The organism is Bradyrhizobium sp. STM 3562 (assembly GCF_045571435.1).
Lineage (GTDB): Bacteria > Pseudomonadota > Alphaproteobacteria > Rhizobiales > Xanthobacteraceae > Bradyrhizobium.
Window position 1 is genome coordinate 6,111,249 of sequence record NZ_CP120694.1, and the last position, 115,343, is coordinate 6,226,591.

Here is a 115,343-nt window from a genome sequence, read left to right on the forward strand (position 1 = left end):
GTGTATAGACTTTAGTGACCGAAAGTCGAACCTTTAAGGAAGGCTGGCTTGTATCTGAGGCGTTGAGAGCTCCCAAAGAACCAACTCAGTACGTAACGTACAGAACGCGCCACCAATTTCATGACTGTAGCCATAGCGCCTCACTTGCGTCCGAGGCGTACGAACCAATTCAACTGTTTCATCCTGGCGGCGCTTGCCCCCATTTTGGGCTTCCGCTAAGGACACGAACGATGGCCTCGAGACATACGTAGAGTTGATGGCAATCAAAAGGACAATTGGTCCTCTTCTTGATGCTTTTCGCCTTGGGAAGCGTATTGTGCACACAGCGAGAGTCCTGCGCCACGTCGGCTCTGTATGGTTAGCCGCGAGCGAACGGCCGGTCGCATGTGGGAGCCCCGCGCTGCAATCCAATTTTAGAAGGACCCCTCGTCCTCCTAGCGCGCAATGAGGCGGGCAATCGAATGGCTCGTTTCTACTTCAATCTTCAAGGAACCGTGAATGTCGATGACCCCATCGGGTTGTCGTTCGAAAACGAACTGCAAGCCTTCCGTGCGGCACAAACTCTAGCGAAGGATCTAGCGATTAGCCGACCTGCGCTGCGGGGCACCACCTGCGTAGTCGTTACCCGCACCGATCGGGGCGAGGCCTACTACATTAGCGTGTGATCAGCTTTCGAATTTAAGCGGACTCGGGACTGTGGTCGCAATAAGACCGCCAGTGTTCACGAGGCGCGTGCGAGGCCGACGGCCTCCGGCGTCCTCGTCTGGACGAGCTTTCCAAGGCAGTCTAGCGTCTCCGCATAGACCGGTGCATTAATCACGTGCGAGCCCTCCGCCCCACGGGAGCCGCTCCGGCACGAGCTTGCATGAAGCCAGACGATACGACGCAAAGCAAGAGCAGTTCTAGAAACGCGGCACGTTCGCCTCCTCCTCATAGCTAGAAGTGAAAACCTGGATGAAGGGCAGCGTCTAGTGCCCTGACCAGCGGGTCAGGACCATAGACTAATGCGCGTCGACGCTCTCAAGGCATGCATGGACATCAGCCCAGAGCATTCGGATGCGCCAGTCGCAGCCGAAGCTGCATGTAACGCGATGCTTTGCAAGCCAATGATTGATTGGCTACACAGCAGTTTACCGCCATCCTGATCTTCTTTAAAGCAAAGGACGGCGCATTCACGCGGCAATCCAGCTTGTCCGCGCGTTTCTGCATGGGTTTTCGCCGAGCCGGCATCGAGTCCAGCCGCGTGAGCATCCGGCCACATGGAGTACCGACCGAGAGGAGCACTCGGTATGCGCTTCTTAAGCCTGCTCCTACCTGTGAATACGCCATCTCGAAATCGACATCGGCACGCTCAAGCCAGATCGCCCCGGAAACACGCCACGGTCACTCTGAGCGGAGTGAGACAGGTCCAGCCCCCGCATCTACTTGCAGCAGGTGGGGCAGTGCTACGTTCACGAACGATTTGATGTCCGTGTCGGTCTAACTATAGGGCTAGTCGTCGTTTGGGAGTAACGAAATCTCGACAACTCGCCAATCCCTCTCGCGGCCGGACTCCGCGACATCCGCGCGCAACCGGTTGCTCGCCCCCCAAGTCGCCGATGCAAGGGGGGCGACCTTTTGAAGGTGACATGCTCTGTCAAGCGCAGGGCGCGCTTTGGACGGCCAGAGGCGCGTGATCTGGCCCCATCGGCCGCCGACGGACGTTGATAGTAGCTCCTTTCGCCAGGCAGCGAGGAGAGCGAAAATTCAGATCGGAAATCGAAATACCGAAGACGGTTGATCCGCGACTGGTGTTCGTGCCGCAAATAAAAGCTCGCGGGGGACCGCAGCTCGTTTGCATCTCGAAATCGAGATCCAAGAGTTAAAAACAAAAAACTCCTTCTGGTGAAGAGACTCATCAAATCCACTTTCGGGACCCGGTTGTTAGATGACTATCAAATCCGTCGCGAAAAGCGCCATGGCGTCCCAAGAAGCGATCTGTTTCGAACCAGAGGGGCCTCTGCCGATGTCAGACGTTCGATACCAGTCCCGTACCCCGTGCCGCGAAAAGTATGGCTTTTTGGCTTGTGACCCGCGAGACGGAAGTTGCTAATCACTCTTCTCCAAGGCAGAATTAGAAGGCTGCGACGATGTTGATCGAAGCCGAGACAGTCTTGATCATGACGTGCGACGCGAGTTCGCGCTCGAGACTGTAATGTCCCGTCTATTTTATTAAAGGTTTTTCCGGGTGCTTAAATCATCTGATTTTTTCTCCGGCCATATTCCAGATTTTATGAGTAGCTGGTCAATTCATTTTCAAGGGGAGCAGATTCATTGGCTGCTCGTTTACGAAAAGGGACGGCAACCCTGGGCCAGACTGGCGCTGGGAATCGACTTCTGGCGGCATTGCCGCCGGCCGATTTCGGCTTGCTCGCCGCACACTTTCAGAAGATCTCTTTCGAGCCCGAAGCCGTTTTGGTGCGCTCGGATGATGAACTCGACCAGGTTTATTTTCCCCACAGCGGCGCCATCGCCTTCATGCTCGATATGCCAGACGGGCAAACGGTCGCAACCACGCTGGTCGGGCGGGAAGGCGCTTTGGCCTCGCTATCCGTACTCGGGCCTTCACTTTCGTCCGTTACCGCGGTTGCTCGCATGGCCGGCACGGCATCGCTAATTTCCGCCGCGAAATTCCGGGTTGCCTATGCGCGAAGTGCAGCCATCAGGAACATCGTGCAGGTCCACACCCGCTCGCTTTTGTTACAGCTCCAGCACGTAGCCGCCTGCAACGCGCTCCATACGGTGGATGCCCGCATGGCGCGGTGGCTACTGCAGCTGCACGACCGTGTTTCGGAGGACCTCCTTCCGGTCACGCAAGAGGCGCTATCCCAATTGCTCGGAGTGCGGCGAACAACAGTGACGTTGACGATGAGCAAGCTTCGCGCAGCGGGCGCCATCCGCTCCGATCGGCGCGGCTTCATCGAAATCGACCGGGCGGGCCTCGAGAGCATCACATGCGATTGCTATACGCTAATGCAGCGCAGGATCGATCGCATGTACGATCAGGAATTGTCGGCTCCGCAACCTGCGCTTGCGCCATAGCCGGGAGATGCTCCGTAGCGGCGGCCGAGCAAGAATGCAGGCGTATTCGGATCGCCTATCAAGATTCGCAAATGCGCGGCAGCTTCATCTGACGCACCGTGCGGCTGGTACGCGTATCTTTTGGCTATGGCCATCACGGACCACGGCACGCCCGCATCGGCGATGCTCACATACAACAGGACTACAAGTGCAAAGCCGCTGACAACCATTGCCGGTTTGATGATGCCGAAATGCGAGCCCATCGGTGAGGGAAAGAGCAATCGGATAGGCTCCCTCTGAGGAAAGGAGCTCGCGTTCGATTGCTTAAACCGGCGCCTGACCGGCCGGGCCGTGCCAGGAACTGCCACGACGCTGGCCAATTTAGTATGCTTCAAGAAGTCCGCAACTTCTGAAATCCGCCTGGTCGGCGACAAGGCTCTCGCGGCGTTCAATGGCCCAATAATTGACGTGATCGCGCCAACGAAGACTTGCTGACCCCCAATGGGAAGCGACCGCGAATGTCGATATCGAGCCGTTCGGAGAGCAGGACCGCCGAGAAGGAGCCGCGCGTCTTAATTGTCTCGACATCTCTGTCTTTCCGCGACATGGCAAAGCTTTACCCGCCCGCCGATTCTAGCGTACCAAAAACACTGGCCTCGCACGCACGCAATCTCGCATAGAGCGTACGCGACCTGTCGACGTCCAGTAAGTTGCGTAGTTGCGTGGGCCCCCTTCTCCGGCTGATATCCCTGAAATGCCGTCCAACAACCACGCTGGAGTTGTGGGATCACAAGGCCCGGAGCGCCTAAGCCTCGCCATCCAGCCAGCCGATCTTGCTCTTGAGGAACCGAAAGCCCAGCACCTCCAAGCCGGCGTGCTCTCTGTTATCCCGGCCGTATCCATGGCCGCCCGCCGCCTGCTCGTAGAAATAGGCCTCGTAACCCATCGCCTGGAGCTTTGCGGCCATCTTGCGCGCGTGTCCAGGATGAACACGATCGTCCCGCCGGGTCGTGGCGATCAGGATCGGCGGGTAATTTTGGCCCAGCTTGGCGGCGTGATAGGCCGAATAGGTCTTGAGCCACTCCCAGTCGCTAGGCTTATCAGGGTCCCCAAATTCTGCAATCCAGCTTGCTCCTGCCAGAAGCTTGCTGTACCGGCGCATGTCGATCAGCGGGACCGTGCAGAAGAGCGCGCCAAAGTGATCCGGATAGCGCGTCAGCATATTGGTGATGAGGATGCCGCCATTGGATCCGCCCTCGGCCGCGATCCGCTTCGGCTTCGTTACTCCGCGACGCACGAGATCGGCGGCAACGGCCGCGAAGTCGTCGTGCGACAGTTTCTTACCGGCGAGCCGGCCGGCGTCGTGCCAGCGCGTGCCGAACTCGCCACCGCCCCGTAAATTCGCCTGCACTGCGGTCCCGCCACGCTCCAGCCAGAGCTTGCCAAGCGCTGAATCGTAGTACGGCCTTAGCGAAATCCCAAAGCCGCCGTAGCCGCTCATATAGACGGGCGCATCGCCTGTTACGCGGGCCGGACCGGTCTGCACATAGGGAATGCGCTCGCCATCAATCGAAATGGCCTCGTGTTGGGTGACCACGAGCCCATCCGCGGTAAACATCTTCGGCGCCTGCTTGAGCACAGTCGGACTGGCGACGTTATTCTCGATCAGCATAAGCGAGGCTGGCGTGAGCGGATCCTGGCTACTGACGAGCAGGTCGCCATTTCCTTCGGATGGATCGCGATCAAGGGGCCAGACGTTGATCACGCCGATCGCGGGGAGCCCGCGCAGTTGCTCGCGGGTCCACCCTTGATCTGATGGCGTACAGATCTCGAAGAACGGCCGCAGCTCGTTGAGAATGGAAAGCACAAGCTTGCCTGCACTCCAAAAGAATCCCTGCAACGCACGGCGCGGGCCTGGTTCGAAGAGAACCTCGAACTGACGGTTGCCTCCAAGGAAAGCCGCGAGCGAGATGACGAGCAGCGTATCCGCGGCGTAGGTCCGCCCCGCCACAGACCAGGATTCGCGCGGCTTGATGGCAAGCCAGTCGCGATAGAGGAGCATCCAGATATTGCTTGGCAGACCGATCTTAGTCGTGGCACCGGATTCATCGCCAAGCCAACTGTTAAAGTTGAAAAAGTCCACTTCATCCACAAACCACATCCGCGGCGGCGTGACAGTGTGGTCGACATAGCACTGGACTCCCATATGGTCGGCTTCAGCCTCAAAGATCACCGGCGCCTGATCCGCCGGTGTTCCGCGCCGCCACAGCCTCACCGTGCGCGCATAGCCGGAGGTCGTGGCCATGCCCTCCCCGTGAGAGCTCGATAGCACCAGTGTATCGGGATCGAGCCATTCAACGCGGCTTTTAGCTTCCGGCAAGAGGAAGCCATCACGGACAAACGTCTTCGCGTCAGTATCGAACTCGCGCAACGTGACGGCGTCGCTGCCGCCGCGCGATAGGCTCAAAATCGTCCGCCCGTAATTGCCGGCCAGTGGGGCAGTTGCGTTCAGAAGCCAATCTTCGCCTTCGCTGACGGCGAGCTGATCGATATCGAGCAGAACTTCCCATGATGGCTTCGGCCTGCGAAATTCTTCCAGAGTGGTTCGTCGCCAGAGGCCGCGTGGATTGCTCGCGTCCTTCCAGAGATTGTAGAGGTAGCCGCCGCTCCGGCTGACATGGGGGATATTATCCGGTCGATCGTAAATCGAGGTCAGCGCGTTGCGATCTCGCTCGAATGCCGCGCCGCCAAACGCCTGCAGCGTCGTGCGATTTTGCCCCTCGACAAATTCCAAAGCCCGCGCGCCTTCGATCTCTTCCAACCACAGGTAAGGATCGTCGTCCGGAGCGGAAAGCGTGGGCTTTTCGGCCCGCGACTTTGACGCCTCGCTTGCTTTGACCATGCTTCATTCCACTCCTGGCATTGACGCGCACGCCCGACATGGCATCCGATCGAAGCCCTTCATTTGTAAGTTGTTCATAATGAGGCGGTGAGCTTGGAGCCCTGCGCAGCATGAGATTCACGCTAAGGAAGTCAATGTTGTGCCGCAGCTACCACATTTGGTGTTGATGGGGCGCGCGCAGCCAGAGGCCACCCCTTGCAGCGAGGAAATCAGAAGCCGAAGCAAATTCAGGTCGAGGCCCCGCTACCAGGCGCGGTCACGCTCGCCCGCTCTGCCTGGCATGTCGATATCGGAGCGCTGCGACCGGCCGAACGCAATCTCGGCAGCCCCGACGAACGAAATCGACCACTGACGGTTACTGATCCCGTCTAGCTCGCACCGCAAGCGTCTCCTTTGGCGTCGGCCCTCAGCAGATGACGGCAGTTCTAAATCCTACTGTGATCCGGAGCTACGGGAGATTGCCAGCGCGAATCCCTTGGGGCCGGGGCGGTCTCGCACAGCTCGCTCGGTAGATCGTCCCACTCGGCACGACAAGCCGAGCCCGCGTCGAACATGAAATTGCCACCAGCGCCTTCGCCTCGATGGCGAGGATGTGCGTCGTCAGCGGATGCGTCAGAGCGCCCGCAAGTCAACTACCAACTTCGGCATTTGATGGAGCTGAGACAGACATGGCACTCAGTGTCAATGAACCGCGCGCGACGGCCACATCAAGGAAATATAAATGAAAGAAAGATCGAGCTAGCCCAACGGCCCTGACGAATGTGTCGCCCCCTCGCCTGCCGCTATCAAGTCTTCTCCACCCGGTATCTTCTCTTTTTTCCCGAACTCCATGATCGACTTTATGGCGCGATCCCCGAGCGCGCATGTTTCAACCGCCTCTTGGCTTCTAGCGGGTCAATCGCCTCGTCTCTCAGCCAGCGCGTGTGAACCAAGCGCCGGCCAACTGGCTGGCAAACGAAACCTTCCGTTCCAGCGACTGCCATCTTGTCGAAGACACGTCTTCTTCGACCAGGATCTTCGGCATCAGAAACTCCTCTCACCGTTACGGTCGAAAGAGACGGCTCGTTTGGAGCCAATGGCGAAAACATTACTGTGCGTCGATCGATTGCGACTATCTGGCCCGGCACCGAATACTAGTGCCCGCTCTCGCCGCCGAGACGGCGATGCTAAACCGCGTTGCAGTTGTCGATCTCGAGTCTCGGCACTACGTCGCGCTCGCCACATGCGATCCCGACCATTCCATGGCCTGCGGTACTCCCGCCAGCAACCAGCCTCGGGACGGCTAAGCCGGTCTCGTCGAGATAGCTGGTAACGCCAAGCACCACCGCGGCCTAGCTCAAACGCCCAATGCTGGTCAGCTCCGGGCCAATCGGCTCGGAGCGCAATCCATCAAACCCAACAATACAGAAGCGGAGCTCACTATGTGTGGTCGTGTTAGCTTGGTGATGTCGAACGAGATCTACTCGGGCGCGGCACCGGTTTTCGGGTTTCGACAACATACCAGCCAAAGAGGGCCTGCTATCGCACTCTCGCTGGCAGCGGCTCTCACCGGCAGCTCGGCATTCGCACAAGCAGCCAACGACCACTCGCTCAAGAGCGACACTTCGGATGCGGCTGCCAGGAGAACACTAGCAAAAGAGACGGATCCTGGCAGGACCGTGCGGCCCCGCCGGCTCAAAGCAGCAGCGCGTGACATCGGCAGCTCGGCACAAGCGCTACCTGCGATGCAGCCTAAGGTGAAGGGCCACCATTTGGATGAAGTTGCGAAAAGAACTCAAAAGAGGATCGACTCATTCGCAACATTTGAAAATCTCCGCGAAAAGGGCATGTGGCTCATCATACCCGGACCTGCCGACACTGTAGATCAGGATAAAGGAGGGATTAGATCCGCGCTGGCAGACGTCGGCATCGGTTATGTCGGCGGGACAGTGAACACCTTTATAGACAATCGACTGCCAAATGCAGCCAGAAGCACGATGCCAAATCAGTCATTCATGGGTCAGAATCCGACATTTGGTACCGTGAATTTCTTCATCGTGACCTACGATCTCAGCCGCTTTGGAATACCCGATGGTCAGATCACCGCAGGCGCCGAGCAACAATACTGGACGTGGAAACCAGGGGGGCCAGATAGAGTTGGCCTCAACACATTGGCCTACTACCAGACATTTTTCGACGGGAAAGTCGAACTCAAAACCGGTTATCTCAGAAATGTAAATGAGTTCGCTGGCACATTGGTCGGAGGGAATGCAGGAGCAAGCGTTTTAGCTCCCTCGTCGAATATCCTGTATCAAGCAGGGATGAGCAACAATGCCGCGCCTACGCCAGCTCTCAACCTGAAGTACAATTTTGATGATCACCTATATAACAAGTTCTCACTCCAGCGCTCAATCAGTCCCGACGGTCAGTATGCGCAACTAACCGAAAATCCCACCGGCTTGAACTGGAGCACGGGTCACACAGGCATTCTGTTCCTTGATGAAGCTGGGTATAAGAACAAAGCTGCTCCGGGCTTACCCGAGACCTGGTTGCGGGTCGGCGCCGGCTTCAACAACAGCAGCTACAAGAACTTGCAGGATCCGGCGCAACCGAGATCCGACGCAAACAGCATCTACTACGTGGCCGCGGACAGGCAGCTCTGGCAGTCTGATGCGGAGGTCTCGGCATATCGCGGCATCTATGGTGGGTTCTCCGTAATGTACGCTCCACCTGACGCGAATAGAGTTAGTCAATATTACGAGCTTCGCCTTTATGCGAAGGGACTGTTTGACAGCCGCCCCACCGATCAGATTGCGCTTGTGGCCACCGACGCCGTCTGGAGCAAGTTTGCAGTGGATGCAGCCTCGGCCAAAGGTGATCTCGTGCATCGGGAAAGTACCGCGATCTCGGGCACCTATACCGCGCATCTTGCACCCGGGATCTACGCGAGCGTAGGACTGACATACATCAACAAGCCGACGAGCGTTACACACACACGTGAAACCGGGCATGCTTTGAACTTTCTAGTATCTACGTCGGTGTTTTTCTAAGCGCTCAAGTCGCCTCGTGTGTTTGCAGACAGGATTCCAGAATCAGACAATTGATTTAAGGCTCGAGAATTCGAGATCAGCCCTTGAGTCGATCAGTGTTGAGCGACGCGCAAGTAGGAACGTGAGCGTCATGGGAGGATCGCCGTGTCCGGCCTTGACTAGCGCGGAATGCTCTGGATAGCGCAGTCAGGGTGATTGACGCTACCGTTGCGCGGTGATGGGGTGATCCCGGGTTGGAGCGGGCAACGGGGCATCAGAATGACCAGCGATTCTCAGCTGCGCGAGAAGCTTCGGAAGATCGAGGCGTTGTTCGTGGGTGCTGGAACTGCTGGTGAGCGCCTTGCGGCGGAAGCTGCGCTGCAGCGGGTGCGCGCCCGGGTCGAGGAGCTGGCGCGTCACGATCCGCCGATCGAGCAGCAATTCTCACTTCCTGACCAATGGTCGCGGCATCTGTTTCTGGCGCTTTGCCGCCGGTACGGGCTACGGCCGTTTCGTTACCACCGCCAGCGACGCAACACGGTGATGGTCCGCGCGTCGCGGGGCTTCGTCGACAAGATTCTGTTGCCGGAGTTCACCGAGCTGGAGAGGGCGCTGCAAGTCTATCTACACGAGGTGACGCTGCGCGTGATCCGCGAGGAAATCTATGACGACACCAGCGACGCGCAGGAAGTTCCAGATGCTCTGCCGTCGAACTGATCAGGCGGCGAGCTTTGTCTCCGAACCATCGCGCTCGGCCTTCCAATTCCACGGCAGCAGCGTGTGCAGCTGATTGATCTTTGTGCGTCCAGAGACGATGCGCTCAAGAACGTCGGTCAGATAGTGCCGTGGGTCGATATCTTGCAGCTTTGCCGAGTTGATGAGCGACGCGAGAATGGCCCATGTCTCGGCGCCGCCTTCGCTGCCCGCGAACAAATAGTTCTTCTTTCCAAGCCCTATCGGCTTGATGCTGCGCTCGACCGTATTGTTGTCTATTTCAATGCGTCCGTCATCGATGAAGCGCGTCAGGCCGTCCCAGTGGTTGAGGGTGTAGCGGATGGCTTTGCCCAGACCGGATTTCTTCGAGACTTCCAGCAGCCGCGCCTCGAGCCAGGGTTTGAAGTCCTCGATCAACGGCCTGGTATCGCTTTGCCGCACTGCAGCCCGATGCGCCGCCGGCAGACCGCGGATGCGATCCTCGATAGCGTAGAACATCGCGATCCGTTGCAGCGCTTCCGCGGCAATCGGCGACTTGGTCGCGACGTGAACGTCCCAGAACTTCCGCCGCGCATGCGCGAAGCAGAACGCCAGCTGCATCAGACGGCCGCCGCTCTTGATCAGGCCCTTGTAGGCGGCATAGCCATCGACCTGCAGGATGCCGTGGTAGTCCCCGAACAGCTGCTTGGCGCGGATCGCCTTGCGATCCTCGGCAAACACGTAGACCACCGCCGGCGGTGCCGGGCCGCCCCACGACCGGTCATCGATGGCGATTGCCCAGAACTGGCAGACTTTGGTCCTGCCACGGCCGGGATCGAGAACCGGCAGCGGCGTCTCATCGGCAAACAGCCGTGGATAGGACATCATCGTGTCGCGCAACAGCGCGTGAAGCGGCTTCAGCCACCAGGCAACGCGGCCCATCCACGAGGCCAGCGTCTGCCGGTCGAGCGTGATGCCTTGCGCGGCGAACATCTGTTCCTGCCGATACAGCGGCAGCTGGTAGCCGTATTTCATCACCGCGATGTGGGCCAGCAAGGCTTCCGTCACCATCCCGCCATCGATCGCCTGGGCCGGCGCGGGTGCCTGCAGCACACCCTGGCGGCATCCCCGGCAGCCGTACCGCGGACGCACAATGCGCTTGACCCGGTACTGCATCGGAATGACGTCGAAGGCTTCCTTGACGGTCTCCGCGATCTTGTGCAGCCGCTCGCCGCAGCAGGGGCAGATGTGGCTCTCGATATCGATCACGACATCGATGCGCGGCAAATGCTCCGGGAGCGTCCCCCGGTTGCGTCGCGCCGGTCGCTTTCCACGGCCCTCCGCTCCGGCAGGCAGCCTGCCTCCGGTCACGTCGTCGTTGGCGGCACGAGCCACCTGTGCCGTGATGGTGAAGAGAGACAGTTGTCCGGGATCCAGTGTCTCGGAGCGGGGACCGAAGATCGTGCGCTGGTACTGGGACAGGATCATCAGAAGCTTGTCGTTCTCCTGGACTGCAGCGTCGCGTTGGGCGATCGCCGCATCACGCTCGGCCGAAAGCGTGCTGCATTCCGCCGACAACGCCGCAAGCCGTGACGACAGCGTCGTCACGGTTTGTCGAAGCAATGCTGGATCGGAAGGCAAATCACTCATGCAGAGTGGTTCTACAACAGCTCCGCATGAGTGACGAACTACTTTGATACGGATCAACCAGCTCGTGCTGGCTGATCCACAACCCGCATCGGCACACGCTTCCAGTCTGAGCCATCGAGCAGCACCGAGAGCTGAGCATGAGATAGCGGCATGACGCCTTGCTTGATCGGCGGCCAGGTGAACTGCCCCTCGATTCTCTTGTAGTAAAGGACAAGGCCGCTTCCGTCCCAGGTCAGGATCTTCACGCGATCTCGGCGCTTGGAGCGGAAGATGTAAAGTCCGCCGTCGAACGGATCGGCTCCAAACGCCTCGCTCACCAGCATCGCAAGCGAGTCCATGCCGCGACGGAAATCGACCGGCTGTGTCGCGATCCAGATCGACAACCCGGGTCGCAGCCCGATCATCGGCCAACCGTCCCGACTGCCGCCAGCACCTCGCACAGCGCCCGCCGGTCGACCCTCCCCCTGACGCGGATGCGAACCGCGCCGACCTCGATCTCGATCGCCGCCTGCTCCTCGCACGACGGCAATTTGCCTCCGCAGCCGGTGATCGCGACCGGCACAAAGCCAGGTGGCACGGCTCCGTCCCCGCACGCCGCGACCTTCGCCCGCGTTGTCTGACGACGCCACAGAAACAACAGGCTTGGGCTGATGTCGTGTCGTCGTGCCACCGCGGACACGCTTGCACCCGGCGCAAAACTCTCCGCGACAATCGCCGCCTTCGCATCGGTCGACCAGCGCCGCGCCGGCCGGTCCCGGTGATGATCTCGACACGCTGCAGTGTGTCGGAGCCGTCCTCGAGGATAGGCGTATGCCTATCCTTATCGCCATCCTTACGACTATCCTTTGACATGGTGACCTCGTGACAAATCATTCCACGAGATCTTCCTAGCCGACCAGATCAGCCCTCAGCCCGTGGTCCCTGGATGACGCTCACGTAGGAACGGATTGCGCGGGGGTATCCGGCAAAGTCGGTGACCTCGGCAGCAGTGGGCGTGACAACCGGCTGGTTATCGAAATCCCTTCTTTGGATTGCCCGCGCGCTTCTGGTGCTGGCGTAGAAAGGCGTCAGGGACCGCGTCTTCAAGGCTTTTGCGACGACCCATTTCGAGTATGTCCTCCTCGACAGCACACTCGTCCGAAAGGGGGAACTCAAAAACAGACTATGGGCCACTGGCGCCGCGGCTTAAGGGCGAAAATCATGACCGCCGATCGACGCCCTCGGCAATCTCCTTCGCTCCGTCCTTTGGCCGACTCATCACGAGCGCATCGACGTCGAACCGCTGATCACGGATCCCAATTTTGCGCCGCTGATCGATGACAAGACCTTCGACAGCAACTAGCTCGCGCCTACCTCAACGAACGTGGTGCCGCCTTGGTCACCCGATTTGACCCCATGTCGCATAAGCGACCACTCGCCAAGCAACGTGGACCGAACGTCGAACTTGTCGAACCGCGCCCTGTTGCGGGCGGTCGTTAATGGGGGTACGCGCCAGCTTCAGGAGAGGTCCAAGATGCTGCCGTTGCTCAAGCAAAGCTCTCGCAGCGAGCTCAGCATCTCGCGCGCAACGAAATTGGCGGCCCTCGAGACTGTCAAACATGCGTTCCGCGGAAAAGAAACGGAAGCCCTGTTCGCTGCGGGTGACGATGCCAGCAGCCCGGTCACAGACTTCAATGATATAGGCATTGGGCATGATTGCTCGCTCACCGGCAAACCGGCGTTCCTGTCTGCTTTGCGATGTCCGGTCTTCCAACGAGAGGAATATCAGGATTAGGTGCGCGTGACTGCAGCGGCGCAGCGAGAACACATGCGGCTGCGCATGTTTCCCAAGTCGGTTGGCCTCTCGATCTCATCGATTAAGCCTCAGAGCAATGTTCGTTGTCCACTATCTGGATTGATAGCATTTTCAATGAAATGCTGTCCAAATTCTGGGCGATAGCGATGATAAAGTCAAAATGAGTGTGACTGCGCGTGCGAATCAACACAAGGCTACACGCAATCCGGCGCGTGGAATACCCTACTCTCGTTGATCCAAACAGCAGCTGAAACAAGCACCAAAGCCATAAACCTTGCCGTGTTTGGTCCAATAGAGCTCGCCCTGGTCCGGCAGGAGAGCGCCAAGACCGCCGCCACATACTCCATAGTCGACCTCGCGGCCGTCTCTTTTAAAGCATTGGCAGATGAAAGCAGGGCTTTGCGTCAGCTTCATCAATTAACCCCCTCGTGTTTGGAGCCTCCTGCAACAGATTGGTGCTTAAAGCAGCGCCTCCTGTGCACACCTCACCTGGTGAACTCGCCTTCCAACGTTGGCTTGCCTGAGCGTCTCGCGGTCTGCTGTATAGTCGGTTCGAAGATTGCCCGTGTGCAGCGCTTCCCGAAAGGCGGATCCACTCTTTCATGGTCTGGCCAAAATGGCCGCTACCTCATGAAGCACTTAATAGCCTCGCAAGCTCACAGGGATGTTTTTCGGCCCGACTTTGGCGCGGCGCGTTCGTTCTGTGGGGGCTTCAAACGTCAGGATCCCTTCGGGTTCACCTCGGCGTAGCCACCCTTGTCGTCCCACTTGTAGACGACATAGTCGAGCTGCTTGATGTCGCCCTTGGAGTCATATTCCAGTTTGCCGATCACCGTGTCCCAGGAGCCGGCTTTGATGGTGTCCATCACCTTCTTTGGATCGGAGGTACCGGCCTTCGCCACGGCCTGCGTCCACACCTGGATGGCAGCATAGGTGTAGAGTGTATAACCTTCGGGATCGATGTTCTTCGCCTTGAACTTTTCAACGATCGCGGCCGCGCTTGGCTTCTTGCGCGGATCGGGTCCGAACGTGAACAGCGTGCCTGCGCCACCGGCGCCGGTGATCGAGGCATATTCCTTATCGGCAAGCGCATCGCCGGCCATTAGGATCGTCTTCAGACCCTGGTCGCGCATTTGGCGCAGGATCAGGCCGGCCTCCTGGTGATAGCCACCGACATACACGAGATCGATGTTCTCGGCCTTTAGCCGCGAGACAATCGCGTTAAAGTCCTTGTCGCCTTTGGTGTAGGACTCATAGAGCCTTTCGGTAATGCCTGCCTTGTTGAGCGCCTTCTTGGTCTCATCCGCCAGACCCTTGCCATAGGTGGTCTTATCATTGAGGATCGCGATGTTCTTGCCGTTGAAATTCTTGGCGATGTAGTCGCCGGCAACCGCGCCCTGCTGGTCATCGCGACCGCAGACGCGAGCGACATTCCATAGGCCTCGCTCCGTGAAGGTCGGATTGGTGGAGGCCGGCGTGATCTCCAAGACGTTATTCTCGGCATAAGCCTCGGAGGCCGGGATCGAAGAAGACGAGCAATAGTGACCTGCCACAAATGGGATCCTCATGCCACCGATCTTCTCCGCGACCGAGCGCGCCTGCTTGGGATCGCAGGCATCGTCCTCGACGTCGAGCGCGAGCCTCCTTCCCAGTACGCCGCCGGCAGCATTGATTTGCTCAATGGCCATATCGGCCCCATTCTTCATCTGACGGCCGAAGGCGGATTCGGTGCCAGTCATCGGCCCGGCCACGGCGATGGTGATGTCTTCAGCGAATGCAGTGTTGGAGAGTGCAATTAACGTGCTAACGGCCAGGCCGATAAATCTCATTGAGCTCATGACGTCCTCCAGAGTAATTGTTTTCGGCTTGCCCTCGCCGCCTCAAGCCCAGGCATTTTGTTTCGATCGCGAATTCGAAGCGTTGATCAACAAGATGCGGGTTGTCGCTTTTGACCAGGATTCTGCCTGGGCTCTAGCCTCAGCCCTGATTGGTGTCAGGCCTTACAGATAGCGCGCATCGAAGAGCTCGGACCAAGCGACCGAGGCTTGCGATGTCTCCGTCTTACTTCGTAGAGCACTGTTAGATTCCATAGGGCTGCGCCGCCTCACGAGAGCGAGGCACAACTTGGCAGATCAAGATTAGCTCAATTAAGAAGGCATTAAAGGGATAGGTCTGTCCGTTTCGTACAAAATGGGCCGGCAAACCCCTCATCTGCATTGGAACATCTCGCTTTGGTCCGAAACGTACCAACCGTTCGGTCTACCAATTCGCAGCATTGTCCGGATTTTGGATTTGCGGTAAGGAGCAACGGTTTGAGTATTCAACCTGAAATATGATGCCGCTGGATTTGACTATTCCTAAAGCACCATTTGGCAGCAGCGCTCCTGCAAGCAATGATGACGCGGTCTGGCGCTTCATGTGGGAGATCAGATCCGTCAATCTGTTCCTGGAAGAACTCTGCCGATTACGGGCGGATGCATTGGGCATTACTGCACCACAGTGGATGATCTTGATCGCGCTGGCAGACTTGGACCGGGGGAGCGGGGTTCCGGTCAATGCCGTATCCAAGCTGATGAAGGTCGATTCCTCGTTCGTCACGACCCAATCAAAGCTGCTGGAGAAAAAGGGCTTGCTTCGGCGCAAGCCCTCTACGAGCGATGCCCGCATCGTGGAAATGTCTCTCACGGATAGAACCTACAAGCATCTGGCGGGCCTCTCATCACAACAGGAGGCAATCGACAAATTGGTCTTTGGTGAATTCGGCGTTCGCGGACTGAGTGAGTTCGCCAGCAAGTTGGCGGGCGTCCGACAGCGCCTCGAGAAAGCTCGTTTGAAGATCGCTCTGGATTTGTGAGCACCAAACGCACGATCGCCAGGAATGACCGAACTCCAGTTGGGCATTTCGATGGCGGGACTGCAGGCCGAAGCACACAGCACATTTAAGACATTTAAGCTATCGGGGAGACAGGGACTGATGCCATGTCTGATCGACTCCCATTTTTCGAGGTTTTCATAAAGCAGCGCCGGCGAAGGTGGTCGTGGTCGGTCTGCACGAAAGAAGGTACGTTGGTAATGACCGGCTCAAGAACTAGCCGGTCAGCGGCCAGCTATGATGCCAATAGAGCGCTGTTCCTCTTGTTGCTCAGTGCCCCATATCGTTCGCGACCGTCGCGTCGAGACGTCGATCAAGAGCCTCGGGCTCACCGGCCACTTCCGCCCAAGCTTTAGACCGCTGCTTAGGGAACGGTGCGCTCACCGGCGCGAAAAACCGCCTCGACGCAGGTGCAGCGGACTTTCGCGCCAGCTGGTTGCGACTGACAGGATCCGCCAACCACAGAAGCGCGCCTTTGTCCCCGCTCTCGAAGTACGCGTCGCTTCGATCCGCGTACGGCTCGCCGGCATAGTAATCAAGGAAAGCGCCGAAATGGTGCAAGTAGCGCTCCGGCTCGGGATATAACCACCTCAGCAGCGGACACATTGTAAAAGCGGTTGTCAGAATTAGCGATGACTCTCGACCGATCTTCAGGCGTGACAATCTTGATCGTTTCATTCTCTCTTGTTGCTGACGGCATAGTCACTCTTCTCTCGACGTTGTCCGATAGCTTCTATGGCGCGACAATCAGGATGAGACGAGATCTCACCTTGATCGCCGCGGCCCAGCTTCGGTCAGGATGCCGGCGAAGCCGCAGTGGAAACGCGTGGAAGCTTCGGACCAAGCGAATCTCCAAAGGCTTGCGATTCCACCAACCTGCAACTCTTGGCTCGACCTTACTGACACCTAGCGTGCAGGATTGGGGCACTCGGCGCAGCGGTCAACGCGTGCTTTCGGGAATGCCATGTCACGTTCGCAGCCGCCTTGGCGGACTGTAGGCATGGCCCCGTCCGCTTTCGGACCGAAGACGCCAGCAGGCGAACGGACCCGACCGTTGCCGCCGTCTAGCTGATGGTCACCAGCGTATCTGGAGGATCACGCATTCTTAGTCGATCGAAGCCTTCGAATCCGACAACAAGGACGTTGCCGTTCGCTACCTGTCGGGCAACACTGAGGCGCCAAAAAGAGCTTCAAGGGTTAGCCGAGTAGCCACCGTTATTGGCGATCAGGTCTTCGGCCAAGGAACACCGCCCTTTTGACTTGGAGCAGCACGAAGAAACGTTGCGCCGTCTGCTCCTCTCCCGTTTCGAAACCATTGTTGCTTCAGCCCATCCATCTGGAGGCCACGCCCTGCTCCACGTCATCGAGTGAAGCCGTCACCCCCAGCGCGCTCCGCCTGTCGAACTCAAGGGGCCCAGCTTTTCGACCGAGCAGCCGATCTCCGCACGCTGATCGATTGATTGATCTTCTTGCGGGAGCACTCCTGATCACATTCTCTTAAGGAGTTGGTCCCTCCGACACGCAGGTGCGGCTCGGCGTCCCGTAGGTTCGGATTCGGACGTCTGAGTGATGCTCTCACCACAGCGGCGCTCTGCCGCAAGACAACCAGCTAACTACATCCCGAGGCGAGAAAAGTGCATCGACGCGTGCTCCGCCTCGAGAAGAGGGTACCGCGCGTTGCCGCCAGCGGTGCTCAACAAGGATCTACAGAATGCTGGCGTGAGCTTGCCGCGGTGGATCACGACGTTTTCGTGGCCCGCCGCAGCTCGTGCGCTCTGCCAGTGCCGATTGTAGCCGCGCTGTTCATTGGACTTCACATGACAAGCGGCGAAATCGGCGTCACCCAGCATCGCCAACTGCCACGCATGTACCGGCCGCTTCGTGTGGATATGCACCCACATCGGATTCGGCGTCGCACCACTGCGCAGTGCCCTGGGCTGCAGCTTGATCTCGAACAGCGTTCCCGGATCGCTGCTCAACGCGCGCGGTGCATCTGGAACCTCCAACTCCCCGTCCGCCCGCAACTCTTCAAGGTACTTCTGCGAGGGAAAGCCGTAGGTCTTCATGCAATCGGCCAGCATCCCGGCTTTTCGCGCCTTCACTGCGTTTGCCTGTCCCTGCACTTCGGACAACATGGTCTCGAGCCGGACTATTTTGTCGTGCACTTCGGGCACTTGCGCAGCCGTGAGCAGGCCACCTCGACGAGGCTCCTCGAGCGCGGCGACACAGGCCTTAATCTCCGCGGCCTGCGTCTGCAGGCGCTCGACGACGATATTTAGGACGTGCTCGGCGTCCTCGGGTTTCATCTGGCGCGCTTGCGAGACGGCCCTTTGCTGAGCCGGCAGATCGAACTGCAGCAGCTTGTCCAATCGCTCGAGTGATCCCGCCAGTGCTCTCCTGGAGGACGGAGCCTGCCACATCTGGAGATGCTCGGTCGCAGAGGATGACGCCCTCGCGTGGGCCTCCTCCGCGGTGGCGAGTTTCTTCGTACCCAAATCCGAGAGTACGATGACCTTGGCTGGGCCCCTGCCAGCCTCAGCCCCGGCGAGCTGCGGCTCGGGTCTTCCAGCTGTCGAACTCCCCTCGCCTGCGGCCGCTGCGCGCCTACCTTTGCCCTTCCTGCGCGCTGCAGTGCCCTCGCCCACCGGGGCGGCATGCAGCGCAGCCCAAGCCGGCGGTTCAATCGTGGCTGCTATCTTTGGCTGCACTGCGAGCAGCCGCATGACGTCGTTCGCCGTAACCCACGCACCTTCAATGATCTGGTCCAGCAACTCCAAGGGAACGTCGGCTCCGGATCCCGCATCCCTCAGGCCGGCAACCATGCCGCTCACCCCTGATGCAAATTCCGAAAGCCGCTCCATGACTCCTTCCAGCACGGCGCGGTGCTCAGCATCGAGCGCCGCTCCTTTGCTCTTCAGAACGGCCTCGGACGTCGAGACGAATGCCGGGAAAATATCCTCGATGAAGGTCCCGAGCAGCCGCGCCCGCCCGTTCCCGTCCATAAGGGCGTCGCGCACGGCTGGTTCGAACGTGTCCGCTAGCGGCTCAATCAAAAGCTGCGCGTGAGCGACCTGCGATTGCAGATACATGCACTTCGTATAGAGCGCCCAACCGGTATGCAGTCGTAGTGTGGCCTCTTCGGCCTTCCGCATCTCGGGCTTGGTGCTTGGTAAGTTGGCGGTAGCCGCGCAGACGAACTGCGTCCGCTCCGAGCGCAATGCCTTCTTTCCCCACCACTCGGTGCAGGCCACATAGTGGTTCGCCACGCTTGCAACCACGCGGCGCAGCTGGTCAGGCGTAGCGGTGCCTCTGATCCTGCCGGGCAGAGCTGCTGCTTCTTTTCTCGTCTCCTCAAGGCCGTCGATAATCCGAAAGGCCACGACGTTACATTCCTCGGCCGCCTCCAGCGTCTCATCGCGGAGCCGGCGAGCCCGATCGTCGGGCAGAATGTGACGCGCCAATTCTGGGGGGCGATTCGCGTAGTACGCCAGAACTGCTGAGCCTGCCTTGACGACTTGATCGATCAGCTCTTGCGCTTCCGAAAAGTTCCGGGCGTGCGTGGCCGCGCTACGACAAGTATTAAGGTCCTCAAGCAGGCTGCGCAGTTTTCGCTTCGCAGCCTTGATCTCGTCTGGCGTTGGGGCTGCCACATCCGAACTTGGTGGCCGGCTCACGACCGGCGCCATTCCATCTTGAGACCCGGAGCGCATCCGCTCCACGAGGGAATCGAATGATTGCCTGGCTTCGCCGAGGACGGGGCTGGACTCCGGGCTCGAACCGCTCGATTCCCACGTGCTGTCGGGTCCTGCAGCCCCAACGTGCGATTTGCCATCTCGGCCAATGCCGGTCATATTCCATCTCCGAAAAGGTCGAGAATGCGCGGCCCGTCTGGATAGACCGATTGGCTGACGAGTAGCTGACGAAAGCGCCTTTTTCCCGGATGCGCCAGAACATCCAAATCACCTTGGGTTCCAATTTCTATGGAAGCTGCCGTGCTGCTGAAGACAGCAATGCGGTGATGACAGCGCCAGATGCGGGATAGTCAGCCTGCAGGGATGACGCCGGTCTGACGCTGCCTCGTCGTGACCGCGATGGATCTGGGCTGTGAGGCTGCGATAGTATCGAGGGCGACGGCGATCTTAAGATCCCGCCCCATGTCGGCTGCTTTGTTATTGGGACTTAGCAGGCCATCCCGAATAGCTGCCACCCACCTCGAGAATGCTCGCGTCCTGCAAAGATGCATCGTGGTGAGGCAAGGCCTTGCGGCGCATCTCGACTGTGAGGTCTTCAGCTGCCGCGCACGTCTTATTCTCTGGGGAGGAGCTGAGAGTCCGAAGAGTTTACGGATGCAGCGGTCATGCACTAATCCTGATCGGACGTGGGAATGTCCGAAGTCTGTGTAAGAGATTTCTGTAAAGGTAGATATTGGGTTTTGAGACATTGAAGCGTGGCATCGAGGGCATGTTCGACCGATGTGATCGCTTCCGGGAAGCCCTTTAGTCCCTCGACGGCGACAATCAGGATATCGTTGACGTCGCGCGCCCACAATAGGGAGAATAAAGTCGGCGACCAAACTGACGCGGCGAGAGCAAGAAGCCTTGCAAGGCAGATGATTCGGCCTCGTTTTATCAAGGCTGGCGGAGTGCCGGATCGTGCAGAACCAGTGCCCACCGTTGCTCCGCCCCTCAGCTTAGGTGACCGCTCGGCTCACCACAATCCGGCACCATCTTGAACGAAACAGTAAGATTCCTTCCTGGCCGTCAGCTTCTCGAAAGCTTCCTTAGCAAAATTGTAGACCAACAATCAGTACCCAAGTGGGAAGCAGCGAATGAATATCGATCCCCGCAATACCGCAGAAGCCACGATAGACTCTCGCGACCTCCCTGCGCAGCCGCACCCCGTCGGCGAGCAGCCGGACGAGCTGAGCGCACAGACCAGATCACTGGCACACCCGTCCGCGGAACAAGCACATTTTGAGCAGCAGCTCGATGCCTTACATCCAATCCACCGAACCTCGGATCCAGCTCCCGCGGCGGCAGATCGCGGAAGCGGCACATCTTCGGCTGCGCAGAACGGAAGCATACCGGAAAGCCAACGGTGCGCGGCCATATCGTTTGTGAGCGCGCGCGCCCAGCTTGCCGCAACGCTGACGGGTGCCACTCTTGAGGCGCTTAGAAACGAGATTGATCTGGCCGCGCAGCAATCAGCAAAGTGGTCACCCGCCACCGCGGTTGATCGGGATAGCATTTTCGATGCCGTGGCGGGGTCGTCATACGTCAAGCTGCATCGCTTTCAGAACCAGGACGCCGATTGCAAGCCGCGCGCCGAAAACAGCACCAGCGCAATATCGCATGTCCGTAGCACGGCACGTGATCACGCTGCCGTTGGAGATCCCCTGGAGCGATATCCCATGGACCGAGCGCGCCAGGCTGGGTGGCATATGCGCGGCAAGATAGACGCATCTCCTTTCGTGTCGCTGGTAGAAGACCCCTCAAAACTGGTCGTTTCGCGGGACCCCTGGGCAGGAGCGATCGCAAACAATGCGACCACGCTGCACACTTATATGATCCCGAAGTCCGCGGTCTGGACGCCCGACGACGTGTTGGGCAGTATTGGCCTGGGGATGAATGTCGAGGATCAGGACAACATCGATGCGGATGTGGATCTGATGTGCTCGCTGGGCAGAACGCCAACCCGAGAAACCGAGCGCTTGTTTCTGGGAGGCAATCTGAACGACTACCGGACGGCCAGCCAAGCGAATCCATACAAGCGTGAAGGTAATGAATAGATAGGCCGCCGCCGCACGCTGCGCCAAGTGCTTTCATGTTCAAGCACCAAGATACCTCCAATAACGAGGACGCTGGAGGATGCGCCATCGGCGCTCGGGGCACAAACAATGGCTCGATCAGCGGGTGAAACGCCGCATCAGCACAGGATCACACTTTCTCCGGACTTCTCAACACATTGAAGCGCTGGTCTGGCGGTGACCCGACCAGCGCCCCAAAATAACGCATACCGAAGGGACAAACCGTCAGGCAGTTGATCGAAGGAGACCCGCCCCGGCCGCGGCTGGAGAGCACCAGACCTCCGACGGACCATGCAGAGCGCAGTAGCCGACCCGCGCACCAGTGCATGATCAGCCGCTCTTCGGCTCCGTCTTCGCCAAAGCATCATTCATCGCCAGGTTCAACATTCTTCGATCGATCGAGCTGCTGCTGCCCATCGCTCGAAAGACATCTGCCCGTTCTGTCTCCTCTGGCCTAACCGCTTGCGATTCGCACGGTCTGCTATCTTTTGCGGTCACTGCTTTATGTCTGGCGCATCACGCTTGTCATTTTGCGACCCGCTCAGCCGCGGCTCGCCATGACCGGATATCGCCGCCTGATGCCTGCGGCACCGGCGCGATATCGGTCGTTTTGATGGTGCCACCAACAATGCGAGCTCCCAACACGTCCGATCGCATGAAGATCCTGCATTCTGCAGGGGACAATCCCGACAAGGCAGGCGGCTCCACGCAACTACCAAGCAGCGGAGCAAGAGCCGGGCCAATCGCCTGACGCTTCCGCACACGCGCAGCCAGTTGAACCGCACGCACGCGCAGCGGCCCTTCTGTGTCGAAGCAGGCGCCACCTGTTCGGCGCCCGCCAATGTTGTCGCAAACTCGCCATTGCACATGAGCAGAACGCGCGCCGGCGCCCGGCAACTGCCGCGGATTCTTTTGTTAATCTTTGCTGGCAACTACCGCGATCAGTTCAAGGCTTCAATGGGGCTGCAAGAGGCAGGCATTTTTATTGCACGCGTTGTCATGAGTTTCGTCGTGACATGCTTCAGTCCACATGTGGAACACTGGCGCGCGGGCCGGCCACATCAACATAGAAGGCGTGTTGGGCAAGTGGAATGCAGGGTGCGCGACCCGGCTGGTCGAAATATTCGGTCCAGGGATCGCGCTGCAGGCGGATCGAGGATGGCCAGGCAATTTACTCAGGAGAAGCTGGAGCCGGTTCTCGTCGCGGCAGACGAACGCTTGACCAGCCGCGCCGTATTGGGCGCAACGATCGGCAATATTCTCGAATTCTATGACTTCGGGACCTATAGCTTTTTCGCTATCCAGATCGGTCAGGCGTTTTTCCCGGCAGCCGACCCCTTCGCCAGCCTCATGCTGTCGCTCGCGACGTTTGGCGCGGGTTTTGTAACCAGACCGATCGGGGCCATCGTGCTCGGCTCGTACTCGGATTGGGTCGGGCGCCGGCCCGCGATGACCGCCAGCTTTGCGATGATGAGCGCAGCGATCCTTGTGTTGGCTATCACGCCTTCATACGAGACGATAGGAATAGCTGCTCCGTTACTGGCCATCTTCGCACGTTTGGTGCAGGGCTTCGCTCTCGGAGGTGAAGTCGGTCCGACTACGGCCTATTTGATGGAAGCGGCCCCGACCGAAGCCCGCGGCCTTGCTGTCTCGTTTCAGCCTGCCAGCCAACAGGTAGCTGCGACGGCCGGAGCGCTCGTTGGAGAAATACTCTCCCTCACCATGACAGGCGAAGCACTACATGCGTACGGATGGCGGATCGCTCTTTTGCTTGGTGCCGGTACGCTGCCGTTCGGACTTTGGTTGCGGAGCGCCCTGTCGGAAACGTTGCACCGCCCCGAAGGCGCGGCTCCCGTCGCCCAGCCTATGAGATCGCCTGCCGCTCGCCGCATCATGAGCTTGGGATTCGTTATTTTGGCCAGCTGCACCATTATCACCTATCTCACGGAATATATGACCACCTATGCGCTGAACACCCTGCAAGTTTCTGCGCCTCTCGCTTTTGCCGCCACGCTCATCAGCAATACGGTAGGAATTCCGGCCGCCCTGCTCGGCGGTTGGCTCGCGGATCTGGCCGGACGCCGGCACATCATGATATGGCCGCAGGTCACTGCGTTGCTGATGACCTATCCGGTGTTCTTGTGGATCGCAGAGAGCCGCAGTGCCCTCGCACTTCTTGCAGGCCTCGGCGCGCTCACTCTCATCGGAACGATTCCATATAGCGCCTTCTATGTGAGTATGGCCGAAGGTTTGCCCAAGAACATTCGCGGTGGCGCCTTCGCGACGATCTACGCCTTGGCGATAGCGATTTTCGGAGGCACAGCTCAACCTGTCGTCGCCTTGCTGACTCACGTTACAGGCAGCGCTCTGGCGCCCGCCTGGTACATGCTTGTCGCTAGTGCGGCCGGGCTCTGTGCTATGGTTATGATGCCCGAGACCGCACCCCCGACAATACAGAGCGCTGCGAAGGAGCGAAGGCCGTGACAGCGCTGGACAATGTGACCACAGGTCCCTTCCGGCTAATATCGCGCACCGCCTCACGTTGTCCGGGAAGAATGTAGATCGGCCTGACAGATAGGGGAACAGTTGTCTTGATGCGACATTCGATTTTGCAGGAAGGTCATATGTCCCATTTTCGGGCCCGGTCGAAATCCTTCCCATCATAGCCTTCCGACCTATTGTGGCGGGGTGGGATTTCGAGCACGGCGCCCAAGATGTCCGGTGATCCGATTTCTGCCGGCGTAGCGAGCGTCGGCAGCACGGATATGCCTCGGGCCGCTGAGCCTTTGGCCCCGAAAAGTTGCTGCGCGGGAGAGCTTCCTCAAGAGCTTGCATCGGCGCTTGTTCGAACGCGTCTGGCCTATGGCCGGCAATTCCGAACGACCGAGCGCAACCTCGGCGTCGCGCCTCATCTGATCGAGATTTCACCACATCTGGTGCTCGACGCCCAATATTGGGAGGACAACACCCATCCGGCGGACGAACTTGCCCTTCGCTTCCATCCGCTTGGTATCCGTGCTTTCGTCTCCAAACGGTAACGGTCGCTGGTCCGCGATTGGCCGCTGACGTGCTGGTCACGCAGTTCGGCGGGCGAACGCTTCACATGGGGCGGCGCCAAGTTGAAAGCGGCTGGTGACGCACGCGCGATGGATATCGCGGCGCTTCAGGCTGTCGACAACCATAAGCTCGGGCCACTCATCGCTTTCGCCCGTGTCATAAACTCAGTCAGATCTCTATTCTGGCAAAGCGTCGGCGAACTCACGCACCGAAGAGCTCACAGCCGAATTTCTGCCGGAACTGGCTTCTTCATTGACGAGCGGGGATAATGAACTCGTGGTGGACAACCGCTAAGCCCTGCTGCCCAAGGAGAAGTCGGCAATGCACGTTCGTGCAATCGACTCCTGGCGTTCCCGAGCTTATGCTCGGCGAAGCGGGCTCGCAAATGCTCAGCCCAGCACCGTCTGCCCATTCTTGGCCACGATAACTTGCCGCTCTCGAACATGAGCTTCGAACGAAATCGAATCGCCATCCTTCCAGAGATTGACTGTAACAATCTCACCTGGGAACACCGGGGCGGAAAAGCGGACGCGATGACGACGGAACGCAGAGGGATCATAGTCGGCATACGTCTGCAACACAGCTCTGCAGGTTAATCCATAAGTGCACATGCCATGGAGAATGGGCTTGGGAAAACCCGCCCGAATCGCGAATTCCGGATCGCTATGCAAGGGATTTCGATCCCCAGAGAGGCGATAGATGAGCGCTTGGTCTGGACGGATCGCAAAATCGACTGATCTATCCGGCGGCCGGCGGGGTACCTGATGCGGCTCAGGCATGCCCTCCGATGGTCCACCGAACCCGCCGTCGCCTCGCGCAAAGATCGAAGAAACTATGGTGACGATCTTGCCACCGTCGCCATCTCGGACGAACACTTCGTTCTGAATGACAGCGCCCTTCTCCCTGCCCTTGTCGTACACACCGAGCACGCGTGCATCTGCGGTCGCGCAGGCCGCGATAGGTATGGGCTTGTGGAACGTGATGTCACGTTCGCCATCAACGACCATCACGCGATTGAGGTCAATGACGCCCGGTCGCACTCCCCAGGCGCAGACCGAGGCAAAAGTCGGAACAACCTTCAGCGGCTTGGGGCTTGCAAATGCCTCATTCACAAACTGCAGCTCTTTTTCGTTGCGAGGATCAGATCCCATGCCGATGCCAAGCGCATAGAGCATCACCTCACGATCGCTCCACGAATAGGGAGTTGCTTCAGTCTTGAGATCAAGAACCGCGGGATAGTCGATTGGCATTTTCGGCGGCTTCCTTTGCTACGCATCCCGTTCGTGTCACGCCAGCATAGTCGCGCTGTATCTCACGCGTGATGGCGGAACGAACGAAGCGATGCTTGTTAGCATGATCATTGACGGCATAATGGCCCATGGCGCGCTCGTCCCGGATGGCGACGTCGCCCTCCTTAGGCATCGAAGCCGACTTCATTCTTCGGTCTCGGCTTCATGCCTGTGAGATGGCTTACCCAATGGTTCATAGGTAAGTCAGATGCGGCACCAGGTTCGGCTCCCGGCGCCAGCCCGCATCAGAACTTGTAGGTGACACCGGCGCCCACCAACCAGGGATCGATGTTGGCTCGTCCGGTGACCGGGATCGCGTTGTTTACGGTCGCCGAATAGTCTGCCCGCAGCCACAACTTCTTCACGTCTACGTTGAGGCCCCAGTGATGGTCGAACATGTAGTCGAAGCCGAATTGGGCGGCGGCGCCAACCTGATTGCCAATGTGCAAATCCGTCACCGTTAGGCCAGCGAAGGGCGTATTGGCTGCGGACTGGTTGAAGAATACAGTGTAGTTGATGCCAGCGCCGATATACGGTTTGAACGCACCGAAGTCTGTGAAGTGATATTGAAGGGTCAGCGTCGGCGGCAACAGCCCGGCCTTGCCGATCTCGAGCCCGCTGAGCGTCCCGCTGCCGCTGACATGATGGCTGGTCACGGCGAGAATGAGTTCGGCGGCGATGTTCCTGGTGAGGAAATAGGTGATGTCGAGCTCCGGTATCACTTGATTGCTGATCGAGAGCCCGGAATTCGGCGACGAGAGAAGCGGAACACCGGCGACATTGACTGTGCTGCCTCCAGCATCCGGCAATACGCCGAGTACACGCAGTCGGATCATCCAGGGATTGAAGGGCTCAACCGGCGGCGCCTTGGTGTAGACCGGCTCCGCAGCCTGTACCGACATGGCGGCCCCGCCGAACGCCGCCGCGAGCACGAGCAGGGATGACATCGCCAGAATTGTTCTTCTCATCAAATTCTCCATTTCCAAGGTCAGCATGGGATAACCGTCCAGGTGCGCCCGCAACGACAGGGCGCGATTAACGACCGGGATGCTGCGGGCCCGACCGGTGCCGTCCGCGCCGAGACGGGCACTCAAGCGGAGCGCTAGGCAACCTTCATGGTGGACTGCTTACGGTCTTCTGGCGTGTCACACTGCACTGGCCCTCGAGGCTGACGGGCGACCGTACGACGGATGCTCGAACGGGACCTGATCGACGGTGCGCGCTCCCAGGCCCGGACGTCGATCTCGAACATGCCGCAGGACGAGCGGTCGAACGACTCGAGGGCAGCGGCCTGCTCGGCCGAGAGTTTGAAACGCGGCTGGCCTTGGCGTCGCGCGGCAGTCGCTTGCAGCCGCCTCCAGTAGAGCGGTCGGTCATCACTGTAAGGCACGCTGGCTTTGAGCGGCGCGCGTTGCTGCGCGCGATCGACGGCAGTCCGCCATAGCTGCTGCTCACGTAGAAATGACTCCGTTTCACGATGTTCTTGCAGTTTGCATAAGCGATCGACCAGCGAGAGCCCGACTCTCTCGAAGCTAGCCCCCTCGATCATCTGACGGGCGAACGAATTCGGCTGCAGCACGGCAGGATTACTGTTGTCGGCCAAGGGCGAGCGATTTTCCTCGACCGATAAAGTGGCGGTCTGGTCTAGGCACGGCGCGGTGAGCAGGGCGGAGCCCGTGGGGTAAGTGGCAGGGCGCTCCGGACATCTCGTGTGCGCTGCAGGCGAGATCACCCTGCCCTGCGCTATCACGGATAAGGCAGCGCTCCGCACTCGCTCACAACTTTGTCGCGGGAGTGAATGCTTCATGGCGTTTAGAGTTCTGGTCCTGGGCAATGCGTATTCAGGCTCGAACGAATGGACTAAGAACGCTCCAGCAATCAGCGTGCCACTTGCGGCACTGACGCTTTGCTTCACGAAACAGACGCGCGCCTGCAAACGCGCCAGCGACTACAAAAGAATCACCATCCTCGGCACGCTGAATGAATGTCGTCTTGGTGTTCGAGCCTCGGCGCGACAAGCCATTTCATAATGATCGATCGGACACGCATCATCAGCAACTGCTGTCAGAGGTCGACGGTTTTGGAAGGGCTGTTTCCGTCGTCATCCCGGTAGTCGGCGCGCCACGCGCGGGCTCAATGCGTCCCTCCCTAACGAAAGAAACACAATTGCGGTCAAAGCAGCTATGGAAAGCTTGGCCTCCCTGTTGTCTTTTCGACATGATGGTCATCAATCGGACATCGATGGCCGGCCACACATGAAGGTAGATGAAGCCCGTCGCATCTCACGCCTAGCGCTTCGCTTATGAGTCTAGGATCTCGCCATCATCATGAGGAGCCAAGACGGTCCCCAATCTCTAAGCAATCCGACCAGGACAATAGACCGTCCGTGCAAATCGTCATGGAGGGAGCCACGATCGAAGCGCGCGAGGGCGATTGCGTCTCGGCGGCACTGCTTGCACGGGCTACGACGTGCCTCGTGCAACACCGGTGCGCTGCCCGCCACCCTCGCCTTAATGCACGATTAGAATGTGCTTCGATTGTCTCGTGACCATCGATGACGTTGGCGCTGGCCCATCGCTCTCGACTCTTGCGGCAGTCAAGGCGATGTAGTTCGCGGCCTCTCGGGCAACCTGATGAGTTTCGGGCTCCTCGGGGCTTGCATCATCGGTTCGGAAGGCGGGGCCAAGGGGCGCACTGCGCCACGAACCAAAATCCCCGTTGGCCAGAGCACAACGTGGAGTCGCCCTTCCGCGGCACTAGACTGAGCATGGCCATTGAGCATTGGATTGTTTGCGCCCAGCGCCCCGCGGCTCAACTTCACCTAACGAGATGGGTTTTGTCCCGACCGGGCAGATGATAAAGTAAGGCTTTAGCCTGCTGTAAGCCGGCATGGAGCCTACTTTCAGTTTCCTTTCAAGACGAACAGCGAAGCAACTCAGTTCAGACGAATATCTCTCCCCAGTCTTTGCTCGTGCAGGGACGGCACTTCAAGGCTTCCAATCGTTTTGCTTGGCGGAATTTCACAAAAGTAGTTGGTCAGCGACTTCAGCAGCTGCGACTGAATGTGCTCTTTCAGTTCGACCGGAATATTTTCCGGACCATCTAACGAATTCAGGGCTCGCCCCACCAACTCGATCGCGCGATCCACGTCGCCGCTCTCGTAATAGTACTGAGCGACGCTCGCATAGGAGAGGAACTTGGGGCCGTCTTCGCGCTGCGGAGGATCGAGTGCGAGGATGTGGTCGGACAATTCCTTACCGATGGCAAAGCGATCGGCAGCGGGAAACTGGGAATTGTCTTTGGCCGGATTAAAAAGCTGGCCCATGGCACTGGCCATCCATATCTCCGAGTTTCGCTCGAGAGCATCCCGAGCGAATCGACGCATCACCGGTACCCCTGCCTGGAACTCGCGTATTTTGTGAAGTAACAGATCTGCTTGAAACGCACGCAAATTCAGATCCTCGGGCGTCCGAGCGACCGCCTCTTCGACGACCGAAAGCACGGCGGTCAAATCTGCGCCCTCCAACGCCGGCGTCAGTTCGGCCAATATCAGTTCGTGCGTGGCGCGCTCGACCTCCGCCGGATCGCCTGCTTTCGGTTCATCCCTGGTGCGCCAGACGCCCAAAATTTCCGGCAGGACCTCATCGAGCGCCAACGGATGGCCGATGAAGGCGATGCGGCCCTCACCATCGACGACGAAGGAGGTAGGGATTCCCCGGGAAGAACTGGCGTCCATCCATAGCTTTTTCATTTCGCCCGTAGAGTCCAATGCGATCCGAAAATTGAGATTCGGGACATTCTTGGTAAGCCACGCATCGACCCGGTTGTGGACATCGCCCCCCGTCGCAGCTTCCTCAGCTAGGACACCTAAGAGCTCAAGTCCGAGTGCTCTATATTTTTCTTGTAGCTGGACGAGTTTGGGTAGCGCCCTAAGACATGAGACGCACCACGTTGCCCAGAATTCGACGACGTACGTTTTTCCGGCCTGAAAATTCGTGAGGGGCTGCCCACGGAGCCACTTCTCGACTTTGATCGGAGGTGCCGGCGACTTTATATCCAGCACCATATTGGCTTCCAAGCCCATTGCCAAACATTGGGGCATGAGAGCAATCAGGATTGCGACGAACACCACGATCCGGAGACTTCTGGACCAGATTCGAGTCCCCTGCGCGGACGTCGTCGTCGCAGATAGGGTCATGACTTCCTCCTCCTACTCGTGGACCTTAATACGGAGCCACCGCGCAGAATCGACCGGCATCGCGCGAGGGCCCAGCCGATCGTGCCGCCAACCGTCTCGACGATATCGGCCTCCTGTCGAGGATGTCGGAATGAGACAACTGGCAGCCTGATAGCTCTCCTCAAGCAAGGCGCGCGCCAGAGGCTTCGAGCGGCACGCAATGTGTGTTCTTGGTGAGATGAGCTGGTTTCACACTAGCTCGGGTACGACTTGCCTATCACCGTCCACGGCCCAAGCGAGGCTGATCGAATATGTGAGATGGTGGAGTGCCCACCGGAGTTACGGTTAGAGGCGGCTCTCCCCAACTCCGTGCAATGCCTAGCGCGGCAACGCGCCGACATCGCCGTGGCTGCGCATTCTGGCGCACGTCCTCGCGCCGGACGAGCTCTACGCATCTCTCAAATGCTCAGCTCGTACGGAACGATCTTGCGTCAGTATTGCGCCAATGGCGCATACAGGATCGTCAGCTCGTATCAACTGCCTGCCCTCATGCGCGAGTTTTGGCCTCAGGCCTGGGGTGTCTTTCAGGCGTCGTGGTGCGCATGACGATCATGCCACGCGAAAAGAAGAGTCGGAGGTGCAGCGGACTTTGGCGCTAGCCGATGCGCACCGGACAAGCGAAAGCGATGTTGACGATTTCGAGCGAGGAACGTAGGCCGCTCACGGTCATAACACCGTCGCGCTCGCTCCCTGCGGCGCTGACGCCGCGGGCCAAGATCGTGCTGGCCGGCGAACGTGAGCCGAGCAACGTCGTCGTTGCGACGCGGCCTGGTGTCGGCCCGATACGACGGAACAATGGCGCAATCGCTTCATCGCAAATCGGATCGAGGGCTCCAAGAAGAGGTGCGCATCTGCCTCGATCAGGATACCCGCAACCACGCAATATCTATGCTACGAACTTGCGGGAGAGAGGACTAGCACCACGTCGCATTGATGTGGGGAGCGGGTTGGCAAGCAAGGACGCGCCCGCTGCTCTGTCGGACCGTGCGGTGGCGATGATCACGCCGGCTCCTTCTCCGCCTCGATCGATGGGAGCGGCTCGTGATAGATGATCGCCTCGAAGCCGCGCAAACGCTTATAAATCGACATCAGATCAATAATTGTGGTCCAGGAGGTGATGAGATACTGGAACGCGCTCCACACTTCACAGAACGCGCTCGGATTTGGTTCATCGGGCCAAGCGTAATCTTGCCCGCAACGAGGGTGGGAATGAGTAGAACGTAGGAAAAGATGGCGTCGGCCTGCAGATAGACGATGCGGCCGATATTGAAATAGACGCAATTCAGGTAAAGCCGAAAATAATTCCGCCTAACATTGCTGAATAGAACGCGGAGCGTTGCCGGATCGGCGTGAACAGGATCGTCCTCGCCGAGCACGAGCTCCTTGCGATAGGCGGCCTCGACCCGTTGGTTAAAGAATTCGATCGCGGGCAGTCGAATCCCGATCAATGCGAGCGCGCCGGTGCCGAACAGTGACCAGATCACACCCAAACCAGCGGGTACGGGATCGCGCCGATCAGCGGCACCTCGGTGACGACGTCGGACAGCTTCATCAGGATCGGCAGGAAGGCGATCAGCGTCAGCACCGAGCGGATCAGACTGTCACCAAGGTTCTCCAGAGTCTTGGCGAATCGCATCGTGTCTTCCTGCACACGCTGCGAGGCGCCTTCGATGCTGCGGAGCTGCGGCCAGTTTCGGATATAGAAGTCGTTCATCGCGGTACGCCAGCGAAAGATATAATGACTGGTGAAGAAGCTTGTCAGCACGCTGACGATCACGGCCACGAACGCAATACCAGCAAAGATTGACAGCAGGGCGACGAACTCATCGACAGTGACCTGTCTCGACTTGGATACCGCAGCTTGGATGAGATCATAAAACGGACCGAACCAGGCGTTGACCGCGACGGTTACTTGGACCTGAAAATAGGAGGCGAACAGGATCAGCGCGGAGCCCAGAATGGACCAGCCCGCCCAGGGATGCGGAGCAAACAGCATCCAGGCGCCGGCGAAGATGGCGACGCAAAGCGCGAAGTACAGATCGAACCAGAGCCCGGAAGGCGACCAGAAGACCGAAATCCCGACCGGCTTGGGGCCATGGATGAGAGCGCTGGCGAAAGCGTATCAAATCGCCATGGCCAGGGCGGTCCAAAGCAGGGCCGTCAGAAGGAACAGTTTGGGGCGCGGGAAAAACGAAGCGAACATGTCAGGGCGCGCTCTGATAAGGCGATGGGAGCTTATCGAACGATTGCGCGAGGCAAATGGCACCGAGGCGGCACGGTCTCGAGCCGGAACGTAGAACATAAGCAGTGCGGGGGTGCCTTAGTGTAAACCGGCGTCGCCTCTACCGACATCGCGGCCCCGTCGCACGCCGCCTCGAGCACGAGCAGCGACGACGTGGTCAGAATTGTTCTTGTTCTCACCAAATTCTCCATTTCCCAGGTCAGCACCGGGATAACCGTCCAGGTGCGCCCGCAAACAAGGCGCGATCGTCGAGCGGGATGCTGAGGGCCTAGCCGATGCCGTCCGTGCCGAGACGGGCACTCAAGCGGAGCGCTAGGGGACTTTCATGTCGGACCGCTTGCGGTCTTCTGACGTGTCACACTGCATCGGCCGGCGACGCTGACGGGCACGTCGCCCGAGATGGTGGCGCGGCGAACGACGCGATGCAGCTCGCCGTAGTCATTGAGTGCATAATGTTGCGTGGCGCGGTTGTCCCAGATGGCGACGTCACCCGCGTTCCATTGCCAGCGCACGGTGTTTTCGGCCGAGGTAATATGGGACTGGAACAAATCAAAGAGCCTCTGGCCGTCATATTTGGGGATGTCAACAAAGCGCTGCACCAAACAGCCGAGCACTAGCGTGCGCTCGCCCGTCTGTGGGTGCACTCGCACAACCGGATGCTCGGTTTCAAAGATCGTTCGGGTGAAGACTTCGTCAAAATGCTTCTTATCGACCTCGCGAACATGGGCCATTCCGGCGTAATCGAAGGAGTTGCTATGAACAGCCCAGAGCTCGTCTGCAAGGCGTTGCAGCGGCGGCGCCAGGTCGAGATAAGCGGCCGCGGTGTTTGCCCAGACGGTATCGCCGCCAAAGGGCGGGATCACAACGCCTCGCAGGACAGCGATTTTCGGGTAGGCATTAAGGAACGTTCCGTCCGTATGCCACACATCCGCCCTCCCGCCGCCGCGGGCTGAATCAAGCTCGAGAATCGATGCCGTTCCCTTGGAAGCACCGAGCATCGGATGCGACTCCAGCTTCCCCAGACACGCAGCAAATCGCTCCTGCTCGGCGTCATCGAGATGACCCTGATCACGAAAAAAGATGACCTTGTGTTCGAGCAGAAGCCCTTCGATGGCGGCTATTGTCTGGTCTGGTAAATCGCCTGAGAGCTTGATATTCCTGATTTCCGCGCCGATGCGCGCCGCTCGTTTGACGACATCAAGATGCGGAATAACATCAACGGTCGAATCCGTTCCACTCATTACCAGTCTCTACTTTGCTGTTTGTTTGCCAGAGAAGCCATTCGGCCGCGCATATGGCGCATGCCTGATTGCGGCCGCCGAGTCTGAGTGATCAACAATCGGCACCGATCGGCCCGTATGGCGCAATCATCTCGGAAGAACGGGTGATGAAACCCAGGCAGCGGCAGAACAAAGACCAAACGTGTTTTGGCTCCTACCGCCGCTATGCATCTCCCTGGGGAGGGTCCTCACGATTGCGGCGCCGCTCTCGTTTCTTAGTCCCGGAGCGAAGCGCCGGTCCTCGACGAAATGATCAGTCACGTTACCTCTTCATGAGCAATCTCGCGTTACAGATCTTCCAGCAATGTGCGTGCCACTCGCGAAAACAGCTCTCAAGCCTTTCATCTGCGAAGGAAATAGCTCATCCGGACCAACGCCGCGGAGCTGCGCGCTCTAGAAGCGCCACGGTATTGTCGCGGATACAACAAGCGAGGGGTCGGTACCGACCATCACTATTCGCCGGCAACGCCCGCGATTTGCCAGTCAGCTCCCGACTGCAGCGAATCGGGGCCTGAGCATTGAGCGGCGCGTGGATCAGGCGTGCTCCTGATCATTCCGCAGAAGTGCGCGCCCTCGCGCCTCGCGAACTCGGCATCTTTCACAGCCAGGATCGAGCACAAGAAAATCCCTGAGCCGACTTCATGCTGCCAGCGCATTACCCAATCGTTGCTGGGCGTTACCCACCGCTGGTACAGTCGTTTGGCAGATGCTGCCGCGAGGTCACCGGCAGCTTCGCGCTGATTACAGCCGAGAGCAACATCAACACTTGGTAGTTGATCCGCTCGCCCAATTGGCGACCACATTGGTCCGCGAGGCCGACCGAATGCCGGCGGTCTTTCGCTCTTATGCGGCCTCTGCGCGATGAGACAACAATGCACGACGGAATGCCGACATCTCGGTACCTTGATCTATCCAAGCTCGCAATGTCGCGCACCGTCGAATTTATTCCGTCAGTGCACTTGACCTCCGGAAGCGCCAAAAAGGCCGTTCAAGCCATTCAACTGGTCCGGTCGGCCTTTCGTCAGAGGCTGAAGTGCATTGTGATTCCCGCTCCATCTGGCATTACCATCCAATGTCCAGAAGCATCCGTACCTGCTATCCTGAACGCGTCCGCCGCCGTCGAAGAAAAGCTCGATCGTCTTCAGCGGGAGCACCTCACCGCCAATATGGTTCAAGAGATACTTTCGATTACTGCAGCCGAACTTCGCCGTTGGTCAAAGGACGGGCGAATACCGACCTCGGGTCGAGCATTCTTTAGTCAGGGCCGAAAGCAGGTTGGTTTGTTTCTATACTCGTCTGAACCGATTTGCGCCTTAGCGGCCAGACCGGGACAGATCGCCGGTTGGCGTCGTTCCGACAACGAACGAAAGGTCCTCCACAAACAATCTTCATTGTTTCCGTTAGCTGGGCGTTGACGGCTAGCTTGTCACGCTTCAGCCGCCTCCCGCCGCGCACTAGCTGTCTTGTTAATAGCTCGGCTGTCAGGTTTGAGACCGCAAACAACAATTGACGCTGAACACAAAGTAGCAAGCGACTAGAGAGCCTCCAAATTTCAAAGCGGCACGCTGCTTGCTTCGTCGAGGCTCCAGCGGGCGCGGTACACGCGTGTCCGCTATCGAAAACCGAATGCAACTCTTTCCCTCGCTACCGCCGTCCTCGCAATACCCGCGATGGGCGCAGTCCAGGAAAACGACCATGAAAAACGCGATTCTCCTCGCCGCGTCGCTATCCATGACCTGTCTAATTTCCCCGGTAACGCCCAAGACGCTGCCGGCTGCGACAGAGGCCGCCGATCCTTACATTTGGCTCGAAGAGATCGAAGGGCCGCGCGCATTGGCTTGGGCGCGCGCGGAGAACGACAAGACGCTCGGTGTGCTCCAGTCGGATTCTCGCTATCAGCGCCTCAATGAGGAGGCGCTCAACATTCTCCAGGCCAAGGATCGGATCCCGTACGTTTCATTTGGACGGCGCGGTCTCGAGAATTTCTGGCAGGACGAGAAGCAGCTGCGCGGAGTCTGGCGGCGTACCACATTCGAAAGCTATCGGACCCAGAGTCCGCGATGGGACACCATCCTCGACTTGGACGCTTTGGCTGCCGTGGAAAATAAGAATTGGGTCTTTGAAGGAGGCGATTGCCTCCTACCCGAAGAACGCCTGTGTCTAGTCCGACTTTCCGACGGCGGCAAAGATGCCCATGTAGTGCGCGAGTTCGACTCGGACGCCAAAGCCTTCGTCACGACAGGTTTCGACTTGCCGGAGGGGAAGCAGAACGTCAGTTGGGTCGACCGCGACACGATTCTGATTTCACGGGATTGGGGCGAAGGGACCATGACGCAGGCTGGCTACCCTTTCGTCGTGAAGGAGCTCAAGCGCGCCCAGCCGCTCGTTGAGGCGCGCGAGGTGTTTCGCGGAGCACCGACCGATGTCCAGGTCTCGCCATTCGTGTTGAGCGACAATGAAGGCAAGGTCCATGCGACCGGCGCCGTGCGCGCAATCAGCACGTTCGAGCATGAGTATGTGCTCTTCGGGCCCAAGGAGCCGATCAAGCTCAACCTTCCAAAAAAGGCAAGCATCGTCGGTATCGCCAGTGGCCGCCTGCTCGTGACCCTGAACGAGCAGTGGACAGCACCGTCCGGCGGCATCTCGTTCGCAAGCGGCTCGATCATCTCGTATGACTTGGCTGAATGGAAGCAGGACCCGCTGGGCGCCAGAGCGTCGCTCGTCTTCAAGCCCGGATCTCGGCAAGCGGTCAGCGGGCTCGCCACTACCAGAAACCTGTTGTTTCTCACAATTCTCGACAATGTTCAGAGCAAGGGGTTCGTCTACAAATATGGTGAGGGCGCCTGGCAGGGCACGCCGGTGCCGCTTCCGGAGAATGCGAGGGTCGGTCTGTCTTCCGCATCAAAAAAAACGGACGAGGTGATGTTCACGGTTTCCAGCTTTCTCGACCCCCCCTCGCTCTGGTACTTCGACGCCGTAACCCAACGCCTCGCAAAAGTGAAGTCCTCACCGCCTAGGTTCAATGCGTCTAGGCATTTGGTGGAGCAATTCGAGGCAACTTCGCGCGATGGCACCCGAATTCCTTACTTTTTGGTGCGGCCCAGGACCGCGAGGTTTGACGGATCGATCCCAACACTTCTTTTTGGCTATGGAGGGTTTCAGGTTCCAGTGCTTCCGTCTTATGCGGGGCTCACGGGACGGCTCTGGCTCGAGCAGGGCAATGCATACGTCATCGCGAACCTGCGCGGCGGCGGAGAGTTCGGGCCGCGGTGGCACGAGGCTGCCCAGGGGGCAACGAAGCAGCGCACATGGGATGATTTTATCGCCGTTGCGGAGGATCTGATCCGGCGAAAGATCACCTCTCCTCGCCGGTTGGGCGTAATTGGCGGCAGCCAAGGAGGTCTGCTGGTGGGGACCGCCATTACTCAACGACCCGAGCTCTTCAATGCCGCCATCGCGCAGGTCCCGCTGTTCGACATGGTTCGGTTCACCAGACTGGCGGCCGGGGCCTCCTGGATCGGTGAGTATGGCGACCCCGCCATTCCCGAACAGCGCAAGTGGCTCGAGACCTACTCGCCCTATCACAAGCTGGTGTCGGGCAAGACCTACCCTGCTCCATTCATTCTCACCTCCACCAAGGACGACCGCGTACATCCCGCGCACGGCCGCAAGGCAGCCGCGAGGCTAGCTGAGCTTGGCCAGCCCTATTTCTACTATGAGAACATCGACGGGGGGCATAGCGCCGCTGCAAATCTCATCGAAGCTGCACGTCAGGTGGCCCTCGAATATGCCTATGCATTCCGGCGACTTGTCGATGACTGATGTCCAGGAGCCAACATCGCAATCCACATCATCAGCCTTTACTTCGGCACCATCGGCTCTGGATCAGCAAGCGCGTGCTTACAAGGATCTCCGACAATTACAGATTCTTTCGCACTTTCAGGATCGACGGCTTCTTTTAGGATGACGGAGCAAAGATGAACGATGGGAATGGCATGGGTCAGGTGATCAAGATTGATGAGGCCCCGATTCTGGATCCCCACGCGGTAAGGATCGGCGTGATTACCGCTTCAACTAGCCCGCACTCGTCAGGCTTCGTTCCACCTTCTGGTTTTCTGGCAGAAATCAACCGGACGTGTTCTCGTATCTTCCTCGATCAGGAAGAATGCTTGCTTCGAGCAGAGACATCGTCGTCCGTGAGATCTTTGGTCCAGACAGCGCGCCCGTGTCGCTTCCACGGCCGCACGGAATACCTTCCATCTTTAGCGCTCGTCCATATTCGGCACCGAAAAAAGGGCCACTCCCGAAGGAGTGGCCCGGCCAAGTCTGGGAGGAAACGCCCCACAACGGAGGCCTCTGGGATCAAGCCGCGGCCTGATCGATTGGCGAGTATGGCAGGCCGAGGCTCTCGGCCACCGCTCTGGAAGTGAGCCGGCCTCGATAGACATTGAGGCCTGCGCGCAGGTGTGGATTTTCGAGCACAGCTGCAAATCCCTTGTTGGCGAGAGCCAAGCCGAAGGGCAGCGTGGCGTTATTTAGCGCCTGGCTTGAGGTTACCGGGACGGCTCCGGGCATATTCGCCACGCAGTAATGTATGACGCCATCCACCTCGTAAGTTGGTTCAGCGTGCGTCGTCGGACGCGATGTCTCGAAGCATCCGCCCTGATCGATAGCCACATCGACGATCACAGAGCCTTTGCGCATCGAACTCAACATGCCGCGGCTGACAAGCTTCGGCGCGCTCGCTCCCGGAATCAGCACCGCGCCAATCACCACGTCGGCAGCAAATACCTCCTCCTCGATGGCCTCCAACGTGGAGTACCTGGTACGAACACGCCCCTCGAAGAGCTCGTCCAGCTCGCGCAGCCGCGGTATCGAACGGTCGAGGATTGAGACTTCGGCACCCAAACCGACCGCCATGCGCGCCGCATGCGTACCGACGACACCGCCTCCGATCACGACGATACGGGCCGGCTGGACACCTGGGACACCACCAATCAACAAGCCCCGCCCGCCCGCATACCGCTTCAGCGCGCTACCTGCCGCCTCGATCGCGAGCCTGCCTGCCACCTCGCTCATCGGCGCAAGCAGCGGAAGCCCTCCACTCGCGTCAGTCACCGTCTCGTAAGCAATCGCCGTGCATCCAGACTTCAGAAGGCCATCGGCCTGGGACCGGTCGGGGGCCAGATGCAAATAAGTGAAGAGGATCTGGTTTTCTCGGAGCTGTGCCCATTCGGATGGCTGGGGCTCCTTGACCTTGACGACCATGTCGCTCGATGCAAAAACTTCCCGAGCAGAGTTCAGGATTGTCGCACCGACCTTGCGATAATTGTCATCGGTTACGCCAATGCCGGCGCCCGTATTCGTCTCGACAACGACACTGTGACCGGCCGCGACATATTCGCGGATGGCTCCAGGCGTAAGGCCTACCCGGTACTCGTGTGTCTTGATTTCTCTGGGGACACCGATCTTCAATTGCAATCTCCTTTTTCGCGAGCTCTTCTAATCGCAACGTCGATTTGTTTTCCTGCAATGGGCACGAAGATCACGCATAGATTCAACGAATTTTCCGCCTTCAACGAAGGATTCCAAGCGGCGACCGAGAAAAAGAGATCACGTACTCACCGATATCCGCGCGCACGAGCAGGTGAAAATTGCAAAGCAACGCAGCTCACAGCACTTAAATTGCGCTAGCTGCGTGGATAGCACGACGGTGAAACGGCTTGCGTCACTGGACACACTGTTGTGGTCGCGATGGGCTGCTCTCAAACCAGAAAACCGGCTTCATCGCAATCGGCCGGCAGCTTCGAGACGCCGCGGGAGGTCGAAACTGTCATCACGGAGCATGCAGGAGAGGATTGGTGCTAGCCTTAGCAGCAAGCGCCTCCGAGAGCGTTATTACCTTGCCCGCATCGGCGTCCTTCCCTCACGACCGTCCGGCACAATAGCGTCCCAACTGCGCGAGCTCTTGTTCGCGGCGAAATCACCCAAGTAACGCGCAACGCTGCAAGGTATCGACGAGAACCTGCGCAATACCCTGCCAACAACCATGCCCCGTCGATCTGGACATCTGGCGACGTCATCATCGCGCCGCCGGGTTGTCGTCCTCATCAATAAGGCACCGATATTGTCACCTCATAAGCCGACGGAATTCATCCCGATCGTTCGTAGACCGATAGTTAGCAGGTAGGTCTTATTCAGCACGGCCGGCATCGAGCTCGCAGAGTAGCTATAGGAAGTTACATAGCTCGCTGCCAGCACGAAGCAATCGTCGACATAGCCGGCCCCGAGAACATACTGGTTGATCTTGTTGGCCTCAAGGTCCCAGCGCGCCGAACCGGTCACGACCAGGTTGGTGGAGACCTTCAGCGAACCGGAGGTCAGGATGCCCTCGCGGCGGGTCAGATAGCCGAGATCCGGCTGCGGCGCGTAATTGCCGTACGTCATGCTGACCGACCAGCGATTGAAATCAGCGCGGCCTTCCGCCTCGAAGCGCTGCACGTTCCAGGTCTGCTTGTCCACGCGGGAGCGAACGCTGAACGTATAGGTGCTGTTCGGCGAGTAGGCGACGCTCCCTACATAGTCGGAGCGGGGCTTGTCGAGACCGGAATTCAGGCCGGTATTGATGGAATCATGGACCCCATAGGAGTTCAGTCCGAACAGTTGGTAGGACTCTCCGAACAGCACCTTGGTGGAGCCGCCGCGGTCGAACTGGGTGGTGGCCTGTACGCCGACATTAGCTCGCCCCCCACCCTCGCGGCGGTCGTAGCCGGAGAACTTGTCGATACTGAACAGGTTGGAGGTATCGAAAACAAAACTCTGCGCGTCCTCGTTCGGCAGCTTGCCGGCATAAGTCTCGTTCGGACGGACAATGACCTGCGCGATCGGCTCGACTGTGGTGGTGCCCCACGGATGAACATTGATGAGCGGGTAGCGATATTCGAGGCCGATCGTCGGCATCAGAAGCAGCGCCTGCGTGTGGCCAACGGGCAGGAAGTTCGACACGCCGGGCTGGTTCGAGACCCGCGCGTCGATCGCGTCGGCGCGCAGGATGGCGAACGGCGTCCAGATCTGGCCGAGCGGATCAGTGAAGGATTTTCGCCATTGCGCCTCGGCCGTCAGGCGCGTGTAGGTGCCGGGGAAGCCGCGCAGCAGGCATTGCGAGGGCATCCGAGCCAGCGGATCGGCGGATGCCGTGGTGCAGAGGCCGGCTGTGTTGGCGAGCGTCGTGATCGGGTCGAACACGGCCTGATTGCGGGTCAGGCTAGTGAAGTTCACCTTGTAGCTGAACTCGCCGCCGAAGATCGGGCTGTTGATCACGTTGTTATAGTCGATCACCGGATGAATCGCCGGCACTTGGCCTTGATTGCCGGAGTAACTCAGGTAATGGATCATGCGCGCATCGAAAAAGCTGCGATTGCCGACGCCGGTCAAATAGAGCTGCGAGATCCCTTCGGTCGGCAGGCTCAAGAACGATGCGAACGGGTCCCGATACTGGCCGAGCCGATAATCCTGGAAGAAGTGGTAGTCGGAGAGGAGCACGCCGTCCCAGCCCCAAACCCACTTGTCGTTGATTGCAAACTGGCCGTGCGTCTCGATGCCGCCGCGGAACTGGCGGTTGCCCGGCTGGCCGGCGAAGGCGCCCGGATCGAGCTGGTTGATGCCGTAAGCGCGGATTGAGTAAGAGCCATCCAACAGGCGCTGGCGGAATTCACCCTGGACCAAGATGCCCTGTCGCGAGGTGAAGCGCGGGTAGAGCGTCAGGTCATAGTCTGGGGCGAGCGCGAAGTAATAGGGAATCTCGACGGCGTAACCATACGTCGACGCTTGACTGGGAGTTGGCATCAGAAAGCCGTTCTTGCGCTTCACCGTGGGGTCCGGGGTCGAGAAATACGGCAGATACGCCATTGGAACGCCCACAAATTCGAGCCGCGCGTTCTCGAAATAGAGCATCTTCTCGCTCTGGTTATGGATGATGCGCGCGCCCTTGACCTGCCACAGCGGTGGTTTCTTCGGGTCGTCCTTACAGGGTCCGCAAGCGGTATAGACGCCTTTCTCGAACACGGTGTAGTCGCCGGCCGAGCGGTCGGCGCGCGTCGCCGCCATGCGCGTCTGGTCCTCGGTATCGATGCGCAGCGAATCGACAAAACCATCCCGGTAGTCGTCGCTGAGATCCATGATGTTGGCGTAGGTGATCTTACCATCGCTGTCCGTGAGGCGGATGTTGCCTTCCGCGTGCAGGCGCTTGGTCCTCTGGTTGTAGATGACCTTATTGGCCTCGACGCTGGTGCCGTTGTAGAACATCTGCACGTTGCCGACCGCCGACACCCGCGAATTGCTGTAGTCGTACTCCACCTCGTTTGCCTGAACCAACATCTGGTTGTCGTTGGCAACGCGCGGCGGCACGGGCCGCGCCGGGCGCGGATTGTAGGTGAAGCTTTGCGCGGCGGCAGCGGTGGTGAGGCCGAGCCCGATCGCTCCGGTAAGAATGAACCCCAAGATCAGTCTGGCGAGGACGCTGCAGCGGGCCATGCGGATCTGTTGACGGAGCACGCGACTGCGTCGCCCGAGTGCAGGCGATCTCAACTGGCGGGCGGCGACAACGGCCACTAGCCGGTCGCCTCATACAGCAGGTCCAAAAGCCGGCAAGGCCACCCAACAACGCCGGCAGCAACATCGCAGCAGTGAGATCTAACGACGGCCGCGCACGACGTACGCGACAGCATCAGCATGAGACTGATTGGAGTTGATCGAGCAAGTTTCATCTGAACTCTTAGACGGGGCTGCGAGACCCGCCATCGACAAATGCCAGCATCTCAAGCAACCGACGTGCCAATGTTGTTTACCTGCTTTCCTTAAGGAACTTTGTGGCTCTCGCGCCGGAATGCAGCCGTCGCTGTCCGGTCTTGGACATTGACGTCTCAGACCGCACACCGCTCAACGCAACAACATGGATCGTCAGTGGCGACGATGGTCCACACAGCAACAGAGGAATCAGCGTTGCTGGCCCATATGCTCTCGTGCAGATGCCCGACCGCAACGCGATTGGCGTGGGGATTACAATCCTTAGAAGCGGTAGCCAACGCGGCCGCGACGACCATCTGCTGGCCAGGGGCTGGCAGATCGGTCTCCCGTCCTCATGCTCGTTCAGCACCGCGCCTGTCCGTCAGTGCACCTTGCGTTGGTGCATGCGCCTCGAGCGCACGTACAAGGAGCTCCCGTTGCCGATGATCTATATCAGCCATGTCATGGCTGATATCGAGGGGCAGCCACATACGCCAATGCAGCTGAGGTCTTCAGACATTGAAGCCTCTCCTTGCGATCATCAGCTTCAGAGCGATGGCCGCCTGTATGATCGAGACTGTACAACCTGACGCCACGTAGAGTTCAAGCCCCATGGCCGTCGCCTGGTTGGCTTTCAAAACAGAACCTGACGAAGCTGCGGAGTTTTAAGGAATCCGGCGCAATCCAGTGCGGCCGTTGCCATCGTGACGATCTTGATCGCGCTGGAATAAGGCCACAGATCGTCGCCGCTGCCAAATACATCTTTGGTAATGATGGGCGCCGGCGCCTCGCGCATTAACGGACAATTTCGGACTGAAAATACTCTCTTGTCGCGCCCGGAGCGAACCCTGCGCGCGATCGGAAATCCAATTCTTAGAGAAGTAGCAACAGATCAAAGCTTGGTAGAGTGGTGAACGGCTGATCGCGGAACGCCGCCATCCGCCCCTGCTGGCGCGAACCCTCCCGTTGCTACTTTCCGTCGCAGTCGTTCAACCGGTATTGGGCCTAGCCGAGATGCGAACTTCTTCGAATTGTACGTCGCGATACGCCTTCTGGACGTGGCTGGCCAAGATAGGCGGTGACCACGGCCGGATAACTTGCGATTGCGGCCGGAGCGCCGCTCGCAATCCGCGCACTGAAGTTCAGGACAGTGACTGCACTGCATAGCTCCATAATGAAGCGCATGTCGTGCTCAACCAGAATGACCGTCAGTCCTCCTGCCGAAAGATCTCTTATGAGTTGAGTGACCGCGGTCGTCTCAGAGGGATTCAGCCCCGACGCCACTTCGTAGAGAAGCAGCAGGCCCGGCTCGGTTGCCAATGCGCGGGCGATCTCGACAAGTCTCGCTTGCCATAGGACATCCGCGCCGGCGGCCCCAGGCAACAAGTCGATGGCCACCTGCAGCGCCGGCTCGGAAAGTCAGGCCAAGGGCATCGATGGCGACAAGGCCGTTCACGCTGATCATCTGCTGTCGGCACCCTCCGATAGTTCTCGATGTTGCTCAGACAATTGACAGCTTTACCCGCAGTTGTAGAAGTGCGGCGTGGACGCACCGGGGTCGGCGCGTTTACTGACTACCAAAGTGTTGAACGCCTAGACATTTGGACGTCTGATATGTCGGTTAGCCAAGCCCTTAGTGGCCTTCCCAACGTTCCCGTCTGGTATGAAGATGCTGAGCGTCGGAAGGCACTTGCCTCTGATATTGGCGCCGACGTCGCGATTATCGGAGCGGGTTATACAGGTCTGTGGACTGCATACTACCTGTTGAAGGCCGAGCCGACCCTCCGCGTGGTGGTCATCGAGCGCGAGCATGCTGGGTACGGCGCCTCGGGGCGGAACGGGGGTTGGGCGTCCGCAATCTTCCCGCTCTCGCTCCAGCACGTCGCCAAATCCTCATCGCACGCTGCCGCGCTTGCGCTTCAGGCGGCCATGAACGACACGGTCGACGAGATCGGACGCGTTCTTCGCGACGAGGGCATCGATGCCAACTATGCCAAGCAGGGCTTCCTGTCGTTAGCCAGGTCATCTGCCCAGCTTAGCCGCGCCCGCACTGCCGTACGGGCGTCCGAGACGTTCGGCCTGCCGCATCAGTGGCGACTTTTGGATGCCCAAGAGGCCTCAGCTATGGTAGCCGCCGAGGGGGGCGTCGGCGGGCTGTACACCGAGCACTGCGCAGTGATTCATCCCGGCCGCCTCGTTCGCGGTCTCGCCCGCACCATCGAGGCTCTCGGTGGTCGCATTTACGAGAAAACTTCGGTAACTGATTTTCGCAGAGGCAGCGTCATCACCTCCGGCGGCACGGTTCGTGCACGCGTCATCGTTCGTGCAACCGAGGGATTCACGACCCAATTCAGGAAGTATCGTCGCGCCCTTATCCCGCTCTACTCACTGGTGCTCGCCACTGAGCCTCTGCCGCGCCACCTGCGAATCAAGTTGAAGCTCGACCACCGCATCGCTTTCAATGATATGCGCCATCTGCGGACCTATGCCCAGGTGACGGCCGACGGCCGGCTGGTTTTCGGAGGCAGGGGCGCGCCTTATCACTTCGGCTCAAAGGTTTGCTCGGAGTACGACATTGGAGATGCCGTACACGAGAAGATTCGGGCTACGATGACAGAGTTCTTTCCCGCTCTGAACGGCGTCCGGGTCACTCATCGCTGGGGCGGTGCGCTGGGGGTTCCGCGAGACTGGCATCCATCGGTCGGACTGGACCGCGCCTCGGGCGTCGCGTGGGCAGGTCAGTATGTTGGAGACGGTGTCGCAACAAGCAATCTTGCGGGACGAATCCTCCGCAACCTCATCCTTGAGCGGGATGACGACATCAACCGCCTGCCAATCGTCAATCACTGGTCGCCACAGTGGGAGCCTGAGCCCTTCCGCTGGCTCGGCGTAAACCTCGGACTCTACGCGGCAGCGATCGGAGACGCCGAGGAGCGCCTCGCAAAGCGCCCCTCCCGAGTGGCCCACGTGCTGGAGTTACTGACCGGCGCACACTGACAACATTGATCACAGACCTTAAAGGGGATCCAAATGACCGCAATGACCGCTATCAACAGCACTGAGGTTATGTCGGGCCGTCTTCCGTCCGCCGGTCAAACGGCCCGGCGCGGACAAAGGCGACCCCCAGCTCGGCCTGTTGAAAATCGCTCCGAAAGCCGGCGGCAACGTAGGGATCTGGGAATGCCAGCCGGGAGGCTGGCCCGTGAACAATCGCCCCGATACCGAGGTGGCGTTCATCCTGTCTGGCAGCGCAACCATCGCCGACGCAACCACCGGCACGGCCCACATTGTCAACGCAGGTGACGTCGTCGTCCTGCCTCCTGGGTGGACCGGCCGCTGGGATGTGACCGAAACCGTCCGCAAGGTCTACGAGATCTACTGAGCGCTGCGCGGCGCCGCGCTCCATGAGCGGCCAACACGCGATCGCAGAACGACGGCCGCACGCGCTCGACTATGACGACGACGTGACCAAGATAGCTAGGGCACGGTCGGCTGCCAATAGCCGGTCATTTCAAGAGAGACGCTTCCGTCGGCCGGTGGGCTGTTGCCGAGGCGCACGCCCGCCACTCCCACGGCGGTTTGCCGCGTTGATGGTCAATGCCGTCCATGCGCGAACAAGGTCATACGGCTATCAAACCTCAGGGCGCAGGCGCGCCTCTCCCTCTCTGCCCGATGCCCCGCTGAACGGCCGCGACGAGTTCGTCGTCAAAGATGCGCGTCGAATTCAAGGCCCCGGGAGTATCGATGGACGAGCGGCGCGGCCAGGCTACCGTCAGCCGAACCCGCTTTTGGCCTCAGGACTTACCCGCAGCCTTCGCTACATCATGTACCTGCGGCCGAGAGGCGCAAGTATTTTTTGCTACGGTCTGTCACGCCTCCTTGCGACTATCAACGAAGGGCGACGCGCTAACTCGTCTCGGTTTGATGAGAGCTATGCGCGGTCATCGAGAATATCGTTTTCTTCCGTCATTCTGGGCTCAACATCTCAACTGTCTCGACCGTGACGTCTCGTGCGACGGAGTGATGGAGAAGACGAATGGCGGACGTCAAATTCCTTACCCGGAGGAAGTATCAGCACGATACCGTAATGAGGTCACTGTTGGTACGCTGCGGAATTGGCGCGCGATGAGGGCCTGCATATATCAAGATCGGGAAAGCCGTCTTATACCCGGTGAGCGAGCTTGACGCTTGGGATCGCAGAAATCTTGTGATTTGTAGTGCGTCGAAAGGATCGGACGTGGGCTAGCTTGGGAAAAACCCACAGGCGCGCAATGTGCGCCCGCATACTTGACGTCGCTACACTCGTCAACCGCGCTCAGTTTTTCACGCTCGGCGCGTGTACTCGTCAAACCAACGCTTACATCGAAAGTCAGCTCTCAACGCTGAGACCATTTTCCCGCCTCCAGCCATGAACGAATACTCAGCACTGAGAAGGCGGCGTCGAGCCAGCACTCCCCTCGACGTGAGTCACAGCATCTTAAGTCCATGCCTGCTTTGAGAGTGCGCAGAAAGTGGTGTAGACTCGTTCATGATCCAGCGTGCTCTAAGCAAACGGGCTATGCGCCGACTGTCGCGAGGGTGATGCTCACGTTGGATCATCGGGTGCCGATCCCAGTTTCATACCCAAATGGTCGTTCGCCTCGAAGAAAATGAACGGCATATCAAAGCGATACGCGCCGATGGAAGAGATTGGTTCACAACCATACAACGGGCCATAATGCCATTCATTGCGCTAACGGCCCAGTCGTCCGCGATCGATTGGTCGACGTTCACGCTAGGAAGTCCTCTGCCGGGATCCGCAGCCTCTTGAATGAAAGCGTCAGCTAATGAGTTCCGGAATGCGGAGATTGTCTCCGCGTCCGTCTGCGAAATCGCGCACACCATTCCTTGATTGTGTGCGTCCATATACACTCGAGGACCAAAGGCATTGCCGCTGGCATTTGGCGCCATGATTAGCGTGTATGTAATTGTCCTGCCCTTCGACGATGTAAAACTACGGAGCCCCACAGAAAGTGGTTTGGGGATCAGGACCGAGTTGACAAGCCCATCCATATGGAGCTCGGGACGACCCTGCCTGAAAGCTCCTACCTCAGTGAACGCGGCAACTTGATCTGCTCGGTTGTCTGTCCTCTTTCGCGACATGTGCTTAACCACACTTGGCTGCTCATCGCTGCTCCGCCCCGTTCGCCAGCGGAGAGGCGACAGAGCTGGAAAAGTCGCGGTGGCCAGATGAGGATTGGCCATTCCATCTGCACTGGCGCGATTGACACAGAACAACTCCACAAGCCGTGCGGTCGGCACAGGACCTCGTTGCGACTGTCCGACACTCAAAAAATATAGCGCACGGGAGTTCACTCGAAAATCATCGGCACGACTCTTAGGATGAGCAATTAAAACCTCGAAGTCATCAGCCCGACTATTCGAATCGCCTGCCGTCGCTCCAGGTATGCGGACCACCGATACAGACGCGGCCGCGAGCAACACGAATCCAACGAGGTACAAGTGCCGCAAACGTTCAGCTAACGGACTCGATCGACGTCTCACGATGGAAATGGCTCCACCACCAGATGGGGGAAAGGCGATCACCGATTAGCTGATCAGGCCTCTCGCCGATGACTCAGCTATCTATATCGGCAACAGTCATGCCAAAGGTCTCTTCTTGTGAGAGAAGCAAATGGCAACACTCACGTGCCCCCCAACATCACCGGCCTTGAACGCGTTCGGTGATGATGCCATGAACAAGCAAGCGCCGTGCCGCACAAAAAATGTAGGTTTGCAGGGCTTCGTGGTATGTGCGTGACATCAAGAGCTCGCGACTTGTGTCAAACCTGACAATTGACCCTATTCGAGCAATTCATTGCTAAATCCAATAATCGCCAGGGGTTGATCGACCTAGAGAGTTGGTTCACAGCACTGCAAGTGTCTGCAAGTCCGCATGTGGGGTGCGCAGCTTTAGTTTCAGTAGCGGGGTCCTTGCTTTGATCCGGTGATACTGCTGCGAGTGGAGCCTGTTCGACGGTTCAACTTCATGCGTCCTCCGTAAGCGGCACCGCGTGGCTCTGAGAGATGGCAAGGTCATATTTCAGAAGCGTCGCCCGGCCCAGCTTCGGCTGCGCAACATCTGCCGCCAGTACCGCTCCACGACGCGGTACGCCTTCATAAGACACCGAAGATTTCCCGCGACCCCGTAATAGGTATAGTGGCCGCGTAGGAAGGCATTGATTTCGCCGCCCCGCTCACCGACCGTGTGATATCATTGAACTCGGCGAGGCTGCTCCTTCCAACCCGCTTCGGTGAAGCGCTTGAAGTAAACTGCGCTGCGCCGGTCGTATTGGCTGTAGAACGGCACGAACCTGAGATCCGCGGGCCAGATGATGCCCTGCGCCCGGAAGCGAGGGCGATCCGAAACTATTGGCGCAAAAGCGCTCAGCACGTCCTCGCCGACTATGGCAGGTTCGATGCGGGTCCACTCAATTTCCGCGGGGCCGAGATCCGCGGCCATGACCAGAGGGCCGCACATGACGGCGACCGGATCCTGGAGCTGCGAGCTTGTAAGCTATGCCTGCAAAAACAAGAGCATGCCTCCGAAGTGTTTCAGCAGAGCCCCTATGGCCATACGCCCCTGCGGAAAATGCTCTGAACAAGACAAGCGGATCGCCACCGTAAACGGCTGACCTATACCAGGAACTGCAATATCTTCCTGCGCAGCAAGGATGGTTGAAAGACATCCCTTTGACTGGGACGGATCTGAGGGAATGGCGATCGGCCGGCACCTTCGAAACCGTCGTAGCACGATCGGCGCTAACTTCGGCTGCAAGGCCTGGCGGCTCTCTTAGCTTGGGACTGCATGGTCGACCACGATCCCTTCCGACAACATCGAACTCCAAAGCGTAGGTACCGTGACCCAACAAAGGCTTGCACCACCAAAGCGACCAGACCACCCGAAGCTGCGAACCCGCATTCGCAAGATCAATCGCTGGCCAAACTGCGCCGCTCCCGAAAGCAACGGAACGGGCTAGTCCGCGCCATTGGTTCAGCTACCAGCTCCGAAGAAGATTCCTCGCGAGATCGCCGACGAATAGAAAGGGGTGGCATCTTGACCGACGGGACCGGCGGATGCCGCGAGCGGAGCGAATCGTTGCCCTCATCCGCTCTCGCCGGCGACTCGGACAGCCGAGTCTCGGCCAAAGACACTTCGATCGTCTCCATCAGCCCAACCGGACATAAGCCCTTAGTCGGTCGCCCAGTGCCTGCCGATTGGCCACGACGCTATCGAGGTGCACCTGCTCTGGCTCCCCTCCCTGGGCCAAACGTCCAACCAGCTCGCGCGTGGCCTCCAGCAGAAACACGCCGCAATCATAGCCGTTCTGCTGCTGGGCCATGCGGGCTGTTCTCACGGGCGCGCCCAGCCTTGCTGCGAGCTCCTCTGCCACGGCCCGGTTGCCACGCCCGCCGGAGTCGTAGTGATAGGCGACCATGCTTTGCGGCACTCGGTGATCAAGGAGCAGCAGCGACCAGTGAATGCCTCCCCCATCAGCTCCGCCATCGTTCAGCGGCAAGAACAGGAAGTTGGCTGTACTATTACCATTCTGGTCATGGACGATCGCCTCGAAAGTTGCTCGTACTTCGTCCGGGTTCTCGGCCAAGCGCAGCAGTTGGGTTACCGCGGGCGGTACGAACCGGGTCTGTGCGGCCAGATCCGGATTCTCTATCTGCAATTCTTGCTCCAGGAGCGCATAATCCGCCGCGATATGCTCGTCGCCCAACCATTCCTCGGCGCCGAGCGCTAATCTGCTGCGGTCATGCAGCGAGGCTGTCGGATCCAAGGCGTCGGTGCGAGCACCCGACGTTTTGGGCGGAAGCACGCTTGACTGATGATCATCATCATGCAGCGCATGCGATGTGGACGGCAGATCAACCAGAGCCCCAAGGCTGCCGTGGATGTCCGACGATGGGGCCCTCGCAGATGATGAGCCGTCTGCCCGCATCTCCTCCATGAGCCCACTGGAAGCTGGCGCCTTCTCAGAGCTTGACGCAACAGCAAGCTCCTGAACCGAGCCGACCTGGCGAGCGGCTTGTCCTGCGCCGCCGGTGAGATAGGCGTGCAGGGCCGCCACGCATTCTTGGGCATTCTTGTTGTTATTCCTTTTGTGGGGCGGAACGACCGTAAGATTGGCTTGGCGATAATGTTGTGTGCGCTCCCGTACGAGTTCCTCGAAACGCTCCTTTTTCATGGCCGCCTGATCGGAGCTCTGCAATCCGCCGGTCTTCCCTGCCTCGTCGATCCGCAGCAACGGGCGACTGGTGTCATTTGCAAGGCGCTTCCAGATCTCGCCTCGATCAGTGTCGAGCCAGATCGAGACCGCATTGTCCAGGATGAGGCGACGGGTTTCTTCATTCTCGAACGCGCCGCCGCCAGTCGCGAGGACCACGTTGCCTTTTCCGACGTAGTCCGCGATCAAGCTCGCCTCCCGATCCCTGAACCACTGCTTGCCTTTGTCTTCGGCATCAAAAATTTCTGTGATTGACATGCCGGTCTCCCTTTGAATTTTTTTATCGGAGTCGACGAAGGCGAGCCCGAGACGCCGCGCGAGAGCCGGGCCGATGGTGGACTTGCCGGCGCCCGGGAGTCCGACAAGCACAATCGGCCTCGAGCCGAGCGACGAGACAACCTCTTTGATCATTGGTGATTTCTCGGCCAACCGTGGCCGCTCGGCAGCTCGCGGACCAAAGATCGCGCGAGCAGAACCTCGAGCATCGAGTTCGATGCCCCAATGGGGAAGTTCCCTGGCGCCTTCTGGTATCGCCACGTCCCTACAGACCTCTCGTGCACTCCGGGCAAGTTCTTGCGTGGCTTGGTCCAGAGCATCTCCGCTCAGTTCGAGCCGCTGCTTGTCTCGCTTCTTGTAGGTGTCGTGGTTGGTAAGCTTAGCCTGGTAGCTCTGCGGGGTGTGGAACTCTAGCGAAAAGCGATATCCCTCCGGCGTGGTGAGCACACTGGTGATGCCGATGAAGGTTGGATCTCGCATCCTGAACCAGTTGATCGTGCTGACCTCAGCGTAGCCCTGCTCGTCGAGCGCCAAAATGGCCTTTTTGAAACCACGTGCAAAATCCTTGTCAGGGATTTCGAAAAGATGCCGGACGGCGTTGTTGATCAGCTGCGTGTCGCCGTCCTTAGGGCTCGTTCCCGTCAACTGGTTTGCCATTGAGCGCGTCGATCTCAACGGTTTATCCGAACGAGGCATGCGCACGTCGATATCTGCTCGCCTTAGGATCTTGGCAACCTCAACCACTGCTGTGGTAATCGCCTGCTCTTCCGCTACGGCCCTAGCACGCTCAATTTCTGCGCGATCCGCGGCCTCTTTGGGATTCATCGCGATGACCGTATCCTCGGCCGTCAGCTGTCGACCAGAGGCTTCCGGCAGGATACGCTTGTCCGCCGCGAGCTTGATGGCGGCTTCCATGATTGAAGCCGTTAGCGTCGGATTATCCTTCAGATCCTTCAAGGAAGCATCGACATCGAACCTGCCGTGGTTGAGCGTGGCCGCTAGGGCTTTGACATAGGGCACGGATCTTAGGCCCGGCGTTTGTTGCAGTAGGCGCCGAAGCTGTTGGCTTTTTTTCAAGAAGAGTTGGGCACTTGTGTCGGATTTATAGGCGTCGGTGCCGACCTTATTGCCGAGGCTCAGAAGATTGCTTGCACTTTGTATGAGGTCGTCCGGCTCGTAGCCATCCGGTCGAGGATCGATGCGCGCAGGGTAATGGTCAAGTAAGGCCTGAACGCGGTCTCGCGGGTGAGCGGAGGCCTGATAGGCTTCGGCCAGGTCCGGTAGCAAATCCGAAACCGCCTGGCTCATGCCGTGCTCGGCGTGGGTGTCGCGTTCGACCATCGCGAGCGGGAGCTCGCCATTCGCTTCAGCAGCCCAAGCCTCCAGGTCGGCCGCGAGCAACTCGTTGACCTCTCGAGCGACCGGATGCTCTGCGAGCTCGATCTCGCGCATCACCCTCTCAAGCTGGGGCTGGATATCTTCGTCGCTCACCTCTTCCTGATTCAACAAGTCACGTATGGCGCTCCTGAGCTCGTGGTGAATGCCTTCGTAGGTACCAAAGATCGCCCGCTCGGCAAACCAGCGTCGGGCTCGATCGGATTGAGCCAGAAAATCTCGCTGCAAAGTGCTAAAGGTTTCCAAAGTGTCCTGCGTGGCAGCGAGGATTTGGCTGGCACGACTAAAATTGTACCTGCCGTCCTCGATGGCGGGAGTATGCGATTTTGGCGGCTTGAGTGACCGGACTCCGCGAGCTTGCTCCGCCTCATCGAACTGTCGAACATGCTCATAGAGCTCCGGCCGGTCACCGATAATGATGACCGTATCCCCGTCGAAGTCGCCGTCGAGCTTTTTTTGTTCATCGGGCGGCACGGCAACCAAGGAACCCGGAGCGAAGACTTCGGTCGCCTGAAGGATGCCGACGCCATGAATTGACGTGTCCGCCGTGACGCGCTCCTTGCGGCTGCTCCAGGTCGAATGGGACTTAACGTCTTCCGCCGACAATACTATCGCACGATCTCGGTAGCTGGCTGGCCACATCTCGTCAGGCACTACGATGAGAATGCCCTTGGCGAAAAAGGTCGGATCATCGCTTGCCAGTTGCTCCCCCGACTTCTCGGCGACATTGAAGCTATATTGCATGGCCACGCATTTATCGAGAAATGCGGCGGTTGGGTCGCCATCGTGCGACGACTTGACTCGTTCAGCCCTCAATGGGCGCAAGTTTGGCTTATCGTACGGGGAGCGGCCGATCAGCACGCCACCCGTACCCGCCAGCCCCTCGCTCTTAAGCTTGGGCACATGCAGACGGCCATCACTGGATGGCACGGCGACAGCGCCCGGCGCTTCGATGTGTCCGGCCGTCACAGTGCGAAACAAATCTTCGGAGCTCAGCGGTTCTCCTTTTTTGGTCTCAAGCCAACTGTTGGCCTTCTCGCGTGCCTCTTCTGCCACCCGCTCGCTTCGCGAATAATATTGCAGGGCCGTAGCGGGGAGCGACGATTTCTTTCCCTCTGCGAATGCAGGCACCCGATCAGGACCATCCCCCCGGCTAGCGCGCCGGACAGCCAGCATACGTTCCGCCAGAGAGGCTTTGATGAAGCCGGAACCGTCATGCGGCCGCAAAGCTATCGGGCCTTCCGGTCCAATCAGCTTGAACGGATGCTCCTCGCCGGCAGGGCGGTCCGGCAACAGCGACAATTTGAAATTTCCCTCTAGCGCGTAGTCACGAGGGCCTAGATCTTCGATCGAAGGAGGCGCAGCAAAGCCCCTACGTTGCGTGTAGTAATAGGCCTCTTTGAACGGCGCCCAGGCGCGCGATAGCTGCTCGAATGCGGTACCCGGTGCGGTTTCGGCATACGGGATGGCCAACAGCTTCCCCCCGGAAGCCTTGGGGCCTCGCTCGCCTGGGGCGACGGCGGCGATTTGCGACAGGGTCGGCTTCGGTGCCTTCAGCTTGCTTCCGCCGAACAGGTCCATGCGGTAAGGTACATCATCGACACAGAACACGCGCCTTAGCATGAACGGGCTCGGCTTTCCCGGCAGTTGGACCGCCACCATCGGAATAGCTCCCGAGGTCAAGCGATGAAAAATCGAATATCGCTGCTCCGGCTCCGTGGCCAGCCGGCGCCCCTGCAGGTCAACGACCGGCAACTGCATCAGTCCCGCCTCACCTTTGGGCGGTCTGGGCTCGTGATCCATCGTTCGTAAAACTTGATGCATATCAAAGACGGACGGCGGATGTTGATTCCGGATCGTCCCCTCATCCAGCGCCATGAACGAGTCGAGCGCGTCAACCGCATCGTCCCCTTCGATTTGCGCAATCAGATTCCAGCTCATGTTGGAAAGATCGCCCTCGATGAGGTTCCGCGTCTCCGCCAGGATTTTCTTGGTCTCGCGCTCCAGCTCTTGCCGCCTCCTAGCCAAGTCGGACTTCTTACCTTCGACATACGGTCGTTGGTACAAACCCGCCAAGACCTCACGCGCCTTGAGCACTTGAAAGATTGACAGCGCGGGACGACGACTTGATAACGAGGGACGGCTCCGCCGCTCGGCATTGCTTGCTTGTAGATATGCCCAGACCTTCTGCTCCAAACCTGGTTGGAGATCGTTCAGCAGGTTTAGCGCTTGCCTCCGGTGCCAGAGCATCGATTTCTCCGGGCTGCGGGCGAACGGCAGCAGAGCGATACAAATGTTGCCCATGGATTCGAGGTTGTTCTCGGCGACAAAACCGGGGGCATGAACCAATTCCTGGAGCCGAGCTAACCCTGTCGGTGCGAGCAAAGCGAGATCGTCGAACAGTCGAGCCTTTCCCAGCGACTTGAAGATGTTGGTTATGCTCAAGACATCGGCCTGCTCGAGCCGATCATTTGCATAATCCAAGTAATGGACAAGCTGCTGCAGCCGGTCTTTCAGCAGGTTGGCGTCAGCAATGTCTCCAGCTTCCTCGGCCCTTATGAAACTTAGCCCTAAAGCATTGGCTAGCCTGCTGAGGTCGGGCGTTGCGAAAGCAGCGAATCGTTGGCCTCCTCGACCCAGGTCGCGCGCGAGATGCACGATTGCCTGGCTGCATGCCGCCTCTCCGCGCCATTTGATGAAGCTGTTCATCAGGTCGGCCTGTTGCTGCGGAGTAAAATCGGACAGCCGGCGGAAAAGAATCTCCCGAGCGATAGCGACTGCGGCTGCGGAACAGTCTTCGTCTGAACGCCACTTGCTGAAGCCGTTCACGAGGTTTGTCAGCTCCACGTTATTAAAGTCGGAGAGCCTGCGGCGGTCGAGAAGATCACGCGCGATCGCGGCTGTTGCTCGGCGGCAGCTCTCCTCTCTCGGCCATTTGCTAAAGCCATTCACCAGGGTTGAGGACTCCCGTCGAGTAAATGACAAGACAAGATCTGGGCGGCTGAGGATCTCGTCGGCGATAGCGGTTGAGGCTTGAAGGGTCGACGTGCGGTCCGGCCACTTACTGAACGCATTGACCAGGGCCGCAAGCGAGGTCTCAGTAAAGGCAGCGAGCCGGCCGTGGCGGCCAGCACGGTCAAGGATCTCGTCGGCCACAGCGACTGTGGCTTCCTCGCAAGCCAGCTCTTTAGGCCACTTGCCGAAACCGTTTACCAAATTGGCCAGATCCTGTTGGCTGCAATGAGACAGGCGGTCGGGGAAGCTGACGATCTCCTCTGCGACGGCGGCAACCGCCTTGCGACAGACCGTCTCTTGCGGCCACTTGCTGAAGCCGTTCACTAGGTTCGCCAGGTTTAGCTCGGTGAAACCGGAAAGGCCGTTGGGTTCGCGGGCGAGCTCAAGAATTTCTGGAGCGATGGCCAGCGCGCCTGCCTGGCATCTGGAGTTATCCGGCCATTTGCTGAAACCGTTCACCAGGAGGGCCAAGCTCGGCCGAGTGACACCCTGCAGCCGAGTGCGAAGGATCTCGCCAGCGAGCGCGGCTGTGGCCGCTCTACAGTCCGCTTCCTCGGGCCACTTGCTGAAACCGTTCACCAAGTTTACCAAGGCCTGTGGGGTGAAATCACGTAACCTCCGCCGCTGGATCTCCCGGGCGATTGCCACCGTGGCCTCTCGGCACTCCTCTTTTCTCGGCCATTTGCTGAAACCATTCACCAGGAGGGCCAGGTTCTGCGGAGCAAAGCCAGAGAGCTGGCGACGACAGACTTCGGCGGCAATTGCGACCGCCGCTCGGCGCGCAGGCCGCTGGTCGGGCCACTTGCTAAAACCGTTCACCAGGTTTGCCAGGGCTTGTGGATCAAAGTCAGCTAGTGGGCGCCGCCTCACCTCGCTGGCGATTGAGAGTGCGGCGCGCTCACACCTTGCATCTTCCGGCCACTTGCTGAAACCGTTGACTAGGTTCGTAAGCGCCTGGGAATTATAATCCGAAAGTTGCGCCCGATCAAAGACCTCATCGGCAATTGCGGCAGTCGCCTTCCGACAGATCGCCTCCTTCGGCCACTTACATAAAGCGTTCACCAAACTGGGTAGTTGCTGCTCACTGATATCGGAGAGCCGCCCGTTCTTGGCGCGCCGCAGGAGCTCGCTGGCTATCGCGATCATGCCTTCGCGGCATTCCGTGCTTTCCGGCCATTTGCTGAACCCATTGGCCAGCGATGAAAGACTGAGATCATTCAGATGCTGAACCGCCAGATTGTCCTCGCAAAAGAATTTCGCGATCCTGATCGTTCCATTACGGCATGTCGTCGATTGTGGATGCCGGCCGAATGAAACCGCAAATAGCGAAAGCGCCCTCAGGGCAACTTTCCTCATGAGTGTGTCGTCAAGCTGTGAGACGTGAACTGCCATCGCCTTGCACGCATCTATACCTGCCTGACCTCCGGCCTCTCGGCTCACCGCATTGCACGTGAGGGCGTAGCCCCAACTTTGATTACCGCGTAGATTGTCCTCCCATTGAGGTATAAACTCGCTTTCAAACAGAGCCGCAGCCCTTTCCAGGAACGTTGCAAGGCTCGGCATCTTCAGCAGCTTGCTATAGTCCACTACGGCAATTGAGAATGCATCGAAGTCACGAGCGCGAGACGCGCGCTCAAGAGTCTCCATGCCTTCGCGAAGCCTCGAGCGATCGAGATCCGCGCGTCCATGCCCTTCCTGACCATGCGCACTGTGCGGCCCCACCTCGCTGATGCGCCGCTTGACTGGCCTGCCCCGCAGGTCGGGCCCGGACCGCTCGGCTTGGATGAGAGCGTCTCTTTGCAAGCGCCCAGACATTCGATCGCCTTGCAACGCTTCTTCGCCCAGACGAGCGGCGCTCACGTCGCGATTTAGCCCGTCAAGATGCGGTCTAGGCCGGTGGTTGTCGCTCTCGGTGGCGACATCGCCGATACGACGCTTCTTCGGTTCAGGTCCTATGTCGGGCCTCACTCGTTTCTGACGAGCTATTCCTTCTCTTTGCGAATTCGCAGTTTCACGATCTGGACGCCAGCGTTCATCTCCAAAACGCGACGATTCTGGTTCCGGAGCGAGGGCGTCACGGTAAGATCGGTACGCGCGATCCTGACGATTGCGTTCGGACAGCTGGTCGAAAGTTTGCTTTCCCGACTGAGCTCGAGAGGCAGCAACATGTTGTTGTTGAACGCTGAGAATGCCAGCGTGCAAATCATCGCGCCATCGACCAACCCGACGATGTTCGTCGTCAGATCGCTCGGAGGTTTGCTCTCGACGTGCTGGGCCGGGCTGCTCAGGCTTGGAGCGAACATCCTCCAAGACAGCGCTGAATGATTGATCTCGAGCGTCTCCAGCTAATTCATTGCGCTCACGATCGACCCGCAGGCTTGCGTCGGCTTCAGAGTTCGGCGTGTCCGATCGCCACCGGTCGTGAATGCGCGTCAAGATTCATCTCCCATTCAGTTGAGGATCTGTAAGCACCGGCGGTTGGTGCGAGCATGCGCTGCGATGCCCGTTGTTCGGCGACGCCCGTTGTTCGGCGAAACGACACCAAGCCGAACGATTACTGACCCGGCCGAGGCGAACCGGTCAGGTGTGAGGTGCGCACTGCGAGATGGATCGCCCATCAGATCCCGGGCAGCTTCGCGGAGGACTTGTGCAGTGATGCTGCAGGCTGGAGCGCCACGACGTCGACGCACGCAATACCCACCGCATGGACGACAGGCTCAATTTTCAGGGCAGTGAACTTGGTCCAAGTCACTATGCAATACTCAATCAAGTTTTTACCGGTCGGCGACCGAGCGGTTTGGCTTTCCCAGACGCTCCGGTTCGATAGGCAGCGATCAGCATAGCCGTCCTCACCTGGTGTCAACCCTCGCCCCACGATGTTCTGTGCGAAGCCTGATGTCCGTACCCCAACAATGATAGCCCGATGCTTTAGCGTATAGGAGCTGACAACAAGCTGACGAAGTCGCCACGAGTAGCGCCACCATCACGCATCATGGCCTTTGGTTACGGAACAGACTGATCGATTTGAGATTGATATTTGCTACAGCCCTCTCGATGCATAGCGAAGCTTGGTCATCGAGAAGCTGACGAGCTTCAGAAAGCCCGTGATCAGCCGTGGAGCCGATGCATTCCGGAAGCTGTGGCGTCAGATGTCCAGCGGGATTTCGGTTAAGGCTCAGTCCAGTTTGGGAAGACATGGCACGATCAGTCGTCGTCCACGAAATATCGCGTCCCGCTCGGCGTGCTCAATCTCGAGAACGCATCAGCATCTCATTGGAAACAAGCGCAAGCGCTCCGTGCCGAGGTGCCGCTCAACTTCACCGGCTCCGCCTGCTACTTCTGGAGCATGGTGTCATATTGCAGAGCAAACTCCTCGGATAAGAAAGATCTGCCCGGCAGGTCGAGGCGGGCTAAACTGTTTCGTGGCCAGAATCCGTAAAAGGCCTTAAGATCCCGGCGCCATGGCAACCGTAACGACGCAATCCTCTGCAAGCTCAATCACACGATAGACCCATGGGGCGGCGAACGGGCGCCACTTGCGGGCAGACTGCAGGCCGACTCAAGACATTTTTCGTGTCGTGATTGTCTCCAAATGCAGGCCATTGGGCTCGATATAGCGATCTGAGAGGCGTTGGAGCAAGTTGGCTACCTCATTTGATGGAACCGCAAATTCTCCATGATTAGGATCAAAGAGTGTGGTCCTTCCATCCAAGGTCGACGTCGCGACTGTGTGCCGTCCACCTTCGACGAAAGACAAGCTCAGCAAATACTTCGATCCATCGGCAGTGATTTTGTCCAGCATGCGGGAGACGCCTGCAGGGGCGTCGAATCGGTATACCTTTTCCTTTTGGGATGGTTGCAAACCCGCTTCCCGCAACATGGCGTATTTCGCCTCACTGTTGGCGCGCGAAGATTCTGTCCCCTCGCTTCGCAAGTCGCCCCTGATCTCCATGTAGCGCTCCTGCCACTCAGAGGCCGACTGGTGCCCCTCGGATCCGGGTAATAGCGCAGTCATTCGGGATCGCGGGCTGTTCTGGAGATTGCTGAGCCACTCCGCGGTCAGCCCAACGCATATGCCATCGACATTCGCATCACGCAATACGGCGGTCCTGTAGTCGAACAGCGGGGCGTTTGGTGTTGCTCGAGCGGATGCGGTGGGTTGGCTAGGATCCGAGACATTTGGCTTGCTGGCGCAGCACCCCATGTTGTCAGCCGACTCCCCAGACAGAACATTTCTCCCCAGAGCGAGGTCGGCAACTACATCCATAAAGCTGTCACCGTTCACTGACTCACTCGGTTCGGCAGACTGAGGATTAGGTGACGATGGGCGCTCTATTCGATTATACATCATCATTTGCCTCGGATCTGGCGTCAGCCGCTTTGCTGGACGTCCGGACTGCTTTGTCCGTGCTGCGAAGGATAATCAGACAAGCTGATGACAACCTGACGGACAGGTGTCACCCGGGTTAGAGCCCATGAGGAGGCGCATATTTAGAGGCTGGGTTGAAAGGCATGTCTTCGGGCCGCGAGCGCGACCGAAGTGATGTCGCCCATGCCTCGGACGTGCGTTCACGTGCTTCGAGATCAATGAGGACGTGACCGTGAGATCGCTCGCGGAGCGCCGCAATGAAGAAGGACCATCCAACCCGCGGAGACGTCAGAGGCCGGACGCGCCCGTATAGGAAGCAATCAACAAGAAAACCGCGATGCTCCCGCCCATGAGTTCGTCGCATACGTTCGGGGCGCGCATGTGGCCACCGTGTTGTGTGGGCGAGGAGCGAGCCCGGCGTTTTCTGGTTGAGTTCTTGAACGAGACATTGTTTTCCCAAGGCGAAGCGGCGCTCCTCTCATCTTGACGCAGGTCGTACGCGTTCGCGGTGTCCAGCCGGACAATCGTGCACGATGTTTCCAACGCTGCGTGCGTCAGAGAGGCAAGTTTGCGTTCGAACCGACAATCCGCGGCAAAGGCGCGACACGATAGGTCGCCTATTCACAGTTGCATCCATGGATGGGACGGGCCAGACGGAACACCTCAGCGCTTCTTCGGTTTCCTCTTGCGGCCAATCGGGTTTGAGACCGTCTGACCCTTTGTATCCAGAAACGCACACTGTATCCCATGACACGCCTTCTGCCCCTTGTAGTTGGCGAGAGCCTGGAGCAATCCCGACCGCGCGTCGTGCTTCAATTCGTCGGGAATAGGCTTCGCGCTATCCAGCGACTTCAGCGCCACCTCGACCAATGCGATCGCGCGCCCCTTCTGTCCGATCTCATAGTGATACTGAGCAACTGCACCATAGGACAGGAACTTGGGGCCGCCGCCGCGTTCTGGAGGATCTAGTTTCAGAATGTGCGCGGACAATTCTTTGCCGATCGCAATTCGCTCGGCCTGCGGGAACTGGGAATTGTCATTCGCCGGATCGAAGAGTTGACGCATGGCTCCCGCCATCCACACCTCGGAGTTTCGCTCGATTGCGTCCCGAACGAGTTGTCGCATCACCGGCACGCCGTTCTGGATATCGCCTACCTTGTGAAGCAGAAGATCCACCTGGACTACGCGGGAATTGATGTCGTCCGGCATGACAGCGACTAGCTCGTTGACCGCCGAAAGCGCCGCCGCCCAGTCAGCGGCCTTCAGGGCCGGCCGTAGCTTGGCCAAGATCGGTTCAGTCAGTGCTCGCTCGCGATCCCGTTCAGCCGTGTTGCGTTTGCCTTCCGCAATCCGCTCGCTGTCGGCGGTTTTCCCTTCATCGCTGGTTCGCCAGCTACCGTCTAACACTTTCGGCAACACGTCATTGAGTTGGCCCGGATGACCGATGAAGGCGATACGACCGTCACGATCGAGCACAAATGAGGTAGGAATCCCGACAGAAAAGCTCGCCTCCATCCAAAGCTTGTTCATTTCGCCAGTCAAGTCGAATCCGATTCTATAATTTAGATTCGAGAAGTTCTCGTTTAACCACGTCTCCAACTTGGTTCGGGCCTCTTCCACCGTTTCAGCTTGTTCGGCCGCCGCAATTCCGATGACCTCAACTCCGGCGTGTTTGTGGGTCTCTTGGAGCTGGATCAGATGAGGCATTGCCGCGACGCATGGCCCGCACCAGGTTGCCCAAAATTCGACGATATAGATTTTACCCGACTCAAAAGTCGTCAGGGGCTGCCCGCGCAGCCAGTTCTCCACCTTCATTGGAGGAGCTGGGGAGTCCATGCGCAGCACCATCTCTTCGTTCTCCCGATCTATCGTTGAAGCGCTCGAGCTACGCTAAGTGTCCCGATGGGTTGAGACACGGGATCTGCAGGTTGGCCCGCAAACTGCGCTCTGTGTTGTTTTCATCAATAGCAAGCACCGTGCCAAGAACGTGTTCGAGCGTTGAGGGCATGAGCACGCTTAAACCAGCTCTCTAAAGCTGCCGATCTTGCGGTGTGTCCGAGACCGCACAGTTGGACGCTTCGCGCCAGTGAAGGAACCTGCATTGCGATCTTATGCGCAGCTCACTACTGCTCCTTCGCCAGTACCTGCAGTCGCCCAATGCATCAGCCGGGACGAGCAAAATGCCTTGCCCCCGCACGAGCTATTCGTATTCGAATAGGAGATTATCGGCCTACGAGAGAAGCTGCGGTCGGATGATCAAGTTGAAACGTGAATTGAAGATTGAATAGACCACGAGGGGCACGTGCGCGCTGCATTTGCTGATTTCCTCGCGCCTGGAAAGATTGTTAGTACTTACACGCAGTGAACATCACCCCCAAGACCGATGGCAGCTTTGCTGGTAGCGGGATCAAGGCCCCGCTTCCGGCGCTTCCCTGAGCGAGCCCGCTGCCAGTCGCCTTGCAACATGACGTCTCCTATTGACAGTCGACGCTGGTGCCCGCCCGCTTGCCTCACCGTGACCGTCGACTATGCGCCGCACCCATTTTCTATTCGCCCTGAGTAACAGAACGTGGAACCCTATTTCCTCTTCTTGGCGTCTCGAAGTCGCTCGGATCGATCCGCCGCTTCAGCGCCGTCTGCAGCGCGGCGTGGTCGAGTTCGCCCTCCCACCACGACACGAACACCGCGGCGATGCCATTGCCGGTGATGTTGGTGAGCGCACGCACCTCGCTCATGAACTTGTCGATTGAGAACACGATCGCCATGCCCGCCACCAGCGCCGGATTGACGACCGAGAGCGTCGCCGCGAGCGTGATGAACCCCGCGCCCGTGACGCCGCTCGCCCCCTTCGAGGTCAGCATCGCCACCACAAGAATGGTCAGCTGCTGGCTGAAGGTGAGATCGATGCCGAGCGCCTGTGCGATGAACAGGGTCGCCAAAGTCATATAGATGTTTGTACCATCGAGATTGAAGGAATAGCCCGTGGGCACCACAAGGCCGACCACCGATTTGGAGCAGCCGAGCCGCTCCAGCTTCTCCATCAGTTGCGGCAGTGCGCTTTCCGATGAGCTCGTGCCCAGCACGATCAGGAGCTCGTCCTTGATGTAGGCGATGAACTTGAAGATGGAAAAGCCGACAAAGCGCGCGATCAGGCCGAGCACGATCACCACGAACAGCCCAGCGGTTGCATAGAACAGGGCGATGAGCCCAATCAGGTTGCCGAGGGCGGCGGGACCGTATTTGCCGATGGTGAAGGCCATCGCGCCGAAGGCGCCGAGCGGAGCCGCTTTCATGACGATGCCGATCACGCCGAACACCGCATGCGCGGTATCGTCGACGAGCGAGCGCAGCCGATCGGCTTTCTCGCCCATTGCCATCAACGCGAAGCCGAACAGGATCGCGAACAAGAGCACCTGCAGAATGTCGCCCCGCGCGAGCGCGCCGACCACGCTGTCAGGAATGATGTTGAGGACAAAGTCGACGGACTTGATCGCCTTGGCCTGATCGACATAGGTCTGGACCGCGGCGGCGTCCGGCTTGGCGGCGAGGCCATGGCCGATCTGAAACAGGTTGCCCATGATCAGGCCGATGACCAGCGCAAAGGTCGAGACGATCTCGAAATAGACCAGCGCCTTGATGCCGACGCGGCCAACCTTGCGCGCATCCTGGATGTGCGCAATGCCCGAGACCACCGTGCAGAAGATGATCGGTGCGATCACCATCTTGATCAGCTTGATAAAGCCGTCGCCGAGCGCCTTGATCCAGTCATTGGTCGCAAGATGAGGCCAGACCCAGCCGACCACCACACCGAGCACGATCGCGAATAGAACCTGGACGTAGAGGATATTGTACCAGGGTTGATAGGCCCGCCCGGGGCTCGCAGTTGAAATGGCTCTCATGACGCTTCCTCGCCCTAGAATTCATTGAGACGGTCGCGCGATGAATAGCAACCGCCGTCACATAATTCATTTGTCCTGTTGGCAGCTTTGTCCGGCGCCATGTGTCGGAAATCCGACAATCGGCAGCCCTCGCTCAAAGCTTTCCACAGGGTAGGTGCTTCTTTTTTCTCCTAAAGCAAGGAACGCACCATCACCCCACGATCGGCTCAGGAAGGCGCGGAATTAAGAGGAAGGGGCGCCGGGCCCAACAACTCGGTGCGGGACGCGGTGACCCCTGATGGCTGACGTTATGATCTCGTCGAAGGTGGTCGTCATTCGGTAGCCTTTGAGCTCTCCCGAACGTTTGGCTAGTTCAATCAAATAGTCCTCCGCAGCTCATCCGTAGCTGGCACAATCGTCTATGGAAGCATCAGCGCCGCCGACCACATGATCTTGGTCCCGGAGCGGATCCAGCTCAGGGATAGGATCTTGAGAATAATATGGCAAGCTTCTGCAGTCGCGACTGGATCATAGTTCAGGTCGCCTTCCCATCATCAAATCGGCTACGTGCTGTGGCGTTTCTCGCAAGGCGGAACTACATAGGTCTCGTAGATCATTTTTCGCCGGGCAGGATCGTCGAAATCGCAGCCGAGTGACCATCCGCTAGTTTTTAAAACCACTCGATGTTTGGCCGGCGATTTCTACGAGCTTCGAGTTCCGAGATTTGCGGAAGATCGGAGGGGCATGATGCTCGATCGATCATCATATTCCTGAGACTAGGTTGGGATAGCGGCCGCACAATTCGAGCGATTCGGCCGCCTATCCTGTGGCCGATCACAACCGGCTTTTGCAGTGTCAGTCTGAGCGCATTGCCATGCGAGATCGTCCGCAATCCTGGCTACGTGTGCTCGGATGCATCGCTAGTGAGCGCAAAGATTGACGGCCGCGACGCGACGGCTTTGGGCGCAAAGTGAAGATGCCGTGGTGGCCCGTCCACCCGTTAATAATGACTACTAGAGGAGCGAGGGCGGCTGCCGCTGCGGCCTCAACCAGCGCCAAACACACCATCGCAAGTCCGCAAGACGGCCTTTCAAGGTTGTGACAAGAGAGCACAGCCATTGCGCCTGCACTGAGCTTTCTTTCGCCTGCCCGCCGCGAGACCTTGAACCGGACCAACGCGTACGCGGTGTCGGCCAACAGGCAATAGGAAAAGCATCACGACTGCGGATTCCGAATGCCCGCCGAAAAGAGCAGCAGCCACCGCGCTGAACGAAGCGGCACCTATCATTTGCACGAAAGTTCTTGCGGGCCAATGGAGCCCACAGCATCTGACATCGGGCGCAGCGCTTCGTTAATGCAGCCAACAGCTGATTACGACAGCTTTAGATCATCTGATAGGTACGAAACGTACATTCCCAGTCAGCAGCGCACGAACATGGAAAGCCGTCCGGATCGGGTTCATGTCGCAGTCCATTGAAGCTATTGGCTGTAATGCCCAGCCTGCTCTGCGCGAGCAGGAGGGACTAAGCGCAAAGTCATTTGATCCGGACACTTAAGGTCCGCTCAGAGTAAATAATTCTCCTGTTGATGGAGAAGCGAGAACAGCAAGAGCACAGTAGTCGTCTGGAGAGCATGAGACGTTTCATGCACCTGGTGACGCTTGCAAATTCTGCCGTAGTGATGCAAATCGCCTCGCCCTACGTTGGTGACTTGACGAGATCCTCACGGAGCCCAACGGCTGCCGGTACGCTATCGCAAGCCCAACTACCGAAGCGGCAATTTCATCGCATGGGGAGCAGCCCCGGAATCTTCGATATGAACGCTACGGCTCAAACTGACTTTCAATCCATGGTCAAACCGGCAAACCGTACGCTGCCGCGGCATTTGCGGCGACTGGAGGCCGAATCGATCGAGATCATGCGCGACGTGGCGGCCGAGTTCAAAAAGCCCGTCATGCTCTATTCCATCGGCAAGGATTCCAGCGTGATGCTGCATCTTGCGGTGAAGGCGTTCTATCCGGCCAAACTGCCCTTCCCGCTCCTCCACGTCGATACGACCTGGAAGTTTCGCGAGATGATCAGCTTCCGCGACGAGACCGCCAAGCGGCTCGGGGTCGATCTCATCGTGCACGTCAATAAGGAGGGGATTGAGCGCGGCATCAATCCGATCACGTCGGGGTCCTCCCTGCACACGCAGGTGATGAAGACGGATGCGCTCAAGCAGGCGCTCGACCTCTACGGCTTCGATGCGGCGTTCGGCGGCGCGCGGCGCGACGAGGAGAAAAGCCGCGCCAAGGAGCGCATTTTTTCGTTCCGCTCGCCTGGACACATCTGGGATCCGCGCAACCAAAGGCCGGAGCTCTGGAATCTGTTCAACACCCGGATCAGGCAGGGCGAAACCATGCGCGTGTTTGCGCTGTCGAACTGGACGGAGCTCGACGTCTGGGAATACATCATGCTGGAGAAAATCCCGGTCGTCCCGCTCTATTTCGCGAAACAGCGCCCCGTGGTGCGCCGAAACGGTACGTTGATCATGGTCGATGATGAGCGCCTTCCGCTCGAGCCGGGCGAGACGCCCGAGCTGAGAATGATCCGTTTCCGGACCCTCGGCTGCTACCCGCTCAGCGGCGCCATCGATTCCGAGGCTGCGACCATCGAGGAGATCGTCGCGGAGATGCAGGTCGCGAGAGTCTCCGAACGCCAGGGACGGCTGATCGACAGCGATGAAGCAGCCTCGATGGAGAAAAAGAAGCGGGAAGGCTACTTCTGATGGATACGGCCACCATGCAGGGGCTGGGCGCGCCCGAAAACAAGGATCAGCTCCGTTTCATCACCTGCGGCTCGGTCGACGACGGCAAGTCGACACTGATTGGCCGGCTGCTGCATGACAGCAAGATGATCTACGAGGATCAGCTTCAGGCGCTGGCGCGCGACAGCGTCAAGCACGGGACGACCGGCAGCGATATCGATTTTGCTCTCCTGGTCGACGGCCTCGAGGCGGAGCGCGAGCAAGGCATCACCATCGACGTGGCGTACCGCTTTTTCACCACGCCGCGGCGCTCCTTCATGGTGGCGGACACACCGGGCCATGAGCAATACACCCGCAACATGGCCACCGGCGCTTCCAATGCGCAACTCGCAATCATCCTGATCGACGCCCGCAAGGGCATGCTGGTCCAGACCAAACGCCACTCCTTCATCTGCTCGCTGCTCGGCATTCGCCACGTCGTGCTGGCGGTGAACAAGATCGACCTGGTCGACTACCGCAAGGAGGTGTTCGACCGCATCGTCGGCGATTACGTCGCTTTCGCCTCCACGCTGGGCTTTACCTCGATCGTGCCCGTTCCGATCTCCGCGCGCTATGGCGACAACATCATCGACCGGTCCGGCAACACGGAATGGTACCACGGCCCATGCCTGCTGGACTATCTCGAGAGTGTCGACATCCAGTCCGAGGTGGCCGGCCTGCCGTTCCGCTTTCCGGTGCAATGGGTGAACCGCCCCAACCTGGACTTCCGCGGTTACGCCGGCACTATCGCCTCCGGCAGCGTGGCGGTGGGCGACGACATCGTGGCGGCCGCTTCGGGCCGGATCTCGCGGGTCAGGCGGATCGTGACCTACGATGGCGATGTCGCGAGCGCGGAGGCTGGCGACGCGGTGACGATCACGCTGGAAGACGAGATCGACATCAGCCGCGGCGATATGCTGGCGAGGCCCACGGAGCGCCCGGAGGTGGCCGATCAATTCGCGGCCCATGTGATATGGATGGATCAGGAGGCCCTCGTTCCCGGCCGGTCCTACGTGATCCGGGTCGGCACCCAGTCGATCCCAACCGGCAGCGTTACCGCGATCAAATACAAGATCGACGTCAATACCAGGGAGCATCTGGCAGCCCGAACCCTGGGCCTCAACGAAATCGGCTTCTGCAACATCGCCACTGCCCTGCCCGCCAGCTTCGATGCCTATGAGGCGAACCGGCGCACCGGATCGTTCATCATCATCGACCGCTATACCAACCGCACGGTTGGCGCGGGAATGATCGCATTTCCCTTACGGCGCGCCACGAACATCGCTTGGCAACCGCTCACGGTCGGCAAACAGGAGCGCGCCGCGCTGAAGCACCAAAAGCCGTGCATCATCTGGTTCACCGGCCTCTCGGGCGCCGGCAAGTCGACCATCGCCAACATGGTCGACCAGAAGCTGTTCGCGCGATCGCATCACACGATGCTACTGGACGGCGACAACGTCCGGCATGGTCTCAATCGGGACCTCGGCTTCACCGAGGCCGACCGCGTCGAGAACATCCGTCGCGTCGGCGAGGTGGCAAAGTTAATGGTCGACAGCGGCCTGATCGTGATCTGCTCGTTCATCTCCCCCTACAGGGCAGAGCGCAAGATGATCAGGGGTTTGGTCGGCGACGGAGAATTCCTGGAAGTATTCGTTGACACGCCGATCGAGGAATGCGAACGCCGGGATCCCAAAGGGCTTTATTCGAAGGCGAAGTCTGGCAAGATCAAGAACTTCACCGGCCTCGATGCGCCTTATGAGGCTCCGATCTCGCCGGAAATTCATCTAATGACGGCACGGTTTCAGCCTGAGCAGCTCGCCGATGAGGTGGTCAACGCGCTCCTTAGGCGCGGCATTGTGTCCTCGCCGTGAGATTCGGATCCGACGCACCTGTTTCGATTGCGACGGATGCCCCCGCGCCCGGATCGGACCTCACCAAAGTCAGCACCGTCGATCTGCCCTCGCAAAAACGTTTATTTCGGCGAGCGGACGCGAGTTGGGAAATATAGCTACCATGCATCAGGACACCCCAGCACGATCTCTTATTTGTTCTAATCCAACAGGATCAATGAGGAAGTTCTGCGTATCCTTGGCGACTGAAAAAGCTCGAGACTGACCTGGATATGATCGATCCCCTCTACGTCGCCTCGGGATTCGGTGTCGGCCTACTTGTCGGGATGACCGGCGTGGGCGGTGGCTCGCTGATGACGCCGCTACTGATTCTGTTATTCGGCGTGCACCCATCGATAGCTGTTGGTACTGACCTGCTATACGCCGCCGCTACCAAGACCGGAGGCAGTGTGGTGCATGGCTGGTCGCGCACCGTTCACTGGTCGGCCGTAAGTAGGCTTTGCTGCGGCAGTATTCCTGCAAGCGTGCTGACGCTTTTTGTGTCGTGGAAGCTGGATCTCGGGAGTGATGTTGAGCGCAGCCTGGTCAACCTAGTGCTATCCGCGGCGCTTCTGCTCACCGCTGGATCTGCAATCTTACGTCCATGGATTGTTAACCGTTATCGGCCAAGGGCAATGCAAGTGGATACGAGAGTCACCACGATCGCGACCGTGCTCCTCGGTGCTGTGCTCGGCGTGCTGGTGTCCATTTCGTCCGTTGGCGCGGGCGCTGTCGGCGTCACGGCGCTTCTTCTCCTCTACCCTCGCCTACCGATGGCGACTATCATCGGATCGGACATCGTACACGCAGTACCATTGACACTTGTTGCCGGCGCCGGGCACTGGGCAGTGGGCGCCGTGGACTGGCATCTCATGGGCGTGCTGCTGATGGGCTCTCTGCCGGGGATTGTCGTGGGAAGCTACAGTGCCGCACGCATTCCCGAGACGGCACTCCGATTTGCGCTCGCTACCGTTCTGATTATTGTCGCGACAAAGATCATATCTGAGGAACTGCATTTACCATTGGCGACTCTCCAAGCTTCGGCCCGGAGCGAAGCGCATTGAGCTGCATCGGTTCCTCGCGCGCGCAAGCTCTCCTGTCCCGGGTTGGCGACGGCGGCACGCGCAATGAGAGACAGCGCAAGCTGCCTTCGGGAGATCGATGATGTCCGATCGAGACATCCGGCGCGGGTGATCGCAAAAGCGTCGGGCTTCGCAAAGAAGGGCCATGAAACGCAAATACCCCTAAGGTCCCGCTCATCTCGAGCATGACCTTCCAGAAGTCGGTCCGCCTTCGACCACGTCGAAGACACACGTTCGCGCAGACGTCACAGGACGTGCGGGCGCTGCCGGATTGCTGATGTCCTCAACTAATCTTACTGCTTCAGAAATTCGATAGCTGATGCGGTCGCCAGGCACGGCTTCCTCCTGCCTGCTCGAGCCCGCCCGCACCCTGGAGCTGCTGGCGGGCAGCTTGTCGCGCGAGAGGGTGCGCCGCCGCCTGACCGCGAAGGATCTGAAGCCGTGGACAAGTGGTGCATTCCCCAGGTCGACGGGATTACATCGCCCGCATGGAATGCCGAGGCACCCGACCCGAGGCCCCCAGTGGTCTGCTTCGGCGAGAGCCCGATCCGAGCTCATAGGCCAGATGCGCCAGCCGACGACGGCTTCGTGATCAGCGGCCACGTCAGGTGGTCCTTCTGACTGCGCCGCCTCAGCGAGCGCCGCCATAGGTAGGCCGCATCAGCAAGCAGCGCTATCCCCGATCCTGCTCGGGCGGAATCGTCACCTGAGAGAGCAGGGAAGACGGCGCGCCTTGCACCATCTGGCATCGTATCCCGCACGCGAAGAGGACGCGGCCGCTGTCCCCGCGAGCGGCCGGTGCACGAGGCCTCTATCCTCAATTTCTGCTTGGCTTGCTTTCCGTTGTTAGTGCCGTACGCACGACGGATCGGTCAAACAAAAGAAGAGATCGCAGATGCCATCCAACGGGTCCTCGGCGCATTGAGGATATGATGTATCAGCTACCTGCAGCTTGGTGGTGACCGGTTGTGCGGCAACCTCAGTAATAAAAGTCGGCACCGCCGCCGTTGCAAGCGCGACGGCGCTCGCAGTTACAAACAGCAATTTTTTCATTCGAGTGTCGCTTTCCTAGGTTGGCCCCAGCCTCCTCAACGTCTACATGACGAGGCCGCAATTGGTAAAATTGATTTTCTTGATTGGGTCTATCTACGGAATGGATAAGCTTGGGGCATCTCCGGGGCTTGGTCTTAAGTTGCTCGGAAACAGCGAAGCCGTTTATGGTCGGGCCGGCCTCGCATTGATCGACGCATTTGTCGGAGCAATCAAACACCGCGTGTTTTTGAGCCTGACTGCGTCGTCTGAGCCAGGAAATACGACGGCTGCGGAAATCGCTGTGATTCCATTCTTTTGTTCGGCTGCGCTGCAGGCAACACGGCAAGGCTTGGACCGGCCCAAGCGCGGCGGCACGCTAGCAGTGGAGCGGACTGCATTCCTGGCCAGAACTTGCATCGCCGCGATAGGGTTGTTGGACGCGGCCAACCTTGTGGCGCAGCGTGACGCATTGGTTGCCTTGCCGCGCTGAGGCGCCCGCGCGCCGGTTTTTGCCGCAGCGCTTTTCATTGCGCCTCGAATCGTTCGTAGCCTTGGCCCGGCCTGGCCGGCAATCAACATCTCGCGGTCGCGCAGCGCGAATCGCCACCGAGCTTTCCAGCCAGATCCGCGGTACCTTCGGTCTGCTCGTTCCAGCCCGAAAGGGGAAGGACCTTCGAGAAGAACGTCTGGAGCCTTCTTGCCGATCAAGACGGACTTGCATCGATCGTGCTTCCGATGTTGGAAGCCTGGAGTAGCATTCACTCGGCCGCACTCGGACGCCAGTAGGTCCGGCGACGCGCGACAGAACCAGGCGCGCGGGGACGGATACTCATTCTTATCTTCCTCTTTGCCGGCTCCTTTGAGGCGTCCGTTCAAGTATTTGTGGAAGTTCTCAACCTGACGTGATTTCAAGGTCGTCATCTTGGCATGCCATTCGCGTATCGTTTTGGACGCGGCACTGTGGGAAACCTGACAAACGACTCTCGTTCACTGGCACGATCGTCCCGTTCACCTTTTATGTGTCCTTAAGGCGCCATCAGCCGAGGTTAAGTGAGCGGCACGCCGATTGCTCTGATGAGGTGGTGGAAAGCCACGTGCAGCCCAAGCGCTCGCTAGCCACGTAGCTAAGGAGCCACCCATGAGATCCGCGCAACTGATTTCAACGTCGATAAAGGTTTTGATCCGGCTTTTGCGAGAAAGAGCCGCGCTTGGCGCGCGTCAGGCTCACGGTCCGTACCACCCTCGGCTCCGTGACGAACCAGGACCTAGCATCCTTCACCCGATAGGTTTCGCGCCGGCCGGTGCGACATCGGTCCTAGGAGATCATCCAGCAATCCGCCGTTCGATCGAACATCGGTCCTGACCAGAAGGGCAAGGCGCCCCCCGACCTTCTGAGAGCGGGAAGGCAGACGATCACTGCGCTCCGTGAGCGGGCGCACAAGAGCGAGAGTTGATGAGCATGGATGGTTTTTCCACCGAGGTATGTGAGTCCATCAGACTCACTATCGAGCTCGCGATCCTCTCCACCGCGATTCTCTTGATCGTAGGCACGCCGCTTGCGTGGTGGCTGGCACGCTCGAAGACAGTGTTGGCCCTGGTGGTTGGCAACCTTGTCATGCTGCCGCTGGTCCTACCTCAGACCGTACTCGGCTTCTCCCTGCTCATGTTGCTTGGGCCCCATGGGCCTGGCGGCGCTCTCGCAGCTTTCTGGGGCGCACGAAGCATCGCCTTCACCTTTGCGGGCATCGTGGTCGGATCGGTCCTTTCGGCGCTGCCCCTCGTGGTCCAACAGATCCAGAACGGCTTCGTTGCGATGGGCGACCGTCCGCTGGAAGTTGCGGCCACTCTGCGCGCCTCTCCCTTGCGTGCCTTCTTCACAGTGGCCCTGCCCTTGGCGCGTCCGAACCTTCTCACTGCTGGCCTGCTTGGCTTTGCGAATACCATCGGCACCTTCGGAGCCGTTCTGATAATCGGCGGCAACATTCCTGGGCGCACCAAAGTGGTCTCGGCATTTCTCATCGACTATGTCCAGGCCTCGCGCTGGCGCGAAGCGAGCTGGCTTGCGGGTGGCATGCTGGCATTTTCTCTTGCCGTCATCCTTACCGTGACCACAATTGACAAATGCAGCCACAGGAGCAGCAGGTGAGGCTCGCGACGGCAGGCCGCATTGAAATCGCCTTCAAGGGTCCGCTCGGCTGCCTTACGCTCGATACGCAGTTCAGCGTGCCCGCGAAAGGCGTGACCGGGATTTTTGGGCCGCCCGAGTGTGGCAAGTCGACAATCGCGCGCTGTATCGCAGGCCTCGAGCATTTTCCGACCGGTTTCTGCGCCATCGATGGCGAGGTGTGGCAGGATGAGACCAAATTCCGCCCACCGCATTTGCGCGCTATAGGCTATGTGTCCCATGAGGCGAGCCTTTTTCCGCATTTGTCCGTCAGGCGCAACTTGCTTTACGGAGCGCCCAAACCTGAACCGACACCCATCGCGTTTGATGCGGTCGTGGAATGGCTTAGCCTAGCGCCGCTGCTGGATCACTCTCCTTCGTATATCTCGAGCGGCGAACGGCAGCGAGTGGCCATCGGCCGAGCGCTGTTGTCCCAACCCAGACTTCTTGTGCTGGACGAGCCACTAGCTTTGCTTGACGGATGGGCTAAGCGGGAGATGGTGGCAGCTATCGGACGCCTGCGTGAGAGGCTTGCTGTTCCAATGATCTACATCAGCCATGACATGGCCGATATAGAGCGCTTTGCCGACCATATCGTGCTGATGGAACGAGGGGTCGTGATCGCGGCCGGACCTCTGCATTCGCTGCAGACTGATCCAGCGTCGCCGCTCGCCGTCAGCCGCGAAGCCGCCGTCAGTCTTGATGCGGCTGTCGGGGGCTATGACGGACGCTATGGCCTGCTCATCCTGCGCGTGAAAGGTGCAAGGCTATTGGTGCCGGCGCCTCCCCTTGCCCCCGGCCTTCGGCAACGGCTGCGTATCGCGGCCCTCGACGTTAGCATCGCACGCGATCCACCACGTGCCAGCTCGCTCCTCAACGTCTTCCCAGCGCGCATCAAAGCCTGTTTGTCGCTCGCGACGTCAGAGGTCACGCTAGTACTTGCGCTCGGTACTGGAGGCTCGGGTACGGAGATTTTGTCGCGCATCACGCGTTTTTCCTTTGACTCACTAGGGCTCAAGGATGGAATGGACGTATTCGCGCAGTTCAGACACGTTTCTCTCGTCACGGCCTCCGAACCGATTCAGCCAACCACGCAGGCTTGCACGCCAGTTGCAGCTTCTGGAGAGGCAAGCGCCGCCGCCTGAAACGAGAATTCAGCTACGCCGCTCAACAAGCGTTCGATTGTTGCGTTTCCGCCAATGCAAGGGCGGGGCCCGAGTGGCACATTGCTTGCCTGCTTAGATCGCGAAATCATCAGCGCGCGAAGCGGGACTTGTGAGGATACTATGCTTGGAATTGGAAGTAGATTGCCTTCGTTCGAAATCACGGGCGTGAAGCCCGGCTTTCACGTACAGGAGGAAGAGGGGCAAAGCGCGCTCGAGACGCTCACCGAGCACAGCTTCCCCGGGAAATGGAAAGTCATCTTCTTCTACCCGAAGGATTTCACGTTCGTCTGCCCGACCGAGATCGCCGAGTTCGCCCGCCTGTCGAAGGATTTCGCCGACCGTGATGCGGTCGTGCTGGGCGGATCGACCGACAACGAGTTCTGCAAACTCGCCTGGCGACGCGAACACAAGGACCTGCACCGTCTACCGATCTGGCAGTTTGCTGACACGAAGGGCGCGCTGGTCGATGGTCTTGAGGTCCGCTCGCCTGATGGCGTCGCGTACCGCTACACGTTCATCGTCGATCCCGATAACGTGATCCAACACGTCTATGCGACGAATCTGAATGTCGGCCGCAGCCCTGCGGACACCTTACGCGTTCTGGATGCATTGCAAACGGACGAGCTCTGCGCCTGCGACCGCGAGATCGGCGGCGAAACGCTGAAAGTTGCCTGACGTATGATGTCAATTGAGCAATTGAAGCATCGGACTCCCGCGTTTGCAAAAGACGTCACATTAAATCTGACGTCTTTGCTCGCGAATGACACGCCCTCCCCATAGAGCAAATAGAGCTTATCGCCGCGATCCGACCTGCAGCCAACAGGTGATTTACGCAACAGAGGGGCTGCTGCCGGAGTGATGACCCCGGCGGCGAAAGCCGCAGCGTCAGTCATGGCAACGAATAATGTCTCTGACCGCCTCGTTCACGGCACTTCTAATCCGGAATACAAGATGCTGCCGGCGCGGCTGCGCATGAACGTGATCGCAAATCCGGGCTTGGACAAGGCGGTTTCGAGCTGTAGTGGCTGGCAGCAAGTGCCATTAACGGGTACAGCGCCTGCGTGGAAGGCCGTGAGAAGGCGCCGCTCGACCGCGATCCAGATGCGGTGCGCTCGCAGCGATCGTGCAGTGGGTTTGTCGTCAAGATCGAGGCGACCGGAGTCGCCATGATCAGCTGCCCAACTGATCTGACTCCTTCTATCCTGTCGGGGAATTCCGGTAATTGTCGCCTGGCACCGTCCTTGGTGGCCCCTTGTATCGGGGGAGCTTGGCAGGGATTAACGCTTGCACCGCTTTCGTCCGAGTCATCACGACGCCTATGACATGCGCACTCTCTTGCAAGATTTCCACGATGAGATGACTCCACATCCTTCCCGAGGCTATGAGCATCAGGAAGCGTTACATTCGGGTCAGCGACCCGAACGTGTTCTTGAGCATACGCCTTCCCTCCTCGGACGTGCCGGTCGACTCCGCTGGGGTTCAGCAACAACCTACTCGACACTCTTCTCTCAGCTCTTCCGCTACAGGCTCCGGAGCGGAGAAGAACGCACAGCGGTCCCGCTCCTAGTGGCTGCTGATCGAGGGGCGACGACTTTTCAGGCTGACGATGCCGATGCCTAGCGGGACTGTTGACGTCGCTTGCAGCATTCTCAATGTGTGGATGTCGGTCGAAAGGCTGGTTCGACCTGCCTCGCCGTCCCGCCTCGCTCAGACAGGTCATGAATGTGGGATCGCCCTACGAAGTAATCGACTGATGATCATTGGCAGCTGATCTCGGCCTTCCCGAGCTTTTTCCATGGGCTCTCGGCTCAGTAAGCGACCGATCTTGCGTGCGTTTCCCACACTACCGCTCGCCAGCAAATCCGAGATCTGCTCCAATTCGCTATCCGTCAAACGTGACATCTTGATTCCTCGTCTTGTAGGGCTCGACCGCGACGTTTATGTACATAGACGGTGCACCATCTCCGCCTTGTGTCGGTCCCGCCACTCCAAAATGAATGAAAGCCGAGCATTTGGCGTTTCCTTACGCATGGATGGCGCTCGTCTATGTATTCGAGCAGTTCGCGACCGCGTTCAAAGTGGCGCAATTCCTCTGCCGCCATGTCACGCCGCACTGGTCTAGGAGGCTGAATTGCTCGTTTGGACAGACAAATTCGGCCCGGTGTCGGTCGCACGACGGCAAGGCCATGGTTGGCGGCCATAGGTCAATGCCGTTTTCCCCTAGCTCGCTTGCAGACACCTACGAGCATCGCGCTCCAAGACAAGGCAGCTCAAGCGACCGCTCGCAAATGCACCCGTATCCAAGTTGATTCGGTTGGGAAGTATCTCAGGCTCCTCGACAGGTGAGTGCCCGTGAATGACAATCTTACCAAAGTTGATTTTGCTGCTAAGGAACTCGTCTCGAATCCAGAGCAGATCGGTCGGCCGCTGCTGGTCGAGCGGGATACCTGGCCGCACGCCGGCATGGCATAGAAAGTATTTGCCAACGGAGATCGAGAGCTTCAGCGATGAGAGGAACGCAACATGCTCATCCGGGACTGCGGCGCGAAAAGTCCTAGACGCCTCCTCGATCTCTTTTCCGACCATGAGCGTGCTGACAGCTACGCCATAGGAATGTATAGTCTCGAGCGCACCCCAGCGTCTCCAGCCGGCGCCGATCTCCGGGTCCATCAGGAACAGCTGGAGCATCTCCTCGTGGTTGCCTTTGAGCGGGACATACGGCGTGGGAAACGCGTTCCGCGTAAGCCGGTCCAGGACGCCTCGCGAATCCGGGCCCCGGTCAACGTAGTCTCCCAACGTCACCGTGAGTGCCTCCGCAGCAGGGCGGTCGGCAAGATCCCGTCTGATGAGATCGGCAATTTTATCGAGCAAATCAGAGCGACCGTGGATGTCGCCGATTACATAAACCCTGATATCATCTGTTAGTGTAAGAGAAGAGTCGCCTACCATCATTCTCTCGGAATTTCCGAGCCCCTCTGCCGCAACGAAGAAAAGCCCACACTCATCAGGCCTGAGGCTCGAAAACACGCCTGCCTGCGGCGATGGGTGAACCCTTAAGAGTTCTGACTACAAATTGGGAGCCCATACGGACGAGACGTGGCCAGCCCGTGCTGCAAACGGGAGCCACGCTGCCGAAGGACGCACGACTATGCAACGTTCATTTTCCGCCGATTGGTGATTCGCCGCCTCGCTCAGAGCCCCATGGGCGTTCCGATTTTGGCTCTCGAGGCTCTACGACATTGCGTAGGACAGTTTCAGAAAGGCACATAAGCAGATGTTCAGGCGCGCACTCTTTTGCTTACCGGCGCTCCTGCTCTCGCTATTCGTCTGTTACCAGGAATCCTTCATGCCGTTTCCTACTTGCCGTCATTCTTCATGGAGGACCCTTGTCCAACAGAGGAGGCCAGAGTTGGATGCGCCCTGGGCAAACATTATGGCAAGATCGAGGGCTTTGCTCCGACAGGTACGGTACGTAACGAACGAACAGTCTCGTTTCCTGCCCCAGTGTGCCGCTTTGACTTCAGATTTGATCGTTTCGTACAAAGTTTTCAAAAACCGCGCCCTATAATGGACCATAATGGCGGCTGTCCGGTCGAATTAGAGCGACGCTGATCGCGTGCCGCGTTCTTTGTCAGGAGAAGTTCATGCGCTGGCCTTCATTGCCGCATCCGGAGCATTTTTGAGCGCCAGGGGTCTGCGGTCTGATCGTGCGGATACATACCCCGCTGTTTGACCAGATTTTCGAAGGAACGTCATTGCATTTTGGATCAGGGCCAGGATGAGCCGACACAGCCGAAGATGCTCTGGGCGATCTCCCACAATTCTTTGTTCTGCGCTGAGCCAATACTTTCCGCGCCTGACCAGCGCTGGCGGGAAGGTCGTTCAGTAACCATGATCAGAACGGCCAAGCGCGGTTATCGCACTTGCGAGCACTTGCTAGAGCCTGCCGATATGCACCACGCACGTGTGCCGCAGGGCGTGCGGACTGACGCCCTTGCTGGCGATCATAGGCGCAGGGCGCGAGGCCGTCACTCACACCGGACTGCAGGCGGCGGAGCGCGGCCGACGATAGTCGTGAGCAGGCCTTGGCCCCACAGCCGCTGCGCGGCTCTCTTGGCGTCCTCAAGCGTCACCGCATCGACGAGAGCGTTGTGCTTCTCGATATACTCGATCGGCAGCTTGTCGCGCTGATGCTGTAGTAGCGTATGTGCCAAGCCGGACTGTGTTTCCAACTCCATCATCTGCAAGCCCTTCAGGTAAGATTTGGCCTCATCCAGCTCCTCCCGCGTAGGGCCTTCCTCGGCTATGCGCCGAACCTGCCTTTCCAGCTCTTCAATCGTCTCACCCATACGATCGGGGCGGGTGCCGGCATTGCCTACGAACAAGGCGGAATGATCCATGGGCATCAATGTTTGGTGGACGGAATAGGCGAGCCCGCGCTTTTCGCGCACTTCGTGGAAGAGCCGGGAGGATAGACCACTGCCGCCAAAAATCTGATTCAGGAGACGGGTTGCCATATAATCCGGCTCGCTGCGGCGGACCGCGGCACCGCCAAATGTCACAACCGTCTGCGGCACGTCGAGCGGAATGAAAATTCGCTGGGGAGGCTTCGCCGGAGCCACATCGGCTACTTCCGTCAAATCCGACCGTTCGGGCAAGTTGCCAAATGTACTATCGAGCAGGCTCCCGAGCGTCTGCGCATCAATGTCACCTACCACCGCGATCTTGAGCGTGTCCTTGGCGATCACGCGACGGACGTAGTCCTTGAGGTCGGCGTTCTGAATCTTTTGCACGCTCTCCAACGTCCCCTCAGGCTCACGGCCATAGGGATGTGAGTTGAAGGCAAGTTCGAAGAACTTGCGATAGGCGGTCGATACCGGCTCCGTGGAACGGTGCCGCAAGCTCGCGAGCACCTCGGCCTGGATACGTTCGACATCGCGGGCGTCGAAACGGGGCGAGGTCAGCGCCATCCCGAGGAGCTCGAAGGCCTCATGCTTGTTATGCTTGAGCATGCGCAAAGACCCGCGGAGATCGTCCCGCGTCAAGGTAAAGTTCAGGTTGATTGCGCCTTTATCGAGCCTTTCGTGAAAACTCTTGGAGTCAAGATCGCCGGATCCTTCTGGGAGAAGCCGGGCTACCATGCAGCCGAGACCCGACCTTTCGGGAGGGTCCTGAGTTGATCCGCCTGCGAAGGCATATTGCATCGCGATCTGCGGGACGGTCGCATCTTGCACGAACCAGGCCTCGATCCCGCCCCGCGATACCAGCCGCTGGACTTCGGGCGCGCCATGCGACGGTGCAGAGCGGACTGTCGCCGGCGCGACCGGGGCGCCAGTGATGAACTCCCCACTCTCCGTCGACGAATACGCCGTTGGCGAGTCTCCTTGTTTTCCGGGCACCGAATGTTTGATGAGATAGCCCATCACGCTGCCCTTCCCGTCGAGCCATTTCTGGGCCGACTCGCGCACCTGCCCGGCGGTGACGGCACGGATGCTTTCCGGCAGTCTTCGGACGTCGTCGATGCTGAGGCCTGTGGCGAGCGCCGCGCCATACAATCTCGCAAGCGCCGGAGGACTATCCTGCGCGTACAGTAGGTTCGCAACTAGCCTCGTCTTGACGCGATCGATCTCCTCCGTCGGCGCGGGATTTTTGGTGAGATCGGCTACAACTTTGTCGATGGCTTCCTCGATCTGAGCGAACTCGAGGCCAGTCTTTGGAATAGCAGAGATCACGAATTGCGAGTCATCGAGCGATTTTGTCCCGTAGTACGCGGCCGTGCTGATCGCGACCTTTTTGTCATTTACTAGGTTTCGATAGAGGCGGGAATTATTCCCGCCGCCCATTAACTGCGCGAGCACGGTAAGCGTCGCGCTCTCGCCAGCCCCCGCGATAAGAGCCGACGGCACGCGATGATAGCGGTGCAACTGCGGCTGCTCGACCCGCGGATCGGCCAGGGTTACGGTGCGCAGGACCTCAGGCGCTGGCTCCTGCGGTCGGATGCGTTTTGCGGGTATCGAAATCTGCGCCGGAATATCGCCAAAGCTTTTCTCCACAATCGGACCGATATCCTTGCATACAACGTCGCCGGCGATGACCAAGATCGCGTTGTTCGGCGCATAGAAGCGCTTGTAAAAGGCAAACGCGTCCTCGCGGCCGAGCTTTGCGATCTCGTGCGGCCAGCCAAGCACGGGGTGCCCGTAGGGGTGGTTGACGTAGAGCGTCGCCATCATCTGTTCATGGAGCCGCCTCTCTGGACCGTTGGCATGGCGCACATATTCCTCCAGAACCACGTCACGCTCGGACAGCACGCTCTCATCTTCGAGAACAAGGCCAGTCATCCGATCGGCCTCAAATGCCATTATGGTTCCAAGGTATTCACGCGGCACGCGCTGGTAATAGCAGGTGTAATCGGTCGAGGTGAACGCGTTCTGATCGCCTCCAACCCGTCCCACGGTCTGGACAAATTCCCCCGCGGGATGCCTGGCGGTACCCTTGAACATCAAGTGCTCGAGGAAATGCGCTAGCCCGGATTTTCCGGGCGGCTCATCGGCCGAGCCGACTTTGTACCAAATCATCTGCGTGACAACCGGCGTGCGAGGACACGAGATCACCACCACCTGCAGCCCGTTTTGAAGAACAAAGCTTGCTACTCGTTCCGGGCTGATTGTGGTCTCGGTAAGGATGCTACTTTCAGGGGCATCCCGGAGATCGGGATTGCCGCTACTATCCGGATTACATCCGACGCCGACCTTACTGCCCGTCATTGTGGCCATGGAAAAGGCCGATGTGCAGCCCGCTGTAGTGATAGTGGAAGTCGTACTCTTCATGCCATTACCCTTGTCGCACACGGTCTGTTCTTGTAGCGCACACTCCAAAAGAGCATGGGCGTTGCACGCCGCGCCAGGCAACCGAGCAAATGCCGCGCCACTCTCGTGATGCTTCCGCGCGGGTGACAGTGCTCATGATGCAGTCTACGGACTCTCTTTGGGAAGACAGGCCTTGCTATTCGTGCAATTGACGATCGTCGGAACCGCTGTTGAGCACCTAGCCGAACTTGAAAAGGACCCCATATCCGCCACGCGGATAGCTCCATTCGATGTCGCCAGTGGGTTCGGCAATCACACGACAGGTACCGCACTCGACGCACCCGTCGACGGTGACCTCGACCTGGCCCCTATCGTTTAGCTCGTAGCAGCGCGCCGGACAGATCTTCAAAAGCGCAAGCAGCTCGCGCGACGGCTTATTGTGGGCCCGCACCTTGATGTGCGGACGGCCCACGTCGACGAGATACCGATTGTAGAACAGCTTGTCCTCAACGCGCACTGACGGCTCGGTACTCATGTTTCAGGCTCCTTATCGGGTTTCGGCTGGGTGCTCAACGCCAAGCGCGGGCGAAGCGTACTGCATCACTGAACAGGCCTGTCCAGGACCGCGCATTGACAAAGGATTTCACCGTTGTCTTCTGTTTTTCGGCCTTCGGTGTGCCATCGACGCGCACGTAATTTTGCATTGCTCTGCAGATGAGCTGCGGATACGTGAGGAAGAAGTTGTGCGAATTGGTATGCAACAGCCTCGGCATGTCTCTATGTTTTTTTAGATCCTTGACTACAAAGGAGCGGTCCAGCAACCTCTTGTAGAGCGCAAGATGTTCCGCAGTCATTGGAAGGCCGCGTGATTTCAACGCGCAGATTGCTTCCGCCGCGATGCGGCCCGAGGTCATCGCCAGATTGGAGCCCTCGCGATGAATGGCGTTGTTGAGCTGTGCCGCGTCGCCCACCACCACCCAGCCTTCCCCGTATAGTTTCGGGATCGCTTTGTAGCCACCTTCTGGGATGAGGTGGGCCGCATATTCTTTCACCTCCGAACCCTCGATCAGCGGCGCGACGGACGGGTGATGCTTGAAACGATCGAGCAGACCGTATGGGGTGTGTGCGGTACGCCGAAAGTCTGCAACCAGACAGCCAATGCCAAGCGAGACGCACTCCTTGTTTGCATAAATGAAGCCCATTCCGGTCATGCCACGCGAAATGGTACCAGCCGCCTCGATGACGACGCCTTCGTCACCCTTTATGTTGAAACGCGCCTCAATGGTCTCACGCGGAAGGAAGTGCATTTCCTTGACCGCAAGTGCCACCTTGTCCGGCTTAGGACGTTCGCGCAATCCGGCGCGGGTGCCAAGTACGCCATTGACGCCCTCGGCCAGGACGACGATATCGGCACGGATTTCGCCATCCAGTCGGTCAGTATGAACCCCGACAACTCGGCCATGGCTGTCCCGCGCCAGTTCCGTCGCGGTGGTCTCGAACAAAACAGTGACGCCGGCCTCGCGCACCTTTGAGGACAGCCATTTGTCGAACTGCGCGCGGATGATGGTGTAGCGGTTCGGGCGCTCTTCATTGAAGTCCTCGGAGCGATAGTGAAGACCGACATGGGAGCGATCGTCCATTAGCCAGAACCGCTGCTCTACAAGATGGCGTTCAAGCGGCGCGTCCTGCCGGAAGTCCGGGATCAGCTTTTCCAGCATGTCTGCATAAAGGATCGCACCCTGTACATTTTTTGATCCCGAATATTCACCCCGTTCGAGTTGCAGCACCTTCATACCGCGATTGGCCATGGTCAACGCCGCGGCATTTCCGGCCATACCGGCGCCGACGACGATGGCGTCGAACCGTTCCTCAATCATCATAAGCTCCTTTAGCTGGCGAACCAGGTACGCGAATGCGAAAGGCGAGCGCGAAAGGCGGTGCTCAGCGTCGGCAGCAGCTCCATCGCCTCGTTGACGATCCCGATATGGGCATAGGGTGCCGGGTTGCCGCGCTGTTGGTTGATGCACTTGATAAAGTGCGTGCGTTCTCCAGAGCTGAAGTAGACACGCGAGTTAGTCACGACCGCCATCCATCTCCCGCTCAATGCCGGCCTCAACGGCATCAAAGGCGATTTCGAACGGAATTAAAGCGAGCGTGGCCCAGAGGATGATCCCGGTGCGCGCGGTGAGCAGTAATGGCAGCATCATCGTCGTACTCCAAATCTCGTCTTGCTCTATGAGAGACTTGGCTGGACAACAGCAAGTGCTGTACCACATGCCGCGCGATCACAATCAGCTACAAAATCAGTGACTTAAAAGAGATTATTAAGGTCATTTACGACCATCACCCAAACCCAATTACGACATAGTCGGGAATACGACAGCGCGCCACTTCGAGAGTCGCTGGAGAGTTATTGAGAGGCAGGCATTGCGCGCCGGAGGTCCTGCGGTCAGTCAGGCCTGATCTTGCTATTTCAGCGCACTCAACGGCACGAACGCCGCTGATTTCTTGGGCTCGGCGACCGCATCCTTTAAGACCTTGAACACCCGCTGCTCGATCGGCGAGGATGCAACGAAGTCCGCATAGGCTTGCGCGAGCACGGCTTTGCACCGGGCCGCAATATCAGTCTCTGCGGCACCGGCGAGTTGTTCCTCCTGGAGATACTGCCCCATTCGCTTTAAAATATGCAACCGCGCGACATTGACGATCTTTGGGTCATAGTCGACCCCGAGCAGCTCGAAAAACTCCTCGGCCGAGGAGGCCTTGTTAAGCTGGTCCAGGATCCCACGCGCAGTTTGCGTGTTGCTCATCGAAATATCTCCCATAAGATTAAGCCTGACTCGTGATGCGGACCCGCCAGAGGGTCGTCGTCTGCCAACGACACCTTGGAAGGTCTTGGTATTGTTCGATGCGACATGTAATCTTGCGGGCAGCCACGTTCGTGTGCGCGCTTTGACAGCGCCGTTGCAGTGTGATGCCGGACATGGGCGCCTCACACGCAGCGGGTTTCGCGCCAGATGGCCACGACCGTCTCGCGCGCAACCGGCCGCTTGTGCTCCAGCGCATGTTTTTGCACCCGCGACAGAATCTGTCTTGCTTGATCGGGGCTAGCGGCCAGTTGCATTTCCTCGAGCAGCCTGATGATCGCCGAGAGACCGGAATGCTTGCCGATCACAATACGGTGGGAGCGACCGAGCAAATGGGGATCCAGCGACTGATAAGTCCGTTGATCCTTCAGCAAGCCGTCGACATGAATGCCGGATTCATGGGTGAAGACGTCTTCTCCGACGATCGCCTTGTTCAGTGGTATCGCACGTCTCGCTGCTGCTGCGACCACCATTGCGACATTCTCGAGCTCCGCCAGTTGGATGCCGGTGTCGCGCCCATAGAGCTGTTGGAGTGCGACCGCGACTTCTTCAAGGGGCGCATTGCCAGCACGCTCGCCCAGGCCGATGACGGTCACCGAGGCATGGCTCGCCCCGCCCTTGATTGCGGCGAGCGTATTGGCGGTCGCGAGCCCGAGATCATCATGGCCGTGGAATTCGAGCTCCAGATCGGTGGTCGCTCTCAAGCACGAAACCAGCGCATAGGTCGCTTCAGGGTCGAGGACGCTGAGCGTGTCGGCAATCCGAAACCGCCGCGCACCCGCGGCCTTTGCGGTTGCGATCAGCCTAACGAGAAATTCGATATCAGCGCGTGAGGCGTCCTCGCCGCCGACGGCGACCTCAAGCCCCCGGTCGCGCGCGTAAGCTACCACGCGCCTCACCTGCTCTAACGCGCGTTCGCGGTCCCCACCAAGCTTGGCCGTGATCTGCACGTCTGAAGCTGGAACGGACACATTGACCATGGACAGCGTCGCCTCAATCGCTGCATCCACATCGGCTTCACGCATCCGACACCAGCCAATAGCCGTTAGCGGAAGACGGGCTTCAACAATGGCACGGATGGCAGAGATCTCTTCACCTCCCATGGCCGGCGTTCCCGCCTCGATCTCCGTAACCCCGGCACGCGCCAAAGCCCGCGCGATTGCCAGCTTTTCCGCACTGGTGAAGGCAACACCAGGCGCCTGCTCTCCATCGCGTAGCGTCGTGTCATTCAGCACGATCGGCCTCAACAACGGCGTCTCGGACCAGGAGTTTCTGGCATCGGCAGCAACGACGGCAGTCACGAGAAGCTCCATGTGTACGTGCTCAAAAACTGCCTCAGCAAGCCGCATGCCAGGCGCCCGACCCAGCTCCGATTCATTGGAAATATTGGCTTCCCCCGTAGTTCGGCTCTCACAGCTGCAACAGGGTGGGACATCTGCCGCGTGCAACTTCCCGCACGCCCCAACTCGGCCTGGATGTTAGCTCCTGGTGAGAGGCGCAAAACCGCTTTAAGTTGTGGATTGAGTTTCCGTATGCCGACTTGGAAAGTGCGATGGAACTGGCGCAAACGATCAACGATAAGGCTGGATCGTCGGCAGAAACGATGAGCTTGCCGCGTGCATGGGACAAACCGCCTCAGGCGGGACGTTCCGCACGCGGCTGGGCGCGACAAAGATGTTCGGTTTGATCGAGAGCGGCCAACCTCGAGCCACGCTGACTCAGCTTGGACGGATGTCCTGGCGACTTGCGGAAACCCGCCCTCTCGTGTCTTACCATTCTTGAATGTTGATGTGTGACCCGTACAGAGGAAATGCATTGCCGCCACCACCAGCGATTGAACGACACAATTTAACGGCTTGATGTCTCGCCTAAACAGAAAGAGCGAGCCCGTCAGACCTTCATGAAGCCTCCGCAATAAACCGCGTCCGTGCTCCGGGAGAGGCTGCGATCATCTATCGGAGCGCCGGCAATGGTCTCGGGCTCAGAGGGACCGGCCTCCGGAGCTCATGAGGGAGCTGCCTGCAAAAGGGCCTCGCGCCGACGCTCAGCCATTCGGCTTTCGCCGCTTTCATCACCAAAGCAGAGATTGAAGTCTTTGCATTGGGTGCACACGGGCGTCGTGCAAATCACGAGGCCTTCATCCTCACAGAGGGTCCGATAGAAAAAGCGCTTCCAGCGCATATTCCTGGTATTACGGCCGGCGAGCGGCGCGAAATGGCGGTTTAGGAGTCGAGATAATTCGCCCCGATCGCGCAATCCCAACTCTTCCCACAAATGATTTGGCTCCATCGCACGACGCGCGATCATCGACGCAAGCCACCGGCCGGTGTGCCCCTCGCTGGAGCGTTGCGCCAGCAAGAGATCACGTAACATTGCGACCTCCTCGCTATCGTTGAGCGCGAAGCGCAGAAGCAACTCTTCGGCCCTAATCCGAACGTATGGAAAATACTGTTCAAGCAGAAGGGTCAGGTCCTCGCTGGACAGCCCGACCCTCTCGGCAACCAGACCACCATCCATCGTGCCGACCGCGAGAATGGACGCCAGCACGTGGCGATCGAAGTCGCTGTCGTTGCTTGTCTCGGCATCCGCAGGCTTGCCCCCGGTGAGCAGGCAATAGCTCGCAATCCCCCTATGCACCTCAGGGCCGCCATCTGCGGTCCTGACGGCCATGAGCGGAAAGAATTGAGCGTCGAACATAACCACGGCCCTTCCAAACTAATCCGGCATGGCCGGCCACATGGTGCGCTGGCCAAGAAGGTCTTTCGCGGGAACGCCGCCCCCCCACCCGGCATTCGGGAGGCTGACGTCCATCCGTAAGACTGTTAGGCAGCGAGTTCGGCGGCCGTCTTGCCGATGATGGACTCGTCGACCGCCTTCATGATGCCGTGCTCCATCAGCATGTCTTCAAGCTCGTCCATGGAGATGGGGGTCGGGATGACGCCCTTGCCGCCATTGTTGTGGACCCTGGTCGCGAGATTGCGATAGTGGTCGGCTTGCTTGGAATCTGGCGCGTATTCCAATACGGTCATCCGACGCAGCTCCGCATGCTGCACAACGTTGTCGCGCGGGACAAAATAGATCAATTGTGTCCCGAGCTTCTTGGCCAGCGCCTCCGCCAGCTCCAGCTCCTTATCGGTCTGCCGCTCATTGCAGACGAGGCCCCCGAGCCTTACGCCGCCCGAGTTGGCGTATTTCAGAATGCCCTTGGAGATGTTGTTGGCCGCATACATCGCCATCATCTCGCCGGACATCACGACCCTTCCCGTAGAATGCGATCTGCCGCAGTGAAGCCATGTTGCTCTCCATCAACCGATTTGCCAAAGTTTGCGCGCTCCTCACGCGCGAGCTTGTTTCTTTCCGAGAAACCGGCACACGGGTTCAAGGGAAGGAGAGCATCGCTCGTCTTGCGCGTCTGCGTGCACTCAGCCCTCACTCAGTGTTGCTGCAGCACAATAGCAACGGCCGTGCCAGCGCTCTCCGCGGACTTCTAACCCACTGATTTCGCCCGGAAAACACTTCGCCCGGCGACCGTTTACGCCAGGTGTTTTGAAGCCGACCGACCCCCTGCCGCTGTCAGAAACCCGACACTCGATCGCCAGCCTCAAGCAGCAGAATTCGACTGACAGCACGCTCACGTGCGGAATGGAAAGTGCGAGCCGGAAGTCGCATGTGCGAGTGCTCGCGAGTACTTCGACATGCCACGAGAGCATTCATCCAGAAAGAAAGCCGCGCGGCACCACATGCGCATCGATCACGAACGTGAAGGCATTTTTCTTGCATTCGCGTCGTCTGCGACAAGCCTGACGTGACCGCCGCTTTTGAAGGCAGCGGGGCCGGCTGCAAGTGCAGCGCACCGATGCTGAGGATGCAAGCCGACCGCAAGAAAATCATCACTATTGTCGGACGCAACCGCGCTGCGCCGATCGTGCAGCTTCCACTTAGCCATGAGCACCATTATCTTCTACCAAAAGCCCGGATGTGCGACCAATGCGCGCCAGATGCAGGCGCTGAACGCGGCCGGCCACAACGTGATTGCAAAGGATATCTCACAGCATCCTTGGTGTGAGGACGAGCTGCGCTCCTTTTTCGGCGATACGCCGGTCGCATCCTGGTTCAACCGCGCCGCGGGCCGTGTCAAGTCAGGCGAAATCGATCCGGACACATGCGATGCGGCAAGTGCGATCGCCCTGATGCTGGGCGATTCGCTTCTGATCAGGCGACCGCTGATCGATGCAGATGGCGCAAGATGCGCCGGATGCGATCGGAAGCCGTCATTATCGCTATTTGCGGGGAGCACCCGAAATGATCTGGAGGGCTGTTCGCGCGAGGGAACCGGGGCCCAATGCCGGAAGGCCGTAAGAACGGTAGAAAGTCAGTGAGCTCGGGTGAATGGCCGAGTAGCGCGAGAATATCTGTTCCCAGCGGAGACGCGGGTTAGCCCGGTCGTCCGGCAGCATGGGCGGCACTCGCAAAGACTTTGCGAGCGCACGCGAGAGCTCAAGCTTAGGACCCGCCAATGTGGGCGAGGTCATCGTCCAGAGCCCTTTGGAGGCGGTCATCGGTTCGCGGCAAGGGGCGCTCGGTGCGGATCGACGGCCAAGTCTGCGCCTTCCCTCAAGAGACCCGCACCACTCACCGACGGCTCCTTCTGCAACACGCGGGGCGCGATTGCGTGATCACCGGCCTGGCTCTTGGTCCAGACCGCTCTGCCCTTAAGTCAAAAACGAGTCGGTTTAAGGCAAAAGCGAGTCCGCCCACTCCGGCTTGCTGAGCTCGAACATCCGGTTTGGCCAAGGAGCAGACGTTGAGCGCAGACGCATTTTGACCCACAAGAGACATCGACCAATTGAAGTGATATGTTCGCTCCGCGTTGGTAGCTCTAAGACGGTCGTGCGCTCTGAAAAAGGCGGACACATGATACGCAAGTCGCTATTGATTTTGTTGCTGCTGGGCGTGCTCGGACCCATGTCCGGGGCATCTGAGGACAATCCCCTAATTGGAACTTGGAAGTTGAAGTCGTTTGTCCGGGAAGTCGCGGGTACCGGCGAACGCTACAATCAAATGGGCGAGCATCCAGACGGATATCTCAGCTACGCTGCCGATGGACGAATGCTCGGCCTTTTCGTCGCGGACGATCAACCGCATCCGCGCGCTGAGCCGACCGACGAGGAGCGGATTAAACTGCACAAGTCGATGCTTGCATATGGTGGCACATACAAACTGTCTGCCGGGAAGGTTGTTCATCACGTCGATATCGAATGGGACGGACGCCGACTTGGAACTGATCAGGTCCGCTATTATAGACTTGAGGGCGACAGGCTCGTGATTAAGACCGAACCGAATAAGAGTCCGATTGACGGGCGCGAGGGGGTCGGGATTCTGACGTTCGAGCGCGTCAAGCAGGTGCCTTAGCGCAGCATAGTTTTGCTGGAGTTGCCGTAAGTGATGCCTGCGCCTTCGCATCGACCTGCTGTCGAAGGCGGGAGAACAAGGATGCAAATGTCTCCTCTTGTGCCCTTCTGCGACGCGCCGGTCCGACTGGATGTCCAGTCTGCGCGAAACCCGACCGCGGACCCGGAATTCGACTACGTCGCGCAACCCGGGACTCGAATTTGATTAGATCTGACTCGAAATCTACTTGGTAGACCAACATGAAAATATTGACGATCTTGTTCCGCCAGACTCATAATTCGCGTTGGGGCACACCGGCCATTTTGAAAGCGCGATCGCCCGAAGCTTTTCGCTCAGGCAAAGAAGGCGCGGATGGTACTGAGGCTCATTCCGCCGATCGCGCAACCGCTCCCGCCTGAGGCACTTGACCTGCATTCCGCCAGCCACGCGCAATTGGGGCCTCTACCGCCTCAAGGAGCTGGGGCGTGCTCAATCTCTGGATTCCAACCATCTGGCCGTAGCTTGCGAAAGGCTTACGCCAGGATCATGCGAACGTGGGCTCCCGTTACGTCTGCAAGTCTTCCAACGGCCTAGCTAGTCATAAAGTCGTTCAGTCTGGGTGAATCATGATGTCCATGGTTTCGTCGGCGGCATCGAACAGATCGGCAAGCTGGTCGTCTTCGACGAGCTTCACGCCGCATACGCAGACGTCGCTGCCGATTACGGCAACCGCGAGCGGCTCAAGGGCTTTTCCGTTGCAAGGACCACTGATGCAAAGGCCGCTCTCGAGCTCGAACATTGCGCCGTGCCGACCGCATTTGATAAAGGAGCGGTTCGGCGTGAAGAACTCGCCGGAACCGATGTTGAGCCACACGCCATCGTGCGGACAGCGATTGACATAGCCGTAAAAGTGATTGCCGGCGGTCCGCCCCACAACGATCGGAAATGGCCGGTTTGCGCCGTCGTTCTCAATCCGCGATAGGCTGAAAGCTCTAGCATCCCCCCGCTCGATGGCGTCGGCAGGACAGACGATGAAGACCTCGATCTCATGATTGTCGCCTATGCTCTCTCCTTTCATGCCCACCTCACGCTTTCCTTTGAACGCATCGCCGTACGTCCGACCTCAGCCGAAACACCAAGGGCCTGCGACCACCACTGGCACTCGTCCCTGACCTGCTATTTGAAAGATCAAGGATCTGCGGCGTGACGATCGGTCGGCTCGCCGTCCGGACCGAGCGTGACACTCGAAACTAATCGGGAAGTGGCCTGTTGCGTCCATGTCCTTGCCGCTTTTGGTACAGCTTAGAGAGGCTGCGCGACGCCCTGGAGGTCGACCACCATGTTTCTGGTTCCAAGCACTTTTGCCTGGCAGGCGAGCCGCGACTTGGGGTCGATGCCCTCCATTTTCTTGAGCCTCTCATTTTCAGATCGCCTCATCTTCGAAAGTCCGCTGCTGCCGCTCCGGACGAGGATCTGGCATGATCCGCATTCGCCCTTTCCCTCGCATTTGTGAGGAATGACGAGGTCAGCGCCGAGCAGCGCCGCCAAAAGCGAGGTGTGCGCGCTAACCCCAATCATCTTACCCTGCGGAAAGACCGTAACGATCGACATTAACTTTCCTTTTGTTTGGTACTGATAGTTCGCTGGTCCTAGTAGATCGCTGCGCCGGCGCCCACGTTGATCGAGGCATCCTTCATCGTCTCCACGATGAACTCGATCTGTCCGTCAGTGAGATGGGTGTGAAATGGCAGCGCTACGGCGCGATCAGCAATTTTTTCCGTGACCAGAAAATCGCCGCGCCGATACCCAAATTCAGAGTAGTGGGGCTGCAAGTGCAACGGATAGCAATAGGCGGCGGCCTCGATTTTCTCCATCCGCAAATCATCGAGAATTGCGTCGCGGCTCGACCGGCTGAAACGCGTCCCAAGATGCACGAGATAGAGGAACCAGTTCACCTCGGTCACATCAGGCCCGACATAGGGCGGTTTGATCCCCTCAAAGGATTGCATATGCAGCCCATAGAGCTGCTCGACGAGCCGACGCCGCTCCAGGATCTGATCAAGCCGATCGAGCTGTGCCAGGCCCAACGCTGCGGCCAGATCGCTCATCTCCCCTTGAAGGGGCGCTGCACTCGCAACGGTCCCGGACCCCCGCTCGTCAAGCCCACGCCCGCGATGGCGGCGCAGCGCCATGGCCGTATTGAGATCGTCGGTCACCACCATTCCACCTTCTCCACAGGTGAGGGCCGACGGTTGTGCGAAATCGAAGACGGCTATGTCGCCGAAGGTGCCAACAAGCTTTCCCTTGTATCTTGAACCGATAGCTTCGGTGCAGTCCTCAAGAAGTGGCAATCGGTGGCGCTCCGCCAACGCTCGAAGCTCCGACCACTGGCCTGGATGGCCATTCGGATTCGCGCCGACGATGGCACGCGTACGAGCGGATATTTGTTCTTCGACACTGGCCGAAAACAGCGCGCCCGACCAATAATCGACGTCGGCGAATACCGGCCGCGCACCCGCAAGACTGATGGCGTGGACCGTCTCGCGAAATCCGTATGGCGAAGCGATCACCTCCTGCCCCGGCGTAATGCCGAGCGCTTTTAGCGCGAGCAGAAGGCCGATGGTGCCGCTTCCGACTGCAACGCCATATTTGCGCCCGAGATACGCGGCGAACGAATTTTCGAACGCCTCGGTCACGGGCCCGCCGGAAATCCGTGACGAGCGAAGCAGGGCATCTACCGCGGAGAGCTCCTCAACGGTAATGTCAGGATCCGAGAGCCGGATGAACGCTGGATCCAATTCGGCGGCTTGCACCACACCTGCCCCGGGGAGCGCGAGCGCGGTCATCGCCTGACAGCCTTTGCCGCGAGCACGAGGCCGGTCGCCCGCGCCGGATCAGGTGTGATCTGCACGCAATGGTCGGAGCCGTCGATCAAATGAAGATCGTAGTCCCGAAAACTTCGGAACGGCGGCTCATTTACATCCGAAGCATCGCAACCTGTCAGGGCGAGATGCGGAAAGCGCCGCCGCAGCTCTGTGACCGAGCTTGGGTTGACCTCTGCCGCAAGAACTTGCTCGATCTGCATCAGTTCATCAGCGCCGATTGCCATCCCTGTCCTATCCTTGCACACACAGAAACGCAGGTCATTTCCAGAACACCCGATCGAGATCGGCATTGAGCTCGTCGAGCGCTGCGTTGAGCCGAGGATGGACACTGTGAAATTTCCAGATTCCCCGCTCGTGGTCTTTGGAAAAGAGCTTCCAGACGGCGCTCACGGCGTCTTGATGAATAAGCGCCACGTCAATGAGACCTCCCTGTTGATCGATTTTACGCGAACAACAGGGACTCTCAATGAGATACCCTCCTCTCACTGGCTTGACGTCCGGTGACACATAAAGATAGCGTTTGCGCGATCTCAACGCACTTTCGATCCGCTTGCGATCGAGCTCGTTCGGGTGGGCGATCGCGCGAGCGACCGGTCGTTTCGTGAATGCGTCATTCATCGTCCCTGCGCTCCCTCGACGGGCGTGATCTCTTCTTCCAAACAGCCGACCACCAGATGTTCGCCGAACTCGACCAGATAGATCGGCAAGTTCACCTCGGTCTGTGTTCCGACCCTAACGATCTCGCCGACACCGCCTGCGCGGACGAGGAGTACGTCCGCTGGGGCGCACGGAAATGATCCGTCATTGACGAGGTCAATGGCTGCCTTCACCCGCTGGCCCCACTGGTACTTCGGCAGCCGCGGGTCGATCATTGTACGGCCTCTTCGGGCAATGGTGGGTCTTCAAGCTCGCGTTCCAGTACGAGCTCGAGCTCCTTGCGCTTCATGCCGACTCGATTGCCACTTTCGAAAAATTCGACGCCGTAGATGTAGAACTGCTGCAAAAAAGTCCCGATTGACACCACGTAACCGACCTCCCCCTTCCTGACGAGGATTTCCCCAATCTCCTTGCCGGCATAGGTTCCGTCATTTCGGATCGTGAACTTGGCTCGTACTTTCTCGCCGAAGCTGAAGGATGGCGGCGCGGAGAGCTCGACCAAATCGCTGTCGCGAACGATGTTGCTCATGCGCCACTCTCCCCTGGTCCATCGATTGCCAACCGCGCGCTGGCCACTTCCTGGATCATGCCGTGTTCGTCCTCGGCCAAGCCTGGCCGCTCGGCGAGGCAGCGCGCCTACTCACGGCGGACCACCCAATCCGCCTCATGGCGGAGCGCGATGAGCCAATCCCGGAACACCGCCTGGCGATCTCAACCCATAGGGCCTGATGCCGATTGTTGATGACGGCGGGCTGCGGCTTATCCGGAGTGCGGGACGCGAGCTCGCCGCGCCAGTCGAAGTCGCTGTTACTCGTCATTGCGCCGAACGGCGAGGGCTTCCGGCTCGGTAGCGCTAGCTGCGGGCAGAAGTTATCCTTCATCTTCCCGCCCCCAACGCGCCGGTACGTCCACGGACGCTCGGCGCCGATCTATCAGTGCCGCAGGCTCGCTGGCGGGAAACTTAACCCGGTTTTGGCAGCGACGGCTAGATCGGCTCTGCCAGCTGAGGACGATGCCCAGCTCTCGGAATTGAGAAGGGACTTGAAGCACGCGCGCCAGTTCAGATGCGGAACGGTCCGCAAGAGCCGATCCAAGAGGCGAGCGGCTGACAATCCCGAGCAAGCGCCGGCCGGAGCGGGTACCCCCAATATGTAGAAAGCGGTTATTGTCGCTCACTAAGATCCTCGCGATCCTCTCACAGCGGGGCGTCAGGGCAAAGCTCACGGACTCGTCCCGTTCGCTGGAGCGTCATAGCGCGGCAATGAGGCGTCGATGACGCAGGTTTCATCGACAGGGCATACGGCGGCGCATTGTGGCTCATCGAAATAGCCTATGCACTCGGTACATTTCTTTGGATCGATGATGAAGGTCCCATTCTTCTCCGAGATTGCGTCATTCGGACACTCAGGAGCGCAAGCCGAGCAGCTCGTGCATTGCGAGGCAATAATCTTGAACGGCATCGGCTCCCCCCTATGCGACCGAAGTCAGCGCACTTTGGCGGATCGCCCCATCGCCCCGCTCGACGTGCTGGATGTCCCCGCTTTGCACCTTCTCGAGATAGGACTTGAACCACGCGATCACCGACTTCTCGATGAACTCATAGGCATATTCATCGACTGGCACGATCCCGGCCCGCAATAATTCGCTTTTAGGGCAGCCGCCGATCTTTGCGACGAACACCGCGTGGCAGTCATTGATGGCCCCTATGGTGGTGGTTAGTCTTCCCTCTTCGCCATAACCGCCTTGGCAGTAGAGATCGACGCGGCGGTGGCCAACGAATTTGGGGCCAACGCTCGAAAGCTGGTAGATCTGGAACTCCTTGGCGTGACCGAAATGCAGGTTGATGAGTCCATCCCCTTTCGTCGCCACCGCAACAAGGAGCTTAAGTTCGCTCGTTTCCGCGGCAAGCTCCGCCAACCCCTCCTGCTTAGCCGCGAGCTTTTGGGCGCGCTCCTGCTCGACCTTGCCCTGATAAGCCAGGCGTGCGTTGATGTCATATCTGACGTCAATGGACATGATCTTCTCGGTCGTGAATTCCGCGCCCCGATCCTCGCCGAGCAGGCCGACAGCATCCGCCCGGCACTGCCGGCAATGTCGCATCATGTTCATCTCGCTTTCGCATGCATCCTGCAGAGCCTTTAATTCCAGCGCGCTGGGACCCCGCTGACCGTTCAGGCCGAACACGGTGCCGTGCTCAGGCGCGGAGATCAGTGGCATGATGTTGTGGAGGAAGGCGCCACGCGCTTTAACCGCCTTGTTTACCTCGACCAGATGCCGGTCGTTGATGCCCGGGATCATCACCGAATTGATCTTGCAGAGGACGCCGCGCTCGGTCAGCATCTCAAGGCCTTGCATCTGGCGATCAGTGAGGATCTTCGCGGCTTCAAGGCCGCTGTACCGCTTATGGCGATAGAAGATCCAGGGATAGATCTGCGCGCCAATTTCGGGATCGATCATGTTGATCGTGATGGTGACATGGTCGATCCCAAGGCGGGCGATTGTGTCGACGTGGTCGGGGAGCGCGAGGCCGTTGGTCGAGACACACAATTTAAGGTCTGGCGCATTCTCGGCCACAAGCTCAAACGTTCTGAAAGTCTTTTCCGGATTCGCCAGGGGATCGCCGGGCCCGGCAATCCCGAGGACAGTCATCTGCGGGATGGCCGAGGCGACAGCCAACACCTTTTTTCTCGCCTGCTCAGGCGTCAGCTTCTCACTTACCACGCCTGGGCGCGATTCATTGGCGCAATCATATTTTCGATTACAGAAATTGCATTGGATGTTACATGCGGGCGCGACCGCAACGTGCATCCGGGCATAGTGGTGATGGGCTTCTTCACTGTAGCAGGGGTGGTTCTTGATTTTCTCCCAGACGTCGGTCGGTAGATCGCCTTGGCCGCCTTGCGAGCCGCAGCTGGGCTTACCCCTGCCCCCGGACGCCCCGCAGCCCTTCTCGGCCGTTGGCCGCACTATGTTGCCGATGCCGATTGCACAACGTCCGGACCTTGCGTTCTTGAGTACTGACACGCCTGTCTTTCCTTTCTCGCTGCAGGCGGAAACTGGAGGAAGTTTTGCAACTCGCGTGCCATGCCGGGTTCGCAGGTAATCTTCGCGGTTCCCTGAATGAGTTACGTGTTCCCTGATTTGCCCCGAGATTCACCGCCGTCTTTCGTCACACTGGCATTGTCCTGACTGTGACAGACGATGTCAGCTCGCCAACCGAGCGCGCACCGCGCGCAATCTGGCGCAGCACGCACACACTGCCGCGTGCCGCCGGGCCGGATCAGAACAGGGCGAGGTGTCAGTGACAGAGCAGGATCTCGATTGCGCGCGGAAGCGCGATTGCGAGCGGGACGATGTTCTGTTCAGCGAGAAATTTTCGCTCGTTTCTCGTCATCGAGTTCAGATCCAGGATTGCGTAGTGAACCCTGCCCGATCGCTTCAGCAGCTGCCGCGCAAAGGTTCGAAGCAGCTGATCGTTGAAGCGACAACCAATGAAAAGGAAACTGGACCCAGTTCGTCGCTCTTTCACCGCGAGAGGAATCGGCGTCTGAATATCGATCTCGGTCAGCACTTCGACATAGTCAGCGTCGGAGATAAGAAAATTCCTGGCAGGCGTCACTGCTCCATGTGGCTTATACAGGACCGTGGTCCAGTTTTGCGCAGCAACCCAATCGACCTCCCTGCCCCCTGCATCGTAGAAGCGATACCAGTGGTCCTTCCCCGTGCCTGCGCGGGGCACACCCTGGATCTCGCCCCATCCCTCGTATTTGGCAAGCGCCGCACAGGTGGCGCCGTCATACCAGGTGTCGACAATAACAGGTAAAGACAACGCGGCCAGATGACGATGAAGTGGCGTTGGCTCACTCGGCGAAGCAAAGGCCTGCGCCATCAATCTCGTCAGCACCGAGCGATGCCTGCTGGTTTCGATGTATTGCGCGGCCGCCCAGACATTGCCCTTGGCCCGGCGAGGTAGCGCGACCTTGCCAGCGAAGAAGGTTGCCAACGCCTCTGGGGTCATCGGCACATCGGGATTGGACAGCTCGGCCAGCCCGGGGCCGAGATAGGGAATGATGCAACGGGTACGCAGCCTGCGGCCGAGCTCGGGGAGAATGGCCTCTGGATCACCCGCATTGAGCGGGGGCATCTTCATCGCTCATCCCCGTCCCCACCACGCTTTCTGGCATTGATCGTGATTGGCAGCGGCGTGTCACTCGCCATCTCAGGCAAATCGAGCACCCAGCCATTGGCTATTCTTATCCATCCACCCCAGAGCGTCTCGTGCTCCGATTCAACGATCGGCTCTTCGAGATCCTTTTTTGGTACATAAATGGACAGGCCAGCATCCGGAGAGCGGCGAATCATGACTTTCATCACTTCAACTCGTACTTAGAGGGAAGCCCCCAGCGAGATCGCGAGGGTCTCCCGACATGGGCCGCAAGTGAGCTAGGATGCTAGGTAGGGTGCGCAGGACCTGATCGACCTCTTCGATGGTGGTCTCACGCGAGAGCGAAAACCGAACCGCCCCGCGCAGGCTCCTCGGTGCTACATTCATCGCGCTCAGGACGTGCGAGGGCTTCATTAACCCGGCACTACAAGCCGACCCAAGCGACACGGCAATGCCGGCGCGATTGAGATGATGGGCAATCGCCTCACCATCGACATGCTCAAATGCGATGTTTGTCGTGTTCGGCAAGCGGTTCTTGACGTCACCAAGCACCGCGCAATTGCCATATTGCAAAATCGCTTGCTCGAGACGGTCGCGCAACTTACTGGTGCGGATGCGCTCCGGCTCCAGCCGCTCGGTCGCAAGCTCTGCAGCCCTTCCTAGCCCGACGATACCTGGTGTGTTCTCGGTCCCGCCGCGCCTTCGGCGCTCCTGTGGCCCGCCCCAGATCAACGGCGCGAATTTGGTCCCCTTGCGCAGATAGAGCGCACCGATTCCTTTGGGGCCATGGAGCTTATGCCCGGACAACGAGAGCATGTCGATCTCACTCTCTTCCAAGCTGATCGGCACCCTGCCGACGGCCTGAACCGCATCCGTGTGAAACAGCGCGCCGACTTCGCGAGCCATTGTGGCCAGAGCCTTCACTGGGAAGATGGTTCCGGTTTCGTTGTTGGCCCATATAAGCGACGCGATTGCCGTGCGCGGTCCAAGTGCCCGCCGATAAGCTTCGATTTCGAGCCGCCCCTGTGAATCCACGGGAATCAAATGGACCCTGGTACCCTTTTTCGACAAGTGTTGGAGTAGCGCCAGGATGGCCTGATGCTCGACGGAGCTGGCGACGATCTCGTTGCGTCCGTCCTGGGTCGCAAGCGCGGACAATATGGCCGCGTTGTTGGACTCGGTTCCACCGGACGTGAAGACAATCTCATGATCGTAGGCCGTACCTAGCAGAGCCTGCAGACAGCGGCGGGCTTGCTTCACGGCGCCCGCCACCTCGTTCCCGAAGGCATGGACGGAAGACGGATTGCCGAACTGCTTTGTGAAGAACGGCAGCATGGCTTTGACGACGGCCGGATCCGTTCGCGTCGTTGCATTGTTGTCGAGATAAACGAGCACAAATCCCTCGTTCGGCTTCAATGTCGCGCTTTGCCAGTGCCGGCGATGGGGATCAGGCGAACGAATTCGCCGAGCCTCTCGATGAGGCGGGCCTGAATTCCTTCGAGGGTGGCGCCAGAGAACTTGCAGAACATGCAGGCTCCCGTCAGCTTGACCATGACCTTGTTACCGTCGATCTCAAGCAGTTGGCAATCGCCGCCATCCCGCCGCAGACTGGGCCGAATCTCCTCGATTACGGCGCGTATCATTTGCTTCCGATCAGCGTCACTGACTCGCAACTGCTTCGGTTGTTCGCCTTCTACCAGCATGCGTTGAGTTGTCCTGTGATTAGCTGAAGGATTTGCCGCAGGAGCAGTTCAAATTTGCGTTCGGATTGTCGAAGGTGAAGCCTGATCCGTTCGTTCCCACCACGAAATCGATGGTCGTGCCGGCGAGGTGCTGCTGACTTTCGGTGTCGACGAACACCCTGACCCCGCCGTGTTCGATCACGGTGTCGTCAGGCTTTGCCTGGTCCGTCAAACCCATACTGTATTTCAGCCCAGCGCAGCCGCCCGCCTCGACCATAATTCGCAAGCCGCCTGCCGGCTGCGCCGACGCCGAAATGGCCAACTTGACCGCGTTTACCGCGCTGTCGGTCATATTGATCATAGGTCTTCCTTTTTTTCCAAGCCATTGCAGGCTGGTTTGGCAAGTCGTGTGCCACTAGTTAGGCGCTTGCGAGTGCTCACCAATTTCCAAATTCCGCTGGTCGGCTTCTCGCCCTTTGTCGTGTTCCTGACAACGTTTGCAAGACCGCACGCCCCTTTGGTGCTCTAGGCTTTATGATCCCGACCGTTACAGGGCGGCGGCAAACAATTTGCATTGCCTCTCGGGCTTGCCGGAGCCTCCGGCGATTGTCTTAGATCGAGGAACAATTGTTCATGACTGCAATCGAAAACACCGCGCTCGGCCGCCTTGAAACGGAAGGCCGTCTGCTCAACGCCGTACTCAAAGGCGCGACCACAAAGCCTGGCCGGTTCGGCTTTCGCGGTGACATTGCACTGAAATTCCAGGCGCAGGTCGCGGATGAGAAACGGCCGCCGGACTATTCGATTGAGCAGGTCCTGGCGGTGGCGCAGGAAGGCGAAAGCACAATTCCGGTGCTGGCCGGCTACCTGCACTCGTTCGCTTACCTCAGCGATGTGACAGAAGTTCTCGAGGGTGCACTCAGTCCCGATGGAACCTATTTCATGTTCTGCAACAACATAGATCTTCTCGCGAAATATCGAACCAAGCTCGGCGCGATCACTTTCTACGTGCTGCCCTGCGACGAATCTACGGTCTGGAAGGAAATGATGGATCTGGTCGGGGTCAACAAGGACGATATCAAAAAGCTCACTGCGCCCGGTAAGCTCGATTACCTGCTCGACGCGGCCAGGACAATCGAGGCGTCCTATGACGAGATCACTTATGAAGAAGGGCTAAAGAGGATGACTCCCATGAAAAACCGCAACGAGAACCGGCCAGTGTGAGCGCGCGGCCTCAGCTCGTATCGTCCCCCTCCTCCACAAGTGGCACGCCGGTCACGCAGATCTCACCGTCCAGCAGCGTCAGCGCGACCGGCGTGAGCTCGTGCCCCTTGCACGGCCCGTCCACACACCGGCCAGTACTGAGCTCGAACGTCGACCCATGTTTCCCGCACATCAGTCGCGTGCCGGTAGGGTCCAGGAACTGACCATGTTCCCAGTCGAGATGAACCTGATTGTGCGGACATTTGTTTAGATAACCAAACACGCGTCTGCCCCAGCGCACCACGACAATTGGCCATGGTCTGCACCTGCTATCCTCGTCGATAATTAAGAGCACAAAACCCTTGGCGCGCTGGCTTGGAATATCATTGAAGCGGCAGACTGCATACGCGGTATTCAGCTCAATAGCATGTTCAAGCATGCGTGCCTCCGTCATTGCTCACCCGCGCTCAGCGTTGCAAGAATCGCGCAAGCGGATATCTTCGAGGCTCTTCGGACATGACCTTTGTTCTCAATTAACTCTAGCGCAAATCAGCGAGGAATGATTCAAGTCCTCCACATGGGGGCTTGATCATGCGTTACGATCTGATGGATTTCGAGTGGAGCGCTATTCCACCGAAGGGACGCCGCGGCCGCCAGCCGCAGAATAACCGGCAGATCATGATGGCATCGTTTGCGTGGCAAGGACGGGAACGCCGTGGCGAGATTTACCCGAGCGGTATCGACCTTACACGACCGTCTACAGTCGCTTTAATCGTGACGCAAGGCCGACAGGCTGATGGCGGCAGTTACCAGGGCCATGAGGAGTTCCAGATGGTCGACAGCTCGATCGTGCGGGTGCATCAGCGTGCCTCAGAGGTCAAGCCTGGAATGCACCCAACCGAAGCCATTTTACCCCAAAATGCTCTAGGTGTATTTTTGGGCAGTAAGCACCCGGATTATCTCGTCGGCATTCAACCTCCGAGAGTGCAGGCAATCGCAAACCGATTCGAATACGTGGTACATGCGCATATGGTGCTCAAGCGTTCGCGCGTGGTCGTCGGGCGAGCGGCCTTTGAACTCGGTCCACAGACCCAGGTCTTCGATCAATACACGCGCTATCGAAGTATGGGGGTCATGATTCCCATAGAAGCCGTGAAATTGGACATCGTTTCCAAAAGGATATGCATCATACTTAACGCGCTTTTTCTCTGTGGGGGAGAGCGCTGCGAACGAAGATTCGACGACGGACCACATCTCGAGAATCTCGCAAGTCTCGGCGACCTCCGGCGGGGCTGGGTGTTTTGAAAAAGGAGCGCCGTGATATTTCCAGCGAAGTGCCCAAAGATCGTCATTGGCGATGGTCTTTTGAATAAACTGAGGGTTCTCGCCTTCCATCTCAAGCGCTTTCGAAACATCGGCCAACATCAACATAATCAGCTTCTCGCCGTCCGATAGATTCATTTCGCCTCCAGTTTTGCTCCTTCTTAAACGTCGCCTCGTGGATGAGGATGATCCGATGCTTCCGGATCAGGTTGATGTGGTCACCTGCAAATTCTTGTAGTTGACTAGCGCAATGTTCTCAGGTCTGGGAGCGGGGCCGCGGGTCAAATAATTCTGACGTCAGTGAGAGCAGGGCCGGCCGCGAATGGGCACCAGCTTAAACCCGCAAGGAACGCTTTCGATTTTATCGCGAATGAAAGCGCTGCAAAACGGTGATCGAGGCGTTTCCTACCCTCACTCGTCGACTCGTCAGCTTCTCCAAACCCGCACGTACGAGAATAGACGCCAGGAAACTCTTTGACGCAGTGGTGAGGGAATGAATATCGACCCACGCGGCGCGGCGGAAAACCTTTCAGAGCTTCCGATAACATGCGTCAGCAAGAATGGGGGCCGCAACATCATGCTGAGCTGAGCGCAGACATCATCTCACTCTAGTCTGGCCGCGGCGCGATGCCGAGCATGGCTGGGGCAATCGCAGCAGGACCGACGGATGCACGCCGACGCTGGCTCTGAATGCGTTCCGCTGGCTGCGCCATAGTCACCGGCCCAAGCAGCGCGCTTGAACGCTGGCGGCCCGGTGTAAGGTCGCATCGTCAAGCTTCGTTCGTCCGGGCTGTCGGGCCCGAAGTCCGTTCGGCGCAACCCGCGCGCGCCAAGCGGGTGACGGCAGTGCAGACATTTGTTTCCGAACATTGGAGAAGGTCATGAAAGCATCTCCTCCCATGATCGCCCGAACGGAGCACCGTGCGCAGGCGGGAGCGCGCCTGCGGCGCGTCTCCGTTTTTTTATCTCCTTCGGGTCGGCGGGCCTGATGACAGAATGCCGTTACCCTTCATGCGGTCCCGTCTTTCAGTCCTCCGATCCGGCCTGTCCTCCGCGGAAATTGAGCGCCCGCTCCAAGTACCAAGCGGGGTCATCGTCGGACGACTCTGTCTCGACATATTCTTCGTTCGAGTTTTCGTCGCTACTCCCTTCAACGGGACCCTCGCTCTCGGCCTGGAGATAGAGTCGAGGCTTGTCTTCCCGCTGCCACTCGCCGGCCTCGTTCTTCGTCCAGATATCGCCACGCCTTTTAGGGTCAAGCACGAACTCATTTCCACCGACGTCAACAAAGCCCATCTGCTCCAGGCGGGGCTTCACCTCGTCATTAGCGGGCCGCGACATGATCAGAGGCTTTTTGCCATCCAGCCGAAGTTGATGTTCAAGCAGAATATCGCCCGCGTTCTCAACGAGAGGATGCGTCACCCGGAGAGCCACGACCGATGAGAGGTTTTTTCGCTCAGGAAAGTGCTGCTTCTGCCACTCCTCTCCTTTGATGCGGAATCCTGGATCCACTCGTAGGAGCCCGACACTCTTATCGCCCAGTTCATAGCTGAAGTACCGCGAACCGGGCTCGTGATCTACACTCGCGGCGGCTCTGGCGACCATTGCGGTGCGCTCAGCTTTTTTGGATACGAAATCCGAGTACTCTTGCGGATTATCGGCTATGTGTTTGATGTCGTCGCCATAAAAGTTCCTCAGTTCCTGCCTAAACGTATCGTGGTCCTTCAGCTCGTAGATGGGAGGTTCGGAGGTGAGGGAGTACGGACGTCTCGCCGATGACGAACCAGGCGCTGCGTCTGCAAGCGTTTCCCTAAACATCCCCTCCTCAGCCTGCCCCGGTTCGTCGGCCCGGCTTGCGCTAGTTGATTGGCTCGAGGATCCAGTGATTCTGCTATACACGCGATTTGCTCTCCATCCACAGGTTGCGTCGCCGTTAATTTCGGGCGTACTCAAGACGCTCCAGCAACTTAGGCGGGTGAGCTGACTACAACCTGACGTGCAGAACAATCTGTGGCAGCGCTGACGTATTTCGCGCTCTTCGGCTGCAGCGGCATGTCGGGCGCTAGTAGAACCGCTCAAGTCTACGCTTCCTAACCGCGGCTTCGCTGGCCCGTCCTCCTATGCCATCCCTCGGAGATCTACGATCACAGCGGCGAAGGCAGCCTTTTTAGAAGAACAACAGAGACTGGTCGGAAGCCGCGCCGCCTGAAGAATTTTTGAGCGATTGAGTTGCCGATCCCTGTTTCACAGAAAAGAGTGGCAATTCCGAATTCGCAGATCGATCCCTCAACCCAGGCCAAAGCTTGCGTGCCATATTTGGCAGCACGCTTCGCAGAATGAACGACCAGATCTTCGATCACGGCATAGGGGCCACTTTCGATGAACTCGAATCTAATCAGTCCGACACACACCAATTCGCTATCATCGTAGCCCGCGAAAGCCCGGGTCTGGTGCGGCAACTGCGCAGATTGCGGAAACAGGGCCGATGAAAACTCGTCCCCGACAACCGATGCGAGCTTCGTGCTCCAAGTTCGGTCAGGATGTGCGCGTCCAGACAGAATCTCTTCATGCGAGACATAGTCGGGTCCCACGTGTCGAACAAAGAATTGCGCCAGCAGCTCCGGGCTCACCGAGCTATCACACCATCGCATTACAAGCGTCATCCGGCGCTCACCATCCGCATTCAGCACACCTCACAGCTCATAAGGCTCCTCAACTCTTCATACGCCTCAACCAAATGAACAGCCGCCCTGTCCAATTCGTCACTCGCCGCTGACAGCGCTGGTGCCACAATGAACTGCTACAGCTTCCTCGCTCACTGCAGCAGCAACCCTTTCGACGCTTTCGCATCGGCGGCGACTTGATCGGCAGGTGAAATAGCGAAGATCACATCTTCGCAAATGCATATTACCCTCCGTATCGCTCGACCCGATTGCTGCTCCACCACAAGTTCAACCAAAAAACGACCGGGTCCGCCCGACCAGTCCGCGCTGTGAACGGCGTCTCGTTGGTCCGGCCTCATTTGTACCAGCCCCCGATCCGGGTCACCTCGGAAAGCCAGGCCTCATACGGCAGTCCTTTTGTAGAACGCCGCGGCCGCGTCATTCTCTAATCTTACGAGATGCGATCCGCAGGGCGGCCGCGGTGAGGGGTGTAAACCAATCTAGAGTTCCCCCTCTCCCGGGAATTTCACATCTGCGGGTCATCAAATCAAGGACGGGTAGACTCACGCCGCTGCCGCTTCAGCGGGCATGTGGGTCTGGCAGTTTGTGGGACACACCCTGGCGCAGGCGCCACACCCGATGCACGCCCCCTCGTCTTTTATCACCATCACCTTCTTCTCGATTTCATCGTCCCCCTCCTCGTCCAGCTCCACAAGCTCCCCCTCCTCGTTGAGGCCCTTGAGCGTCATGATGTCCCGACCGCAGACCTTGAAGCAGCGGCCACACCCGATGCAATGCTCCGGATCGATGGAGATCAAGAACTCTGGCGTCCAGCCGCGACCGTCACGCGTTGCAAATGACATGATCGGCTACCTCTTAGACCTTTTCCATCGCCTTCAGCTCCTGACGCTTGCGCTCGAGTTCGGCAAAGGCATCGTGCGCCTTCTGCGCCACCATCATGATTGAGGTCCAATTGAGGGGCAGCTCCTCCGACAGATCATGCAGGTCCATCTTGGCTTGCGAGGCCTTGGAAGAACGTTTCTTGATCTCAGCTTTCAGTAGATCGACTTCGGTCATGAGCTATCCTCAATAATTTGCCACGTCAGGATACTTCTGGATCATCTCGATCCCGCTTCTGACATGTTTATCGCCCTCGGCGGCAAGCTTGCTGAGGCTCAGGAAGCCGAAGCGGTGCACGTCGCGCAGCTGCTTGTTCACTACAATCAGCCGGCCCCCGATCAGCACTATGCGGCCAAACCCTTCATGGTGCATCTTCAGCATCGGCTGGATCATCACACCGGTGGCTTTTTCGATCGACAGCGCGACAGCATCAAAGAACAGCTCGAGCCGCCAAACCGTGTCAGGGTCGGGATCGCCGACGATCGGGAGCGCGCGCCGCTTATCGTCGTCCAGGATATAGGGTGCGAGCAAGTCAAGATCGCTCTTTTCCTCCCAGGCGCCATGTGAATCCTGGGCGCGCCAGAGGCTGACCAGCTCCCTCACGAACGGCGCATTGATGGCTGCTTCAGCTCGCCCGGTCTCTGTGGCCTCGGTCACGTCGTTTTCACTCCTCGAATTCCACCGCGCGCGCCTGGTCCTTCTTCAGCGCTTTGCGCAACCAGGGTGGCGGCGTCCCCTTCAGGACGCGCTCCAGCTTCTCCAAAAGTGCCAAGATGCTCTCGGGCTCGTTCACCTTGATGGGATGAATATTGCTTGCCACAACTCGCGCGGCGGCAGCCCCTCCGATGGCAGCGACATAGAGGATGGCGCAATCCTTGACGACCTCGATCTTAGGCGCGAGCTTGTCCTCATCGCCATCTTCCTTGAGATCGCCGTCGAACTCGATCGCCTTCAGAAACACGTGCCCGCCTGGCCCAACGTCATAAATGACAATGTTTCTAGCCCAGCCGAAATGCGCATCGACGCGCCTCAAATCCTGGGTAGCGAATGCGACCTTCATGCAACCGACCTCCCTGTTGTGTTGGCCATGCGGCGACACCGTGAGGCCAAATTGGACGCCCGCCAGCTATCGGGCGTCGGCTGATGATTGACTTCACGATCGGTAATCACGAGATTTGCGATGTTGAAGATGAGTTCGCGTGTACCCCGATAGCCGACCGATACTTGATGTCCCGCGCCGATCCGATCGAACACTGGAAATCCCGCGCGATGAAACGGAATGTTGAGCCGCCCGGCAGCTTGCCGGCCATGCGAATGCGTAATCAGGAGATCGCAGGCTCTTCTTCTGGCTAGCTTTTCAAGATCCTCGAGATCTCCGATCACCACCTCCTTGGTCTTGATCCGCTCAAGCAAGGGCGAGTGTGTGGTCGTCACTGCAGCGCTAACGTGTGCTCCCATCTCGTGGAGCATATTGGACAGGTCGAATAAGAGGTCAGGCTCGGCGCCGATCGCAAGCTTGCGGCCGCCGATATGGAAATGCGCGTCCAGCATCGCATCGGCGAGCTGCCCGCGTTGGCGCCGATATTTTGATGGCACGGGCTGCCCGCTGATCTCGCTCAGGAATGCGAGAAATTCATCGTTCGGCATCAGGCCACACATTCGTTCGAATAGGCGAAACGGCACTCCCGTTTTGGACTGCATCGCTTCTGCTGCCCGCCGCATCTGTGCGCCGATGGCAATCGTCCAGCCGGACCGGCCCATGGTCGCGATTTCATCAACTCCGACGCCGCCTATGGTCGTCTGCGTAAACTCGTCGGGGATATGTCCATCCAGTGACCCTGCCAGATCAGGAAGGAATGATGGCGTCAGCCCGAAATCCTCCAAGATGGTCCTGAGTTCATCGAGGTCGCCAGGCGTCAGGTGACATCCCGGAAGGACATTCACCCGCGCGGGGTTGCGCTCGGCCTCGGCCGGCGGCACGTCCACCAATACCTCGACCAAGCGCGCGACCGTCTTTTCCCAGCCATCCTGGAAAGCGTCCTTGAAATCGGGGGTCGACACATAGACTAGAGGAACGTCCGCTAGCTGCGGATGCTTTTCGCGAATGAGCTTGATGAAGGCGTCGACGTCCTCCCCATTCGTTTCGGTCACTCCTGTCGAGCAGATGCCGATGATTTCCGGCTTGTTACGATTGTAGATGTTTAGTATGGCCTGTTCGACATTATCATAGCCCCCGAGCACAGTCGCGACCTCGCTCATAGCGGTTGTCTGTAGCGGTACCGGCTCCCTGAAATGGCGCACGAATAGCGTGAGGCCGAACGATGTGCAGCCTTGCGAGCCGTGCAGAATGGGCATCGCGCCACGCAGGCCCATGAACGCGAATGCACCGCCAATCGGCTGGCTCATTTTCAACGGGTTAACTGCGCAGGCCTTTTTCGAAATGGTTACGCTAGCCATGAGACGCGGCCCTACTCCGCTGCATCGAGCATGTCAGGCGCCGAGGACTCCCGGATACTCGCAAGAATGTGCCTGATCCGGCTCTTGCAGGCGCCGCAGCCGCCGGACGCATTGGTCTTTTGCCTGATCTCGCGCACGGTGGTCAGGCGATGCGAGCGGATCGCATCCTCGAGGGTGCCGAGGTCAACCCTTTTGCAGAAGCAGATCCTTTTTGAGCGACGAGCCCTCTCCGCCGGTGTCGGACACGAGGCGCTCTCAGCTGCCTGCGCCATCGGGTCGGAGTGCGTGTTCTTGCAGAACGCCTCCCATGGTGCAGGTTGACGCAGTTGCTCCCAAATCGGATTGAATAGTGCCTTATCGATCTCCTCGACCAGCTTCACTATGCCGACATAACCCAAATAGGCATGAGATCGCTCTTGGTTGATGTCGAGCCAAGGCATCGCCGCCTTCAGCGCCACGAACTGCGACTTTCCGCCAGACAGCATGATGTCCGCCCGCGCGTCCTTCAGCATTTTGTACATCTCGCGAGCCGAGATATCCTCGATCATGTGGGCATCCAGCCCCATCAGCTCCTGGATGCGCTCCTTGTCCTCCTCAGTAGATTTCTTGACGCTGGTGCCCACGAGCTCAAGCCCAGCCTCCTGGAGCGCAGCCAGTACGGACCAGGACTTCACCCCGCCGGTGATCAACAATGCCCTCTTCCCGCCAAAGCGGGACTTGTACTGCCTGATCGCGGCCCAGGCGCGCGCCTCCTCGCGTGCGATCACCGCCTCGGTACGCTCGATAAGATCTTCCGGCGCTCCGCGCCGAACCAAAAGTTGCGCAATCTCGCGCAATGATGCGCTAGAGTCCTGGATGCCGTAGAATGAGCCCTCGAAGAATGGGATGCGGTACCGCTCCTCCATTCTGCGCGCCACATTGATCATCGACTTCGAACATACTAACATCGCGGCACGAGCCCGATGCGACGAAGCCACCTCTTGATATCTGCCATCCCCGGAGATGCAGGACAGGATTCGGATCCCGAGCTCGTCGAATAACGGCTTGATCTGCCAAAGCTCGCCGGACAGATTGTATTCACCGATCATGTTGATGTCGTACGGCGTGGTGTAGTCCGGCTCTTCTGTCCCGATGACGTGCTCGAGCAAGGCCTCGCCGGCAAGCTTATTGCCAAGATTTTTCGACCCGACGAACCCCGGCGCATTTATAGGAATGACCGGCTTGCGGAACTTGCGCGAAGCCGCCTTGCAAACGACATCGATATCATCGCCGATCATCGCGGGGACACAGGTCTGATAGACGAAGACCGCGGCCGGGTTGTACTTTCTGATGATCTCCTTGATTGCGTTATAAAGGCGCTTTTCGCCACCAAATACGACGTCGGTTTCGGTCATATCGGTCGTGAAGCTGGTGCGCCAGATACTGGCGCCAGACGAAGCAGCACCGCGGTTGTCCCATGAATTACCTTCGCAGGCGATCGGACCATGGATCAGATGTGCCACATCGGTAAATGGTTGTAGCGCGATCTTGGCGCCGTCGAACGCGCAGCCGCCAGCGGCGGCGCCCGGCTGGAGCTGCTTGGTGCACCCCTTCTTGCGCTCGACATCCGATTTGTTGGCATTCTTCGCGCAGCCTGGCTCATTGAAGATGTCCTGAATCGTGGCCGATAGCGAACTCATCCGCTTCTTCTCTCACGTGATCGTGGGGCAAAAAATGATACCAACTTGCGCCTGAGCCATCGCCGGTGCAGGCCGGCGACGGCTCAGGCGCGTTGCTCAACGAATGATGTCGAAGCTATAGTCGGTCTTACCCGGAATATTGGCATTCTTGTCGAACTCATCGAAGATCTTGTCGAGGATCTTGATCAACACGTTCAAGCCGCCCTGATAGCCCCATACGGGAGAGCGATGGTGATGATGTCTGTCGAACACAGGGAAGCCGATCCGGATTAGCGGCGTGCCGGTGTCACGCTCCAGATACTTCCCATAAGTGTTGCCGATCAGGAAATCGACGGGTTCGGTAAACAGCAGCGAACGCAGGTGCCAGAGATCTCGGCCCGGATAGGCGCGACAGTTCTGCCCAAACGGCGAGCTCGCAAATAAGGCCTCCATTTTCTCTTGCCACGTCTTGTTGCCGTTAGTCGACAGGACATGGGTCGGTTCGGCACCAAGTTCGAGCAAGAATGCAGCTAACCCATGGCAGACATCGGGATCGCCATAAATCGCGAATTTTTTGCCGTGAATATGAGCGCTCGAGTCCGCGATCGCGTCTACCAAGCGGCCGCGCTCTCGCGCGAGTTCATCCGGAATCTCCTTGCCTGTGATACGGGACAAGGCCATGAGGAACTCGTCCGTTGCGGATACGCCCAACGGGTAATTAAATGCTACAACTTCCTGACCGTGTTCTGCGATGAACGGCAGGGTCTTCTCGGTGCACCATTGCTGCATCGAGATTGTCGCCTTGGCGTGAATGGCGTTCGCAGCGTCTTCCAGACTGGTGCCCCCGTCATACATCCGGAACTCGCCATCCGTCGGCGTATCGAAGACGTCGGAATTATCGGCCAGAACGGTGTACTGGATGCCCATCACTTCGAAGATGCGCTTGATCTCACGGAGATTGCCGACGGCATAGCCGTCGAAGCCGCCGAGGAAGTTCACCTTGTCATTGGGCTTACGCTCGAGCTTTGGAGCGGTACCTGCCTTACCGTCCCAGAAATGCTCCAGGATTCCCTTGATTGCGTTGTCATAGCCCGTGACATGGCTACCCACGAAGGCTGGAGTATGCGCGAATGGCACATCGAGGTCCGCCGGAACGGAGCCCTTTTCCTTTGACGTTTTAATGAACGCGTTAAGGTCATCGCCGATGACCTCCGCCATACAAGTGGTGGAGACCGCAATCATCTTCGGCTTGTACATGTTGTAGCTATTGGCCAGGCCGTCGATCATATTGTTCAGCCCGCCGAATACTGCCGCATCCTCGGTCATCGACGAAGAGACGCACGAGGTCGGTTCCTTAAAGTGCCTTGACAGATGACTGCGGTAATAGGCGACGCACCCTTGCGAGCCATGCACGAAAGGCAGCGTACCTTCGAACCCAACGGACGCGAACACCGCGCCGAGTGGCTGGCAGGCCTTGGCTGGGTTTATAGTCAGCGCTTCTCGAGCGAAATTCTTTTCGCGGTATTCGGGCGTCTTCGTCCATTCGCGAATACGCTCGACCTCCGCGGGATCGCGGGGATTTTCGAACATCTTCTTTTTGTTTTCCAGCATCTGCTGGTATTCCGGACCGCGAAATAGCTCAAAGTGATCGAGCACGCGTTCTGCATTCTGCGCCATTGGTTAGCCCTTTCAGATATCGTGAGACATGTCGGCTCGCCTCTCGGCAGAGCACCGGCGAGTTATTCCGCAGCCAAGAGCCTCGGCTTGGCGGCATCCTTCCAGGGCGCCTTGGTCTTTTTCCAGATGGGTGAGTTGATGGCCATGTCCATGTCTCGGGCAAAGATCGCAAAGCCGTCGTAGCCGTGATAAGGCCCCGAATAATCCCAAGAGTGCATCTGCCGGAATGGCACACCCATCTTCTGGAACACGTATTTTTCCTTGATCCCCGAGCCGACCAGATCCGGCCGGATTTTTTCGACGAAGTGCTCGAACTCGTATCCAGTGACGTCGTCGTAGATCAGCGTGCCATCCTTCACATAGTGTTGTGCGGTTCGTTGATAATCATCGTTATGCGCGAACTCGTAGCCCGTGCCGACCACCTCCATGCCGAGGTCTTCATAGGCGCCGATCACGTGACGGGGACGAAGTCCGCCTACGAACAGCATCACACTCTTGCCCTCCAACCGCGGGCGATATTTTGCGATGACCGAGTCCACAAGCGGCTGGTACTTCGCGATTACCCTCTCGGCGCCTTCCTTAATCTTGTCGTCGAAATACCCCGCGATCTTGCGTAATGATTCCACGATCTTGCTTGGCCCGAAGAAGTTGTATTCGCACCAGGGAATTCCGTACTTCTCTTCCATGTGACGCGAAATGTAGTTCATTGAGCGGTAACAGTGCAGCACGTTCAGCTTCGCCTTTGGCGTGGCCTCGAGCTCGGCCAGGGAGCCATCACCCGACCACTGCGCGATCACGCGAAGCCCCATTTCCTCCAGCAAGATACGGGACGACCATGCGTCGCCGCCGATATTGTAGTCACCTATAATTGCGACGTCGTATGGTGTCGGTTCGAACCTCGGCCTATTCTCTGGCGTGAGCCTGTCGAATATCCAATCGCGCACAGCATCGTTGGCAATGTGGTGGCCTAGCGACTGTGATACGCCGCGGAATCCCTCGCAGCGGACTGGCACAATGGTCTTGCCGCCATATTCTTTCGATTTCGCTCGAGATACAGCGTCGATGTCATCGCCAATCAGACCGATCGGGCATTCGGATTGGATAGTAATGCCATTGTTTAGAGGGAACAGCTCCTGGACCTCGTCAATCAGCTTTATGAGCTTCTTGTCGCCGCCGAAAACGATATCTTTTTCCTGAAAGTCGGAGGTGAACTGAAACGTCACGAAGCTATCGACGCCGGTCACGCCCGTGTAGTAATTGCGCCGCGACCCCCACGAGTACTGTCCACAACCGACCGGGCCATGGCTGATGTGGATCATGTCCTTGATTGGTCCCCAGACCACGCCCTTGGAGCCGGCGTAGGCACAGCCGCGGATCGTCATCACCCCGGGAATAGATTTGATGTTGGACTTCACTCCGCAATCCGACTTGCCGGCCTCGTGAACGTTGAGGTGCTTGGCGCGCCGTTTCGCCGTCTTCTCCGGATAGACCTTCAGCACCTCCTGGATCAGCTCCTTGTTCCGGGCCTTGATTTCCGCGATGCTCTGGGCTTTGGCGAGACTCATGCTTATGTCCTCAAAGATTCGCCGCTATCGATGCGGCTTTCGCCCGAGAGTTTTGCAACGAGCATGCCAGCAGGATCAGGGTACAAAAATGGGAGCATTCAGAAGCAGATAGCGCGCCACTGCGGGCCCAGAGAAGCTGTTGTTGCAAACCTGACATCCGACCGCCTCCCGAAAACGTCTCACCTGGTCTGTCCGCAACGAAACAATGGCGCGGCCCGCTCGCTCGATTTTGCACTCATGCTTGCGGACATAGCGCTCAGTGCGAGAACCGGCGCTTAAGGTTGATCCTCAGGAACTGTGGCAGCCGATCATGCCCTTGCTAAATCCGCCCTTCGACCAGGCTGCTGCCTCGACCGCGAGGAGAGAGCGTCGTCCGGGGACGGCAAGGGCCGAATTAAGATCTGCGGTAGCGAGCGCATTCGACATCTGGCCGATCGCGATCGGCTCGGTGCGGGCATCAGAAGATTCTCGACCTCCTCTAGGGCGCAATGCTGCCACATCGACGGCGCCCGTTTAATCACCGCGCCAGGGCCCTCCTTAGCGAAATGCCACGACACGATCTTGGAATCGTGCTCCATGCTCTCGCCGATATTTGGCTCGGCCTCGGATTCGAGCTTGATCGACCGGTAACGTTGCGGGCGAAGATGATTTCCTTGATTGCGGCGGGCATCGTACGTACTGCGCCACCTTCGCCTGCGCGTACCCTCATAGGCCTGCGTTACGGCATTGGGCGAGAGGCCGTAATGCACATTGGCACATTCGCTGGCATAGACCTGCTCGAGCGCTCAAGCACCGCTCCCGGCATCTGGGACTAAGCGGCATTATCAAGCTAGACCAGGAGCTTACGGTCAGACACGCCGGAAACTCCTCGCGCAAGAGCATCACATCGTAAGCGCCGCTGAGAACAGGCGGATGTTGCTCATCGCTACACCTCCGGCCGCCGCTCCTGACTGGCGAGCAAGCCGCGCAGGTTGTCCTTAGCTATTTGCGCGACGGCATCCCTGGCCAGGTCTGCATCAGGAGCGCGCCTGCACCTGCTTCGGGAGTACGCGCGTCCCTCAGATAGAACAGGAGGCCGCCCTCAACATTGCGTCACGCGGCGCAGCTCAAGATCCCCAGCTCCGGCTTGTTGTCAGCTTCCGCCTCGTCGGACAGCGGCAGGGCCCGCTTGATCACTTTTGCCTCTCCATTCCGCTGCGCCACCAATAATGCCGTTATCTCAGGTCGGGGCGCCCGCGTCTGCGTTCTCGCAAATGCGAGGGCATCGCTTGTAAGCTCGGCATCCGATAATCGCCAAGATCACGAGGCGAACTACAAAGGCTCCGGCAGCAGGTACCCCTTCAATCCGGCCGCGGGCCGCTCGCCTTTTTGTCGGATGTCCTTATGCCTGCACGCACGTGTCGGGCACTGGACAGACATCCGCGCATCGCGGCGTCTCGGATTGCCCTTCGCATTGGGTGCACTTCTTTGGGTCAATTACATAAATGTCGTTCTTGAGGCTGATTGCTCCGTTGGGGCATTCGAATTCACATGCGCCACAGACGGTGCACTGGGACGCAATTATCTTGTAAGCCATACAGTTCACTTCCTCGAGAATGATGCGGAACGCCCTCTTCCATTCAAGGCTCGTGCCAGAGGCTGCGCCTGCACAAGTCGCTTGCTGTTTCATCTCGCAAGCTGTCGTCGGCCAACACGTGTCGGTTCGGACACGCTCTCCTCGATGTGCGTCACGCGAAAGATGGCCTCATCCGAGCAGGTACCGCTTTCATGTACCCACCATACAGCCGGATGAAGCACTGACCCTAGCCACGCGGAATCCTCAACTTCGTCCCCTGCTGAATCCGAACTCGACAACTTGGGCCTTCGGCATCGCCGTGATCCACAACGGGCAAAAGCAAGAGCACCGCCGATCTGACCGGATCGAAGTGACTGCCCGCCCAGGCGAAACGTGCTGTCATTTGGCCCGTCTGTTGCTGCGATCAGAACCTCGCGGGAAGGGCTTTGCGGGATGCCGAGTATAGCACGCAAGTATGAGGCGAGTTGGCTCAAATGTCTTTGGAAATTGATCGCCGGAAAAGGCGTTTCGATGTCATTCTCGGCACCAACGAGATTGCGTCCGCTATTGCGGTCCAGCTCGCGCGCGCCGGCGATTGCGTATTGCTCTCCTATGATCCAGATCGACCCGTGCTTCGTCGAAAGATGGCCTTCCATGACGCGCTCTTTGCGGGCAGCGCCCAGGTCGAAGATGTTCTGGGTGAACGAGTTGACGATAGGATCCAAGTCCTGAAAGCGGCTCGCGAGCACGGCAGCAGGAGAGCGTCCGTTCTTGTGTCTAGGCTCGGTATTTTCGACCTGCTCCCAATTGCTCCTATTGACGTACTGATCGACGCGCGTCTGCAGAAGCGCGCTGTCAGCCCCGATCTGCGGCGCCTCGCGGCACTGTCAATCGGCGTCGGTCCTGGCTTTTCCGCAAGCTCAAACTGTGATGTGGCGGTCGAAACCCGACCCGGCAAGATCGGTCTCGCCGACCAGGACAGTTGGACCGAGGCCCCCGATGGAATTGCAAGCCGGCTGGGCGAGCGCGGCGCAGAGCGCTTTGTCTATTCAAAGATCGCCGGCCGCTGGCAGACGTCGGCCGAAATCGGCACACCGATCTACAAAGGTCTTGTAATCGGTCATCTATCGGGGATGCCCGTGGCGGCGCCCCTCGATGGTATGCTACGCGGGATCGTACGTGATGGCACCGAGGTTCCTTCGGGAGTGAAGCTCTTGGAGGTTGACGCGCGCGGCCCGTTGGCGCGATGGACTGGCATCGACAACCGCGGCCGGGCAATCGCGAATGCGACATTAAACGCAATTTGCCGAGGAGCGGAACGTCTGAAGCAGAATCGGTTGCGGTAAGACCGTTAGCCATGCCCTTCCCGCGCCGCTTAACATGCACGATGATATTTCCAAGCAACACTCACAAGTTTTCGCTATCGGAAGCGTTCTGTGCCGCATCAACTTGAACGACTGGGGATTAAGTCAAAATAATTCTACTCCGACGGCTCGGCGTCATATGGCCTAAGCACATTTGTTGTATTTGCCGCTGTGACGGTCTGCAACCGTGACCTCCCTGCTCGCGCAACGAAATCGACTATCGGGACGGCGAGCTTGATCGACTTTTGTTTCCGGATAACCGGTTAAGCAGGCCGAACGACGACACGGTAGTCCATCTTTTGCGTGAATTAGCCCACATGATCTCTCGAAAATCCCTGCGCGCCAGTCAATCTGCTGTCTTGAGAGCGGTGCTGGAAGATGCTGTGAAAATGGTACCGGAAGCACGGTACAGTTCGTCATTGAAGGCGTGCCTTGCTGAAAAGATTCTAACCTTAGCGGCAGCCGGTGAGACGAACCCGACTGTCTTAGCACGTCTCGCCGTCCGCACCATGCAGGAAACGTGT

General features: G+C 58.7%; 84 protein-coding genes and 5 pseudogenes. 28 read left to right on the plus strand and 61 right to left on the minus strand.

Annotated features, from left to right (window positions below; genetic code table 11):
• The first annotated feature begins 461 nt into the window (after positions 1 to 461).
• Both P6U23_RS28340 and P6U23_RS28345 read left to right on the plus strand, forming a co-directional pair.
• Positions 462 to 665 carry a DUF6894 family protein gene (locus P6U23_RS28340; RefSeq protein ID WP_407175708.1) on the plus strand — a complete coding sequence of 68 codons (204 nt, stop codon included), beginning with the start codon at positions 462 to 464 and terminating at the stop codon, positions 663 to 665.
• Positions 666 to 2,313: 1,648 nt separating this feature from the next.
• Entirely contained in the window at positions 2,314 to 3,081 is a 768-nt protein-coding gene (locus tag P6U23_RS28345) for a Crp/Fnr family transcriptional regulator (protein WP_407175709.1), read from the plus strand.
• 784 nt (positions 3,082 to 3,865) lie between these two features.
• Here the strand turns inward: P6U23_RS28345 and P6U23_RS28350 are convergent.
• A complete protein-coding gene (locus P6U23_RS28350; RefSeq protein WP_407175710.1) occupies positions 3,866 to 5,962 on the minus strand; it encodes a prolyl oligopeptidase family serine peptidase in 2,097 nt (698 codons plus the stop codon).
• A 1,445-nt stretch (positions 5,963 to 7,407) separates the two neighbouring features.
• Between P6U23_RS28350 and P6U23_RS28355 the strand changes: the two genes are divergently transcribed.
• Complete coding sequence (locus tag P6U23_RS28355; protein WP_407175711.1) at positions 7,408 to 8,991, plus strand: carbohydrate porin; 1,584 nt, start codon at positions 7,408 to 7,410, stop codon at positions 8,989 to 8,991.
• 258 nt (positions 8,992 to 9,249) lie between these two features.
• Complete coding sequence (locus tag P6U23_RS28360; protein ID WP_074279456.1) at positions 9,250 to 9,687, plus strand: hypothetical protein; 438 nt, start codon at positions 9,250 to 9,252, stop codon at positions 9,685 to 9,687.
• On the opposite strand, the gene tnpC is transcribed toward P6U23_RS28360, so the two are convergent.
• From tnpC to P6U23_RS28375, 3 genes are read right to left on the minus strand one after another with little or no spacing between them, the layout of a single operon-like run.
• Positions 9,688 to 11,313 carry an IS66 family transposase gene (gene tnpC, locus P6U23_RS28365; RefSeq protein WP_407175712.1) on the minus strand — a complete coding sequence of 542 codons (1,626 nt, stop codon included), beginning with the start codon at positions 11,311 to 11,313 and terminating at the stop codon, positions 9,688 to 9,690.
• A gap of 53 nt (positions 11,314 to 11,366) precedes the next feature.
• On the minus strand, positions 11,367 to 11,717 hold the full coding sequence (gene tnpB, locus P6U23_RS28370; RefSeq protein ID WP_407175594.1) for an IS66 family insertion sequence element accessory protein TnpB: 351 nt from the start codon (positions 11,715 to 11,717) through the stop codon (positions 11,367 to 11,369).
• Positions 11,714 to 12,025 (minus strand): transposase, encoded by a 312-nt coding sequence (locus P6U23_RS28375; protein ID WP_407181434.1) that lies wholly within the window; start codon positions 12,023 to 12,025, stop codon positions 11,714 to 11,716. Before P6U23_RS28375 ends, tnpB begins: the two co-directional genes overlap by 4 nt.
• Positions 12,026 to 12,826: 801 nt before the next feature.
• On the opposite strand from P6U23_RS28375, the gene P6U23_RS28380 reads away from it, so the two are divergent.
• Positions 12,827 to 13,087 carry a hypothetical protein gene (locus P6U23_RS28380; protein WP_407181787.1) on the plus strand — a complete coding sequence of 87 codons (261 nt, stop codon included), beginning with the start codon at positions 12,827 to 12,829 and terminating at the stop codon, positions 13,085 to 13,087.
• 243 nt (positions 13,088 to 13,330) lie between these two features.
• On the opposite strand, the gene P6U23_RS28385 is transcribed toward P6U23_RS28380, so the two are convergent.
• Positions 13,331 to 13,522, minus strand: a complete 192-nt coding sequence (locus P6U23_RS28385; RefSeq protein ID WP_407175713.1) for a hypothetical protein — start codon at positions 13,520 to 13,522, stop codon at positions 13,331 to 13,333.
• A gap of 305 nt (positions 13,523 to 13,827) precedes the next feature.
• Complete coding sequence (locus tag P6U23_RS28390; protein WP_407175714.1) at positions 13,828 to 14,946, minus strand: branched-chain amino acid ABC transporter substrate-binding protein; 1,119 nt, start codon at positions 14,944 to 14,946, stop codon at positions 13,828 to 13,830.
• Positions 14,947 to 15,440: 494 nt separating this feature from the next.
• On the opposite strand from P6U23_RS28390, the gene P6U23_RS28395 reads away from it, so the two are divergent.
• Entirely contained in the window at positions 15,441 to 15,962 is a 522-nt protein-coding gene (locus tag P6U23_RS28395; RefSeq protein ID WP_407175715.1) for a MarR family winged helix-turn-helix transcriptional regulator, read from the plus strand.
• A 1,631-nt stretch (positions 15,963 to 17,593) separates the two neighbouring features.
• On the opposite strand, the gene P6U23_RS28400 is transcribed toward P6U23_RS28395, so the two are convergent.
• Positions 17,594 to 19,831, minus strand: coding sequence for a hypothetical protein (locus tag P6U23_RS28400; protein WP_407175716.1), 2,238 nt, complete (start codon positions 19,829 to 19,831; stop codon positions 17,594 to 17,596).
• A 977-nt stretch (positions 19,832 to 20,808) separates the two neighbouring features.
• Here P6U23_RS28400 and P6U23_RS28405 point away from each other — a divergent pair.
• The 3 genes from P6U23_RS28405 (at position 20,809) to P6U23_RS28415 (ending at position 24,824) form a co-directional block, all read left to right on the plus strand.
• On the plus strand, positions 20,809 to 21,768 hold the full coding sequence (locus P6U23_RS28405) for a hypothetical protein (RefSeq protein ID WP_407175717.1): 960 nt from the start codon (positions 20,809 to 20,811) through the stop codon (positions 21,766 to 21,768).
• A 1,176-nt stretch (positions 21,769 to 22,944) separates the two neighbouring features.
• Positions 22,945 to 24,270, plus strand: a complete 1,326-nt coding sequence (locus P6U23_RS28410) for an MFS transporter (RefSeq protein WP_407175718.1) — start codon at positions 22,945 to 22,947, stop codon at positions 24,268 to 24,270.
• Between the two features lie 230 nt (positions 24,271 to 24,500).
• Positions 24,501 to 24,824 (plus strand): hypothetical protein, encoded by a 324-nt coding sequence (locus P6U23_RS28415; RefSeq protein WP_407175719.1) that lies wholly within the window; start codon positions 24,501 to 24,503, stop codon positions 24,822 to 24,824.
• Positions 24,825 to 25,232: 408 nt separating this feature from the next.
• On the opposite strand, the gene P6U23_RS28420 is transcribed toward P6U23_RS28415, so the two are convergent.
• From P6U23_RS28420 to P6U23_RS28430, 3 genes are all read right to left on the minus strand, one after another.
• On the minus strand, positions 25,233 to 26,093 hold the full coding sequence (locus P6U23_RS28420; protein ID WP_407175720.1) for a MaoC/PaaZ C-terminal domain-containing protein: 861 nt from the start codon (positions 26,091 to 26,093) through the stop codon (positions 25,233 to 25,235).
• Positions 26,094 to 26,377: 284 nt separating this feature from the next.
• Positions 26,378 to 27,100, minus strand: coding sequence for an OmpW/AlkL family protein (locus P6U23_RS28425; RefSeq protein WP_407181614.1), 723 nt, complete (start codon positions 27,098 to 27,100; stop codon positions 26,378 to 26,380).
• Between the two features lie 134 nt (positions 27,101 to 27,234).
• Entirely contained in the window at positions 27,235 to 27,735 is a 501-nt protein-coding gene (locus P6U23_RS28430) for a hypothetical protein (RefSeq protein ID WP_407175721.1), read from the minus strand.
• Between the two features lie 202 nt (positions 27,736 to 27,937).
• On the opposite strand from P6U23_RS28430, the gene P6U23_RS28435 reads away from it, so the two are divergent.
• The gene (locus P6U23_RS28435; RefSeq protein WP_407175722.1) at positions 27,938 to 28,162 is read left to right on the plus strand and encodes a hypothetical protein; all 225 of its coding nucleotides are present in this window, start codon (positions 27,938 to 27,940) and stop codon (positions 28,160 to 28,162) included.
• 905 nt (positions 28,163 to 29,067) lie between these two features.
• Here P6U23_RS28435 and P6U23_RS28440 read toward each other — a convergent pair.
• From P6U23_RS28440 to P6U23_RS28450, 3 genes and pseudogenes are all read right to left on the minus strand, one after another.
• Positions 29,068 to 30,330 (minus strand): redoxin domain-containing protein, encoded by a 1,263-nt coding sequence (locus P6U23_RS28440; protein ID WP_407175723.1) that lies wholly within the window; start codon positions 30,328 to 30,330, stop codon positions 29,068 to 29,070.
• A gap of 1,038 nt (positions 30,331 to 31,368) precedes the next feature.
• Positions 31,369 to 32,572 (minus strand): annotated as a pseudogene (gene sbmA, locus P6U23_RS28445) (peptide antibiotic transporter SbmA).
• A 362-nt stretch (positions 32,573 to 32,934) separates the two neighbouring features.
• Complete coding sequence (locus P6U23_RS28450; RefSeq protein ID WP_407175724.1) at positions 32,935 to 33,852, minus strand: TauD/TfdA dioxygenase family protein; 918 nt, start codon at positions 33,850 to 33,852, stop codon at positions 32,935 to 32,937.
• Positions 33,853 to 34,763: 911 nt separating this feature from the next.
• On the opposite strand from P6U23_RS28450, the gene P6U23_RS28455 reads away from it, so the two are divergent.
• The gene (locus tag P6U23_RS28455; protein WP_407175725.1) at positions 34,764 to 35,306 is read left to right on the plus strand and encodes a hypothetical protein; all 543 of its coding nucleotides are present in this window, start codon (positions 34,764 to 34,766) and stop codon (positions 35,304 to 35,306) included.
• 280 nt (positions 35,307 to 35,586) lie between these two features.
• Positions 35,587 to 37,713 (plus strand): prolyl oligopeptidase family serine peptidase, encoded by a 2,127-nt coding sequence (locus tag P6U23_RS28460; RefSeq protein WP_407175726.1) that lies wholly within the window; start codon positions 35,587 to 35,589, stop codon positions 37,711 to 37,713.
• Positions 37,714 to 38,253: 540 nt separating this feature from the next.
• Here P6U23_RS28460 and ald read toward each other — a convergent pair.
• The 4 genes from ald to P6U23_RS28480 form a co-directional block, all read right to left on the minus strand.
• Positions 38,254 to 39,366: an alanine dehydrogenase gene (gene ald, locus P6U23_RS28465; protein WP_407175727.1), complete on the minus strand. Its 1,113-nt coding sequence runs from the start codon at positions 39,364 to 39,366 to the stop codon at positions 38,254 to 38,256.
• Between the two features lie 660 nt (positions 39,367 to 40,026).
• Positions 40,027 to 42,501: an LPS-assembly protein LptD gene (locus P6U23_RS28470; RefSeq protein WP_407175728.1), complete on the minus strand. Its 2,475-nt coding sequence runs from the start codon at positions 42,499 to 42,501 to the stop codon at positions 40,027 to 40,029.
• 808 nt (positions 42,502 to 43,309) lie between these two features.
• Positions 43,310 to 43,471 (minus strand): hypothetical protein, encoded by a 162-nt coding sequence (locus tag P6U23_RS28475; RefSeq protein ID WP_407175729.1) that lies wholly within the window; start codon positions 43,469 to 43,471, stop codon positions 43,310 to 43,312.
• Positions 43,472 to 43,680: 209 nt separating this feature from the next.
• A complete protein-coding gene (locus tag P6U23_RS28480) occupies positions 43,681 to 44,073 on the minus strand; it encodes a hypothetical protein (RefSeq protein WP_407175730.1) in 393 nt (130 codons plus the stop codon).
• A gap of 96 nt (positions 44,074 to 44,169) precedes the next feature.
• On the opposite strand from P6U23_RS28480, the gene P6U23_RS28485 reads away from it, so the two are divergent.
• The 3 genes and pseudogenes from P6U23_RS28485 (at position 44,170) to P6U23_RS28495 (ending at position 46,921) form a co-directional block, all read left to right on the plus strand.
• A complete protein-coding gene (locus tag P6U23_RS28485; protein ID WP_407175731.1) occupies positions 44,170 to 45,672 on the plus strand; it encodes an NAD(P)/FAD-dependent oxidoreductase in 1,503 nt (500 codons plus the stop codon).
• Positions 45,673 to 45,877: 205 nt separating this feature from the next.
• Positions 45,878 to 46,057, plus strand: coding sequence for a cupin domain-containing protein (locus P6U23_RS28490; RefSeq protein ID WP_407175732.1), 180 nt, complete (start codon positions 45,878 to 45,880; stop codon positions 46,055 to 46,057).
• Between the two features lie 654 nt (positions 46,058 to 46,711).
• Positions 46,712 to 46,921, plus strand: a pseudogene (locus P6U23_RS28495) (DNA-binding protein).
• Between the two features lie 2,007 nt (positions 46,922 to 48,928).
• Here the strand turns inward: P6U23_RS28495 and P6U23_RS28500 are convergent.
• The 5 genes from P6U23_RS28500 to dctA form a co-directional block, all read right to left on the minus strand.
• Entirely contained in the window at positions 48,929 to 49,177 is a 249-nt protein-coding gene (locus P6U23_RS28500) for a hypothetical protein (protein ID WP_407175733.1), read from the minus strand.
• Positions 49,178 to 49,883: 706 nt separating this feature from the next.
• Entirely contained in the window at positions 49,884 to 58,070 is an 8,187-nt protein-coding gene (gene xopAD, locus P6U23_RS28505; RefSeq protein WP_407175734.1) for a XopAD/skwp family type III secretion system effector, read from the minus strand.
• Positions 58,071 to 59,193: 1,123 nt separating this feature from the next.
• The gene (locus P6U23_RS28510; RefSeq protein WP_407175735.1) at positions 59,194 to 59,988 is read right to left on the minus strand and encodes a YopT-type cysteine protease domain-containing protein; all 795 of its coding nucleotides are present in this window, start codon (positions 59,986 to 59,988) and stop codon (positions 59,194 to 59,196) included.
• A 678-nt stretch (positions 59,989 to 60,666) separates the two neighbouring features.
• A complete protein-coding gene (locus P6U23_RS28515; protein WP_407175736.1) occupies positions 60,667 to 61,851 on the minus strand; it encodes a TlpA disulfide reductase family protein in 1,185 nt (394 codons plus the stop codon).
• 698 nt (positions 61,852 to 62,549) lie between these two features.
• Complete coding sequence (dctA, locus tag P6U23_RS28520) at positions 62,550 to 63,902, minus strand: C4-dicarboxylate transporter DctA (RefSeq protein WP_407175737.1); 1,353 nt, start codon at positions 63,900 to 63,902, stop codon at positions 62,550 to 62,552.
• 1,827 nt (positions 63,903 to 65,729) lie between these two features.
• On the opposite strand from dctA, the gene cysD reads away from it, so the two are divergent.
• The 4 genes and pseudogenes from cysD to P6U23_RS28540 all read left to right on the plus strand — a co-directional run.
• Positions 65,730 to 66,650: a sulfate adenylyltransferase subunit CysD gene (gene cysD, locus P6U23_RS28525; RefSeq protein ID WP_407175738.1), complete on the plus strand. Its 921-nt coding sequence runs from the start codon at positions 65,730 to 65,732 to the stop codon at positions 66,648 to 66,650.
• Complete coding sequence (gene cysN / locus P6U23_RS28530) at positions 66,650 to 68,539, plus strand: sulfate adenylyltransferase subunit CysN (RefSeq protein ID WP_407175739.1); 1,890 nt, start codon at positions 66,650 to 66,652, stop codon at positions 68,537 to 68,539. The genes cysD and cysN overlap by 1 nt, the downstream gene beginning before the upstream one ends.
• 251 nt (positions 68,540 to 68,790) lie before the next feature.
• The gene (locus P6U23_RS28535) at positions 68,791 to 69,621 is read left to right on the plus strand and encodes a sulfite exporter TauE/SafE family protein (protein ID WP_407175740.1); all 831 of its coding nucleotides are present in this window, start codon (positions 68,791 to 68,793) and stop codon (positions 69,619 to 69,621) included.
• Between the two features lie 355 nt (positions 69,622 to 69,976).
• A pseudogene (locus tag P6U23_RS28540) lies at positions 69,977 to 70,225 on the plus strand (IS630 family transposase); the annotation flags it as partial.
• Between the two features lie 260 nt (positions 70,226 to 70,485).
• Here the strand turns inward: P6U23_RS28540 and P6U23_RS28545 are convergent.
• Positions 70,486 to 70,692, minus strand: a complete 207-nt coding sequence (locus P6U23_RS28545) for a hypothetical protein (RefSeq protein ID WP_407175741.1) — start codon at positions 70,690 to 70,692, stop codon at positions 70,486 to 70,488.
• Between the two features lie 61 nt (positions 70,693 to 70,753).
• Here P6U23_RS28545 and P6U23_RS28550 point away from each other — a divergent pair, with 61 nt between their 5' ends.
• The 4 genes from P6U23_RS28550 to P6U23_RS28565 all read left to right on the plus strand — a co-directional run bounded on the left by P6U23_RS28550 (position 70,754) and on the right by P6U23_RS28565 (position 74,676).
• Positions 70,754 to 71,161: a hypothetical protein gene (locus P6U23_RS28550; protein WP_407175742.1), complete on the plus strand. Its 408-nt coding sequence runs from the start codon at positions 70,754 to 70,756 to the stop codon at positions 71,159 to 71,161.
• A 969-nt stretch (positions 71,162 to 72,130) separates the two neighbouring features.
• Positions 72,131 to 72,817, plus strand: a complete 687-nt coding sequence (gene modB, locus P6U23_RS28555) for a molybdate ABC transporter permease subunit (RefSeq protein WP_407181615.1) — start codon at positions 72,131 to 72,133, stop codon at positions 72,815 to 72,817.
• Entirely contained in the window at positions 72,814 to 73,980 is a 1,167-nt protein-coding gene (gene modC, locus P6U23_RS28560; RefSeq protein WP_407175743.1) for a molybdenum ABC transporter ATP-binding protein, read from the plus strand. The genes modB and modC overlap by 4 nt, the downstream gene beginning before the upstream one ends.
• A 141-nt stretch (positions 73,981 to 74,121) precedes the next feature.
• Positions 74,122 to 74,676: a peroxiredoxin gene (locus P6U23_RS28565; protein WP_407181616.1), complete on the plus strand. Its 555-nt coding sequence runs from the start codon at positions 74,122 to 74,124 to the stop codon at positions 74,674 to 74,676.
• Positions 74,677 to 76,221: 1,545 nt separating this feature from the next.
• Here the strand turns inward: P6U23_RS28565 and P6U23_RS28570 are convergent.
• The 11 genes and pseudogenes from P6U23_RS28570 to nifH all read right to left on the minus strand — a co-directional run.
• Positions 76,222 to 77,028 (minus strand): metallophosphoesterase family protein, encoded by an 807-nt coding sequence (locus P6U23_RS28570; RefSeq protein WP_407175744.1) that lies wholly within the window; start codon positions 77,026 to 77,028, stop codon positions 76,222 to 76,224.
• A 1,001-nt stretch (positions 77,029 to 78,029) separates the two neighbouring features.
• Positions 78,030 to 79,400 carry a M16 family metallopeptidase gene (locus P6U23_RS28575; protein WP_407181617.1) on the minus strand — a complete coding sequence of 457 codons (1,371 nt, stop codon included), beginning with the start codon at positions 79,398 to 79,400 and terminating at the stop codon, positions 78,030 to 78,032.
• A pseudogene (locus P6U23_RS28580) lies at positions 79,386 to 80,684 on the minus strand (M16 family metallopeptidase); the annotation flags it as partial. The gene P6U23_RS28575 and the pseudogene P6U23_RS28580, both read right to left, overlap by 15 nt.
• Before the next feature lie 361 nt (positions 80,685 to 81,045).
• A complete protein-coding gene (locus tag P6U23_RS28585) occupies positions 81,046 to 81,342 on the minus strand; it encodes a ferredoxin family protein (RefSeq protein WP_407175745.1) in 297 nt (98 codons plus the stop codon).
• 34 nt (positions 81,343 to 81,376) lie between these two features.
• The gene (locus P6U23_RS28590) at positions 81,377 to 82,684 is read right to left on the minus strand and encodes an FAD-dependent oxidoreductase (protein WP_407181618.1); all 1,308 of its coding nucleotides are present in this window, start codon (positions 82,682 to 82,684) and stop codon (positions 81,377 to 81,379) included.
• An 11-nt stretch (positions 82,685 to 82,695) separates the two neighbouring features.
• On the minus strand, positions 82,696 to 82,896 hold the full coding sequence (locus tag P6U23_RS28595; protein WP_407175746.1) for a hypothetical protein: 201 nt from the start codon (positions 82,894 to 82,896) through the stop codon (positions 82,696 to 82,698).
• A complete protein-coding gene (locus tag P6U23_RS28600; RefSeq protein WP_407175747.1) occupies positions 82,880 to 83,014 on the minus strand; it encodes a hypothetical protein in 135 nt (44 codons plus the stop codon). Before P6U23_RS28600 ends, P6U23_RS28595 begins: the two co-directional genes overlap by 17 nt.
• A gap of 261 nt (positions 83,015 to 83,275) precedes the next feature.
• A complete protein-coding gene (gene nifW / locus P6U23_RS28605) occupies positions 83,276 to 83,617 on the minus strand; it encodes a nitrogenase stabilizing/protective protein NifW (protein WP_407175748.1) in 342 nt (113 codons plus the stop codon).
• A 182-nt stretch (positions 83,618 to 83,799) separates the two neighbouring features.
• Positions 83,800 to 85,122 carry a homocitrate synthase gene (gene nifV / locus P6U23_RS28610; protein ID WP_407175749.1) on the minus strand — a complete coding sequence of 441 codons (1,323 nt, stop codon included), beginning with the start codon at positions 85,120 to 85,122 and terminating at the stop codon, positions 83,800 to 83,802.
• Positions 85,123 to 85,678: 556 nt separating this feature from the next.
• Entirely contained in the window at positions 85,679 to 86,344 is a 666-nt protein-coding gene (locus P6U23_RS28615; protein ID WP_407175750.1) for a nitrogen fixation protein NifQ, read from the minus strand.
• A gap of 152 nt (positions 86,345 to 86,496) precedes the next feature.
• A pseudogene (nifH, locus tag P6U23_RS28620) lies at positions 86,497 to 86,931 on the minus strand (nitrogenase reductase); the annotation flags it as partial.
• Positions 86,932 to 87,618: 687 nt separating this feature from the next.
• Here nifH and P6U23_RS28625 point away from each other — a divergent pair.
• Both P6U23_RS28625 and P6U23_RS28630 read left to right on the plus strand, forming a co-directional pair.
• Entirely contained in the window at positions 87,619 to 88,053 is a 435-nt protein-coding gene (locus P6U23_RS28625; protein ID WP_407175751.1) for an arsenate reductase family protein, read from the plus strand.
• A 535-nt stretch (positions 88,054 to 88,588) separates the two neighbouring features.
• Positions 88,589 to 89,086 carry a lipocalin-like domain-containing protein gene (locus P6U23_RS28630; protein WP_407175752.1) on the plus strand — a complete coding sequence of 166 codons (498 nt, stop codon included), beginning with the start codon at positions 88,589 to 88,591 and terminating at the stop codon, positions 89,084 to 89,086.
• Between the two features lie 589 nt (positions 89,087 to 89,675).
• Here the strand turns inward: P6U23_RS28630 and P6U23_RS28635 are convergent.
• The 14 genes from P6U23_RS28635 to P6U23_RS28700 all read right to left on the minus strand — a co-directional run bounded on the left by P6U23_RS28635 (position 89,676) and on the right by P6U23_RS28700 (position 98,815).
• Positions 89,676 to 90,143 (minus strand): Rieske (2Fe-2S) protein, encoded by a 468-nt coding sequence (locus P6U23_RS28635; protein WP_407175753.1) that lies wholly within the window; start codon positions 90,141 to 90,143, stop codon positions 89,676 to 89,678.
• Positions 90,144 to 90,367: 224 nt separating this feature from the next.
• Complete coding sequence (locus P6U23_RS28640; protein ID WP_407175754.1) at positions 90,368 to 90,676, minus strand: 2Fe-2S iron-sulfur cluster-binding protein; 309 nt, start codon at positions 90,674 to 90,676, stop codon at positions 90,368 to 90,370.
• Between the two features lie 38 nt (positions 90,677 to 90,714).
• Positions 90,715 to 91,911 carry a DegT/DnrJ/EryC1/StrS family aminotransferase gene (locus P6U23_RS28645; RefSeq protein WP_407175755.1) on the minus strand — a complete coding sequence of 399 codons (1,197 nt, stop codon included), beginning with the start codon at positions 91,909 to 91,911 and terminating at the stop codon, positions 90,715 to 90,717.
• Entirely contained in the window at positions 91,908 to 92,240 is a 333-nt protein-coding gene (locus P6U23_RS28650) for a DUF6129 family protein (RefSeq protein ID WP_407175756.1), read from the minus strand. The genes P6U23_RS28645 and P6U23_RS28650 overlap by 4 nt, the downstream gene beginning before the upstream one ends.
• A complete protein-coding gene (locus tag P6U23_RS28655; protein ID WP_407175757.1) occupies positions 92,209 to 92,568 on the minus strand; it encodes a hypothetical protein in 360 nt (119 codons plus the stop codon). Before P6U23_RS28655 ends, P6U23_RS28650 begins: the two co-directional genes overlap by 32 nt.
• Entirely contained in the window at positions 92,565 to 92,822 is a 258-nt protein-coding gene (locus tag P6U23_RS28660) for a nitrogen fixation protein NifZ (protein ID WP_407175758.1), read from the minus strand. The genes P6U23_RS28655 and P6U23_RS28660 overlap by 4 nt, the downstream gene beginning before the upstream one ends.
• Complete coding sequence (locus tag P6U23_RS28665) at positions 92,819 to 93,136, minus strand: nitrogen fixation protein NifZ (protein WP_407175759.1); 318 nt, start codon at positions 93,134 to 93,136, stop codon at positions 92,819 to 92,821. Before P6U23_RS28665 ends, P6U23_RS28660 begins: the two co-directional genes overlap by 4 nt.
• 691 nt (positions 93,137 to 93,827) lie before the next feature.
• Positions 93,828 to 94,067, minus strand: coding sequence for a 4Fe-4S binding protein (locus tag P6U23_RS28670; protein WP_407175760.1), 240 nt, complete (start codon positions 94,065 to 94,067; stop codon positions 93,828 to 93,830).
• A 10-nt stretch (positions 94,068 to 94,077) separates the two neighbouring features.
• The gene (nifB, locus tag P6U23_RS28675; RefSeq protein WP_407181619.1) at positions 94,078 to 95,586 is read right to left on the minus strand and encodes a nitrogenase cofactor biosynthesis protein NifB; all 1,509 of its coding nucleotides are present in this window, start codon (positions 95,584 to 95,586) and stop codon (positions 94,078 to 94,080) included.
• Positions 95,587 to 95,905: 319 nt separating this feature from the next.
• Positions 95,906 to 96,757, minus strand: a complete 852-nt coding sequence (locus tag P6U23_RS28680) for an SIR2 family NAD-dependent protein deacylase (protein ID WP_407175761.1) — start codon at positions 96,755 to 96,757, stop codon at positions 95,906 to 95,908.
• Positions 96,754 to 96,978, minus strand: coding sequence for a putative nitrogen fixation protein NifT (nifT, locus tag P6U23_RS28685; protein ID WP_024512261.1), 225 nt, complete (start codon positions 96,976 to 96,978; stop codon positions 96,754 to 96,756). Before nifT ends, P6U23_RS28680 begins: the two co-directional genes overlap by 4 nt.
• A gap of 4 nt (positions 96,979 to 96,982) precedes the next feature.
• Positions 96,983 to 98,107 (minus strand): aminotransferase class V-fold PLP-dependent enzyme, encoded by a 1,125-nt coding sequence (locus P6U23_RS28690; protein ID WP_407181620.1) that lies wholly within the window; start codon positions 98,105 to 98,107, stop codon positions 96,983 to 96,985.
• Between the two features lie 77 nt (positions 98,108 to 98,184).
• Positions 98,185 to 98,475 (minus strand): NifU family protein, encoded by a 291-nt coding sequence (locus P6U23_RS28695; RefSeq protein WP_407175762.1) that lies wholly within the window; start codon positions 98,473 to 98,475, stop codon positions 98,185 to 98,187.
• A 19-nt stretch (positions 98,476 to 98,494) separates the two neighbouring features.
• Positions 98,495 to 98,815 carry a HesB/IscA family protein gene (locus P6U23_RS28700; protein WP_407175763.1) on the minus strand — a complete coding sequence of 107 codons (321 nt, stop codon included), beginning with the start codon at positions 98,813 to 98,815 and terminating at the stop codon, positions 98,495 to 98,497.
• Between the two features lie 272 nt (positions 98,816 to 99,087).
• On the opposite strand from P6U23_RS28700, the gene P6U23_RS28705 reads away from it, so the two are divergent.
• Positions 99,088 to 99,678: a hypothetical protein gene (locus tag P6U23_RS28705; protein ID WP_407175764.1), complete on the plus strand. Its 591-nt coding sequence runs from the start codon at positions 99,088 to 99,090 to the stop codon at positions 99,676 to 99,678.
• A gap of 10 nt (positions 99,679 to 99,688) precedes the next feature.
• Here P6U23_RS28705 and P6U23_RS28710 read toward each other — a convergent pair whose 3' ends face one another.
• Positions 99,689 to 100,096 (minus strand): Rieske (2Fe-2S) protein, encoded by a 408-nt coding sequence (locus P6U23_RS28710; protein WP_407175765.1) that lies wholly within the window; start codon positions 100,094 to 100,096, stop codon positions 99,689 to 99,691.
• Between the two features lie 256 nt (positions 100,097 to 100,352).
• Between P6U23_RS28710 and P6U23_RS28715 the strand changes: the two genes are divergently transcribed.
• The gene (locus tag P6U23_RS28715; protein ID WP_407175766.1) at positions 100,353 to 100,454 is read left to right on the plus strand and encodes a transposase; all 102 of its coding nucleotides are present in this window, start codon (positions 100,353 to 100,355) and stop codon (positions 100,452 to 100,454) included.
• 127 nt (positions 100,455 to 100,581) lie between these two features.
• Here P6U23_RS28715 and P6U23_RS28720 read toward each other — a convergent pair whose 3' ends face one another.
• The 12 genes from P6U23_RS28720 to P6U23_RS28775 form a co-directional block, all read right to left on the minus strand.
• Positions 100,582 to 101,118: a YfbU family protein gene (locus tag P6U23_RS28720; RefSeq protein WP_407175767.1), complete on the minus strand. Its 537-nt coding sequence runs from the start codon at positions 101,116 to 101,118 to the stop codon at positions 100,582 to 100,584.
• Positions 101,119 to 102,006: 888 nt separating this feature from the next.
• A complete protein-coding gene (locus P6U23_RS28725; protein WP_407175768.1) occupies positions 102,007 to 102,798 on the minus strand; it encodes a host specificity protein in 792 nt (263 codons plus the stop codon).
• A gap of 326 nt (positions 102,799 to 103,124) precedes the next feature.
• On the minus strand, positions 103,125 to 103,670 hold the full coding sequence (locus tag P6U23_RS28730) for a GNAT family N-acetyltransferase (protein ID WP_407175769.1): 546 nt from the start codon (positions 103,668 to 103,670) through the stop codon (positions 103,125 to 103,127).
• 536 nt (positions 103,671 to 104,206) lie between these two features.
• Positions 104,207 to 104,506 carry a ferredoxin III, nif-specific gene (fdxB, locus tag P6U23_RS28735; RefSeq protein WP_407175770.1) on the minus strand — a complete coding sequence of 100 codons (300 nt, stop codon included), beginning with the start codon at positions 104,504 to 104,506 and terminating at the stop codon, positions 104,207 to 104,209.
• Positions 104,507 to 104,519: 13 nt separating this feature from the next.
• Positions 104,520 to 104,720: a CCE_0567 family metalloprotein gene (locus tag P6U23_RS28740; RefSeq protein WP_407175771.1), complete on the minus strand. Its 201-nt coding sequence runs from the start codon at positions 104,718 to 104,720 to the stop codon at positions 104,520 to 104,522.
• 9 nt (positions 104,721 to 104,729) lie between these two features.
• A complete protein-coding gene (locus P6U23_RS28745) occupies positions 104,730 to 105,200 on the minus strand; it encodes a NifX-associated nitrogen fixation protein (protein WP_407175772.1) in 471 nt (156 codons plus the stop codon).
• A gap of 7 nt (positions 105,201 to 105,207) precedes the next feature.
• On the minus strand, positions 105,208 to 105,603 hold the full coding sequence (gene nifX / locus P6U23_RS28750; RefSeq protein WP_407175773.1) for a nitrogen fixation protein NifX: 396 nt from the start codon (positions 105,601 to 105,603) through the stop codon (positions 105,208 to 105,210).
• Positions 105,600 to 107,000, minus strand: coding sequence for a nitrogenase iron-molybdenum cofactor biosynthesis protein NifN (nifN, locus tag P6U23_RS28755; RefSeq protein WP_407175774.1), 1,401 nt, complete (start codon positions 106,998 to 107,000; stop codon positions 105,600 to 105,602). Before nifN ends, nifX begins: the two co-directional genes overlap by 4 nt.
• 11 nt (positions 107,001 to 107,011) lie before the next feature.
• Entirely contained in the window at positions 107,012 to 108,679 is a 1,668-nt protein-coding gene (gene nifE / locus P6U23_RS28760) for a nitrogenase iron-molybdenum cofactor biosynthesis protein NifE (protein WP_407175775.1), read from the minus strand.
• A 96-nt stretch (positions 108,680 to 108,775) separates the two neighbouring features.
• Entirely contained in the window at positions 108,776 to 110,335 is a 1,560-nt protein-coding gene (gene nifK, locus P6U23_RS28765; protein ID WP_407175776.1) for a nitrogenase molybdenum-iron protein subunit beta, read from the minus strand.
• Positions 110,336 to 110,397: 62 nt separating this feature from the next.
• Positions 110,398 to 111,900, minus strand: a complete 1,503-nt coding sequence (gene nifD, locus P6U23_RS28770) for a nitrogenase molybdenum-iron protein alpha chain (RefSeq protein ID WP_407175777.1) — start codon at positions 111,898 to 111,900, stop codon at positions 110,398 to 110,400.
• A 1,381-nt stretch (positions 111,901 to 113,281) separates the two neighbouring features.
• A complete protein-coding gene (locus tag P6U23_RS28775) occupies positions 113,282 to 113,476 on the minus strand; it encodes a 4Fe-4S binding protein (protein WP_407181621.1) in 195 nt (64 codons plus the stop codon).
• 473 nt (positions 113,477 to 113,949) lie between these two features.
• On the opposite strand from P6U23_RS28775, the gene P6U23_RS28780 reads away from it, so the two are divergent.
• Complete coding sequence (locus P6U23_RS28780; protein ID WP_407175778.1) at positions 113,950 to 114,801, plus strand: xanthine dehydrogenase; 852 nt, start codon at positions 113,950 to 113,952, stop codon at positions 114,799 to 114,801.
• The last annotated feature ends 542 nt before the right edge of the window (positions 114,802 to 115,343 follow it).

Excerpts from the sequence above, each read along its gene's own strand:
- P6U23_RS28340 (WP_407175708.1), top strand. The coding sequence starts at position 462 with ATGGCTCGTTTCTACTTCAATCTTCAAGGAACCGTGAATGTCGATGAC.
- P6U23_RS28350 (WP_407175710.1), bottom strand. The coding sequence starts at position 5,962 with ATGGTCAAAGCAAGCGAGGCGTCAAAGTCGCGGGCCGAAAAGCCCACG.
- P6U23_RS28355 (WP_407175711.1), top strand. The coding sequence starts at position 7,408 with ATGTCGAACGAGATCTACTCGGGCGCGGCACCGGTTTTCGGGTTTCGA.
- P6U23_RS28360 (WP_074279456.1), top strand. The coding sequence starts at position 9,250 with ATGACCAGCGATTCTCAGCTGCGCGAGAAGCTTCGGAAGATCGAGGCG.
- tnpC (WP_407175712.1), bottom strand. The coding sequence starts at position 11,313 with ATGAGTGATTTGCCTTCCGATCCAGCATTGCTTCGACAAACCGTGACG.
- tnpB (WP_407175594.1), bottom strand. The coding sequence starts at position 11,717 with ATGATCGGGCTGCGACCCGGGTTGTCGATCTGGATCGCGACACAGCCG.
- P6U23_RS28380 (WP_407181787.1), top strand. The coding sequence starts at position 12,827 with ATGCTGCCGTTGCTCAAGCAAAGCTCTCGCAGCGAGCTCAGCATCTCG.
- P6U23_RS28385 (WP_407175713.1), bottom strand. The coding sequence starts at position 13,522 with ATGAAGCTGACGCAAAGCCCTGCTTTCATCTGCCAATGCTTTAAAAGA.
- P6U23_RS28390 (WP_407175714.1), bottom strand. The coding sequence starts at position 14,946 with ATGAGCTCAATGAGATTTATCGGCCTGGCCGTTAGCACGTTAATTGCA.
- P6U23_RS28395 (WP_407175715.1), top strand. The coding sequence starts at position 15,441 with ATGATGCCGCTGGATTTGACTATTCCTAAAGCACCATTTGGCAGCAGC.
- P6U23_RS28400 (WP_407175716.1), bottom strand. The coding sequence starts at position 19,831 with ATGACCGGCATTGGCCGAGATGGCAAATCGCACGTTGGGGCTGCAGGA.
- P6U23_RS28405 (WP_407175717.1), top strand. The coding sequence starts at position 20,809 with ATGAATATCGATCCCCGCAATACCGCAGAAGCCACGATAGACTCTCGC.
- P6U23_RS28410 (WP_407175718.1), top strand. The coding sequence starts at position 22,945 with ATGGCCAGGCAATTTACTCAGGAGAAGCTGGAGCCGGTTCTCGTCGCG.
- P6U23_RS28415 (WP_407175719.1), top strand. The coding sequence starts at position 24,501 with ATGTCCGGTGATCCGATTTCTGCCGGCGTAGCGAGCGTCGGCAGCACG.
- P6U23_RS28420 (WP_407175720.1), bottom strand. The coding sequence starts at position 26,093 with ATGCCAATCGACTATCCCGCGGTTCTTGATCTCAAGACTGAAGCAACT.
- P6U23_RS28425 (WP_407181614.1), bottom strand. The coding sequence starts at position 27,100 with ATGAGAAGAACAATTCTGGCGATGTCATCCCTGCTCGTGCTCGCGGCG.
- P6U23_RS28435 (WP_407175722.1), top strand. The coding sequence starts at position 27,938 with ATGGCGTTTAGAGTTCTGGTCCTGGGCAATGCGTATTCAGGCTCGAAC.
- P6U23_RS28440 (WP_407175723.1), bottom strand. The coding sequence starts at position 30,330 with ATGACCCTATCTGCGACGACGACGTCCGCGCAGGGGACTCGAATCTGG.
- P6U23_RS28450 (WP_407175724.1), bottom strand. The coding sequence starts at position 33,852 with ATGAGTGGAACGGATTCGACCGTTGATGTTATTCCGCATCTTGATGTC.
- P6U23_RS28455 (WP_407175725.1), top strand. The coding sequence starts at position 34,764 with ATGCACGACGGAATGCCGACATCTCGGTACCTTGATCTATCCAAGCTC.
- P6U23_RS28460 (WP_407175726.1), top strand. The coding sequence starts at position 35,587 with ATGAAAAACGCGATTCTCCTCGCCGCGTCGCTATCCATGACCTGTCTA.
- P6U23_RS28475 (WP_407175729.1), bottom strand. The coding sequence starts at position 43,471 with ATGCGCGAGGCGCCGGCGCCCATCATTACCAAAGATGTATTTGGCAGC.
- P6U23_RS28485 (WP_407175731.1), top strand. The coding sequence starts at position 44,170 with ATGTTGCTCAGACAATTGACAGCTTTACCCGCAGTTGTAGAAGTGCGG.
- P6U23_RS28500 (WP_407175733.1), bottom strand. The coding sequence starts at position 49,177 with ATGGCCGCGGATCTCGGCCCCGCGGAAATTGAGTGGACCCGCATCGAA.
- P6U23_RS28510 (WP_407175735.1), bottom strand. The coding sequence starts at position 59,988 with ATGATGATGTATAATCGAATAGAGCGCCCATCGTCACCTAATCCTCAG.
- P6U23_RS28515 (WP_407175736.1), bottom strand. The coding sequence starts at position 61,851 with ATGGTGCTGCGCATGGACTCCCCAGCTCCTCCAATGAAGGTGGAGAAC.
- dctA (WP_407175737.1), bottom strand. The coding sequence starts at position 63,902 with ATGAGAGCCATTTCAACTGCGAGCCCCGGGCGGGCCTATCAACCCTGG.
- cysD (WP_407175738.1), top strand. The coding sequence starts at position 65,730 with ATGGTCAAACCGGCAAACCGTACGCTGCCGCGGCATTTGCGGCGACTG.
- cysN (WP_407175739.1), top strand. The coding sequence starts at position 66,650 with ATGGATACGGCCACCATGCAGGGGCTGGGCGCGCCCGAAAACAAGGAT.
- P6U23_RS28535 (WP_407175740.1), top strand. The coding sequence starts at position 68,791 with ATGATCGATCCCCTCTACGTCGCCTCGGGATTCGGTGTCGGCCTACTT.
- P6U23_RS28545 (WP_407175741.1), bottom strand. The coding sequence starts at position 70,692 with ATGAAAAAATTGCTGTTTGTAACTGCGAGCGCCGTCGCGCTTGCAACG.
- modB (WP_407181615.1), top strand. The coding sequence starts at position 72,131 with ATGGATGGTTTTTCCACCGAGGTATGTGAGTCCATCAGACTCACTATC.
- P6U23_RS28565 (WP_407181616.1), top strand. The coding sequence starts at position 74,122 with ATGCTTGGAATTGGAAGTAGATTGCCTTCGTTCGAAATCACGGGCGTG.
- P6U23_RS28585 (WP_407175745.1), bottom strand. The coding sequence starts at position 81,342 with ATGAGTACCGAGCCGTCAGTGCGCGTTGAGGACAAGCTGTTCTACAAT.
- P6U23_RS28590 (WP_407181618.1), bottom strand. The coding sequence starts at position 82,684 with ATGATTGAGGAACGGTTCGACGCCATCGTCGTCGGCGCCGGTATGGCC.
- P6U23_RS28595 (WP_407175746.1), bottom strand. The coding sequence starts at position 82,896 with ATGGCGGTCGTGACTAACTCGCGTGTCTACTTCAGCTCTGGAGAACGC.
- P6U23_RS28600 (WP_407175747.1), bottom strand. The coding sequence starts at position 83,014 with ATGATGCTGCCATTACTGCTCACCGCGCGCACCGGGATCATCCTCTGG.
- nifW (WP_407175748.1), bottom strand. The coding sequence starts at position 83,617 with ATGAGCAACACGCAAACTGCGCGTGGGATCCTGGACCAGCTTAACAAG.
- P6U23_RS28615 (WP_407175750.1), bottom strand. The coding sequence starts at position 86,344 with ATGGCCGTCAGGACCGCAGATGGCGGCCCTGAGGTGCATAGGGGGATT.
- P6U23_RS28625 (WP_407175751.1), top strand. The coding sequence starts at position 87,619 with ATGAGCACCATTATCTTCTACCAAAAGCCCGGATGTGCGACCAATGCG.
- P6U23_RS28630 (WP_407175752.1), top strand. The coding sequence starts at position 88,589 with ATGATACGCAAGTCGCTATTGATTTTGTTGCTGCTGGGCGTGCTCGGA.
- P6U23_RS28635 (WP_407175753.1), bottom strand. The coding sequence starts at position 90,143 with ATGAAAGGAGAGAGCATAGGCGACAATCATGAGATCGAGGTCTTCATC.
- P6U23_RS28640 (WP_407175754.1), bottom strand. The coding sequence starts at position 90,676 with ATGTCGATCGTTACGGTCTTTCCGCAGGGTAAGATGATTGGGGTTAGC.
- P6U23_RS28645 (WP_407175755.1), bottom strand. The coding sequence starts at position 91,911 with ATGACCGCGCTCGCGCTCCCCGGGGCAGGTGTGGTGCAAGCCGCCGAA.
- P6U23_RS28650 (WP_407175756.1), bottom strand. The coding sequence starts at position 92,240 with ATGCCGATCTCGATCGGGTGTTCTGGAAATGACCTGCGTTTCTGTGTG.
- P6U23_RS28655 (WP_407175757.1), bottom strand. The coding sequence starts at position 92,568 with ATGAATGACGCATTCACGAAACGACCGGTCGCTCGCGCGATCGCCCAC.
- P6U23_RS28660 (WP_407175758.1), bottom strand. The coding sequence starts at position 92,822 with ATGATCGACCCGCGGCTGCCGAAGTACCAGTGGGGCCAGCGGGTGAAG.
- P6U23_RS28665 (WP_407175759.1), bottom strand. The coding sequence starts at position 93,136 with ATGAGCAACATCGTTCGCGACAGCGATTTGGTCGAGCTCTCCGCGCCG.
- P6U23_RS28670 (WP_407175760.1), bottom strand. The coding sequence starts at position 94,067 with ATGCCGTTCAAGATTATTGCCTCGCAATGCACGAGCTGCTCGGCTTGC.
- P6U23_RS28680 (WP_407175761.1), bottom strand. The coding sequence starts at position 96,757 with ATGAAGATGCCCCCGCTCAATGCGGGTGATCCAGAGGCCATTCTCCCC.
- nifT (WP_024512261.1), bottom strand. The coding sequence starts at position 96,978 with ATGAAAGTCATGATTCGCCGCTCTCCGGATGCTGGCCTGTCCATTTAT.
- P6U23_RS28690 (WP_407181620.1), bottom strand. The coding sequence starts at position 98,107 with ATGCTGCCGTTCTTCACAAAGCAGTTCGGCAATCCGTCTTCCGTCCAT.
- P6U23_RS28695 (WP_407175762.1), bottom strand. The coding sequence starts at position 98,475 with ATGCTGGTAGAAGGCGAACAACCGAAGCAGTTGCGAGTCAGTGACGCT.
- P6U23_RS28700 (WP_407175763.1), bottom strand. The coding sequence starts at position 98,815 with ATGATCAATATGACCGACAGCGCGGTAAACGCGGTCAAGTTGGCCATT.
- P6U23_RS28705 (WP_407175764.1), top strand. The coding sequence starts at position 99,088 with ATGACTGCAATCGAAAACACCGCGCTCGGCCGCCTTGAAACGGAAGGC.
- P6U23_RS28710 (WP_407175765.1), bottom strand. The coding sequence starts at position 100,096 with ATGCTTGAACATGCTATTGAGCTGAATACCGCGTATGCAGTCTGCCGC.
- P6U23_RS28720 (WP_407175767.1), bottom strand. The coding sequence starts at position 101,118 with ATGAATCTATCGGACGGCGAGAAGCTGATTATGTTGATGTTGGCCGAT.
- P6U23_RS28725 (WP_407175768.1), bottom strand. The coding sequence starts at position 102,798 with ATGTTTAGGGAAACGCTTGCAGACGCAGCGCCTGGTTCGTCATCGGCG.
- fdxB (WP_407175770.1), bottom strand. The coding sequence starts at position 104,506 with ATGTCATTTGCAACGCGTGACGGTCGCGGCTGGACGCCAGAGTTCTTG.
- P6U23_RS28740 (WP_407175771.1), bottom strand. The coding sequence starts at position 104,720 with ATGACCGAAGTCGATCTACTGAAAGCTGAGATCAAGAAACGTTCTTCC.
- nifX (WP_407175773.1), bottom strand. The coding sequence starts at position 105,603 with ATGAAGGTCGCATTCGCTACCCAGGATTTGAGGCGCGTCGATGCGCAT.
- nifN (WP_407175774.1), bottom strand. The coding sequence starts at position 107,000 with ATGGCTAGCGTAACCATTTCGAAAAAGGCCTGCGCAGTTAACCCGTTG.
- nifE (WP_407175775.1), bottom strand. The coding sequence starts at position 108,679 with ATGAGTTCGCTATCGGCCACGATTCAGGACATCTTCAATGAGCCAGGC.
- nifK (WP_407175776.1), bottom strand. The coding sequence starts at position 110,335 with ATGGCGCAGAATGCAGAACGCGTGCTCGATCACTTTGAGCTATTTCGC.
- nifD (WP_407175777.1), bottom strand. The coding sequence starts at position 111,900 with ATGAGTCTCGCCAAAGCCCAGAGCATCGCGGAAATCAAGGCCCGGAAC.
- P6U23_RS28775 (WP_407181621.1), bottom strand. The coding sequence starts at position 113,476 with ATGGCTTACAAGATAATTGCGTCCCAGTGCACCGTCTGTGGCGCATGT.
- P6U23_RS28780 (WP_407175778.1), top strand. The coding sequence starts at position 113,950 with ATGTCTTTGGAAATTGATCGCCGGAAAAGGCGTTTCGATGTCATTCTC.